The organism is Streptomyces griseosporeus (assembly GCF_014656055.1).
Classification (GTDB): domain Bacteria; phylum Actinomycetota; class Actinomycetes; order Streptomycetales; family Streptomycetaceae; genus Streptomyces; species Streptomyces griseosporeus.
This window is the reverse complement of sequence record NZ_BNBR01000002.1, coordinates 1,102,485-1,211,935: the sequence shown is the minus strand read 5'-3', so window position 1 is coordinate 1,211,935 and position 109,451 is coordinate 1,102,485. Positions and strand designations below refer to the sequence as shown.

The following is a 109,451-nucleotide window of genomic DNA, read 5'->3' as shown; positions in this document are numbered from 1 at the left end:
CTCCACCGAGAAGGCGGCCAGGTCGCGCCCGTCGATCAGCCGCCGTCCGCTGTCGTCGCGGTGGGTCGTCATCCGCCCGGCGTCCGCCCAGCGGCGCGCGGTGTCGGGGCTCACGCCGAGCAGCCGTGCTGCCTGGCCGATGGTGTAGGACTGCATGCCGGTCACGATAGGCGGGCGCCTCGCCCCACCGCGCCCGGGTCAGCGCCGCACCGTGCCCGGTCAGCGCCGCCCGTGCCCCGGGTCAGCACCGCACCGTGCCCGGGGTCAGTGCCACGCCGCGCCCGGCGTCAGCGCCGTACGGCTCCGGTCAGCCCGTGTGGACGCGGGGCCGGCGGGCCCGGTCCGGTTCGGCCTCGCGCAGGACCTCGCGGGTGACGGGGGCGACCTCGCCCTGGCCGAAGAGGAAGAAGCGCAGGAAGTTGGCGAACGGGTTGCCCTCGGTCCACTCGAAGTAGATGTGCGGGGTGCAGCCGGTCGTGTCCCGTACGTGGAGCAGGAGGGCGGCCAGGGCGTTGGGGATCGAGGAGGATTCCAGCGTCAGGACGCGGTACCGGTTGTGCAGGACCTCGCCGCGCACGGTCAGGCCCGCCTCGAACTCCGACGGGTCGGTGACCGTCACCTCGGCGAAGACGAAGTCCTCGTGGTCCGGGACGTCGTTGTCGGCGCGGATCTGCTCGATCTTGTCGCGGTACTCGGCCTTGTCGCGCCGGTCGGGCTCGTTGGCGATGAACCGTATCTTGCGGCTGGCCATGTCCCGGACGAACCGCTCCGCCATGGGGTCGAGGGTCACACTCGTCACGCGCAGCTCGAAGGCGCGCAGCAGCCGCGAGAGCAGGGAGATCAGGATGATGCCGGCGATGAAGCAGGCGCCGATCTTCACGCCGTCGGGGCGCTCGATGACGTTGACGACGGTGGTGTAGAGGAAGACCGCCGAGATCACGGCGAAGGCGACGGTCCAGCCGCGCTGGCCGGCCTTGCGGGCGGCGATGGTCACCGCGATCGCGGCGGAGCTGATCAGGACGAGCACGCCGGTGGCGTAGGCCCCGCCCTGGGCGTCGACGTCGGCGTCGAAGATCCAGGTGACCAGGAAGGCGACCAGGGTGAAGACGATGACCATGGGCCGCACGGCGCGGGCCCAGTGCGGGGCCATGCCGTAGCGGGGCAGGTAGCGGGGCATCAGGTTGAGCAGACCGGCCATCGCGGAAGCGCCGGCGAACCACAGGATGGCGATCGTCGAGACGTCGTAGACCGTGCCGAAGGCGCCGCCGAGGTAGTCGTGGGCCAGGTAGGCCAGGGCGCGGCCGTTGGCGTCGCCGCCCGACTTGAACGCGTCCTCGGGGATCAGCAGCGTGGTGATGAAGCTGGTGGCGATCAGGAAGCCGCTCATGATGAGCGCGGCGGTGGTCAGCAGCTTCCTGGTGTCGCGGATGCGGCCGGCGGGGTTCTCCTCGGAGTCGCCCGCGTCGCCCCTGACGTGCGGCATCACGGCGACGCCGGTCTCGAAGCCGGAGAGGCCGAGGGCGAGCTTCGGGAAGACGAGGAGGGCGACGCCGACCATTGCAAAAACGTTTCCGTGCTCGGTGGTCAGCGCGTGGGACCAGTCGGTGACCACGTGCCCGGCCGTGACGACGTGCCACAGGCCGACGATCACGACGACGACGTTGAGCGCCAGGTAGGTGCCGACCAGGGCGACGGCGACGCCGATCGCCTCCAGGAAGCCCTTGAGGAAGACCGCGCCGAGCAGGGCCACGAGCAGCAGGGTGATCAGCATCTGCTTGTCGTGCAGGGTGCCGGTCAGGTGCGGGTTCTCCACGAGGTGGGTGGAGGCGTCGGCGGCCGACAGGGTGATGGTGATGAGGAAGTCGGTGGCGGCGAAGCCCAGCAGGGTCAGCACGAACAGCTTGCCCTGCCAGAAGGAGAGCAGCCGCTCCAGCATCGCGATGGAGCCCTCGCCGTGCGGGCTCTCCTGGGCCACACGGCGGTAGACGGGCAGGGCGCCCGCCAGCGTCACGATCACCAGCACGATCGTCGCGACCGGCGACAGCAGACCGGCGGCCAGGGCGGCGATGCCGGGCTGGTAACCGAGAGTGGAGAAGTAGTCGACGCCGGTGAGGCACATGACGCGGTACCAGCGCTGGCCCTTGTGCGGGGGCTCGGGTGCCGCGTGCGGTCCCGGGTGGCCGTGTCCCTTGCCCATGTCGGACAGGCCCTCCAGCATCCAGGCGCGCAGGCGACTGGGAGGAGGATGTTCGGTCGTGGCCATCGGGTGCTCCTGTGGTGCGGTTCGGTACGTCTCAGGTCGTGACCGGGACGGCGGCACCAGCGTATGCAGAGCGTGATGGTCGGGCCCACGGCTGAGGGGGCCGGAGGCGTCAAGCTTCCGTTAAGACCGCGGAGGGGCGGCCGCGGGCATGCGGAGGGGCCGGTGCGCAGTACGTCGACTGCGGGCCGGCCCCGGTGGAGTGCGGCGGGCGGCGGGTGCCGTCCGGGATGAGGCCGCTCAGGCGGCGGTCATCACCTGTGTGGTGCCCAGCGGACGGTGCGGGGCGATGATCTGGCCGTCCGGCAGAAGCTCACCGGTGTCCTCGAAGAGGAGTACGCCGTTGCACAGGAGGCTCCAGCCCTGCTCGGGGTGGTGTGCCACGAGACGGGCGGATTCCCGGTCGGCGGACTCGGCTGTGGGACACGGCGGCTGGTGCTGGCACATGGATGGGATCTTTCGCTCTGTCGTGATCATGTCCGGCCCCCGTAGATGACACGTTCGGTTGGAATCCAGTGTTGCCCCACGGGCGGCATTCCGCAGGGATTTCGCAGCACCGCTTCTCACAGAATGATGACGCATCACCCGGGCGGGCGGTTCATTCCAACTCCGCTGTCACTTTGGGTGGTTGGCCGTGGCCCAGAGTGTCTAGTCCAGCTGGGCGGCAGGACTTCTGAGCGAGTACTCGCTCGGGCGAGCGAATTGCGGCGCGATTGCCGGAAAGGGCGGACGGGGCGCGGGCAAGGGCGTGCCCCGACAGCGGAAATGCGTGTCGGGGCACGGAAGGCCGCGGCCGGCCGGTCAGGCGGGCGAGCCGAGCAGCGGGGGCGCGGCCGGGGTCACCCGGTGCGTGAGGACCGGCAGCAGGTCGGCGACCCGGTGCGGGAGGTGGGCGGCGATGCCGGGCGGGGCGGGGGCCAGCGGCACCAGCAGGTCGGTGGCGGCGGGGTGTCCGCCCGTGCCGTCGGAGGCGCAGTCGCCGTGCAGCCAGAGCGTCAGCATGTACAGACCGGGCACGGACAGCAGGCGCGGCTGGTACGGCTGTGTCACCGACTCGGCCTGGCGCAGCGCGCGTTCGGTGGAGGTGACGTACGGGCCCTCGAAGAAGTGGGAGAAGGTCCAGCCGTCGGCCGTGAGCCGGGTCTCGGCGGCGGCGACGGCGCGGTCTCCGCACCGGATGAGGAAGCGCCAGCCGGCGAGCCGGGTGGCGGAGACGCCCTCGGGCGTGACGTGGTCCAGGACGTGCAGGGGCAGGGGCAGGTCGGGGATCGCGGGGTGCTGGGCGGAGCGAAGCGAGGGGGTCCGGGCTTCGCGGACAGCGGTGGGGGAACCGAGTGCCGTGAGGACGGAGCGCAGTGCGGGCGCGGGAGCCGGAGGGACATGCAGCGGCATGGTGGGACGCCTCTCATTCGACAGGCACGGTGGCGCGAGGGCGGGGCGGGGGCGGACGGCGCTGTCAGCTCTCGATCGAGGTCAGAGAGGCGGGGGCCGGGGTCAGGGACGTGGGGTGTGCGTGCGGCCTGTCGTCGGGTCACCACGACGCCAGGCGGGGACCGTGGGCGCCCACCTTCTGCCTTGTGTGCGGAGTTTATACGACACGTGTTCAGACTGTGTTTCGTCTAGCCGTTTCCGTGACACTCGGCAAGAGGTCATCGAGACGACGATACGCGGGAATCCTCCCGATTTCGAACCGGCCTCAAGTGGGTGACCTCGGCCTATGCGCATGCAGCGGTCGGCCAATTCTCGTCGGCGTTTTTCACGAGATCCCGTGTTCGTGAAACTGCGCTCCGCGGCTTGCCCGGTGAATGTGCCGCCGGACTCCTCGCCCAGCCTACCCGGCGGGGCGGCAGCGCGGGACGTTATCGATCGCACTGGCGGGGCATCATCCACCCTGACCCGGACACCGGCGGCCGGACGGCGGGCCGCTCACCCCAGGAAGGGACACGTTGCATGGGCGAGAAGGTCGTGGCAGGCGAGTTCGACCTGTCGGATCGCCAGCGCTACCGCGAGAAGCTGCGGCAGTGCCTGTCGGGGCTGGAGCGGCTCCTGGCCCAGCAGCGGTTCGATCGCCCGAAGAACCTGATGGGCCTGGAGATCGAACTGAATCTGGTGGGCTCCGACGGGCAGCCGAAAATGCTGAACGCGGAAGTGCTGGAGCGCATCGCGAGCCGTGACTTCCAGACGGAACTCGCCATGTTCAACCTGGAAGTGAACATAGCCCCCCACCGGCTCGGCGGCCGCGTATTCGATCGGCTCGCCGAGGAGTTGCGCACGTCGCTGGCATATGCCGACCGGAAGGCCGGGGAGGTGGACGCCGCCATAGCGATGATCGGCATTCTGCCCACCCTGGACCGGGACGACCTGGTCTCGTCCAATCTTTCCGACGTCGACCGCTACACCTTGTTGAACAATCAGATCGTGGCCGCGCGCGGAGAGGATTTCACCCTCGACATCGACGGTGTGGAGCGATTGACATGCACATCCAAGTCGATCGCGCCGGAAGCCGCCTGTACGTCCGTGCAATTGCATCTCCAGGTCACCCCGGCGCGTTTCGCCGACGTGTGGAACGCGGCGCAGGCCATTGCCGCCGCGCAGATCGCCGTCGGCGCGAATTCTCCTTTCCTGTTCGGCCGTGAACTGTGGCGCGAGTCGCGTCCGCCGCTCTTCCAGCAGTCCACCGACACCCGGCCGCCGGAACTGCAGGCGCAGGGGGTCCGGCCGCGCACCTGGTTCGGGGAGCGCTGGATCACTTCGGCTTACGACCTGTTCGAGGAGAACATCCGCTACTTCCCGGCGCTGCTGCCGATCTGCGACGAGGAGGACCCGCTGGCCGTGGTGGCGGCCGGCGGCGCGCCCAAGCTCTCCGAACTCGTCCTGCACAACGGCACCATCTACCGCTGGAACCGGCCGGTGTACGACATCGCGGACGGCGTCCCGCACCTGCGCGTGGAGAACCGGGTCCTGCCCGCCGGGCCGACCGTCACCGACGTCGTCGCCAACGCGGCCTTCTACTACGGCGTGGTGCGCGCCCTCGCCGAGGACAGCCGGCCGGTGTGGACCCGGATGCCCTTCGAGGCCGCCGCCGCCAACTTCGACGCCGCGTGCCGGTACGGCATCGACGCACGCCTGGAGTGGCCGCGCCGCGGCCGGCTGGGCGGTACCGCCGAGGTCGACGCGGTGAGCCTGGTCCGCGACGAGCTGCTGCCGCTGGCCGAGGCGGGGCTCGACGCGTGGGGCGTGGAGCGGGCCGACCGCGACCTGTACCTGGGCATCATCGAGGAGCGGTGCCGGCGGCGCACCAACGGCGCGTCCTGGCAGGCCGCCACCTTCCACCGGGCCCTGGAGGCCGGCCTGTCCCGGGAGGCCGCGCTGGCCGCGACGACGCGGCGGTACCGGGAGCTGATGAACCAGGGGGAGCCGGTCCACACCTGGCCGGTCGGGCTGCCGGAGCCGGTGCCGGCGGGGTGACGCGGGGCGGTCCGCCGACCCGCCCGGCGTCGGACGGCCGGTCGGCCGCTCCCCGGCCACGCGTCCGGTGCCCGGTCGGCCGCCCCCTGCGCATCTCCCGCCCCCTCGCTCCGTAGGCTCTTGCGAGGCCCCGTGCCGGTGGAGACCGGAGGCCCGGGGACCGAGCGACTGGAGGCGGCAGGTGGCGGAGACCCTTCCCGAGCGGCGGCTGACGCGGCGGATACTGCGTGACGAGACCCTGCTCGTCCTCGGGCTGTCGCTCGGCGCGAGCGGCGTGTCGGCGTTGATCAGCTTCGTCGGGTCGGTCACCAAGCCGGGCGGGCTCAAGGACCAGGCGGCCACCCTCAACGCCTCGGCCGCGCCCGGACGCCCCTGGCTCGACCTGGCCTGGCAGCTGTTCGGCATCGCCTCCGCACTGGTCCCGGTCGCCCTCGTCGCCCACCTGCTGCTGCGCGAGGGCGGAAGCCTGCGCACCCTCGGCTTCGACCGCACCCGCCCCTGGCCCGACCTCGGGCGCGGCGCGGCGGTCGCCGCCGTCATCGGCAGCACCGGCATCGCCTTCTACCTCGCCGCCCGCGGCCTCGGGTTCAACCTCACCGTGGTCCCCGAGGCGCTGCCCGACGTGTGGTGGAAGTACCCGGTGCTGGTCCTCTCGGCCGTGCAGAACGCCGTCCTGGAGGAGGTCATCGTCGTCGGCTATCTGCTGCGCCGGCTCGGCCAGTTGGGCTGGACGCCGGGCACCGCGCTGATGGGCAGCGCCGTACTGCGCGGCTCCTACCACCTCTACCAGGGCGTCGGCGGCTTCGTCGGCAACATGGTGATGGGCGTGGTGTTCGTCTTCCTCTACCGGCGCTGGGGCCGCGTCGGGCCGCTCGTCGTGGCGCACTCGCTGCTCGACATCGGTGCCTTCGTGGGGTACGCGCTGCTCGCCGGGAAGGTGGGCTGGCTGCCGACCGCCTGACCCACGCAGGAGACAGGGGCGTACGACGCTGTCGTACGCCCCTTCGCCGTGTTCCGTGCGCGGTGGCTCAGGCCAGCAGGTCGCCCTCGATCACGGTGACCGCCCGGCCGCTCAGCAGGGTGCGGTCGTCGCGCAGTTCGGTGCGGACACGGCCGGAGCGGGGCGACGCCTGCAGGCCGGTGAGTTCGGCGCTGCCGAGGCGTGCGGACCAGTAGGGGGCGAGCGCGGTGTGGGCGCTGCCGGTGACCGGGTCCTCGTCGATGCCGACGTTCGGGAAGAAGCAGCGGGAGACGAAGTCGTAGCCCCGGGACGGGTCCTCGGCGCGGGCGGTGGCGATGATGCCGCGGCTGGAGTAGGCGGCGAGCGCCTTGTGGTCCGGGGTGAGGCCGCGGACCGTCTTCTCGTCGGCCAGCTCGACGAGCAGGTCGCCCACGTTCGGGCCGGTGTCGAAGGCGGTGCGCGGTGCGGCGCCCAGTGCCTCGGCGACCCCGTCCGGGACGCCGACCTCGGTGAGCGGGGCGGTCGGGAAGTCCAGGGTGATCGAGCCGTCCTCGCGGGGCGTGGCGATGAGCACGCCGCTGCGCGTGGCGAAGCGGACCGGGCCCTGGTGCGCGCCGGTCGTCGCGAGGACGTGGGCCGTGGCGAGGGTGGCGTGGCCGCACATCGCGACCTCGGCCACGGGGGTGAACCAGCGCAGTGCCCAGTCGGCCTCGCCGTCCTCGGGCAGCCGGTGGGCGAAGGCGGTCTCGGCGTGGTTCACCTCCATCGCCACCTTCTGGAGCCGGTCGTCGTCGGGGAAGGCGTCGAGGAGCAGGACGCCGGCCGGGTTGCCGGCGAAGGGGCGGTCGGTGAAGGCGTCGACGATTCGGATGCGCATGTCCCGACGTTAGCGGGGGAGCGAAGCCGCAGGACAAGGCCAATCCGCGGGTGCTGGACCGGTTTTCGCGGAGGGCGCGCGACGGGGCCGCTCACGGAGGGACATCGGCCGGGGGTTGTCAGGCGATGTGTTCCGATATATCGTTGAGGCATCGCGACAGATCAACGATGGAATGGAGTGGTTGCGATGCGTACCCACGGATTCGGTTTCGAGCGTGGACATGGCGGCCCCGGCCAGCGCGGCACGGGCATGGGCGGCTTCGACGGACGGCGTGGTGCCTTCGGTCCCTTCGGGCCCGGTGGACACGGCGGTCCCGGTCACGGCTTCGGCGGACCGGGCTTCGGCCCCGGCCCCTGGGGCCCGCGAGGGCGCGGCGGACCGCGCGGCAGGGCACGGCGGGGTGACGTACGGGCCTCGATCCTGGCCCTGCTGAAGGACCGGCCGATGCACGGCTACGAGATGATCCAGGAGATCGCCGAACGCAGCGGCGGCGCCTGGAAGCCGAGCCCCGGCTCGGTGTACCCGACCCTCCAGCTGCTGGAGGACGAGGGTCTGATCAGCAGCGCGAGCGAGGGCGGCAAGAAGCTGTTCTCCCTCACCGAGGCCGGCCGCGCCGCCGCCGACGAGGGCCCCGAGGCGCCCTGGGAGGAGGCCTCGCGCGGGGTCGACTGGGAGGCCCTCAACGACATCCGCCAGGCCGGTTTCGGTCTGATGGAGGCCTTCGGGCAGGTCTGGAAGACCGGCAGCAAGGAGCAGCGGGAAAAGGCGCTGGGCGTCATCAACGAGGCCCGCAAGAAGCTCTACCTGATCCTCGCCGACGAGGACTGAGCCGCAAGGCGTGGGGCGGCGGGGCGGTTCGGCCGGCCCGCCGCTCAACCGACCCGTCGTATCTCTGCCGCGTCGAACACGTCCCATGCCCTGGGGAACGTGCTCTCGTCGTGGCAGTGCCACGCCTCCCAGAACAGGTCCGCGAGCAGCGCGTCCTCCGGGGCGTACACCCGGTAGACGTACTGCCTGCCGTCGACGGCCGGCAACGCGACCAGCCAGCACCTGCTGCTCTCCATTTCCCTGTGGGACGAACGGCGGGACCCGGTGGTTGCCCTCGGGGGCGCGTGGCAAGGCGGCGCGCGCCCCTCAAGCGTTTTTGGCCTGATCTCCTCCCCAAGGAGGAGATCCCTGCTCGCCACGTCCACTCTGTGTGGGACGCGAAGATGCTTCGCGCCGGGGATGTACGCCTCCGGTGCGCCTGATGGGGTGGGAGCGTGCACCCCCGTATCCCCCGGCAGCCCGCCCGTGACCTGGAACTCCGCCACCGCGTCGACGACGACGCCCGGATGGGCACCGAACTGGCCGCCGTGGTGGCCGGTGCCCGGCGGCGCGCGGTGCGCGACGGGGACCGGCAGATCGACACCGCCCATCTGCTGCACTCCCTGCTGGATTCCGACCCCGACGTCCGTGCCGTCTTCTGCGGACCGGCCCGGGTCGCCCGCCTGCTCGGCTATCTCGTCCAGCGCAGCATCGGCTACGGCCTGCGCTGGCAGGGCAGCGTCGAGGACTCCGGTTCCGTACCTGCCGTGACCGACGCCGAGGGGTTCTCGCCGCTCGCCGGGCGGGCCCTGGAGGCCGCCTGCGCCCGGGCCGCGGAGCGCGGGGAGCGGGCCCGGGGGGTCGATCTCCTCGCCGCGCTCGTGGCCGATCCGGACGCCCGCGCCGTCGAGGTGCTCGCCGCTGCCGGGATCGAGGCACGGGACGTCGTGGACGGGACCCTGTGGCGGGCGGAAGAAGCCGACGGGGGCGGCTGACCTCACGCCGTGACCGTCCAGTCGTTGAGACAGGTGTCATCGGGGGTGACGCTCCTGTCGGCGCCTGTCATCATGTGCCGGTGCATACGTCTGGAAGCAGTCAGGGCAACCCCGGCAAGGGCGTCGGGCTCTCCCTCGCCCTCGCGTCGGCGCTCGCCTTCGGTGGCTCGGGAGTCGCCGCCAAACCGCTGATCGAGGCCGGCCTCGACCCGCTGCACGTGGTGTGGCTGCGGGTCACGGGCGCCGCTCTGGTCATGCTGCCGCTCGCCGTCCGCCACAGGGCGCTGCTGCGCCGCCGGCCCGCGCTGCTCGCCGGGTTCGGCCTGCTGGCCGTCGCCGGGGTCCAGGCCTGCTACTTCGCCGCCCTCTCCCGGATCCCCGTCGGCGTCGCGCTGCTCGTCGAGTACCTCGCACCCGCGCTGGTGCTCGGCTGGGTGCGGTTCGTGCAGCGGCGGCCGGTCACCCGGGCCGCCGCCGTCGGTGTCGTCCTCGCCGTCGGTGGCCTCGCCTGCGTGGTCGAGGTGTGGGCCGGCCTCAGCTTCGACGCCCTCGGACTGCTCCTCGCGCTCGGCGCCGCCTGCTGCCAGGTCGGCTACTTCGTGCTCTCCGACCACGGCGGCGACTCCGGCGCCGACGCCCCCGACCCGCTCGGCGTCATCGCCTACGGCCTGCTCGTCGGCGCGGCCGTGCTGACCGTCGTCGCCCGGCCCTGGGGCATGGACTGGTCCGTGCTCGCGCACTCCGCGCGGATGGACGGCACCCCCGTCGCCGCGTGGCTGCTGCTCGCCTGGATCGTGCTGGTCGCCACCGTCGTCGCCTACGTCACCGGCGTCCTCTCCGTGCGCCGGCTCTCCCCGCAGGTCGCGGGCGTGGTGGCGTGCCTGGAGGCGGTCATCGCGACCGTGCTCGCCTGGGTGCTGCTCGGCGAGCACCTGTCCGCGCCCCAGCTCGTCGGCGGGGCCGTCGTGCTGGTCGGCGCCTTCATCGCCCAGTCGTCCACCCCCGCGAAGGGAGACGGGGAGCCGGTGGCGAGCGGGGGCGGCGCCGAAAGGGAGTTGTCGGCGCGCGGGACCGCCGCCTAGGGTATGGATCATGCATTCGGACGCGCTCGTTCTCCCGCCCCCGGCCGCCTGAGGCGGGCCATCGGTGGATCACGCCCGGCGGTGTTCGCCGTCGGCGGTGCCTGAGCTGCCCGCAGAAGCCGTCCTGTTCTGGGAAATCGTCGGCGGTTTCCGGGGTCCTGTGTCGTCCTCACTGGTGACGGCGTGCCTCTGAGGCCTTCGCGCGGCTCGCCTCCGGTGCTACCGCGGGGATTGCCTCTGCTACCGCGGGGCCTGCCTTTGGTGCTCCCGCCGGGTTCGCCTCTGGTGCTCCCGCGTTCGGCCTGCTGACGGGTTCCCTTTCTGCCTTCTGCTGTCGCGGAGAGAACTCGTGTCCCTTCCTGCTTCCGGTCTGCCCGTCGGGCGAGGCCTGCTCTATCTGATCGTCGCCGGTGCCGCCTGGGGCACCGCGGGCGCCGCCGCCTCCCTGGTCTACCGGGCCAGCGACCTCGGGCCCGTCGCCCTGTCCTTCTGGCGGTGCGCCGCCGGGCTCGTCCTGCTCGCCGCCGCCCGGCTGCTGCGGCCCCGGGGCGCCGCGGCCGTCGCTCCCGCCCCGCTCGGGCGCCGGGTCCGGCGCGCCCTCGCCACGGGGATCGGGCTCGCGGTGTTCCAGACCGCCTACTTCGCGGCCGTCTCCGCCACCGGGCTCGCCGTCGCCACCGTCGTCACCCTCGGCGCCGGGCCCGTCCTCATCGCGCTGGGAGCCCGGCTGACCCTCGGGGAGCGCCTCGGCGGGGGCGGGGTCGCCGCCGTCGCGGGGGCGCTCGCCGGGCTCGTGGTGCTCGTGATCGGGGGTGGCGGGGCGAGCGTACGGCCCTGGGGTGTGCTGCTCGCGCTGGTGTCCGCCGCCGGGTACAGCGTGATGACGCTGCTCACCCGGCGCTGGGGGCGGGAGGGCGGGGCCGACGCCTCCGCCACGACCGTGTCGGCGTTCGCCGTGACCAGTCTGTGTCTGCTGCCGTTCGCGGTGGGGGAGGGGCTGGTGCCGCACGCGGTCGATCCCGTGCGGACCGTGGTGCTGCTCGGGTACATCGCGGCCGTGCCTACCGCCTTGGCCTACGCGCTGTACTTCGCGGGTGCGGCTGTGGTGCGGTCCGCCACGGTGTCCGTGATCATGCTGTTGGAGCCGGTGAGTGCGGCGGTGCTGGCCGTTTGTGTGCTGGGGGAGCGGGTGTCCCTGGCGACGTGTGTCGGCACTGTGCTGATGCTCGGGGCTGTCGGGGGGTTGGCTGTGGCTGAGGCTCGGGGGGTTGTGGCGGTGCAATAGCCCGGTGTGCCTGCGGCGGCCGGTGCGGGTGGGTGGGTGGTTGCTCGCGCAGTTCCCCGCGCCCCTGAATGCCTGCGGCGGCCCGCGCGGGGCTGTGGGTGGCTGGTGTAGCGCCGTCTGCTGGTGGTGGGGTCGGGGCCGCGCCGGGGGGTATCCGTCCTCGGTGCGCCGCCGGGTACGGTCAAATTCACACCGTTTCCTTCCGCCGCCCGCTGCGGGCGGACACCCCCCGACACGGCCCCTTCCCGCCGTAAGCGGCTATCCCGTCGCAGGGGCCGTGCGGCGGGGCGGCGTCAGAGCGTGGCGAGGTAGTCGGGCAGGCCGGTGCCGGGCGTGAGGTCCGGGTCCGCCACGGGGGCCTCGTAGCCCTTGCGCAGGGGGACCAGGCCCGCCCAGTGGGGGAGGGCCAGGTCCTCCGGCTCGTCGTTGACGCCGCCGGTGCGGAGCTTGGCGGAGACCTCGTTCAGGTCGAGGCGGATCACCGCGGTGGCCGCCAGTTCCTTCTTGTTGGCCGGGCGGGAGTCGGCGGCACGGCCGGGTATGACGTGGTCGACCAGGGCGTCCAGAGCGAGGCGCTTCTCCTCCGGGTCCGTGACGTCGTGGGCGACGCCGTGCACCACGACCGAGCGGTAGTTGATCGAGTGGTGGAAGGCCGAGCGGGCCAGCACCAGCGCGTCGACATGGGTGACCGTCAGGCAGACCGGGAGGCCGGGGTCGGCCTGGCCCGTCATCCGCAGCGGGCGCGAGCCCGTCGAGCCGTGGACGTAGAGGCGGTCGTCGACGCGGCCGTACAGCGTCGGCAGGACCACGGGGGCGCCGTCGCGGACGAAGCCCAGGTGGCAGACGTAGCCCTCGTCGAGGATCGCGTGCACCAGCTCCTTGTCGTACCGGGCGCGTTCGGCGGAACGCGTCGGGACGGTGCGGTCGGTGGGCGTGTAGGCGGCGGGCCCCTGCATGGCGCTCTCCCGTTTTCTGTTGCACTAGTGCATAATCGGCTTTGTGCTAGGAGAATATCGGATCGAAGGGCGCCGTGCAGCCGAGATTGCGGCCAGTGTGGAGCGGGGGGTGGCGGAAGGGGCGCTGCAGCCTGGACAACTGCTGCCTCCCATGCGGGAGTTGGCGGGGACGCTGGGCGTGAACGCCAATACCGTCGCCGCCGCCTACCGCACCCTGCGCGAGCGCGGGGTCATCGAGACCGCCGGGCGGCGGGGCAGCCGGGTGCGGTCCAAGCCGGCGACCACCGGGCGCGACTACATCGCGGTGGAGGTCACCGAGGGCGTGCGGGACGTATCGGCCGGCAACCCGGATCCGGCGCTGCTGCCCGCTCTCGGCCCCGCTTTCGCCACCGCCGCCGAGGAAGGCGACCGGGAGCCGGTGCTGTACGGGGACGCCGCGGTGGAGCCGGAGCTGGCACGGAGGGCGCGGGCCGATCTGGACGCCGACGGAGTGCCGGACGGACCCCTCGCCGTCACCTCCGGCTCGCTGGACGCCATCGAGCGGGTGCTCGCCGCCCACCTCAGGCCCGGGGACACCGTCGCCGTGGAGGATCCCGGCTGGGGCAGTCTGCTCGACCTCGTGCCGGCGCTCGGGCTGCGGACCGCCCCGGTCGGCGTCGACGACGAAGGGCCGCTGGTCGAGGATGTGCGGCGGGTGCTGGAGGGCGGCGTGCGGGCGCTGATCGTCACCGACCGGGCGCAGAATCCGACCGGTGCCGCGGTGAGCGCCGCACGCGCGCGTGCGCTGCGGGCGGTGCTGCGCAGGCATCCGGACGTGCTGCTCATCGAGGACGACCACGGGCACCGCATCGTCGACCTGCCGCTGCACCCGCTCGCCGGGACCACGCGCTGCTGGGCCCTCGTCCGGTCGGTGGCCAAGGCCTACGGCCCCGATCTGCGGCTCGCCGTGCTCACCGGCGACGACGTGACCCTCGACCGGGTGCGCGGGCGGCAGCGGCTCGGGCCCGGCTGGGTCAGCCGCGTCACGCAGCGGGCCGTGGTGCGGCTGTGGCGCGAGGGCGCGGTGGACGTGCGGGAGGTGGCGGGCGTCTACGGGCGGCGACGGGACGCGCTGATCGGCGCGCTCGCCCGGCGCGGTGTCGAGGCGCACGGCCGCAGCGGTCTGAACGTCTGGGTGCCGGTGCCGGACGAGACCGGTGCCGTGGCCCGGCTGCTGCAGGCCGGCTGGGCCGTCGCGCCCGGCGCCCGCTTCCGGGTCGGCGCTCCGCCCGGCATCCGGATCACCGTCGCCGACCTGCCCGAGGCCGACGCCGAACCGCTCGCCGAGGTGATCGCCACGGCCCTCGGACGGTCCGCCGAACGCCGTTACGTGTGACTGCGCGGCTTCACCTGCGTCAGCGCCGCGCCCGCCAGGACGATCACCGCGCCCACCGGCGTCGACCAGCGCAGCGACTCGCCGAGCAGGGCGACGCCGGCGGCCGTGGCGATGACCGGGATGAAGTACGTGACCATCTGCGCGGTCGTCGGGCCGACCTCGGCGACGATGCCGTACTGGAGCAGCATCGCCACGCCCGTGCCCAGCGCGCCCAGGGCGGCCACCGCCAGCAGGGGCAGCACGGGCAGGTGCGTGGGGAAGGTGGTGAACAGCGGGGTCACGATCGCCAGTTGGACCGTGGCCAGGAGCAGCTGGGCGCCGGTCAGCGACAGGTGCGAGTGGCCGGTGCCGGCCAGGGTGCGGCGGACGTGGATCCAGCCCACGGGGTAGCTGAGCGAGGCCAGCAGGGCGAGGGCCGTGCCCTTGGCGTCCAGGCCGGAGAACCCCTGCCAGGCGCCGAGGACCGTCAGCACGCCGAGGAAGCCGAGGCCGAGCCCGGCCACCCGCACCCGCGTCGGCCGGTCCTCGGAGAGCGCGACCAGGGACAGAGCCATACCCCACAGCGGCGACGTCGCGTTGCAGATGCCGGCCAGCGTCGACGGGATCGTCAGCTCCGCGTAGGCGAAGAGGGAGAAGGGAAGCGCGTTGAGGAAGAAGGCGGCCACCGTCAGATGCGCCCAGGTGCGGGCCCCGCGCGGGAGCCGCTCGCGCTTGACCGCCAGCGCGAGCGCCAGGACCGCCGTACCGAACACCAGGCGCCCCAGCGTCACCTGGAACGGGGCGAAGCCGTCCGTGCCCACCTTGATGAGGAGGAAGCTGAAACCCCAGATCAGGGAGAGGGCGGCGAAGCGCACGCGCCAGCCCGGGCGCGGGCGGGTGAGCTTCGGGTGTGCGGGAGCGGTGGGGGAGGAGGCGGGGCGGGCGACGGTGCTCATGGGCGTAACCATGCCGCCCGGAACTTCTTAGCACAATCGAGAATTCGCGAGCGGTATCTCGTAGGGTTGCTTACATGTTGAATCTGGAGCGCCTGCGCACCCTCGACGCCCTCGCCCGGCACGGCTCGGTGAGCGGAGCGGCGGAAGGGCTGCACATCACCACCTCGGCCGTCTCCCAGCAGATGTCCAAGCTGGAGCGGGAGGTCGGTCAGCAGCTCCTCGCCAAGAACGGCCGCGGGGTACGCCTCACGGATGCCGGCCGGCTCCTCGCCGAGCACGCCGCCCGCATCCTGTCCCAGGTCGAGCTGGCCCAGGCCGACCTGGAGGCACAGCGCGGCCAGGTCGCCGGTGAGCTGCGGATCTCGGCCTTCCCGACCGCCGCCCGCGGGCTGTTCCCGCTCGCCCTGCCCGTGCTGCGCGCGGAGCACCCCGCGCTGCGCGTGCGCTCCTGCGAGCTGGAACCGGAGCGCGGGATCTCCGGCGTGATCCGCGGCGACCTGGACCTCGCGGTCGTCCTCGACTGGTACAACAAGCCCATGCCGGTGCCGGACGGCCTGGCCAAGGCCTCCGTCCTGGACGACCCCGCCGATGTCGCGATGCCGGCCGGCCACCGGCTCGCCGGGCGGCAGGAGGTGGACCTCGCCGAGTTCGCCGAGGACGAGTGGATCACCTGGGGCGAGGGCGAGTTCTGCCACGAGTGGCTGATGTTCACGCTGCGCTCCAAGGGCATCGAACCCCACCTCGTCCATCGCGCGGCCGAGACACACACCCAGCTCAACCTCGTCGCGGCCGGACTCGGCGTGTGCATCGCCCCGCTGCTGGGCCGCCACCCGTTGCCCGCCGGTGTCGTCACCGTGCCGCTCAAGCAGCGGGTGCGGCGCCATGTCTACGTCGTCTGGCGCGCCGACGCCGACCGCCGCCCGTCGATCCGCGCGGCGGTCCGGGCCCTGCAGTCGGCGGCGGCGCGCGTGGGAGGGGACGGGGCGCAGTAGGACGGGTGCCGGTCGGGCGCCGCCGTCACACCGCGCCCAGCTTGCGGAAGTCCCAGGAGACGATCTTCTCCGGGACGAGCCGCAGCCAGGCGTGCCGGCCGTCGTGCGGCAGGCTGTCCAGGCCGAAGTACTTGCGGGCGAACAGGGTCTCCACGGCATCCAGTTCGGCGCACAGGCCGCCCGAGCGCGGGACCTCGCCCACCACCTCGACGGCGCCGGACAGCTCGGCGCCGCGCAGCTCGCCGTACTCCTCGCCGGTGTCCACCGCGATCGCCACCCGTGGATCGCGCCGCAGATCGGCCCACCGTCTGCTGCGCACCACCGAGTACAGCCACAGCGCCCGGCCGTCCCACAGGAACCACAGGGCGCTGACGTGCGGGGCGCCGTCGGCCGAGACCGTGGCGACCCGGCAGGTGCGCTGCGCGGTGAGGAACTCGTCCAGCTCGCCCGGCGTCATCATGATCTTCCGGCCCCGGCGCTGAGCGACGGTCATACGGCCCCCTCCGCTCCCCGTGGATCCCCTGCGGTCACGTCAGGGAAGCATGCGGGCCGGTGCCCGGGAGCGCAATCGGGGCGGCGGATCCTCACGCCAGCTTGATCGAGTCGCCGCTCACCGTGATCTGCTTGTCAGGCAGCGCCTTGGTCGCCGGGCCCTTCTTCACGCTGCCGTCGGTGACGGAGAACGCGCTGTGGTGGCACGGGCACGTGATGACGCCGTCCGCGACACCGCTCACCGTGCAGCCCTGGTGGGTGCAGGTGGACGAGAACGCCTTGAAGGTGCCCGCCGACGGCTGGGTCACCACCACACCGTGGTCCTTGAAGATCTTTCCGCCGCCCTCGGGGATGTCCGAGGTCTTCGCCAGGACCGTGCCCCCGGCGGCGGCGTCCCCCTTCGAGGGAGCCGTCGAAGACGAGGACGACGAGTCCTCCGAGCCGCACGCGGTGAGCGCGGCGGCGATGCCCACCGCGCCGACCGCCGCCACGACGGTGCGCCGGCTCGGGGCCGGGAAGGCCGAGGAGGCCTGCGGGGCCATGGAGGCCGAGGGGGTCTGGAGCGGTTCGCTGGTCATGTGTCGATGTCCCTTCCGGGGCCCTTCGCGATCTGCCGCTGTCTGGTACGCGTCGCAGGCCATCGCCGTTCAGACCGCAGGCATACCCGGCGGTGACCCTCGTCGTAACCTGGGTCGATGCTCAAGGAAGTCACCGCGACCCGCTACATCACGGCGCTGCGTGAGGGCGGCTCGCTGCCGGGGCTCGTCGAGGCCGACGACTTCGGGACCTACGTCATGAAGTTCACCGGCGCCGGGCAGGGCCGCAAGACGCTGATCGCGGAGGTCGTCAGCGGCGAACTCGCGCGCCGCCTGGGCCTGCGCGTGCCCCGGCTGGTGGCGATCGGCCTGGACCCCGTCCTGGGCCTCGGCGAGCCCGACCCGGAGGTGCAGGAGCTGCTGAAGGCCAGCGGGGGTCTCAACCTCGGCATGGACTTCCTCTCCGGCGCCCTCGGCTACGACCCGCTCGCCTTCCCGGCCGGACCCGAGGAGGCCGGGCGGATCGTCTGGTTCGACGCGCTCGTCGGCAACGTGGACCGGTCCTGGCGCAACCCCAACCTGCTCGTGCACCGGGGTGAGCTGTGGCTCATCGACCACGGCGCCACCATGATCTGGCAGCACCACTGGCCCGGCGCCGAGACCTCGGCCGCCCGGCCCTACGACGCCTCCGACCACGCCCTGCGACGGTTCGCGCCGGACATCGCCGGGGCCGCGGCCGAGCTGGCGCCGCTGGTCACCGAGGAACTGCTCGCCGAGGTCACCGCCGAGATCCCCGACGTCTGGCTGAGCGGCGAACCCGGCTTCGACACACCCGACGACCTGCGCCGGGCCTACGCCCGCCCGCTGCTGGCCCGAGCGGCCGTCGTCCACGAGCGCATCCAGGGAATCGAGGGGGACCGGTGAGCGAGCACCGCATCAACGTGGCCGGCGCGATGACCGAACGGCACATCACCCGGGCCGGGCAGGGCGGCGACCGGGACGTGTACGAGTACGCGCTGCTCAGGGTCGTACCGCGGGTGGAGCGCGGCGAGTTCATCAACGCGGGCGTGCTCGTCTACTGCCGAGCGAAGGCCTACGTCGGTGCCCGCACCCACCTCGACGAGGCGCGGCTGCTCGCCCTCGACCCCCGGGCGGACGTCGCCGGGATCCTGGCCGCGCTGGACGCCGTGGAGCGGGTGTGCGGCGGCGGACCGGGCGCGGGCCAGGCGGCCGGCGACGACCCCGGCCGCCGCTTCCGCTGGCTGGTCGCGCCCCGCTCGGCGATGGTCCAGCCGGGCCCGGTCCACACCGGCCTGACGACCGACCCCCAGGCGGAGACGGAACGCCTGCTGGAGCTGCTGGTGCGGTGAGCGGTGCCGTGGGCTCGGCGCGTGAGCGGGCCGAACCCGCGGTACCGTCAGCCGGCGGGTGCGCGCGGCCTCAGCGGCGCGGTGCCCGTCGGCGGCGTACCACGTAGCCGCCCGCGAGCGCGGCGCCCGCGACGAAGACGGTGCCGATCGCGATGTCCCACGCGGTGGGACCGGAACTCGACGCGCCGCCCAGACCTCCCTGCACGCCCCGGGTGGGCGCGAGGGTCGCCGGACGGGTCGGGGCCGTCATGGTCGGGGCGAGGGTCGCGGGTGCGGTCGGGCGGGTGGTCGAGGACGTCAGACCGCGGTGGGGAAGCCACTCACAGGCCACGCCGTCGTTGTCCTCGTCCAGCCGGTAGGGATCTCCCGGGGTGCCGCGGAAGACGGTCTGGGCGTCCTCCTGGTAGGTGAAGCTGTTGCAGTCCACGTCCTGAGCGTGGGCGGGCTGGGCCAGGGTCACGACCGCGGCTGCCGCGATCACGGTGCCGGCGACTCCAGTGCGGTGGCGCATGGAACGCCTCCTTTCCGGGCATGTAGGCCCGGCTTCGACGCTAGGAGCCAGGTGCCGCGGCGGCGCGCGGGTGTGGGCCGTACGAGTGGTGGAGCGGGCCCGGCGCAGGTAATGGATCACACAGGGTCGGTGTGCCGTTGACACCGCGTGCCAGGGCTTCTAGCGTCACGTCTGCTGAAGGTACTAAGCGGTCGCTCACCAACGGGCGCACATTCTCAAGGGCGAGGAGAACATCAGCCATGTCCACCACTGAGCAGCGGGTCGCCGTAGTCACCGGTGCGGCGCGCGGCATCGGCGCCGCCACCGCCGTCCGACTGGCCGCCGAGGGCCGCGCCGTCGCGGTGATCGACCTCGACGAGGCCGCCTGCAAGGACACCGTCGAGAAGATCACCGCCGCGGGCGGCCGGGCCATCGCCGTCGGCGCCGACGTCTCCGACGAGGCCCAGGTCGAGGCGGCCATCGCCCGCATCGCCCAGGAGCTCGGCGCGCCGACGATCCTGGTCAACAACGCGGGCGTGCTCCGCGACAACCTGCTGTTCAAGATGAGCGTCTCGGACTGGGACACCGTCATGAACGTGCACCTGCGCGGGTCCTTCCTGATGACCCGGGCCTGCCAGAAGCACATGGTGGACGCCGGGTTCGGCCGGATCGTGAACCTCTCGTCCTCCTCCGCGCTCGGCAACCGCGGCCAGGTCAACTACTCCGCCGCCAAGGCCGGTCTGCAGGGCTTCACCAAGACCCTCGCCAAGGAGCTCGGCAAGTTCGGCATCACCGCCAACGCCGTCGCCCCCGGCTTCATCGCCACCGAGATGACGAAGGCCACCGCCGACCGCGTCGGCATGGGCTTCGAGGAGTTCAAGGCCGCGGCCGCCACGCAGATCCCGGTGGCGCGCGTCGGCGAGCCCGAGGACATCGCCAACGCCGTCGCCTTCTTCACGGGCGAGGCGGCCGGCTTCGTCTCCGGCCAGGTCCTGTACGTGGCCGGCGGCCCCCTCAACTAAGGGACGAAAGCACATGACTTCCGTGGAACTCCCCGAGCTGTCGGGCAAGGTCGCCCTCGTCACCGGCGCCAGCCGCGGCATCGGCTACGGCGTCGCCGAGGCGCTCGTCGCCCGCGGTGACCGCGTCTGCATCACCGGCCGGGGCGAGGACGCCCTGAAGGAGGCCGTCGAGAAGCTCGGCGCCGACCGCGTCATCGCCGTCGCCGGCAAGGCGCACGACGAGGCCCACCAGGCCGAGGCCGTCGAGCGCACGATGGAGGCCTTCGGCCGGGTCGACTACCTGGTCAACAACGCCGGGACCAACCCGGTGTTCGGGCCGATCGCCGATCTCGACCTGAACGTCGCCCGCAAGGTGTTCGAGACCAACGTGATCTCGGCGCTCGGCTTCGCCCAGCGCACCTGGCACGCCTGGCAGAAGGACAACGGCGGCGCGATCGTCAACATCGCCTCCGTCGCGGGCCTCGCGCCCTCGCCGTTCATCGGCGCGTACGGCGTGAGCAAGGCCGCGATGATCAACCTGACGATCCAGCTGGCGCACGAGTTCGCGCCGAAGGTGCGGGTCAACGCCATCGCCCCGGCCGTGGTGAAGACCAAGTTCGCGCAAGCCCTGTACGAGGGCCGGGAGGAGGAGGCCGCCGCGGCCTACCCCCTCAAGCGGCTCGGCGTTCCCTCCGACATCGGCGGCGCCGCCGCGTTCCTGACCTCGGAGCAGTCCGACTGGATCACGGGGCAGACGCTCGTCGTGGACGGCGGCATCTTCCTCAATGCCGGCGTGGCCTGACCGCGACCGCGTTCCGCACGGGCGCCGCTGGACACCAGCGGCGCCCGTGTCCGGCGGGCCGACGGCCGGCGCACAGCCCGCTGACAACGTCGTCACCCCGCTGTCGTCACGCCTTTCTCACCTCGTCGGCGCCGTCGGGATCAACAAGGTGTTCAACCGCAGGGTGAGAAGCGGAGTCAATCGGCGTGTCACTGCGGTATGGTCTGCCGACCCTTGGTATGGCAGATCGAGGAGCGTGCGCGTGTTCAACCGGAACCGATGCCTGCGGCAATTGGCGGCGATCGCTTCCATATCCTCCCTGGTGGCCGGATGCGGCCTCCTGTCGGACGACGACTCCGCCGACGCGGGGCCGATTGTCGTGGGGACGACCAGCGCGCCCAGCACGCTCGATCCCGCCGCGTCCTGGGACGGCTCATGGGAGCTCTTCCGCAACATCTACCAGACGCTGCTGGCGTACCCGCAGGGCGCGACGACGCCCCAGCCGGACGCGGCCGAGAGCTGCTCCTTCACCGACGACACCAACCGCACCTACCGCTGCAAGCTGCGGTCGGGCATGAAGTTCTCCGACGGTGACACGCTGGACGCGAAGGCGGTCAAGTACTCCATCGACCGGATCAGGAAGATCGACGTGCCCGGCGGCCCCGCCGGACTGCTCGGCAGCCTGGACTCCGTGGAGACGCAGGGCGAGAACGAGGTGGTCTTCCACCTCAACCAGCCCGACGCCACCTTCCCGTTCGTCCTCGCCACGCCGGCGATGTCGATCGTGGACCCCGCCGAGTACCCGGCCGACGCCCTGCGCAAGGACGGTCACGTCACCGGGTCCGGCCCGTACACGCTGGACGGCTACGAGGAGGGCCAGAAGGCCGACCTCGTGGAGAACGAGCACTACAAGGGCTTCGCCGAGCGCCGGAACAACGCGGTCACCATCCGCTACTTCCAGGACTCCGACTCCATGGTGAAGGCGCTACGCGCCAAGGAGATCGACCTGACCTACCGCGGTCTGGCCGCCGACGACATCGTCGAGCTGCAGCACAAGGACCCGGGCGAGGCGATCCAGCTGGTCGAGGGCGCCGGGACCGACATCAACTACCTGGTGTTCAACCCCAAGGACCCCTGGGCCCGCAAGCCGGCCGTGCGCAAGGCCGTCGCCCAGGTCGTCGACCGCGCGGCCATCGCGCACAAGGTCTACAAGGACACCGTGGACCCGCTGTACTCCATGGTCCCCAAGGGCCTGACCGGCCACACCACCGGCTTCTTCGACTCCTACGGCGACCCGGACCCCGACAAGGCCCGCAAGACGCTCCGCGAGGCCGGCATCACCGAGCCCGTCCCGCTCACCCTCTGGTTCACCACCGACCGCTACGGCTCCGAGACCGCCGTGGAGTTCGCCGAGCTGAAGCGGCAGCTGGAGGGCTCCGGCCTGTTCACCATCACGCTGAAGAGCCGGCCCTGGAAGTCGTACGTCGAGGGCTACCAGAAGGGCGAGTACCCGGTCTTCGGCCGTGGCTGGTTCCCGGACTTCCCCGACGCCGAGAACTTCATCGCGCCGTTCGTCGGCGAGCAGAACGCCCTCGGTACGCCGTACCCGGAGCCCCAGATCACCGGGGTGCTGCTGCCGCGCTCGCGCCGTGAGAGCGACCGCGCCAACGTGGTCAAGGAGTTCGAGCAGGCCCAGCAGATCCTGGTCGACGACGCGCGGCTGCTGCCGCTGTGGCAGGGCAAGCAGTACATCGCCGAGAGCGAGGACATCTCCGGCGGTGAGCGGGCCCTCGACCCGTCGACGATCATGATGATGTGGGAGCTGTCCCGCAAGACCAGCTGGTGACCTCCCCCCCCCCGGGGCGGACCGGGGGGAGCGTTGTCAGTGGTCGCCTGTAGGTTCTGATGCCGGAAGCGACCGTACGACATAAGGACGTTGACGTGACCGACATCGCCATGCTGCCCGAGTCCTGGCGCGGGGTCCTGGGTGACGAGCTGCAGCAGCCCTACTTCAAGGAGCTGACGGAGTTCGTCGAGGAGGAGCGGGCGAAGGGTCCCGTCTATCCGCCCCGCGAGGAGGTCTTCGCCGCGCTGGAGGCGACGCCGTACGACCAGGTCAAGGTGCTGATCCTCGGCCAGGACCCGTACCACGGCGAGGGTCAGGGCCACGGCCTGTGCTTCTCCGTCCGCCCCGGCGTGCGGATCCCGCCGTCGCTGCGCAACATCTACAAGGAGATGCACGAGGAGCTGGGCACGCCGGTCCCGGACAACGGCTACCTCATGCCGTGGGCCCGGCAGGGCGTGCTGCTGCTCAACGCGGTGCTGACCGTCCGCGCGGGTGAGGCCAACTCGCACAAGGGCAAGGGCTGGGAGAAGTTCACCGACGCGGTGATCCGCGCGGTGGCCGACCGGCCCGACCCGGCGGTCTTCGTGCTGTGGGGGAACTACGCGCAGAAGAAGCTCCCGCTGATCGACGAGAGCCGGCACGTGGTCGTCAAGGGCGCCCACCCCTCGCCGCTGTCGGCGAAGAAGTTCTTCGGCTCCCGCCCGTTCACCCAGATCAACGAGGCGGTCGCCCGCCAGGGTCACGACCCGATCGACTGGCGGATCCCGGACCTGGGCTGAGACGTGCCGCCGCCCGGCCGCCGCCACCGCTGAGCCGGGTGGCCACCGCGTCCGCCGTTCCACCGGCGTCGCCTGAGCGGGAATGCCGGGGGCGGCGGTTAGCGTCGGGAGTGGATCATTGCCGACGGCCCGGAGGGACACCGTGGCGGAGCGACAGGGGCAGGCGGCGCAGGACGCCGTGCTGACACGGATCGGGCAGGTCGTGATGTTGCACCACGGCGGTGACCGCGAGGAGGCCCGGCGCCGCTTCCTGGACCTGTGGACGGAGCTGGGGGCGGACGGCGACCCGCTGCACCGCTGCACCCTCGCCCACTACCTCGCCGACACCCAGGACGATCCGGAGGACGAACTGGCCTGGGACCTGCGGGCGCTGACGGCGGCCGAGGAGCTGACCGGCGACCGCCTCGACCGTCACGAGGGGGCGCCCGCCGCCCGGGCGCTCTACCCCTCGCTGCACCTCAACCTGGCCGCCGACTACGTCAGGCTGGGCCGGGCGGACGCCGCCCGCGTGCACCTGCGCCGCGCCCGGGGCGCCGCCGACGCGCTCGCCGACGACAGCTACGGCGACGGCGTCCGGGCGGCCATCCGGCGGATGGAGCTGCGGCTGGGCGAGGGCCGCGGCTGACCGGACCGGCGCTCAGTGGCCGTAGGTCTGTGCGCAGACCCGGGCCTCGGTGCTGTCCGCGCGCCAGCCGCCGTACCGCTTGCCGAGGGCGCAGACGTCGGTGTTCTCGGGGACGGTGCCGTGCGCCGGCTCGGCGACGTCCGGCAGGTCGACCCGCGGGGGCCGCCGGTCGTGCCCCTGCCCGGGGTTCCGCTCCTGCGGCCGGGGGTGGGGCGGGGTGTGCGGGGCCCGGGAGCGGGGGGCGGCCGGCCGCGCCGGTTCCGGGTCGTCGGTCCCCGGCTCGGCCCGCCGGGACGGGCCGGCCAGTTCGAGCGCCTCGCGGGCCGGTGCCTGGACGATCTGCGGCTCGGCCGAGCCGTCCGGCCGGGGCACGGACGGCACGGACGGGGCGGACGCCCCGGACGGCGGAGTCCGCGGCCCGGAGACGGGCGGGCGCTGGACCGTCACACAGCCGGCGAGGGCCGAGACGGCCACGGTGACCAGGAGCGTTGCGGTGGTCGTCGTTCGATGCACCCGCGTCACTCTGCTGGTTCGGCCCCCGCCTTGGACAGCGGACAGGCGCACGATGCCCCACACGGGTGATCTCCGTCCCCTGGGGGAGGGGTTCGCGCTCGCCGCCGCTGACGTCAGTAGCCCGTGGCGCCGTCGATGCGCTCCCGGATCAGGTCCGCGTGGCCGTTGTGCCGGGCGTACTCCTCGATCATGTGGGTGTACAGCCAGCGCAGGTTGTACTGGGCGCCGGTCCGCCGGTGCCGGCCCTCGGTGAGGTCGTCCAGGCCGAAGCGGGCCGCGTTGCGCCGGGCGATCTCGATCTCGGCCTGCCAGGTGGCGTAGGCCTCTGTCCAGGTGTCCGCGTCGGTGAGGTGGAACTCGCCGTCCGGGTCCTCGTCGCTGAAGTAGATCGGCCCCAGGTCCTCGTTCACCAGGGTCCTGCGGAACCAGATCCGCTCCACCTCCGCCATGTGCCGCACCAGCCCCATCAGGGACAGCTCGGACGGCTCCACGGCGGCGGTCCTGAGCTGGGCCTCGCTGAGGCCCTCGCACTTCCACGCCAGGGTCCGGCGGTGGTAGTCCAGCCAGCCCTCCAGCATGGTGCGTTCGTCGGCGGTGGTCGAAGGCTGCGGGCGTTCGCTCGTCGTCATGGCCCGCATCCTGCCCGTCAACTCCGGTCCCTGCCAGGAGCTTTCAGCCGTTCAGCATTCCGTGGAGCAGTTCGCGCAGCCCTTGACGCAGCTCGTCCGGGCTCGGGGCCTCGGCGTTGTAGGACCCGGCGACGCAGGAGAACATCAGCCCGTCCGCCCAGGCGACCAGGGACAGGGTGTGCCGGGCGGGGTCGGTGGAGCCCAGCGCGGTGACCAGGCCGGTGAGCTGGTCGCGGAAGCGGTGGCCGGTCGCGTCGAAGTAGGTCCGCAGCTCGGGGCGCCGGGTCGCCTCCAGGGCCAGCTCGTAGCGGGCGAGGGTCAGTTCGCGGTTGCCGGTCAGCGCCCGGTGGGCGGCCAGGGCGAGGGCGTCCACGAGTGCGTCGAGGCCGTCGCGCGGGTCCGGCATCTCGTGCAGCCCCAGCACCCGCGCCTCGCGGTCGGCGAGCCGTCGTACGGCGAGTTCCAGCAGCGCCTGCCGGGTGCGGGCCACGTTGGACGTGGAGCCCGGCGGCAGCCCGGCCGCCTCGTCGACGGCCCGGTGGGTCAGGCCGCGCATGCCGCGCGCGGCGAGCAGGGCGAGGGCGGTGTCGGCCACGAGGTCGGCGCGGCCGGTGCCGGTGGGGGTGCGTGCGGGCATGGAGGCCAACCTACCCGCGCCCGACGCACGCACTACATCCGTAGTACAGTCGGAGTCTCGGGTCACTACAGACGTAGTGACCCTGGATGTCCGAAGGGGTGGCCATGCCGCAGTCGTCGCACGCCGTCGTCGTCGGAGGCGGTATCGGAGGGCTCACCGCGGCCGTCGCGCTGCACCGATGCGGAATGCGGGTCACCGTCCTGGAGCGGGCCCCCGCGCTCGCCCCGGTCGGCGCGGCCCTCTCGCTCGCCCCCAACTCCCTGCGCGCGCTGGACGTCATCGGCCTCGGCGACGAGATCCGCGGCCTCGCCGCCTGGCAGGGCGACGGAGGGATGCGCACCCCCGGCGGGCGCTGGCTCGCCCGCACCAGCGCCGAGGCCGCGGCCGAGCGCTTCGGCGGCCCGCTCGTCCTGCTCACCCGGGCCACGCTCGTCGACCGGCTCGCCGCACAGCTGCCGCCGGACGCCGTCCGCACGGGCGCCCGCGCCACGCTCGCCGACCCCGGCGACACCCACCGGCCCGCCCGCGTCACCACGGCCGACGGCGACCTGGAGGCCGACCTGGTGGTGGGCGCCGACGGCATCCACTCCGCCGTACGCCGCGCCCTGTTCCCGGACCATCCCGGGCCCCTCTACTCGGGGTTCACCACCTGGCGGCTCGTCCTCCCCGTGCCCGGCGTGGAGTTCGCCTCGCACGAGACGTGGGGGCGCGGCCGCCTCTGGGGCACCCACCCGCTCAAGGACGGCCGCCTCTACGCCTACGCCGCCGCCACCGCCCCGGCCGGCGGCCGGGCGCCGGACGACGAACGGGCCGAGCTGCTGCGGCTGTACGGCGACTGGCACGACCCGATCCCGGCCGTCCTCGCCGCCGCCCGTGCCGAGGACGTGCTGCGCCACGACGTCCACCACATCGCCCGGCCGCTGCCCGCCTACCACCGCGGCCGGGTCGTCCTCCTCGGCGACGCCGCGCACGCCATGCCGCCCAGCCTCGGCCAGGGCGGCAACCAGGCCATCGAGGACGCGATCGTGCTCGCCCACCACCGTGCCGACCTCGCCGCCTACACCGCCGCCCGCCGCCCCCGCACCACGGCCATCGCCCGCCGGGCCGTGCGGGCGGCCCGGCTCAGCATGGCCGGCGGCCGTACCGCCGTCGCCGTGCGCGACGCGCTGATCACCGCCGTCTCCCGCACGGGCCCCGCCCTGTTCCTGCGCGGCTTCGACGGCATCGCCGACTGGCGCCCGCCGCAGGCCCCGTATGCTGCCGTGCAGGCAGGAGCGGACACGCAGTGAAGGAGCCCCCGTGAAGGTCGGCTGCATCGGACTCGGCGACATCGCACAGAAGGCGTATCTGCCGGTACTGGGCATGCTGCCGGGGGTGGAGCTGCACCTGCAGACCCGCACCCCGGCCACGCTCACCCGGGTCGCCGACGGCCTGCACCTGCCGCAGGCGCAGCGGCACGCGGACCTCGACGCGCTGCTCGCCCAGGACCTGGACGCGGCGTTCGTGCACGCCCCGACCGCCGCCCACCCCGAGATCGCCACCCGGCTCCTCGAAGCGGGCGTGCCGACCTACGTCGACAAGCCGCTCGCCTACGAACTCGCCGACTCCGAGCGGCTGGTGACGCTCGCCGAGGAACGGAACGTCTCCCTCACCGTCGGCTTCAACCGGCGTTTCGCGCCCGGCTACGCGCAGTGCGCCGAGCATCCGCGCGAGCTGATCGTCATGCAGAAGAACCGCGTCGGGCTGCCCGAGGAGCCCCGCTCGATGATCCTCGACGACTTCATCCACGTCGTCGACACCCTGCGCTTCCTCGTGCCCGGCGAGATCGACGACGTGACCGTGCGCGCCCGGGTCCGGGACGGCCTGCTGCACCACGTGGTGCTCCAGCTCGCCGGCGACGGCTTCACCGCGCTCGGCGTGATGAACCGGCTCAGCGGCTCCACCGAGGAGATCCTGGAGGTCTCCGGGCAGGACACCAAGCGGCAGGTGGTCAACCTCGCCGAGACCATCGACCACAAGGGCCAGCCGACCGTGCGCCGCCGCGGCGACTGGGTGCCGGTCGCCCGGCAGCGCGGCATCGAGCAGGCCGTCCTGTTCTTCCTCGACGCCGTGCGGGCCGGGAAGGTGCTCAGCGCCCGGGATGCGCTGGCGACTCATGAGCTGTGCGAGCGGGTGGTACGTGCGGTGCGGGAGCGCTCTTCCGCAGCCTGAGCGCCCGCGCCCCCTCCGTCAGGGACAGCGCCGCCAGCACCAGCAGCGCCGCGTGCACCGGCCAGTCGCCGAAGCGGACGTACGGCGTGACACCGTCGGCCAGCGGCAGGTCGTATATCGCCGTGGTGCTCGTGTCCGTGCCCAGCCACGGGCCTATGCGCTGCCCGGCGGGACCGTAGACGGCGGAGACACCGGTCAGCGTGGCGTGCACCATCGGGCGTCCGGTCTCCGCTGCGCGCAGCGCGGCCAGCGAGGCGTGCTGCGCGGGCGCCCAGCTCCCCTGGAAGGACGACGTGGACGACTGGCCGACCAGCAGGTCCGCACCGTCCTCGGTGAGCCGGCGGCTCATGTCGGGGAACGCCGTCTCGAAGCACACCAGCGGGCCCAGGTGCAGCCCGTGCCCGGCGTTCATCAGCACCTGCTCGGTGCCGCGCCTGCGATCCTCGCCGGCCGCCCTGCCGACCGAGGTGGCCCAGCCGAGCAGGGAGCGGGCGGGGATGTACTCGCCGAAGGGGACGAGCCGCATCTTGTCGTAGCGGTCGCCGGTCGGGCCGTCCGCGCCGACCAGGACCGAACTCTTGTAGATGCCGGGCCGGTCGGAGCGCCGCGCGTCCACGTTGACCAGGACGTCCGCGCCCGTCGCCCGGGACAGCGCGGCGATCCGCCGGGCCAGGTCCGGCCGTTCGCCCAGGTCGTAGCCGACGCTGCTCTCGCCCCACACGATCAGATCGACGTCCTGACCGGCCAGTTCGCGGGTGAGCCGCTCCTCGCGGTCGAAGCGCCGGTCGCCGCTGTCGGTGCCGTCCACGACGCCCGGCTGGACGACGGCGATCCGGGCCCGGCCGTCGGCGTCGGGGCGCGGGGACCACACCCAGGCCGCCGAGGTGGCCGCGGCCGTGGCGACCAGTCCGGCCATCGCCGGGACCCGGGCCTCGCGCACCGCGACGAGCACGGCGACGGCCACGTTGACCGCCACGAGGAGGAAGCTCAGCAGCCACACCCCGCCGACCGACGCGAGCCGCAGCGCCGGCGTCACCTGCCACTGGCTGGCGCCGAGCATGCCCCACGGGCCGCCCAATCCCTGCCAGGACCTGACCAGTTCCACGCACAGCCAGGCCGACGGCAGCACGACCAGCGCCGCCGCGACCTGCCCGCGCGTCGGCACGCCCGTCAGGAAGCGGCGCACCAGCCAGGCCCACGGCGCCCACAGCGCGCCCAGCAGGCCCGCGATGACGACGGTGAACACGTGCAGGCTCGGCAGCAGCCAGTGGTGCATCGCCAGCATGAACCCGAACCCGCCGCACCAGCCGTCGTACGCCGCCCGCCGGGGCGTCGGCGCGGCGCGCGCCAGCAGGATCCACGGGACGAGGGCGGCGTAGGCGAACCACCACCAGGAGGGCGCCGGAAAGGCCAGTACGGGAAGGGCGCCGGCCACGGCGGCGAGCGTGCCGCGGCGCCAGGGGGAGGCGAGCCAGTCGTCGAAGGTCTTCATACGGCGCCTCCCTACCCCGTGGGGCTCCAGTGTTGCGCGCGGGATGCGATCCCGGACAGGGGGCGGGGTCCGGTGAGGGATCCGGACCAGGTGTCACGCGCACGTGCGCGCCGCCAACGGCCCCTCGTCATGGCGGAGTTGGGGCCGCGACCCGCCCGTGCGGTCAGCCGGCCGCCGTTTCCTCCGCGCGCCGCCACATCTCCTGTACGACCACTTCCCGCAGCCGCCAGCCGTCGGGCGTCCGCACCAGCCCGAACGCGTACCGGCCGCCGCTCACGTGGTCGGGCGGCGCGGCCGGGCCGCCGTCGGCGGCGAGGCGCATCGGGGTGACGTAGTCGGCCTGGACCCGCGCGGTGTCGCCGGTGTCCCGTTCCAGGGTCAGGAAGCGGACCCGGCGGTTGACGACGAGGTGCTGCCGGACCGGGAAGGGCCGCAGGTGCTGCGCGAGCCACGCGGCGACGGTCCCGGCGTCGCCCTCGACCCCGCCCGCCGACCGGTAGTCGGCCCGGCCGTCCGGGGCGAACAGCATCCGGTACGCCGCCCAGTCGCCGTCGTCGACGGCCGCCGCGTAATCACTGATCAGGTCGTCGACCGCCAGCCGGTCCAGCACGGTAGCAAGCTCCACACGCTGCGTCATCGCCTCAGTGTTGGGCACGGGACGGCGCGGGCCAAGGGGACGGGCCGTACCGATCCGCCCTATCGGGGTCCGGCGGCCCGCCGCACCGATATTCGGTGGCCGGGGAGCCGCGCGCCCGGTCACCCTTGCCCGGTGAACGAACATCCTGTCGATGACGCCGGGGACGAGCCCCGGTTCCGTGTCCGCGCCCGGCACACGGACACCACCGTCACCGTCTATCAGGCGTACCGGCCGCGGATCGGCCGCGCCGCCGCCCGTGAGGGGCGCTTCCCGGCGTCCTGGAAGCGGGACCGGATGACGTGGATCAAGCCGTCCTTCCTGTGGATGATGTACCGCTGCGGCTGGGGCACCAAGGAGAACCAGGAGACGGTGCTGGCCGTCGAGATCACCCGCGAGGGCTTCCTGTGGGCGCTGCGGCATTCCTGCCTCTCGCACTACGTCCCCGACCTGCACGGCGACCAGGACACCTGGAAGCGCCGACTGCGTCAGGCACCGGCCCGGGTCCAATGGGACCCGGAGCGCGACCTGCACCTCAGGGCGCTGCCGTACCGCTCCCTCCAGCTGGGCCTCGCCGGGGAGGCCGCGGCCCGGTACGCCGACGAGTGGACCGTCGGCATCGAGGACGTGACGCCGCTGGCCCGGGAGATCCACGGCCTGGTGCGGGCGGGGGATCTGGACGCCGCACGGGAGCTGCTGCCCCTGGAGCGGCCGTATCCGCTCGGGGAGGGGATGCCGCCGCACCTACCGGCGTAGAGTGATCGATGATCGATCATTTTCGGGCGGGAGGCTGTCATGAAGCGTCTGGTCACGGTCGTCACCGGCGGCAGCCGGGGCATCGGCGCGGCGATCTGCCGACGGCTCGCCGAGGACGGCCACGACGTGGTCGTGGGGTACGTCCGTGACGCCGGGGCCGCCGAGGAGGTGGCCGCCGACGTGCGGCGGGCCGGGGCACGCGCCGTGGCCGTGCGGGCGGACACGGCCGTGGAGGCCGACGTGGACCGCCTCTTCGAGACCGCCGAGCGTGACCTCGGGCCCGTCACGGGCCTGGTGAACAACGCCGCGGTGACCGGACCGCTGGGCCGGCTCGCCGACACCGGGGCCGACGTGCTGCGGCGCGTCGTCGACGTCAACCTGACGGGGACGCTGCTGTGCGCGCGCCGCGCGGCCCAGCTCATGACGCCCCGGGGGAGCGGCGTGATCGTGAACATCTCCTCCGGCGCGGCCACCCTCGGCAGCCCCGGCGAGTACGTCCACTACGCCGCGACCAAGGCCGCGGTCGACGCCCTCACCCTGGGCCTGGCCAAGGAACTGGGCCCGGACGGCATCCGCGTCAACGCCGTCGCGCCCGGCGTGGTCGACACCGGGATGCACGCGGCGATGGGCGACCCGGACCGCGCCCACCGCATGGGCGCGGCGGTCCCGCTGGGCCGCCCGGCCCGCGCCGAGGAGATCGCCGCGGCGGTCGCCTGGCTGATGTCGCCGGACGCGTCGTACACGACGGGGGCGGTGCTGCGGGTGGCCGGGGGTCGGTGAGGCAGGGGCGGTGGGCGTCGTGCCGGCGGCTGCCCGGGGCGTTCGGCGCGTCCCCGCCAGTCGGCCTGGCGGTTCGGCCCGTCCCCGTCCGTCGGCCCGGCGGTTCGACGCGTCCCCGCCGGTCGGCCCGGCGGTTCGACGCGTCCCCGTCGGTCGGCCTGGCGGTTCAGCCCGTCCCCGCCACTCGGCCTGGCGGTTCAGCCCGTCCCCGCCAGCCGTTCGAACGCCGTCGGGGTCGGCCGGTCCGGCAGGAACTCCTTGATGCGGCGGGCGCACTCGGCCGGATCCAGGCTCCCCGTGTCCAACTCCAGGTCGTAGAGCCCGTGCGCGTGGACCTGCGCCAGCTGCGCGGCGGCGAGTCCGCCCGGGCGGTCGCCCCGCGCGCGCTCACGCCGGGCCAGCTCCTCGGGCGGGCAGTGGACGCCGACGAAGACGACGTCCCGGGCGGGCAGCACCGCCAGGCAGTCCCGCAGCCGCCACTCGGCACTCAGCACATGGTCCATGACGACGTCGTTCCCGGCCGCGGCCATGCCCGCCACCGCCCGGTGATACCCCCGCCAGGTGCGGTGCAGCGCGACGTCGAGCTGGTCGGGCGGCACCGGCGTACCGGACCGCATGGCGTGGAAGGTGTCGACGGGCATGTGGAAGTACGGCCCGTCCAGGATGCGCAGCAGCTCCGCCGCGATGGTGGACTTGCCCGAACTGGACGTGCCGTTGAGGAAGACGACCAGCCCGCGGCGCGGCGGCACGCTGCTCAGATGCTGCATGCGTTGATCATGTCACGCGCGCGGAACGGGAGTTGGGCGACGGCCGCGACCCGCGGTCAGGCGGCCTCGATGACGCCACAGCGCACGGCCTCGGCCCACTCGACCACCAGCAGCTCGTACTCCTCCCGCTCCCGGTCCGTCAGGTTGCCGCCTGTGCGCAGCCACAGCGCCCTTATCCGCTCGTTCAGTTCGGCGGCAGAGCGCACGGAACCACAGGGCATGGAATCGGGGGACATGCGGACAAGCCTAGGGGCAAGGACTGACACTGCGCTACCGGACGGCTACGGAGACCGTATGGAGTCGGTCACGGCCGGCGGTCCGGCCGGCCGGGGCCGGTCAGCCCGCCGACTCCGCCGCGTGCGGGCTCAGCGCACCCGCCACGACCAGGCCGATGATGACGATGCCGAGGACGACCCGGTACCAGACGAACGGCATGAAGCTCTTGGTCGAGATGAACTTCATGAACCACGCGATCACGGCGTATCCGGAGGCGAAGGCGATCACCGTGGCGAACATCGTCGGCCCCCACGCCACATGATCGCTGCCCATCGCGTCCTTCAGCTCGAACAGCCCGGAGGCCAGCACCGCGGGGATGGCCAGCAGGAACGAGTAGCGGGCCGCCGCCTCGCGCTTGTAGCCCATGAACAGGCCGCCGCTGATGGTGGCGCCCGAGCGGGAGACGCCCGGGATGAGCGCGCACGCCTGGCACAGGCCGAAGATCAGGCCGTCCTTCACGCCCAGGTTCTCCAGCGTCTTGCGCTGCTTGGGCGCGCGGTGCCGGCCGCCCGTCTCGTCGCGGGCCGCGAGCCGGTCGGCGACGCCGATCACGATGCCGACGACGACCAGCATCGTCGCGGTGACCCGCAGATCGCGGAACGGCCCCTCGATCTGGTCCTTGAGCGTCACGCCGAGCACGCCGATCGGGATCGAGCCGACGATCACCAGCCAGCCCATCTGCGCGTCGTGCTCCTTGCGGGCGGCCTTGTCGAACAGTGACCGGAACCATGCCGTCACGATCCGGCCGATGTCCTTGCGGAAGTAGATCAGCACCGCGGCCTCCGTGCCGATCTGGGTGATCGCCGTGAAGGCGGCGCCCGGGTCGTGCCAGCCGGAGAAGGCCGCGGTCAGCCGCAGATGCGCGCTGGAGGAGACGGGGAGGAACTCGGTCAGCCCCTGGACGAGTCCGAGGATGAGGGATTCAAACCAAGACATGAAGGTACGGAGTCCAAGTGCCGATCGGGAGGGCGGCGGACGTGCCAGGCCGCCGCGCGCGGTGATCACGGATGTCCCGGGCAGCGTAGCGCGGCCGGGTGACGGGGCTGTCACTGGGTCTTGGCGGGGGAGCGGTGGGGCGCGGGAGGGTGAGGGCGCCTACCCGGCGGCGGGGGTGGGGATGTTGACCGGGCGGCGGGGCGCGGGTGTTGACCGGGCGGTCGGCCGCCGCTTACGTTGCCGCGGGAGCAGAAAGCGCTTGCTGTCGGGTGGGTGGCGTCGGAGGGTTCCGGACGCCCGCCGCCCGTCGTCTGCTCTCCCCGCGTGCCGAACGTCCCGGAGGAGTGCTGATCCCGCCCATGACCCCGTCTGCCGCCGACCCCCGGCCCGCACCGCTCCCCTCCCTGGCGTCAGGCCGCCGCATCCGGGCCGCCGTCGTCGGCACCGGTGCCATCGCGCGCGGCTCGCACCTGCCCGCCCTGGCCCGGCTCGCCGAGGAGGGCGAGACGGAGGTCGTCGCGGCCGTCGACGTCGACGCCGCCGCGGTGGAGGCGTTCTGCGCCGAGGGCGGCGTGCCGCACGCCTACACCGACCTGGACCGGATGCTCGCCGAGCAGCGGCCCGACCTCGTCACCGTCTGCACCCCGCCGACGCTGCACCGCGAGCAGTCGGTGGCCGCGCTGCGGGCCGGCGCCTGGGTGTGGTGCGAGAAGCCGCCCGTGCCGTCGCTCGCCGACTACGCGGCCGTGGAGGCCGAGGAGGGCACCGACGGCGGCCCCTACGCGGCGATCGTCTTCCAGCACCGCTTCGGCTCGGGAGCCCGGCACGTACGGCGGCTGCTGGCCGAGCGTGCGCTGGGCCGCCCGCTGGTGGCCCACTGTCAGACCACCTGGTACCGGGACACCGCCTACTACGCCGTGCCCTGGCGCGGGCGCTGGCACACCGAGGGCGGGGGCCCCGCCATGGGCCACGGCATCCACCAGATGGACCTGCTCCTGGACCTGCTCGGGCCGTGGAGCGAGGTGCGCGCGATGGCCGGGCGGCTGGTGCACGACGTGGAGACGGAGGACGTCTCCACCGCCCTGGTCCGCTTCGAGAACGGCGCGATGGCGACGATCGTCAACAGCGTCCTCAGCCCCGACCAGGTCAGCCGCATCCGCCTCGACTGTGAGCGCGCCACCGTCGAACTCACCCATCTCTACGGCCACTCCAACGCCGACTGGCGAATCACCCCGGCCCCGGACGTGCCCGCCGCCGAGGCCGCGGCCTGGCAGGACTTCGGGGCGGACGTGCCCAGCTCGCACCTGGCCCAGCTGCGGGAGCTGGCGGCGAGCATGCGGGCCGGGGAGCGGCCGCGGGCGAGCGGCGCGGACGGGCGCACCAGCCTGGAGCTGGTCACCGCGCTGTACAAGTCGGCGTTCACCGACACCACCGTGCGGCGCGGCGAGATCGGCCCCGGCGATCCCTTCCACGCGGCCCTGCACGGCGGGACACCCGGCTGGGCTCCCGCCGCGGCCGCGGTCGCGGAACGGGGGGTGCCCGCGTGACGGCCGGGCCGCGCCTCGTCCACACGCTCGGCGAGCGGATCACCGTGACCGACCCGGTCACCGGCGTCGAACTGCTCGCCTACGTCTACCGTCCCGAGGCGGCCTGGGAGGCGCCCAAGCCCTACCTGCACCCGCTCCGCACCCTGGCGGGCGACGTCGTCACCGACTACCGGCCGAACGCCCACCGCTGGCACAAGGGCCTCGCCCTGACCGCCTCCCACCTGTCCGGCGCCAACCTGTGGGGCGGGAACACCTATGTGCCCGGCGAGGGCTATCTCGCCCTGCCCGAGCGGGTCGGCTCGATGGCCCACGCCGGCTTCGACGAGATGGACGACGGCGGCGGCCGGGCGGTCATCGCCGAGCGGCTGACCTGGCATCCGTACGGCGGTGAGCTGTGGGCCGAGGAGCGGCGTCGTATCGAGGTGCACGACATCGACGCCGGCTCCCGGTCCTGGGCGCTGACCTGGACCAGCGCGGTCACCAACCGCCGTGAGGAGCCGCTGCGGTTCGGCAGTCCCACCACGGCAGGGCGTGAACTGGCAGGCTACACGGGCCTGTTCTGGCGCGGGCCGCGCGCCTTCCGGGGCGGGCGGATCCTCGGGCCCGACGCCGAGGGTCCGCAGCTGATGGGCACGCAGGCGCCCTGGCTCGCCTTCACCGGCGAGCACGACGGCACCGACGGCCACGCCACCCTTGTCTTCGCCCACGCCCCGGAGAACGACCACACCGGCGCTGGCGGCGGCCATCCCGCCCACTGGTTCGTCCGCAACGACCCCTTCGCCGCCGTCGCCCCCTCCTGGGCGTTCTTCGAGGAACTGGAGCTGGCCCCCGGCGACACCCTGACCCGCCGCTACCGGGTCGTCGTGGCCGACGGGGCCTGGGAGCGGGAGGAGATCGCCGGGTATCTGGAGGCGCACCCGTGGTGAGCGGGAACGCCTCCGCCGGTCACGGTGCACTGCTCTGGTCGGTCGGGAAGCGCGGGGGCCGGGTCAGGGCCGTGTCCCCGGCCTCGGGGGAGCCGCTGTCCGAGTGGCCGGGCGTCTGCCGGGACTGACATCCGATGGCGCAGGGCCCTGTGCCGTGGCCGTCCGGGGCCGGCTCAGGCCGCCACCGGCCCCGACACCGTCCAGCCCGGGCTCTGCGGGTGGGCCGTCAGGTCCTCGTGCCGTACCTCCTCGCCGCAGGCGGCGCAGGTGACGAGCGGGACCAGTTCATGGCCGCAGGCGTGCTCGACCACCATCGGGCGGTCGTCCGCGCGCAGATGCCGGTCGCCCCACTCCTTGAGGATCATCAGCAGCGGCTCCAGCTCCAGCCCCGCCGCGGTCGGCCGGTACTCGAAGCGCTGCGGGCGCTCGCTGTAGACGCGCTTGGTGAGGATGCCCGCGTCCACGAGCCGGCGCAGCCGCGTGGCCAGGACGTCGCGCGGGGCGCCGATGTTGCGCACCAGCTGGTCGAAGCGCCCGTTGCCCAGGCACACCTCGCGCAGCACGAGCAGGGAGTACTTCTCGCCGACCAGCGCCAGGGTGTCGGCGATCGAACAGGGGCGGGGGTCCTTGGTGGCGGCCATGCGCCCAGTCTAGGCGAGGGTTTGAATTTCCAACTGACGGCGCTATGGTGAGTCCAGATTTCCTACTCACTGGTAATCGCCCAGCCCAGGTGGCTCCTCGCGGCCAAGGAGGCCCGCAGATGCGTGACGCAGTCATCGTCGAAGCCGTACGCACCCCCATCGGCAAGGGCAAGCCGAACGGCGCCCTCGCCCACGTCCACCCCGTCGAACTCCTCGCCCACACCCTGCGCACCCTCGTCGAGCGCGCCGGCGTCGACCCGGCGCTGGTCGACGACGTCATCGGCGGCACCGTCGACCAGGTCGGCGAGCAGGCCATGAACACCACCCGCTACGCCGTCCTGTCGGCCGGTTTCCCCGAGTCGGTCCCCGCGACCACGGTGGACCGCCAGTGCGGCTCCTCCCAGCAGGCCGTCCACTTCGCCGCCCAGGGCGTCCTCTCCGGCGCCTACGACCTGGTGATCGCCTGCGGTGTGGAGTCGATGAGCCGCGTCCCCATGTGGTCCAACGTGCCGCCCGGCGCCGACCCCTTCGGCCCCGGCGTCGCCGCGCGCTACCCCGAGGGCCTGGTCCCGCAGGGCATCAGCGCCGAGCTGATCAGCGCCAAGTGGTCGCTGACCCGCGAGCGGATGGACGCCTTCGCCGTGTCCTCCCACCACAAGGCCGCCGCGGCCTGGGAGCAGGGCCTCTTCGACGCCGAGGTGGCCCCGCTCGACGGCGTCGTCCGCGACGAGTGCGTACGACCCGGCAGCACCCCCGAGATCCTCGCCGGGCTCAGGCCCGCCTACCACGACCCGGCCTTCGCCGAGCGCTTCCCGCAGATCGAGTGGAACGTCACGGCGGGCAACGCCAGCCCCATCAACGACGGCGCGTCGGCCGTCCTCATCACCTCCAGCGAGACCGCCGCCCGGCTCGGCCTGCGCCCGCTCGCCCGGCTGCACAGCTTCGCCGTCACCGGCTCCGACCCGCTGCTGATGCTCACCGGCGTGATCCCGGCGACCGAGAAGGTGCTGCGCAGGGCCGGACTCGACCTCGCCGACATCGACCTGTTCGAGGTCAACGAGGCCTTCGCGAGCGTCGTCCTCGCCTGGCAGCAGGAGACCGGCGCCGACCTCGCCAAGGTCAACGTGCACGGCGGCGCGATCGCGCTCGGCCACCCGCTGGGCGCCAGCGGCACCCGGCTGACGACCACGCTCGTGCACGCGATGCGGGCCCGCGGCGCCCGCTACGGCCTGCAGACGATGTGCGAGGCGGGCGGGCTGGCCAACGCGATGATCCTCGAAGCGGTCTGACCGCTCACCGGCCCCGCAGGTGGTGGCGCTTGCGCCAGGCCACCACCACGCCCGCCAGCGCCGGCAGCGCGATGCACGCCAGCGCGACCAGGAAGGCGGGCGAGGTCGGCGCCGAGGCGCGGGCGCCGGCCACGGCGTACGCGGCGGTGTTCGGGACGGACCCGAGCGCCGTCGCGAGCAGGAACGGCACATAGCCCATCCGGGAGACCGCGGCGCAGTAGTTCGCCGCCCAGAAGGGCACCCCGGGGAAGAGCCGCACCGCCAGCATCGACCGGAAGCCGTGCCGGCTCAGCTGGCCGTCCGCCGCTCGCAGCCAGCGCCCCCGCAGCAGCGGACGCAGCGCGTCCTGCCCGAGGACCCGCCCAAGCCCGAACGCCAGCCCCGCCCCCAGCACCGTCCCCGCGAGCGCCGACGCGAGCCCGGCCTGCGAGCCGAACAGCGCCCCCGCCGCCAGGTTCAGCAGCGGCCGCGGCAGGAACGCCACCGTGCACAGCCCGTACGCCACCGCGAACACCACCGCCGCCGCGGCACCGCCGACCTGCGGCGGCCAGCCCCCCGTCAGCAGCCGCTGAGGCTCGAACAGCAGCACCGCCGCACCGGCGGACGCCAGCAGCACGAGCAGCAGCGACAGCCGGGACCAGGGGGAGAGCAGCGCTCTGGTGCAGCGCGCGGCAAGGCTCACGGACGCGGGAACGACGATCTCCGCGGCAGCGGAGCGAGGAGAGGCAGTGGCGGTGCCCCCAGAGCGGGCGGTGGCATCGAGCATCAGGCGACAGTAACCGACGCACGGGTGTGATCGCCGTATGGTCCGTCTCATCGCACCGCCTACCCCAGGTCCGCGAAGTCGCGCATGACGGCCGTGCCCGACGACCGCACCACCCAGATGCCGCTGTGCGCGGAGGTCTATCGTGAACTCCCGGGACGAACACCCGGGACGACCGACGTATCGTGCGTCCCATGACCGCTGCCGACACGGCCCCGCCCGACGTGCCGCCCAGCGCCCTCGCCGACACCGTCCTGGAGCGGCTGACCGCCACGTACGCCGGCGCGGCCGATCCCGGCCGGGCCGCGACGATGCGCGCCTACATGAAGGACGTGGCGCCCTTTCTCGGCATCCCGACGACCGACCGGCGCACCCTGTCCCGCGCCGTGCTGGCCGGCACGCCCCGGCCGGACGAGGCCGACTGCACCGCGATCGCCCTGCGCTGCTGGCTGCTGCCGGAGCGGGAGTACCACTACTTCGCCGTCGACTACCTGCGCCGGCACACGGGGCGCTGCTCGTCCGCGTTCCTGCCGGTGGTACGGCACCTGCTCACCACCGTGCCCTGGTGGGACACCGTCGACCTGCTCGCCGTCCACGTCGTCGGGCCGCTGGTCGCGGCCGACCGCCCGCTCACGGCCGTCATGGACGCCTGGATCGCCGACGACGACCCGTGGCTCGTCCGGACGGCGCTGCTGCACCAGCTCCGGTACAAGGAACGCACCGACGCCGACCGGCTGTTCGCCTACTGCCTGCGCCGGTCCGGGCACCCCGGCTTCTTCGTCCGCAAGGCCATCGGCTGGGCCCTGCGCGAGTACGCCAAGACCGATCCGCGGGCCGTGCGCGACTTCGTCGCGCGCGAGCGGGGCCGGTTCGCGCCGCTGACGGTCCGTGAGGCCCTGAAGCACCTCGGGGAGTGACGACGACGGCGGCGTCGCCGCCCGAAAACCATTCGACGCCGGGTCCGTGGTCGGCGAAGATCGACCCCATGTTCCGGTACGCCTTCCTTCTCGCAGCATCCGCGGTCGCGGATGCCCCGAAGGCTGCCGTTCCCGTCTTCCTGGCCGCCGTCGACGGCGCCCGAAGCTGACCCTCCCCGGATCGCCCGCGGACCCCGCAAGGGGAGGGTCGGCGGTTCCGTGGGGTCCCTTCTCCTCCTACGAGGCTTCGAGGTACAGCCATGCCCAAGACGGCTTACGTACGCACCAAACCGCACCTCAACATCGGCACCATGGGGCACGTCGACCACGGCAAGACCACCCTGACCGCCGCCATCACCAAGGTCCTCGCCGAGCGCGGCACCGGCACCTTCGTGCCGTTCGACCGCATCGACCGCGCCCCGGAGGAGGCCGCCCGCGGCATCACCATCAACATCGCGCACGTCGAGTACGAGACCGACACCCGGCACTACGCCCACGTCGACATGCCGGGCCACGCCGACTACGTCAAGAACATGGTCACCGGCGCCGCCCAGCTCGACGGGGCCATCCTCGTCGTGTCCGCGCTGGACGGGATCATGCCGCAGACCGCCGAACACGTCCTGCTGGCGCGGCAGGTGGGGGTGGACCACATCGTCGTCGCCCTCAACAAGGCCGACGCCGGCGACGAGGAGCTCACCGACCTCGTCGAGCTGGAGGTCCGCGACCTGCTCACCACGCACGGCTACGGCGGCGACGCCGCGCCCGTCGTCCGGGTCTCCGGACTGAAGGCGCTGGAGGGCGACCCGCGCTGGACGGCGTCGATCGAGGCGCTGCTCGACGCGGTGGACACCTACGTGCCCATGCCGGAGCGGTACCTCGACGCGCCGTTCCTGCTGCCGGTCGAGAACGTCCTCACCATCACCGGGCGCGGGACCGTCGTGACCGGCGCGGTGGAGCGCGGCACCGTGCGCGTCGGCGACCGCGTCGAGGTGCTCGGCGCCGGCGTCGACACCGTCGTCACCGGCCTGGAGACCTTCGGCAAGCCGATGCAGGAGGCGCAGGCCGGCGACAACGTGGCGCTGCTGCTGCGGGGCGTCGCCCGCGGCGCGGTGCGCCGGGGACACGTCGTCGCGGCGCCCGGCAGCGTCACCCCCAGCCGGCGGTTCACCGCCCAGGTGTACGTGCTGTCCGCGCGCGAGGGCGGACGTACGACACCCGTCTCCACCGGGTACCGGCCGCAGTTCTACATCCGCACCGCGGACGTGGTCGGCAACATCGACCTCGGGGCGGCGGCGGTCGCCCGGCCCGGCGAGACGGTGACCATGACCGTCGAACTGGGCCGGGACGTACCGCTGGAGACCGGGCTCGGGTTCGCCGTCCGCGAGGGCGGCAGGACCGTCGGCGCGGGGACGGTGACCGCCGTTCTGTGACAATGGGCAGGTGAACGAGCCCATCCCCGTCACCCGCGTCACCGACCACGGCACCGCGAAGCTCATGCCCGACGTCGACCGGGACCGGGCCTGGCTGCTCACCGTCGACGGGGCGCCCCAGTCGTACGTCGACCTGGACGCCCCGGAGCATCTGGAGTTCGAGTACGCCCGGCGGCTCGGGCATGTGCTGGACACCGTGGCCGCGCCGGGGCGGGCGCTGGACGTGCTGCACCTCGGGGGCGGCGCGCTCACCCTGCCCCGGTACGTCGCCGCCACCCGGCCCGGCTCCCGGCAGGACGTCGTCGAGGCCGACCGGGGGCTGCTGGAGCTGGTCGCCGAGCAGCTGCCGCTGCCCGCAGACAGCCGGGTCGCGCTGCACGCCGCGGACGCGCGGGCGTGGGTCGAGGCGGCCCCGGACGCCTCGGCCGACGTCCTCGTCGCCGACGTCTTCGGCGGCTCCCGGGTGCCGGCCCACCTGACCACGCTCGCCTACGCCCGCGAGGCCGAGCGGGTCCTGCGCGCCGACGGCGTCTACGTGGCGAACCTCGCCGACGGGGCGCCCTTCGCGTTCCTGCGCTCCCAGCTCGCCACGTTCGCCGAGGTGTTCGAGGAGCTGGCGCTGATCGCCGAACCGGGCGTGCTGCGCGGGCGCCGGTTCGGCAACGCGGTGCTCGTCGCCTCCCACCGCCCCGTCGCCACCGCCGACCTGGCCCGGCTGACCGCGGCCGACGCCTTCCCGGCCCGCGTCGAGCACGGGCCGGCGCTGCGCCGGTTCACCGGGGACGCACGGCCGGTCACCGACGCGGACGCCGTCCCGTCACCCGAGCCCCCCGACGGGGCTTTCGGCATCGGCTGAGCCCTCCGCCCCCTGCACGACGGTCGTCGTACGCCGCCGCAGACGGCGCACGTCCGGCACGCACAGGACCGCCGCCGTGACCACCACGACCAGCGTGGCGCACCCCCACAGCGCCGCCGTACGGCCGAACGCGGACTCCGCCGGACCCGCCAGCGAGGTCGCCACCGGCAGCAGCGCGACCGAGCCGAACCAGTCGTAGGCGGAGACCCGGGACAGCTTCTCCTCGGGTATCTCCTGGTGCAGCGCCGTCATCCAGGAGACGCCGAACACCTCCACCGTCGCGCCCGCCGCGAACATCACCGCGCACAGCACACCCACTGGGGCGGGGACGGCGAGCGCGGCCGCCGGCAGGGCCATCGGGAACACGCACAGGGTGCCCGCGAGCAGCAGCCGGCGCGGCTTCCAGCGGGTCATCAGCAGCGCGCCGCCGACCGTGCCCGCGCCGAAGAAGGCGAGCGCCAGGCCCCAGGGGCCGGCGCCGCCGAGGTGGTCGCGGGCGACGAGCGGGCCGTAGACGGCGTCGGCGGCGCCGATCACCGCGTTGGCGACGGCGAACTGCGTGACGATGCCCCACAGCCAGGGCCGCCCGGCGAACTCCCGCCAGCCCTCCCGCAGGTCGGCGAGGAGGCCGGCCCCGGGCGCGCGCGGCGGGATATGGCTGACGTCGAGGAAGGAGCGCAGCGCGCCCGCCACCGCGAAGGCGGCCGCGTCGGCGGCCAGCACCCAGCCCGGGCCGACGGCCGCGACCAGGGCGCCGCCCAGGGCCGCGCCGCCGAGCGCCGCGCCCTGCATCGCCATGCGGAACACAGCGAAGGCGCGGCCCGCCTGCTCGCCGTGGACCGAGGACAGCAGCATGCCCTCGGCGGCCGGGCTGAAGAAGGCCTGCCCGGTGCCGCCGAGCGCGGTCAGCAGCATCATCTGCCACAGGCGGGGCTCGCCGGCCAGGACGAGCACGGCGAAGACGCCCTGCGAGACGCAGTTGAGGGCGTTGGCCGCGACCATCACCCGGTGCCGGGGCAGCCGGTCCGCGACGGCCCCGCCGATCAGCAGGAACAGCACCAGCGGCAGCGTGCGGGCCGCGGCCACCAGACCGACGTCGCCGCTGTCGCCGCCGGCCTCCAGCACGGCGAACGCCGAGGCGATCAGGGCCGCCTGGCTGCCGCCGTTGGTGAGGAACGCGGCGGCGGTCAGCAGGCTGTAGTTGCGGCCCGCCCAGGCGGGTCGGCGCGGGCGGCGGGAGCGGTCGGCGGCTGTGGTCACCGGGTGACTATCACCGCACGGCACCCGATGTGCCAAACCGTTTCCCCGGCGGCCGCGCCCCGACGCGGGCGACGGACCGCCGGCTCAGCTCTCCTGCGGGGTGCCGTGCAGCCGTACCGTCTTCAGGATCTGCAGCACGGTCGCCTCGGACACCTCGCCGGTGACGCCCTTGGCCCCGTAGAAGTTGAACGACACGTAGTCGCCGTTGCCGTTCTTGAAGCCGAACGTCAGGGCCTTGCCGTCACTGTTGCACTTGCCCTTGCCCTTCTGCGGGCTGTTGGTGGACTTGGCCCAGTCGTAGCTGCCCTTGATGCCGGACGCGGTGGTGAAGGGCGTGGCCTTCGGGCTCCAGGTGATGCTCTTCTTGTCCGGCTGGGTGTAACCGCCGTACACCCACCACGCCGGGGTGTTGATGGCGACGTCGTCGGTGCTCTTGGCGCCGTTGGCGCCCTTGGAGCCGATGACGGCCAGCGGGGTGTCGTCGGTCTTGCCGTCCTTGTCGTCGTCGGACGTGCACCACTTGGACTTGTACTCGGCGGTGCCGGACATGATGATGATCGGCTTCAGGTCGTCGGCGTTCTCCTCCTCGAAACCGACGCTGAGGGTGGGGGAGTTCACCTCCCAGTCGGCCGGCACGTCGTAGGCGATGCCCCACTTGGGGTTGATGACGACCTTCCAGCCCGCGACGGTCGGCTTCTCCGTCTCGGCGCCGCGCGGGTTCTCCTCCGCGCCGCCCGTTGAGGTCCCGCTCGGCTGCGTGGACACCGTGGCCGGCTGGCTCGTCTTCGTGCCCTTGCCGTCGCCCTTGGCCGCATCGTCCTTGTCGCCGCCGAGCACCAGGAGCGCGGTGACACCGGCGGCCACCACGACGGCGGTGGCCGCCACGATCGCGACCAGCTTGGTGCGGTTGCCGCCGCCCTGCGGGGGCTGGGGCCCGCCCACCACCGTCGGCGCCTGCCACTGCGGTTGCTGCGGCTGCTGCTGCGCGTACGGGTTGGGCTGCTGGTACCCCGGCTGCTGATAGCCGGGCTGCTGGTACCCGGGCTGCTGCTGGTAGGGGTTCGGCTGCTGGTACCCCGGCTGCTGGTACGGATTGTTCTGCCCGTGCGGGTTCTGCTCTCCCCCGGGCGGCTGCTGCTGTCCTGGCCACATGCCGAGCAACCCTAGTGCCGTCCGGGACACGTTTCGGTCACCGGGCCTTGTCAGGGACGTAGCAAAGCCGTGCAGATCAGGAGTCGCCGGTCCGCACCAGGCGCACGGTGGCGAGAATCCGGCGCACGGTGGCGTCCGGTACCTCCTCCTCGACCCCCTTCGCGCCCACGAAGGACCAGGAGGCGAACCCGCCGTCCGGGGTGCGGAAGGCGAACGTCGTCGCCTTGCCGTCGCTGTCGCACTTGTGCCGACGCTCGACCCCGGAGGACTGTGCCGTCGCGAGGCTGCCGGTGAGCCCGGAGGCGGTGGTGAAGGAGGTCACCGGGCCGACGGTGACCTTCTTGTGGTCGGGCTGCGTGTAGCCGCCGTAGACCCAGGCCGCGGAGTCCGTGCGGGCGATCTCCTTGGCGCTCTTCGCGCCGTTGTTGCCGCGGCTGCCCGCGCTCGCCAGGGAGGTGTCGTCGACGTGGCCGTCACGGTCCGTGTCGTCGGAGCACCACTTCTCCTTCAGCACGGCGGGGGCCTTCATGGCGACGAGCGGCTTGTCGTCGGGGTCGGTGTCCTCGGAGACGTACGACACCCAGTCGGGGGACTGCGGGGCCCAGTCGGCCGGGACGTCGAAGGCGATGCCCTTGTCCGCGTTCACCACGGCCTTCCAGCCCGGGACGCTCGGCCGGACGCCCGCGCCGGCCCGCGGGTTCCGCGGCGCGGAGGCCGAGGGGGACGCGGACGCCGTGGCCGGGCCGGGCGCGGCCTCGTCGTCCGAACCGCCGCCGAGCAGCAGCACGGCCCCGGTCACGGTCGCCGCGAGCACCACGGCGGCGGCCGCGGTGACGGCGATCACCTTCGCGCGCCGGCCGCCGTCGCCGGGCGGGGCGGCGACGGTGGGCGCCTGCCAGGGCGGTGGCTGCTGCCGGGCGTAGGGGTTGGCCTGGTGACAGCCGGGCTGCTGGTACGGATTCGGCTGCCGGGGGTCGGTCCCGCCGGTCGGCTGCTGCTGTCCTGGCCACATGCGCCGGAAGCATACGGCGATCATCGGCCGCGTCTGGTCAGATCATGCTACTCGCGGGTAACCTCCGGACATGAGCGCAGACCAGATGTCCATCGGCGAGATGCTCGCCGCCACCGTGCCCATGGCCCGGACCCTCAACCTCGACTTCCTGGAGACCACTCCGGAGAAGGCCGTGGTGGCCCTGCCGGACCAGAGCGACTACCACAACCACGTGGGCGGGCCGCACGCCGGCGCGATGTTCACGCTCGGCGAGTCGGCCAGCGGGGCGATCGTGCTGGCGGCGTTCGGGGACCAGCTGTCGCGGGCCGTGCCGCTCGCGGTGCGGGCCGAGATCGCCTACAAGAAGCTCGCGATGGGCGATGTGACCGCCACCGCGACCCTGGGCCGGCCGGCCGCCGAGGTCGTGGCCGAACTGGACGCCGGCGAGCGCCCGGAGTTCCCGGTCGCCGTGGAGATCCGGCGCGGGGACGGGGCCGTCACCGGCGAGATGACCGTCGTGTGGACGCTGCGTCCCAACGGCTGAGCGGCCGCTGGGAGGGGGCGGGGCTCGGTGCGCCGGGCCGCCCCCTCACCGCGACCCGGAGGCGGTTCAGGCCGCCGACGGGCCGGACTCGAAGAGTGCCGCGTCGTCCGGACGCGCGCCGGCGCCTTCGGGAGCGCCCGTGTCGTCCGGGCCGGCCTCGATGACCGTGTCGAGGAGGCTCCGCGACGCCCGCAGGTCGTCGATCGTGCGCGTGATGCGTTCGCGTTCCCGGCGCAGTTCCGCCACGAGGCCGGAGCACACCGGCGCGAGGTGGGACGGGTCGTCGTCGCGGAGGCACGGCAGGGCGCGGGCGATGGTGGCCGTCGGCAGCCCCGCGGCGAGCAGGATCCGGATGCGCCGGACGGTGTGCACGTCCGCTTCGGTGTAGACGCGGTAGCCGCTCGGCAGCCGCTCCGGCGTGAGCAGGCCCTGCTCCTCGTAATAGCGCAGCAGCCGCTCACTGACCCCGGTACGGCGGACCATCTCCCCGATGCGCATGTGATCTGCACCTCACCGCGTTGACTCTCACACCGATGTGAGACTTTAGCGTCCGGGGCATGACCCATGCGTTGCCCCTCTCGACCCTGGGCCGTGTCGTCCGCGGCACCGGCCCCGGCCTGCTCCTCGCCCACGGCGCCGGCGGCGGCATCGACGCCAACTTCGGCCCCGTGATGGACATGTTGGCCGCCCGGCACACCGTCGTCGGGCCCGACTACCCCGGCACCGGCCGCACTCCGCGCGCGGGCGCCCCGCTCTCCCTGGACGGCCTCGCCGACGAACTCGTCGCCACCGCGGTGCAGGAAGGCGTGGAGACCTTCGCCATAGCCGGCTACTCGCTCGGCACGGCCGTCGCCGTCCGGGCCGCCGCCCGGCACCCCGAACGCGTCACCGCGCTGGTCCTCACCGCGGGGTTCGCGCACCCCAACCCGCGGTTTCTGCTCGCGGCGCGGATGTGGCGCGACTTCCTCCGCGCGGGCGACCTGGCGGGCCTCGCCGGCTTCCTCTCCCTGATCGGCGTGAGCGCGCCCGCGCTGGACGCCGTCGGCCAGGACGACCTGGACACGGCGCTGAAGAACACCGCGGCCACCGTCCCGCCCGGTACGCCGGACCACCTGGACCTGCTCCTCGGCCACGTCGACGTACGAGCCGACCTCGCCCGGGTCGCCGTACCGACGCTCGTCGTCTCCACCACGCTCGACCAGCTCGTCACCCCGTACCACCACCGGCAGCTCGCCGACGGCATCCCCGGTGCGCGCTGGGCCGAGATCCCGACCGGGCACCTGCCGTTCGCCGAGCGGCCGCAGGAGTGGGGCGCCCTCCTGCGCGACTTCCTCGACGAGGTCCGCGCCTGACGCCGGACGCCCGCGCCCGGCGTGGCTCGTTCCCTTCGCACGCCGGGCGTGCGCGTCCCACGCGTCGCCGCCTGTTCACCTCGACCCGGTAGGCTTCCCGGGCGGGCGCCTCGACCAGGGGCGCGCCCGGGAGTGCCCGGGGAGTGCAGGGACACGAATCGGGGAGGAACCGGCGGTGCACGTCCAGGAATGGCTCGACACAGTGCCCGCGGCCGCCGTCTACGCGGTGGTGGGGCTGGTCATCGGACTGGAGAGTCTCGGCATCCCGCTGCCCGGCGAGATCGTCCTGGTCTCCGCCGCCCTGCTGTCCTCGCAGCACGGCGGCGTCAACCCGGTGATCCTCGGCGCCTGCGCCAGCGCCGGCGCGGTGATCGGTGACTCCATCGGCTACGCCATCGGCCGCAAGGGCGGACGCCCGCTGCTTGCCTGGCTGGGCCGGAAGTTCCCCCGGCACTTCAGCGAGGGCCACGTCGCCACCGCCGAGCGGTCCTTCCAGAAGTGGGGCATGTGGGCCGTCTTCTTCGGCCGCTTCGTCGCCCTGCTGCGCATCTTCGCCGGGCCGCTCGCCGGTGTGCTGCGGATGCCGTACTGGAAGTTCCTCATCGCCAACGTCCTCGGCGGCATCATCTGGGCGGGCGGAACGACGGCCGTCATCTACTACGTCGGCGTGGTCGCCGAGTCCTGGCTGAAGCGGTTCTCCTGGCTGGGCCTGGTGGCCGCCGTACTGATCGGCGTGGCGTCGATGCTGGTGGTCAAGCGCAAGGCGAAGAAGGCGCAGACGGCCCCCCAGGAGGCCGAGCCGGAGCCGGTGCCCGCCGCCGAGTGAGGCCCGGCCCGCCGGCCTGAGACCCGGGGTCCTACCCGTCGCGGTGGGCCTTCCCCAGTTCCGCGTACATCGTGCCGTTCAGGGTGACGCCCTGACGCTCCTCCTCCGTCAGCTCCCGCCTGACCTTCGCGGGGACACCGGCGACCAGCGAGCCCGGCGGAACGACCATGCCCTGCGGCACCAGTGCCTGCGCGGCCACCAGCGAGCCGGCCCCGATCACCGCCCCGTTCAGCACCGTCGCCCCCATGCCGATCAGGCAGTCGTCCTCGACGGTCGCCCCGTGCACCACCGCGTTGTGCCCGATGGAGACGCGCTCGCCGACGGTGACGGGGAAGCCGGGGTCGGCGTGGAGCGTGCAGTTGTCCTGCACGTTGCTCTGCGCCCCGACCGAGATCCGCTCGACGTCGCCGCGCAGCACCGCGCCGTACCAGACGCTCGCGCCCTCCGCGAGGCTCACGTCGCCGATCACCGAGGCGGTCGGCGCCACGAACGTGTTCTCGTCGATCCTCGGCTCCCTGCCGCCGATGCCTCTGATCAGTGCGCGGTGCGTCATCGCTGCCTCCCTGCTCGTCGCTACACCCGCACCGTACGCCACCCGGTAGGGCGAAGATCACAGGCCTCCGGAGTGAAGGCGCCACCGGGGCGCGGCTACCGTGAGCGCGTGCCGAAGCGCAAGAACACGTTCTCATCCTGGCGGCGCCGCCTCGCGCAGCGGGCCGTCCACGCGGGCTGGTCCTGGGTGCAGCGCACGGGCTCCGTGAGCGCCGAGCAGCCCGGCCGCTTCCGCTTCGGCGCGCTCGGCGAGGCCACCCGGCTCGCCTTCCCGCTCGGCACCGTCTTCGGCGAGCCGTGGATCCACATCGGCACGCACTGCATCATCGCCGAGCAGGTCACCCTGACCGCCGGCCTGATGCCCGACCTCGACCTCGGCCCCGACCCGATCCTGCGCATCGGGAACGGCGTGGTGCTCGGCCGCGGCAGCCATGTCATCGCGGACTCCACGGTCACCATCGGCGACGACTGCTACTTCGGGCCGTACGTCTACGTCACCTCGACCAACCACTCCTACGACGACCCGCACGAGCCGATCGGCAAGCAGTGGCCGCGGTTCGAGCCGGTGGAGATCGGGCCGGGCTGCTGGATCGGCACCGGCGCGGTGATCCTGCCGGGCGCGCGCATCGGGCGGAACGTGGTCGTCGCGGCGGGCGCGGTGGTCCGCGGCACGGTGCCCGACCACGCCGTGGTGGCGGGCGCCCCCGCCCGCGTCGTACGCCGCTGGACCCCCGACGACGGCTGGCAGCCGCCGCTGCGCACCCCTGCGCCGGTCCCGATACCGGACGACATCACGCCCGGTCAGCTGCGTGCGCTGTCCGGGCTGGACGAGGAGCAGGTGGCACGGCTGGCGAGCCTCGACGAGGACGGGGCGGCGAGCCTGGCCGAGCTGGAGCCGGACGGCAGCTGAACCGGCGTCCGAGGGGTGTCGCGTCAGCCGGCGGCCAGCAGCAGGGTGCCCACCAGGGCCAGTCCCGCGCCCGTCGCCTGGATCGCCCGCAGGCGTTCGCTGAGGAAGCCGCGGGCGGCCAGGGCGGTCACCACCGGGTAGAGCGAGGCGAGTACGGCGGCCACCATGACCGGTCCGTGCTGGGCCGCGACGGAGTACGTGCCGTTGGCCGCCACGTCGGCGAGGCCGACGAAGGCCAGCGCGGGCAGCGAGGCCCAGGGAAAACCGCCCGCGGGCAGGGCCGGGGCGCCCCGGCGCACCGAGGCGTACAGGGCGAGGCCGCCCGCGGCCACGTTCGTCACCCGCTGCACGAACAGCGCGAGGAAGAGACCGGTGACCGTCGTCGACGCCTCGGCGATCAGCGCGAACACCGCGCCGAAGCCGAGCGCCGAGACCAGGGACAGCACGACGGTCTGCCGCGGCACGCCGCCGCCCCTGCGCTGCGGTCCGCCCGCCAGCACCACCCCGGTGACGGCCACCCCGATGCCCGCGACCTGCACCAGGCCGGGCCGCTCGCCCAGCACCAGGCCGAAACCGACGGGCACCGCCACGCCGAGCGTGGCCAGCGGGGAGACGACGCCCATCGGACCGAGGGCCAGCGCCTTGTAGAAGCAGATCATCGCCACCGGGCCGACCAGCCCCGCCGCGAACGCGAACCACAGCCGCGGTCCGGCCTCGCTCCAGCCGCCGGTGGCCACCACGATCACGCCGAGCACCACCGTCGCGATCGTCTGCGAGACGACGACCACCGTGAGGGCGGGCGCACGGCGTGTCAGCACTCCGCCGCCGAAGTCGGCCAGGCCCCACAACAGGCTGGTGGCCAGGGCGAAGAGTGCGGTCACGGCGGGCCTCGCAGTACAGTTCGGTGGACGATCGGGTGCATCACACCGTAGTTCAGTCAGATGAACTCTGTCATCCAGAATATTTGACTTCCCGGATATTGGACGGAATGTGTCGGACCTCGACCTGCTGACCCAGTCCCTGGCGCGCAACGTCAAGCGCTGGCGCACCGAGCGCGGCTTCACCCTGGACGCGCTGGCCGCCCGGGCCGGTGTCAGCCGCGGCATGCTGATCCAGATCGAGCAGGCCCGCACCAATCCGAGCATCGGCACGGTCGTGAAGATCGGTGACGCGCTCGGCGTCAGCATCACCACGCTGCTCGACTACGAGCAGGGCCCGAAGGTCCGCGTCGTCCCCGCAGACCAGGCCGTACGGCTCTGGCACACCGACGCCGGCAGCTACAACCGCCTCCTCGCCGGCGCCGAGGCGCCCGGCCCGCTGGAGATGTGGGACTGGCTGCTCACGCCCGGCGAGTCCAGCCCCTCCGACCCGCACCCCTCGGGCACGGTCGAACTGGTCCACGTCCTCGCGGGCGAGCTGACCCTCACCGTCGACGGGGTGAAGCACCGCGTCCCGGCGGGCGCCAGCGCCTCCTTCGAGGCCGACGCCCCGCACACGTACGGCAACGAGGGCGACGAGCCGATGCGGATGGTCATGGCGGTCTCCGTCCCGCCCGTCCGCTAGGGCCTGTCAGCATGCCGCCAAGGCTTGTCAGCGTGCCGCCAGGGGTTGTTAGCGTGCGGCCATGGACGCACCCATCGGCGACTTCGACCGCGCCACCCCCGCCCCCGACTGCCTCGACGAGCTGACCGCCCCCGTCGCCGACGCCGTACGCCGCTGGAACGGCAGCGTCCCCGCCGACCGGATCCTGTACGTCGACACCGACCCGCGCTGGGCCGACACCGCCGTCTTCGTCGAGCACTACGGCCGCGAGCTGCTGGAGCAGTCGGCCAACTGCGTGGTCGTCGCGGGCCGGCGGGCCGGCGAGACCACCCTCGCGGCCTGCGTCGCGCTCTCCACCACCCGGGTCGACGTCAACGGCGTCGTACGACGCCGACTGGGCGCCCGCAAGGCCTCCTTCGCGCCGATGGAGACCGCGACCAGCGCCACCGGCATGGAGTACGGCGGCATCACCCCGCTCGGCCTGCCCGCCGGCTGGCCCGTCCTGGTGGACGCGGCCGTCGTCGACCTGCCCTGGGTCCTCGTCGGCAGCGGACGCCGCCGCGGCAAGCTCCTGATCCCCGGCAAGGCCTTCGCCCAACTCCCCGACGCCACGGTCCTGGAGGGCCTGGGCGTCGCCTGAGCCGGGACGGCCCGCCGCGTCAGGCCGTCGCGTGGTGGGCCAGCGTCAGGTGGGGATCCGGCTCGCCGGGCGCGGGGGCCGGGTCCGCGTGGACCAGGGCCGCCGTCAGCCGCGGTACGGCGTGCAGCAGGGCGTGTTCGGCGTCCACGGCGATGGCGTGCGCCTGCCGCACCGTCGCCTCGCCGTCCACCACGACCGCCACTTCCGCCCGCAGCCGGTGCCCGATCCAGCGCAGCCGCAGCTCGCCCACCCCGCGCACGCCCGGCACCCCGGCCAGCGCCCGCTCGGCCCGGTCCACCAGCGCCGGGTCGACGGCGTCCAGCACCCGCCGGAAGACCTCACGGGCCGCGTCCCGCAGCACCAGCGCGATCGCGGCCGTGATCGCCAGCCCCACGAGCGGGTCGGCCGACTGCCACCCCAGGGCCGAACCGCCCGCCCCCGCCAGCACCGCGAGCGACGTGAAGCCGTCCGTACGGGCGTGCAGCCCGTCCGCGACCAGCGCGGCCGAGCCGATCGACCGGCCGACGCGGATGCGGTGACGGGCCACCCACTCGTTGCCCGCGAACCCGACGAGCGCGGCGACCGCGACGGCCGGCACGTGCTCCACCGGCCGCGGATCCAGCAGCCGTACCACCGCCGCCCAGCCGGAGAACGCCGCCGATGCCGCGATCGTCAGCACGACCACCAGCCCCGCCAGATCCTCGGCCCGCCCGAACCCGTAGGTGAAACGCCGGGTCGCCGCGCGCCGGCCCAGCACGAAGGCGATGCCGAGCGGTACGGCCGTCAGCGCGTCCGCCGCGTTGTGCACCGTGTCGCCGAGCAGCGCCACCGACCCGGACGCCGCCACCACCACCGCCTGCGCCAGTGCCGTAACGCCCAGCACCGCCAGCGACACCCACAACGCGCGCATGCCGCGGGCCGAGGACTCCAGGGCGGCGTCCACCTTGTCGGCGGTGTCGTGGGAGTGGGGGGTGAGGAGGTGGGCGAGGCGGTGGCGCAGACCGGGGGTGTGGCCGTGGCTGTGCGGGTGATCGCCGTGGCCGTGGTGGTCGTCCTCGTGGCGATGGTGATCGTGCCCGTGCCCGTGTCCGTGCTCCTGGTCCTCGCCGTGCCGGTGCTCGTGGTCGTGCCGGTCGCTCACGGGGCTCCCCTTCCGGTGCGCGGAGGTGGACGCGCGCACGCCCACGAGGCCATTATGTGCGTATGAGCGCACGCATGCACCTGTCACCTGCGCACGATGCGCACCCGCGCACCCCCGGCGAGGAGCAGTTCGCCCTCGCCGCGGAACTCCTCGCCCTGCTCGGCGACCGCACCCGGCTCGCCCTGCTGCACGCGCTGGCCTCGGGCGAGGCCGATGTCACGACGCTCACCGAGTCGTGCGGGGCGGCGCGGCCGGCGGTCAGCCAGCACCTGGCCCGGCTCCGCCTCGCGGGGCTGGTGAACACCCGCAAGGAGGGCCGCCGGGTGATCTACTCGCTGCGCGACGGCCATCTGCGGCGCCTGGTCGACGAGGCGCTGAACGTCGCCGACCACCGGCTCAGCGACCGCCCGCTGCACGACTGAGGACGGCGGCCTCAGTCGAGGGTGTCGGGGTGCGGCCCGGTGCGCAGGTCGCGGTCGAGCGCGGCGATTGCCGTCATCTCCTCCTCCGACAGCGAGAAGTCGAAGACGTCGATGTTCTCGCGGATCCGGGCCGGGGTGACCGACTTGGGGATCACCACGGTGCCGAGCTGGACGTGCCAGCGCAGCACGACCTGGGCCGGGGACTTCCCGTGCCGCCCGGCGATCGCGGTGATCGCGTCGTCGCCGAGCACCGCGCCCTGGGCGAGCGGGCTCCAGGCCTCCGTGACGATGCCCAGCTCGGCGTGGAGGGCGCGCAGTTCGGCCTGCTGGAGGCCGGGGTGCAGCTCGATCTGGTTGACGGCCGGGACGAGCGAGGCGCCGTCCAGCAGCCGTCGCAGGTGCGCGGGCTGGAAGTTGGAGACGCCGGCGGCACGGACCCGGCCGTCGGCGACGAGCCGCTCGATGGCCTTCCACGACTCCCGGTACAGGTCGCGGCCCGGGGCGGGCCAGTGGATCAGGTACAGGTCGACGTGGTCCAGGCCGAGCCGGGCCAGGCTGTCGTCGAAGGCCCGCAGGGTGGCGTCGTAGCCCTGGTCGGCGTTCCACAGCTTGGTGGTGACGAACAGCTCCTCGCGGGGCAGGCCGGAGGCGGCGAGGGCCGCGCCGACGCCGGACTCGTTGCCGTAGATCGCTGCCGTGTCGACGGAGCGGTAACCGGCCTGGAGGGCCGCGGTGACGGCGGCGGTGGTCTCGGCGTCGGGGACCTGGAAGACGCCGAAGCCGAGCTGGGGGATCTCGACGCCGTTGTTCAGCGTGACGGTGGGGACCGAGGTCATTGCGTGGATTTCCTTGCGTGGTGCGGGGGAGGGGTGGTGCGCCGGGCCCGGGTCCGGGCGTGGCGGCGGTCCTGGGTTTGCGCCGAGGCGGGCTCAGCCGAGGGCCGCCACGGCCGCCGCGGCGAAGGCGTGGTCCTGCTCGGGAGCGCCGCCGCCGACGCCGATCGCGCCGATGGGACGCCCGTCGCGGCGTACGGGCAGGCCGCCCGCGATGAACAGCAGCGGCTTGTCCAGCGCGGTGGGCAGGCTGTGGAACGGGCCGTCCGGCTTGACGGCGTCCACCAGGTCGGCGGTGGCGCTGTCCAGCTGGAGGGCGGTGTAGGCCTTGCGGGTGCTGGTCTCGCCCGAGATCAGCAGCGCCCGGTCGTCCCGCCGGAAGGCCAGCAGATGGCCGCCGGCGTCGAGGACGGTGACGCTGACGGCGACCCCGGCGGCCTCGGCCGCCCGGTGGGCGGCGTCGAGCAGGACCTCGGCGTCGGTGGTGGTCAGCGGGGCGATCGCGGGGGCGGTGGTCATGTCGGTGCTCCTTGCCGTGTGGGAGGTGGGGGGAGTGGTGGGTCGGTCGGTTCGGCCGTCAGTGCCGGGCTGCGGCGGGTACGGCCTCGCGGGCCGGGGAGCCGGTCACCACACGGCCGCCGGTGCGGGCGCGGCGGTGCAGGAACGCGGCGAGGAAGGACAGCAGCAGCGCGAAGCCGGAGAGCAGGGCGCCCACCCAGTTCGGGGAGGTGTAGCCGAGCCCCGCGGCGATGACGATCCCGCCGAGCCAGGCGGCCAGCGCGTTGCCCAGGTTGAAGGCGCCGATGTTGGCGGCCGAGGCCAGGGTCGGGGCGGCCGAGGCCTGGTCGAGCACCCACTTCTGCAGCGGGGGCACGGTGGCGAAGCCCAGCGCGCCGATCAGGGTGAGGGTGACGGCGGCGAGGACCTTGTTGTGGGCGGTCGCCGTGAACAGCAGCAGGGCGAGGGACAGCGCGGCCAGCGAGCCGAACAGCATCGGCATCAGGGCGCGGTCGGCGAACCGGCCGCCGATCAGGTTGCCCGCGAACATGCCCACGCCGAACAGCAGGAGCAGCCAGGTCACGGCACCGGCGGAGTAGCCGGCCACGTCGGTCATCATCGGCGTGATGTAGGTGATCGCGGCGAAGACACCGCCGTAGCCGAAGACCGTCATCGCCATCGCGAGCCAGACCTGGACGTTGCGGAAGGCGGCGAACTCGGCGCGGACGTCGGCGCCCTCGGGCCGGCCCGTCTCGGGCACCAGCTTGGCGACGCCGAGCAGGCCGACGATCCCGAGCGCGGCGACGAGAAGGAAGGTCACGCGCCAGCCCGCGGCCTGCCCGATGTAGGTGCCGAGCGGGACGCCGACGATGTTGGCGACGGTCAGGCCCATGAACATCAGGGAGATGGCCGAGGCCTTCTTCTGCGGGGCCACCAGGTCGGCGGCGACCACCGAGCCGATGCCGAAGAAGGCGCCGTGCGCGAGGGAGGCCACGATCCGGCCGGCGAGCATGAGGCCGAAGGCGGGGGCGAGGGCCGAGAGCGCGTTCCCGACGACGAACAGCGCCATCAGGAACATCAGCATCTTCTTCCGGGACACCTTGGTGCCCAGGACGGTCAGGAGCGGGGCACCGAAGACGACGCCGAGGGCGTAGCCGGAGACCAGCCAGCCGGCGGTCGGGATGGTGACGCCGAAGTCGTCCGCGACCTCGGGCAGCACGCCCATGATCACGAATTCGGTGGTGCCGATCCCGAAGGCCCCGATGGCCAGGGCCAGGAGCGCGAGAGGCATGGAGCAGACCTTCCAAGCGATTGCGTGTAACGCTTACAGGCGAAGACAATAGTTGCAGACGCGGGGTAAATGCAACCGCCGGATGGTTGTGGTCATGAATTGCCGTCGCGTGCAAGTGTTGGGGTGCGAATCCCCGCATGGCTCCGCGCTGATGGAAGCGGCCCGCGACCCGAGGCTGACGCCTGGGGTCCGGGCCGTCGGGAGCTGGGCGCCCGCGCGCCGGCTAGCCGAGCCGCGGTATCTCGATCGCCGGGCAGCGGTCCATCACCATCTCCAGGCCCGCCGCACGCGTGCGCGCGTAAGCGTCCTCGTCGATGACGCCGAGCTGGAACCACACGGCCTTCGCGCCCTTCGCGACCGCCTCGTCCGCGACCGCGCCGGCCAGGTCGCTGTTGACGAAGACGTCCACGACGTCCACGTCGAAGGGGATGTCGGCGAGGGAGGCGTAGCCCTGCTCGCCGTGCACGGTCTCGGCCTTCGGGTGGACCGGCACGACGCGCTTGCCGTACCGCTGGAGCACCGCGGCCACGCCGTAGGCCGCGCGCCCCTGGTTCGACGACAGGCCCACCACCGCCCAGGTGTCGCCCAGCTCGGTCAGGATCTTGCGGATCGTCGCGTCGTCGCCGTACAAGGCGGGTCTCCTCGGTGTCGGGTGACTGCTGTCGTGACGGACAACCGTGCGCGGCCCGGCAGGATTCCACCCGCGGTGCCGTCCGGCCGCCGCTGACCGGAATCCGCGCGACCGGACTGCGCGCGGCCGTCCGCGCGCCTACGCTCACTGCGTGCTGCGCATCACCGACGACCGAACCGGCGAACCCGTCGAGGCCGCCCCCGTCCGCCGGGGCCTGACCCGCGTCGAGGCGCACGCGCCCGGCTGTGACGCCGGCGCCCTGCGTGTGCTGCTCGTCGCCGACCTGCTCGTACGCGCCCTGGAACTCGGCGGCACCCCCGTGTGGGCGCTGCTGAACGCCGAGCGGCAGCGGGCCGAGCTGCGCGCCGGCGCCGCCGCGCTCGGCATCCGGCCGCTGGAGGACAGCCACGACACGACGACCGGACTCGGCGAGGCCCAGATCGTGCACGTCGCCCAGGACCCGGCCGCGGCCCCGGACGGGGTGCTGGTCACGGTGGGGCCTGTGGTGGCTTCACCCTGGGCGTCGACGGCACCGGGGGATCGGGATGGCGTGGTCGGCCGTGGTGGGCCGGTGCCGGGGGATCCCGGTGGGGTGGCCGGGCCCGGTGGGTCGGTTCCAGGGGCTTGGGGTGGTGGGGTCGACCCCGCCGCCGTACGCCTGGCGCTCCTCTCCGTGCCGCGCGGCGCCCCGGTCCGGCTGGACGACGCCTCCCTCGGCGCGGCCGGTGAGACCCTGGCCCGCTGGCGGCGGGCCGTCGCCGACTGGGCGCGCCGCCCGTCCCGGCCGATCCCCGACGACGTGCGCGCCCGGCTCCGCGCCGCCTGGGAGGAGGATCTCGACATCCCCGCCGTCCTGGGTGTCCTGCGCGGCGCGGAGGACGCTGCGCCCGACGAGCTGCCCGAGGGTGCCCGCTTCGAGACGTTCGTCTACGCCGACCGCCTGCTCGGCCTCGACCTCGCCCGCGACCTGGGGGCGCCGGCGTGACCGCCCGCGCGGGCACGGGGCCGCTGCGCCGCCTGGTCGTGCTGCGGCACGCCAAGTCCGCCCGGCCGGAGGACGTGGAGGACCATGAGCGGCCCCTCGCGCGCCGCGGCAGGCGCGACGCCCCCGCGGCCGGGCGCGCGCTCGCCGCGGCCGACCGGCTGCCGGACCTCGCCGTGTGCTCCACCGCGGTCCGCGCCCGCCGGACCTGGGAGCTGGCCTCCGCCGAGTGGGGCACCCCACCGCCCGTGCGCTACGACCCCCGCCTGTACGGCGCCGACGCGCCCACCCTGCTCGACGTGGCCCGCGAGACGCCGCCCGAGACCGGCACCCTGCTGCTGGTCGGCCACAACCCCGGCCTCGCCGACCTCGTCCTCGCCCTGGCCGGCCATGCCCTCGACGACACCCTCGACCGCGTCCGCGCCAAGTTCCCCACGTCGGCGATCGCCGTCCTCACCTGGTACGGCCCCACCTGGTCCGCACTGCATCCGGGCGCCGCCCTCCTGACGGCGGTGGAGGTACCGAGGGGCAGGAAGCACTAGCGGGCGCGGACGTCCATCGAGCGGCGGGCGTCCATAAGGAGCCCCGCGCCCGGTGACTAGGCTGGCCGGATGCAGGACGAGTACCGCACGATCGCCCGCGCCGGCGTGCACGAGACCGAGGTCAACCGCTCCCGCTTCCTGTGCGCCCTCGCGCCGGCGGCCAGTGAGCAGGAGGCGCAGGAGTTCATCGCCGCGGTGCGCAAGGAGCACGCCGACGCCACGCACAACTGCTGGGCGTACGTCATCGGCGCCGACGCCGCCGTGCAGAAGGCCAGCGACGACGGCGAACCCGGCGGCACCGCGGGCGTGCCGATGCTCCAGATGCTGCTGCGCCGCGACATGCGGTACGTCGTCGCCGTCGTCACCCGCTACTACGGCGGCGTCAAGCTCGGCGCCGGCGGCCTGATCCGCGCGTACGGCGGTGCCGTCGGCGAGGCGCTCGACGCGCTCGGCACGCTCACCCGACGCCGGTACCGGCTCGCCACGGTCACCGTCGACCACCAGCGCGCGGGCAAGGTGCAGAACGACCTGCGGGCCACCGGACGCGAGGTGCGGGACGTGCGCTACGGCGAGGCCGTCACCCTGGAGATCGCGCTGCCCGACGCCGACGTGGACGCCTTCCGCGCCTGGCTCGCCGACGCCACGGCGGGCACGGCCGCGTTCGAGCTGGGCGGCGAGGCGTACGGAGACGCCTGAGAACAAGGGCAGTTCGGGCAATTCGGGCGTAATGTCCCGGTGTGGGGCCTGGGGTGACGGGGCGATACGGGAGTAACCACCCGTGATGTCAGACCCGGCCGTTAGTCTCGGGGATCATGCGACTGCTGCACACCTCCGACTGGCATCTCGGCCGGGCCTTCCACCGGGCGCCGATGCTCGACGCCCAGTCCGGGTTCGTCGACCACCTCGTCACGACCGTGCGCGAGCGCGGCGTCGACGCGGTGGTGGTCTCGGGGGACGTGTACGACCGCGCGGTGCCCCCGCTCTCCGCGGTCGAGCTGTTCGACGACGCCCTGCACCGGCTCGCCGCGCTCGGCGTGCCCACGGTCATGATCTCCGGCAACCACGACTCGGCCCGCCGCCTCGGCGTCGGCGCCGGACTCATCGGGCGGGCCGGCATCCACCTGCGGACCGACCCGGCCGCCTGCGGCACCCCGGTGGTGCTCCAGGACTCCTTCGGCGACGTGGCCTTCTACGGACTGCCGTATCTCGAACCGGCCCTGGTGAAGGACGAGTTCGGAGTGGACAAGGCTGGTCACGAGGCGGTGCTCGCAGCCGCCATGGAGCGGGTGCGCGCCGACCTCGCCGGCCGTGCCGCCGGCACCCGCTCCGTCGTGCTGGCGCACGCCTTCGTCACCGGCGGCCGGCCCAGCGACAGCGAGCGGGACATCACCGTCGGCGGTGTGGCCTCCGTCCCGGCCGGCGTCTTCGACGGCGTCGACTACACCGCCCTCGGCCATCTGCACGGCTGCCAGACCATCACCGACCGCGTCCGCTACTCCGGCTCCCCGCTGCCGTACTCCTTCTCCGAGGCCGGCCACCGCAAGACCATGTGGCTGGTCGACCTCGGCGCCGACGGCTCGCTCACCGCGGAGCGCGTCGACTGCCCCGTGCCCCGCCCGCTCGCCCGACTGCGCGGCACCCTGGAGGACCTGCTCGCCGACCCCGCCCTCGCCGAGCACGAGGAGGCCTGGGTCGAGGCCACCCTCACCGACCCGGTCCGCCCCGCCGACCCCATGGCGCGGCTCACCGAACGCTTCCCGCACACCCTCAGCCTCGTTTTCGACCCCGACCGCGCCCCGGACGACCCCGGCGTCTCCTACGCGCGGCGCCTGGCCGGCCGCAGCGACCAGCAGATCGCGGAGGACTTCGTGGCGCACGTGCGCGGCGCCGGACCCGACTCCCACGAGCAGGCCGTCCTGCGCGACGCCTTCGACGCGGTCCGCGCCGACGACGCCGTACGGGAGGTGGCCCGGTGAAGGGGCTCGACCTGCGGCATCCGCCGCGGACCACCCGGCCGACGGCGGCGCGGAGCACCCGGCCGCAGCCGACGGCGGCCACCCGGCGGACGCCGGCGCGGAGCACCCGGCCGCAGCCCACTCGGCAGCAGCCCACCCGGACCCCCCGGCCGACGGTGGCGCGTACCCCCCGGCCCGAGGGAGTCGCCGCATGAGGCTGCACCGGCTCGACATCACCGCCTTCGGGCCCTTCGGCGCCACCCAGAGCGTCGACTTCGACGCGCTGTCCGCCGCCGGGCTGTTCCTGCTGCACGGCCCGACCGGCGCGGGCAAGACCTCCGTCCTCGACGCCGTGTGCTACGCGCTGTACGGCTCGGTGCCCGGCGCCCGCCAGAGCGCCCAGGGCATGACCCTGCGCAGTGACCACGCCGCGCCCGGCACCCGTACCGAGGTCACCCTCGACCTCACCGTCGCCGGCCGCCGTCTGGAGATCACCCGGCAGCCCCCGTGGGAGCGGCCCAAGCTGCGCGGCAAGGGCATGACCACCGACAAGGCCCAGTCCTGGCTGCGCGAGTACGACGCCGCGGCCGGCACCTGGAAGGACCTCAGCCGCTCCCACCAGGAGATCGGCGAGGAGATCACCCAGCTGCTCGGCATGAGCCGCGAGCAGTTCTGCCAGGTCGTCCTGCTGCCCCAGGGGGACTTCGCGCGCTTCCTGCGCGCCGACGCCGAGGCCCGCGGCCGGCTGCTCGGCCGCCTCTTCGACACCCAGCGCTTCGCCGACGTCGAGAAGCGGCTCGCCGAACGCCGCCGCACCACCGAGGCGCAGGCCCGCGACGGCGACGCCGCCCTCCTCGCCGACGCCCACCGCATGCAGCAGGCCGCCGGGGACGCCATGGAGCTGCCCGAGCTGTCCCCCGGCGAGCCGGGCCTGGCCGAGACCGTCCTCGGCGCCGCCGCCGTCGCCCGCGCCACCGCCCGCGAGCAGCTCACCGTCGCCCACTGCCGGCTCGCCGCCGCCGAGTCCGCCCAGGCCGCCGCCGACCGTGCCCTCGCCGACGCCCGCGAACTGGCCCGGCTGCAACGCCGGTTCACCGAGGCGCAGGAGCGGGCCCGGCGCCTGGAGGAGGACGCCGACACGCACCGCGCGGCGCAGGCCCGCATGGACCGGGCCCGCAAGGCGGAGGCCGTGGCCCCCGCGCTGGAGCTGCGCGACGCCGCCGAGGCCGAGCACCGGCGGGCCGCCGCCGCGGAGGCCCGCGCCCGGACCCTGCTGCCGCAGAACCTCGCCGACGCCGGCGCGGCCGGTCTCGCCGCCGCCGCCCGCCGCGCCGCCGAGGAGCTGGGCGGCCTGGAGTCCGCCCGCCGCGCCGAGCAGCGCCTGTCCGACCTGCTCGACGAGCGGGCCGGGCTGGACCGTCAGGAGCGCGCCGACGACGACGTCCTCGCCGAGGCCGAGAGCTGGCTCGACGGGTGGGACGACAGGCGCGCCGCGCTGCAGGCCCGCATCGACACCGCGCAGGAGGCGGCGACCCGCGCCGAACAGCTCGCCGGGCGCCGCGAACCCGCCCAGCAGCGGCTGCGCGCGGCGCGCCTGCGCGACCGCCTGACCGGCGAGGCCGACGGCGCCGCCGCCGAGGAGCGGGCCGCCCGCACCCGGATGCTCGAAGCCAAGGCCCACTGGCTCGACGTACGGGAACGCCGGCTGAACGGCATCGCCGCCGAACTCGCCGCCCGCCTCACCGACGGCGAACCCTGCGCGGTGTGCGGCGCCACCGAGCATCCCGCCCCCGCCCGCAAGGACGCTGGCCACGTCGACCGCGCGGCCGAGGAACAGGCCCTCACCGCCTACCAGGAGGCCGAGGAGGCCCACACCGCACGGGAGCGGCGGCTGGGCGCCGTACGCGAGGAGCTGGCCGCCGCCACCGCCGAGGCCGGCGACACCCCCACCGCGCAGCTCACCCGCGAGGCCGACGAGCTGGAGCGGCAGTACGCCGAGGCGCGGCGCGCCGCCTCCGCCCTGCACGCCGCGCACGAGGAACTGCGCCGCGCCGAGCAGGAGCACGAGCGGCGCACCGCCGCCCGGCAGCAGGCCCAGCTCCGGGCCGCGTCCCGGGCGGCCCGCCGCGACACCCTCGACCGTGAACGGGCGGCGCTGGAGGGGGAGTTGGCGCAGGCCCGGGGCGGCGCCGCCAGCGTCGCGGCACGGGCCGCGGACCTCCAGCGGCAGGCCGCTCGGTTCACCGACGCGGCCGACGCGGCCCGGCTGGCCGAGGACACCGCGCAGCGCCTGAAGGACGCCGACGCGCGTCTCGCCGACGCCGCGTTCCGCGCCGGGTTCGACACCCCGCAGGCCGCGGCCGACGCCCTCCTCGACGACGCCGGCCACCGCGAGCTGCAACGCCGGCTGGACGCCCGGCACACCGAGGAGGCCGCCGTCCGCGCGATCCTCGCCGAGGCCGACACCGCGAGCGCCGCCCGGCGCCCCCCGGCCGCACTCGCCGACGCGGAGGAGGCCGCCTCCGCCGCCGCCCGGCGGCTGCGCGAGGCCGCCTCCGCGCGCGACGCCGCAGCCCGCCGCTGCGCGGAACTGGACCGGCTGTCCGAGCGGGCCACCGCGTCCGTGCGCCGCCTCGCCCCGCTGCGCGAGGAGTACGACCGCGTGGCCCGGCTCGCCGCCCTCACCGCGGGCACCTCCGCCGACAACGAGCGCCGGATGCGCCTGGAGTCGTATGTGCTGGCGGCCCGCCTTGAGCAGGTCGCCGCCGCCGCGACCGCGCGCCTGCAGCGCATGTCCTCCGGCCGCTACACCCTCGTCCACTCCGACGACCGCACCGGCCGCGGCCGCAGCGGACTCGGCCTGCACGTGGTGGACGCCTGGACCGGGCGCGAGCGCGACACGGCCACGCTGTCCGGCGGCGAGACCTTCTTCGCCTCGCTCGCCCTCGCTCTCGGCCTCGCCGACGTGGTCACCGACGAGGCGGGCGGGGTCCGCCTGGACACCCTCTTCATCGACGAGGGCTTCGGCAGCCTCGACGACCAGACCCTCGACGAGGTCCTCGACGTCCTGGACTCTCTGCGCGAACGGGACCGCAGCGTGGGCATCGTCAGCCACGTCCCGGACCTACGGCGCCGTATCCACGCCCAGCTGGAGGTGGTCAAGGGCAGATCCGGTTCCGTGCTGCGGCAGCGCGGTCACTGACTCAGCGGGCGGCGCGGCAGCGGCGAGGAGTACACGATGCTCGTGGTGACCGACCCGAGCGCGCCGATCTTCCCCGACACCTCCTCCAGGTGGCGCATGGAGCGGGCGGCGACCTTGATGACGAAGCAGTCGTCGCCCGTGACGTGGTGCGCCTCCAGGATCTCGGGCGTCACCGCGACCAGGTCGTGGAAGGGCTTGTAGTTGCCGGTCGGGTACCTGAGCCGCACGAACGCCAGGATCGGCAGGCCGAGCCGCTCCGGGTCGACGACGGCGGCATAGCCCTGGATGACGCCGGCCTCCTCCAGCCGCCGGACCCGTTCGGTGACGGCACTGGGAGACATGGACACGGCCCGGGCCAGCTCGGCGAAGCTGGCCCGGCCCTCCCGCTGGAGGACGTCGAGGATGCGCCAGTCGGTGGCGTCCGGGGAAAACACGGTCATCCCCGAGGGATAGCAGGGGAATCCCCGGCGGATCAAGGTCCAGCCCGTGGAACGCCCCTTCAAGGAGATGATCAAGGACCGTAGATTTTCGGTCATCGGATCACCGCCCACGAAAGGCACCGGACGATGACCACCACCACGACCGCCGCCAACCCCGTCCTGCGCGTCGCCCCCGCCGCCCCGGCCGAGGCCGCCGCCTACTTCCGCGCCTCGCTGGTCTTCCACGCCGACGTCTCCGACGTGGCCGCCGCGCTCGCCGCCGACGGCGACCCCGGTTTCGTCGTCCTCGACTCCCGCTCCACCGAGGCCTGGGACCAAGGGCACGTCCCCGGCGCGGTCCACCTGCCGACCGCGCTCATCCCGGAGCAGGCCGAGCAGCTCCTCGACAAGAACGTGCCGGTGGTGACGTACTGCTGGGGCCCCGGCTGCAACGGCGCTACCCGCGCCGCGCTCGCCCTCGCCGAACTCGGCTACCAGGTCAAGGAGATGCTGGGCGGCTTCGAGTACTGGGCGCGCGAGGGCTTCGAGTTCGAGACCTGGCAGGGCCGCGAGCGGCGCGACGCCGACCCGCTCACGGCCCCGGTCGACGGGGACGACTGCGGCTGCTGAACCCCGCCGGGGCGGGGCCGGCCCGGGCACCGGCCCCGCCCCGCCGTCACAGCGCGGACAGCTCCGCGACCAGGTCGTCCAGGCCCAGCGAGCCCTGCGACAGGGCCGCCATGTGCCAGGCCTTCAGGTCGAAGGCGTCGCCGTGCCGCTCGCGGGCCTTCTCGCGGCCCAGCAGCCAGGCCCGCTCGCCGAGCTTGTAGCCGATGGCCTGCCCCGGCATCGTCAGATAGCGGATCAGCTCGCTCTCCACGTGGTCCGCCGGCAGGCTGCTGTGCCGGCCGAAGAACTCCTGCGCCAGATCCACCGTCCACCGCTCACCGGGGTGGAAGGGCGAGTCGGCCGGGATCTCCAGCTCCAGGTGCATGCCGATGTCGACGATGACCCGCACCGCCCGCATCATCTGCGCGTCGAGATAGCCGAGCCGCTGCTCGGCGTCGGTGAGGAAGCCCAGCTCGTCCATGAGGCGCTCCGCGTACAGCGCCCAGCCCTCGACGTTGGCGCTGACCCCGCCGACGGTGGCCTGGTAGCGGGAGAGGGTCGCGGCGACGTACGCCCACTGCGCCAGCTGGAGGTGGTGGCCGGGCACGCCCTCGTGGTACCAGGTGGACACCAGCTCGTACACCGGGAAGCGGGTGCGGCCCATGGCCGGCAGCCAGGTGCGGCCCGGCCGGGAGAAGTCCTCCGTCGGGGCCGTGTAGTAGGGCGCCGCCGCACCGCCGGGCGGGGCGATGCAGGACTCCACGCGCTTGACCGGCTCGGCCAGGTCGAAGTGCGTGCCGTCCAGCTTCCGGATCGCCTCGTCCATCAGCCCCTGGAGCCAGGCCCGGGCCTCCTCGACGCCCTCGATGTGCCGGCCGTGCTCGTCGAGGTGCGCGAGCGCCGCCCACGGCGACTCGGCGCCGGGCAGGATCTTCTCGGCCTCCCGCTCCATCTCGGCGCGCAGCCGGTGGTACTCGGCCCAGCCGTACGCGTACGCCTCGTCCAGGTCCAGGTCGGCGCCGGTGAAGTAGCGGGCGAGGCGCCCGTAGCGCTCCCGGCCCACGCTGTCGGGGGCGCCCTCGACGGCCGGGGCGTACACGTCGCGCATCCAGTCCCGCAGCTCCACCACGGCCGCGGTGGCCGCGCGCGCCGCCTCGTCCAGTTCGGCGCGCAGCGCCTCGGGGCCGGCGGCGGCGAAGTCCTCGAACCAGCCGCGCCCCTCGCCGGTGTCCGCCCACTCGGTGAGCTGCCCGACGAACGTGGCCGTCGGCCGGGGAGCGCCGTACAGCTTGCGCTCCAGGCCGAGCGCGAGGGACTCCCGGTAGCCCGCGAAGGCGGCGGGCACGGCGCGCAGCCGCTCGGCGATCGCCGCCCAGTCCTCCTCCGTCTCCTGCGGGGTGATGGTGAACACCTCGCGGATCTGGTGCGGCGCGGTGTGCAGGTTGCCGACCGCGCGCAAAAGCTCGTCGGCCTCGTGCACGGCGAGTTCCGCGGTCAGCCGCTCCCGCAGCAGCCGTGCGCACCGGCGTTCGGCGTCACTGTCCCCGCCGGGCCGGCGCTCCGCCTCCGCCAGCTTCGCCAGCGTCACCCGCGCCAGCTCCGCCAGCGCCTCGTGTCCCGCCGGTGAGGTGTCGGGCAGCCTGCTCGAACTCTCCGCGACACCCAGGTAGGTGCCGGTGATCGGGTCCAGGGCGATGAGCTCGTCGACGTAGGCGTCGGCGACCTCGCGGGGCAGCGGGATCTTGGTCTCTGACATGCCGACCATCCTCCACCGACGGGCCGCCGCACGTCACGCGGATTGAGCGGCCCGACCGGGCGGGAGCGGCGGTCACAGGGACGGATCGGCCCCGTCGCGGGCGGCGGTCACACGGACGGGGCCGGCCCCGGCGGGAGCAGCGGCCCGCAGTCCCACTGCTGGAAGATCAACCGCGTCTCCACGCGGGCGACTTCGCGGCGCGCGGTGAACTCGTCGAGCACCAGCCGCTGCAGGTCGGCCATGTCGGCCACGGCGACATGCACCAGGTAGTCGTCGGGGCCGGTCAGGTGGAAGACGGTCAGCGCCTCCGGCAGCGCGCGGATCCGCTCCACGAACGGCCCCACCAGCTCCCGCCGGTGCGGGCGCACCTGCACCGACAGCAGCGCCTGCAGCCCGCGCCCCAGCTTGGCCGGATCGAGGCGCAGCTTGTGACCGAGGATCACCCCGCTGCGGCGCAGCCGCGTCACCCGGTCAAGACACGTCGACGGGGCGACCCCGACCTGCGCGGCGAGGTCCCGGTAGGTGGTCCGGGCGTCGTTCTGCAGCAGCCTGAGCAGATGGAGATCCACCGGATCCAGTACGACTGATTCGGCCATGCGGCGAACGTAGCACGGGATTCCGACCCCGGACCCCGGTCGGTGTTCACTCTTCCGCTCACGGGCCGCGTCCCGTCGACACCCCGCAACGACGCAAGTGGAGACGCCTGTGGACACCCACCGCACCGCCACCAGAGCGCTGGCCACCGAGGCCGTGCACGCCGGCCGCGACGATCTCGCGCGCCAGGGCCTGCACGCGCCGCCCATCGACCTGTCCACCACCTACCCGTCCTACGACAGCCGGGCCGAGGCCGCCCGGATCGACGCCTTCGCCGCCACGGGCGCCGAGCTGGAGGGGCCGCCGGTCTACGCCCGGCTCGGCAACCCGACCGTCGCCCGCTTCGAGACCGCGCTGGCCCGGCTGGAGGGCACCGAGGCCGCGGTCGCGTTCGCCAGCGGCATGGCGGCCCTGAGCGCCGTCCTGCTGGCCCGCGCCTCGATGGGGCTGCGGCACGTGGTCGCCGTACGGCCGCTGTACGGCTGCAGCGACCATCTGCTGACCGCCGGCGTGCTCGGCTCGGAGGTCACCTGGACCGACCCGGCCGGCATCGCGGACGCGCTGCGCGCCGACACCGGGCTGGTCATGGTGGAGTCGCCGGCCAACCCGACGCTGGCCGAGGTGGACCTGAGGGCCGTCGCGCACGCCTGTGGCAGCGTCCCGCTGCTCGCCGACAACACCTTCGCCACGCCGGTGCTCCAGCGGCCCGCCGAGCAGGGGGCGCGGCTGGTGCTGCACAGCGCGACCAAGTACCTCGGCGGACACGGGGACGTGATGGCCGGCGTGGTCGCCTGCGACGAGGAGTTCGCCGGGCGGCTGCGGCAGGTGCGGTTCGCCACCGGCGGGGTGCTGCACCCGCTCGCCGGGTACCTGCTGCTGCGCGGTCTGTCGACGCTGCCGGTGCGGGTGCGGGCCGCCTCGGCGACCGCCGCCGAGCTGGCTGGCCGGCTCGCGGCCGATCCGCGGGTGGCGGGCGTCCACTATCCGCGCATCGGCGGCGCGATGGTCGCCTTCGAGACGCACGGCGACCCGCACGCCGTCATCTCCGGCGTCCGCCTGATCACCCCGGCGGTCAGCCTCGGCAGCGTCGACACGCTCATCCAGCACCCGGCCTCCATCAGCCACCGCATCGTCGACGCCGACGACCGCCGCGGCGCGGGCGTGAGCGACCGTCTGCTGCGGATGTCGGTGGGCCTGGAGGACGTCGAGGACCTGTGGGCCGACCTGGACCAGGCGCTCGCGGGGGCGCAGGTCCCGGCCGAGGCGGCCTCCGCCGCCCGCTGAGCGGCGGCATGCTCGCGGCCCGGCAGGTCACCTGCCGGGCCGCACGTCGTCCCCCGCCTGTCGGTCGGTCCTGGGTTCAGTCCTGGGCGATGTGCTCGCCGTACGGCAGCCGCCGGACCGCCGGTGCCGCTTCCAGGCGGGCGGTGATCACCAGGGTGCCCTCCTCGACCTGGTAGTCGAGGGGCAGGCCGAGGCCGCGCATCGCGGCGACCATGCCGGTGTTGGAGGCCTGCGTCACCGCGTAGACGCTCTCGCAGCCCGCCTCGACCGCCATCGCCACCAGCCGGGTGAGGAGTTCGCCGCCGATGCCGCGCCGCTGCCAGTCGTCCTCGATCAGCAGCGCGACCTCGGTCTCGTCGCCGTCCCACAGCAGATGGCCGAGCCCGACGATCCGGCCCGAGGCGGTCTGCACCGCGAGGGTGCGTCCGAAGCGCGGGCTGAGCAGGTGGGTGAGGTAGCGGTCGGCGTCCGAGACGGGGCCGTGGTAGCGCATCGACAGGGTGCGCGCCGAGCACCGCTCGTGCATCGCCTTCGCGGCCTCCAGGTCACCCGGGTCGGCCCGCCGTACGGTGATGGCGTTGCCCTCGGGCAGGGTCAGCACGTCCTGCCCGACGGGGACCCGCGGCCCGAGCCGGGCGTCCAGCTCCACCAGGGCCCGCGCCCGCGCGAACTCGGTCGGCGTGAACGGCAGATACGGCCGCTCCACGGTGAGGACGCCGCCCTCCGGCCCGCGCAGCCGCATCACGGTGTCCTCCAGCACGCCCTCGACGGGGACGGCCTGCGCGCCGTGCCCCTCGCGGGCCAGGGTCGCGGGAGACTGCCGGATCGTGCAGCGGCCCAGCAACTGCCTGAGCGCGAGAGGCAGTTCGGCCGCATCCAGCGCGGTGCGGGTGGCCAGGCCCAGCAGCCGGGTCGGCGCGTCCACCAGGTCGTGGGCGTCGGCGCGCTCGATCCAGGTGCCGGTGCCGCCGGCCGCCGCCACCGCCCGGGTGAGGTCGGCCGCCGCCAGGTCGCCCGGGGCGCGCAGCAGGAACTCGTCGACGGTGGTCTCGCCCAGCGGGTGCGTCTGCAGGCTGAGGATGTCCACGCGGCGGTCGGCGAGGGCCGTGCACAGCGCCGCCAGCGAACCGGGCTCGTCCCGTACGGTCGTCCGCATCCGCCACAGTACGCTCGGCCCGGCGTCGGGCTGCCCGTCGGGCCCGGCCGGCTGCGCTGCGGGCAGCGGCCGGGCGCCGGTATCGCTCGTGGGCGGTGCGTGGCCGTGGCGCCGTGCCCACCAGGTGTGGAAGGCGGCCGTGGCGACCAGCACGACGGCCGAGATCAGCAGCAGGGCGGGCCCGTCGGGGCCGTGCCCGATCAGGTTCGCGACCGCGTCGGCCACCGCCACGGCCGTGAACAGGGCGGCGAGTTCGACGACATCGCGCCGCCAGTGGTGCACCGGGCGGCCGTTCTTCGCCCGCCTCAGGCGAGTCATGTCCGTTTTCATGCAGCCACTGTGAAGGAACGGTGTTGCGTGATCACGAACGCCTTGTGACCGACGGGTAAAGGATCCTTATGACCGGTTCCTCACCTTCGTTGCGGTCAGGTAACGCCGCTGGTGAGGGCTTCCGGCCGCGCACCGGGGGATGACGCCGGTGCGCGGCACGCGACCGAGGGTACGGGAACCGGGCCGCCGCGGACCCGCTACTGGCCGACCCGGCCCGGCTGGAGCACCTTCGTGAAGAGCACCGTGCCGTCCTGCTCGCGCAGCCGCACCGTCATCTCGCCGCTGTCGCCGTCGATGTCGACCTCGCCGAAGAACTGGTAGCCCTCGGCCGGGGAGACGTTGGCCCGCGTCGGCGCCTTCACGAACACCCGGTCCGGCCCGAACGTGCCGTCCAGCGCGCTCGCCGGGAACGCGCCCGCGTTCAGCGGACCGGAGACGAACTCCCAGAACGGCGCGAAGTCCTTGAACGCCGCCCGCGCGGGGTCGTAGTGCTGCGCGGAGGTGTGGTGCACATCGGCCGTCAGCCACACCGTCCCGGTGATCCCGCGGTGCTTGACGAACCGCAGCAGCTCCGCGATCTGCAGCTCCCGGCCGAGCGGCGCGCCCGGGTCGCCCTGCGCGACGGCCTCGAAGTTCGGCCTGCCCTCGACGCCGTCCGGCACGACCAGCCCGAGCGGCATGTCCGAGGCGATCACCTTCCACACCGCCCGCGACCGGCTCAGCTCACGCTTGAGCCACTCCAGCTGCTCGCGGCCGAGGATGCCCTGCGGGTCGGTGGTCTGGTCGTCGGGCGAGTTGGCGTTGCGGTAGGTGCGCATGTCGAGCACGAACACGTCGAGCAGCGGCCCGTGGTGGACGACCCGGTAGATGCGGCCGTCCGGGCGGCCGGAGAGCGTGGACACCGGGAAGTACTCGGCGAACGCCCGCCGGGCGCGCGCCGCGAGGTCGTCCAGGCGGGTGCCGGCCGGGTAGGCGGTGCCGGTGTCGATCACCTCGCCCGGGTACCAGTTGTTGCGCACCTCGTGGTCGTCCCACTGGACGATCGACGGCACCTGCGCGTTGAACCGGCGCAGCGCCCGGTCCAGCAGGTTGTAGCGGAAGTTGCCGCGGTAGTCGGCGAGGCTGACCGCGACGTGCGCCTTCTCCTCGGTGGTGACGCTGCGGTACAGGCTCCCATCGGGGAGCGCGGCGGTGGCCGGGATGGGGCCGTCCGCGTAGATGTTGTCGCCGCTGCACAGGAAGAAGTCCGGGTCCAGTTTGGCCATCGCGTCGAAGATGCGGTAGCCGCCGATCGACTCGTTGATGCCCCAGCCCTGCCCGGCCAGGTCACCGGACCACACGAACCGCACGCCCTGCCGCCGCCGGACGGGCGCGGTGCGGAAGGTCCCGGTCACCGGCTCGCCGGTACGGCGCGGGTCGTCGGGGTCGGCGAGCAGCACCCGGTAGTGGATCTGCTCGCCCGGCGGCAGCCCGCGCAGCCGGGTCGTACCGGTGAAGTCGGTGTCCGGGCCGAGTAGCGGGCCGAGCCGGCGGCGGGGGTTGCGGAACGACTCGGTGGCGGACGTCTCGACCACCATCCGGGCCGGCCGGTCCGACCGCACCCAGACCAGCCCGGAGTCGGCGGTCACGTCCCCGGCCTGCACCCCCCAGCCCGCCTCGGGCCGCCCGGACAGCGCGAACGCCGGTGCCGCGCCGAGGCCGGCGGGCAGGGTGAGGGCCGCCGACGCGGCCAGCGAGCCGCGCAGCACGCTGCGGCGGCCGGGAAGCGGACGGTGTGACATGAAAGGGCCCTCCAGGGACGGGATTCGGCCGATGTGCAGAGCCACACCTACTGGTGCGCCACGGCGCACACGGAAACCACAGGTGAACAACTCCCTGACGGCACACGGGAGCAGACGTCCCGCCCGTCCCTTTCATCCCGATGGCGTCGGTACGTCACCCCGTCCGGGGGCCACCCGATCCGATACCGGCGGCTGACTGACGCCCTGTCAGCGGCTGCCGTCCAGGATCACCCGGGCGACGAGGGCCGGGTCGTCGTTCATCGGGCAGTGCCCGCAGCCCGGCAGCCGTACCAGGCGGGCCCGCGGCATCAGCTGCTTGGCGCGCACGCCCTGGCGGCGCAGCAGCAGCCGGTCCTGGGTGCCCCAGGCCACGGTGACGGGCAGCCCCGCGAGGTCGTCGGTGAAGCGGGCCGTCGTACCAGCCCGCAGCGTCGGCGCGAACCCGGCGGCCTCGGCGAGCGCCCGGGTCTCGGCGACCACGGCCTCGGGGGAGCGGCGGGCGGGACGGGCGTAGATGGTGCTCGTCAGGGCGGTCCGGCCGGCCGCCGACCGGGACAGCTGCTCCACCAGCGGCAGCGGCAGCCGTCGCGCGATGTGCCGCATCGCCAGCAGCACCCCGAACGCGTAGCGCCGTTCGGCCTCCGACCAGAAACCGGCGGGGGAGAGCGCGGTGACCGACCGCACCAGGCGGGCGCGCCCCAGCTCCAGGGCGATCAGGCCGCCGAGCGAGTTCCCGGCCACGTGCGGCCGGTCCAGCTCCAGCGCCGCGCAGAACGCCCCGAAGACCGCGGTCGTCGTGGGCAGGTCGTAGGCGAGGCCGTCCGGCAGGGCCGGGGAGATGCCGAAGCCCGGCAGGTCCACGGCGATCACATCGCGGTCGGCGGCGAGGATGTCCGTCACCGGGTCCCAGGCCTGCCGGTGGTGGCCTATCCCGTGCAGCAGGAGCAGCGGTTCGCCGCGCCCGCGCCGCGTGTAGGAGACGGTGACGGCCTGCGGGCCGTGCGCGGAGGGGACCTTGAAGGAGACGGTGGCGGACATGGCGGTGCTCCTCGGGGCTCGCTGACAGGCGCTGGCGGGTCCGGTGGACGGGCGCTCACGGGTCCGACGGACGCCGTAGACAGCTTGTCAGCAATTGCTACCGGCCGGTAGCCCCTGGAGTCCTCTCCGCCGTGCCACCTCAACGCGCCCGGCGCAGCTCCAGGTTGAAGTCCGCGTGCCCGAACGCGCGGAAAAGGGACAGCCACAGCGGCAGCCACATCTCCACCGCCCGCGCCTCCCGGATCCCGCCCAGGTCCAGCACCCGCCCGGCCGGCCAGCCGAACTCGCCGAGCAGCGCCGTCACCTGCGCCTTGGCCTCCGCGTCCTCCCCGCACACGAACAGCACGTGCTCGCCCGGCACCCGCCCCGGGTCCACCATCACCTGACAGTTCACCGTGTTCAGGGTCTTCACCACGCGCGCGTGCGGGAACGCCCGCTGGATCTGCTCGGCCACGCTGTCCGACTCGACGGGGGACAGGCGTGCCTGCCCTTCCTCGAACGCCAGCGGGTTCGAGACGTCGATCAGCACCTTCCCGTCCAGGTGCTGCGCACCGGCCGCCTCCAGGGCGGACAGCGCCACCCGCCCGCCCACCGCGTTCACGACCACCTCGGCCGCCGCCGCGGCCTCCGCGAAGGTCCCGGCCGCCGCCCGGCCCCCCGCCTGCCGCGCCCAGTCCAGGGCGACGGGGTTGTCCTTGGTACGCGAGCCCAGCGTCACCTCGTGGCCCAGCGCGACCAGCCGGCCCCCGAGGGTGCGGCCCACCTCGCCCGTGCCCAGAACCGCGTACCGCATGGTGCCTCCCGTCGCCGTGACCGCCGGCGCCCGGCCGTCACGGTCATTCTGCTCCGGAAGCCGGGGGTCCGCCCCGACAGGCCCGTCCCATGACGGGAGCTTTGCCGTGAGGTCATCCGTGCGGCCCTGTACGAACGCCCTGTGAACGCTGTACGGCGGTGCTCCCGTGCGCCCTCCGAGCGACGGAGGATTGGTCTTGACCAAGGGTGGGGGCCGCCCTATGGTCGCAGACAAGTGCAACAACCTTTAATAAACAAGGGCGCGAAAACGCCGCCGGATTCCAGGCGATTGCGGAGGACAGGGTGGGGACCACGCAGCTGGAAACGGTGCCGGAACCAAAGTACTGGCACCTGAAGACCGTGCTCAGTGAGGCATTGGACTCCGAGTTCGCGGTGGGTGAGATCCTGCCCAACGAACGCGAGCTCGCGGCCCGTTTCGGCGTCGCCCGCGCCACGCTCCGCCAGGCCCTGGAGCAGCTCGAACTGGAGGGCCGCCTCCAGCGCCGCCGCGGCGTCGGCACGACCGTCGCGCCGCCCCGCGTGGGCGTCGCCGTCGGCACGGAGCAGCAGACCTGGCCCGGCGTGAACGGCGACGACTGGCAGCTCGTCGACTGCGCCCTCGCGGTGCCGCCGGCGGCCGTCGCCGACGCGCTCGCGACCGGCCGCGACGAAGAGGTGCACATCGTGCGCCGCACCCGCATGTCGCACGGCCAGGCCGTCGCCGCCGAACTGCTGCACGTCCCGCAGGCCTCGGTGCCCGAGCTGTCCGGCATCGACGCACCCTCCGGTCCGGCACGCGCGCGTGCCGTGCTGCGCGAGCTGCAGCGTCTGGAGCTGGACGGCCAGGACCGGGCCGTGGAGCTGGGGTCCGCGCGGGCCGACGACGCCAAGGCGCTGGACCGGCTGCCGGGTGCGCCCGTCCTCCTCGTCACGACCCGCTTCTTCGCCGAGGGCCGCACCGCCGCGCTCTCCGTGGCCACCTACCGCGCCGACACCTGCCGGCTGACGTTCGGCGGCGGCGTGGAGATCCACCACGGACCGGAGACCCAGGCGTCCTGACGGCGAGCGAACCGCCCCGCACGGGACCCGACCGGCCCGCCCCCGGAACTCCGCCGGGGCGGGCCGGTCACCTGCGCGCGGTCACCGTGCCCTCCACCGCGAACAGCTGCTCCTCCACGTGGTCCAGGGCCAGCCGCAGCGCGCCCATCGACACGGCCGCCTCGCCGAGCAGCGACAGCGCGACCTTCGGCACCCGCAGGCAGTAGCGCTCCAGTTCCCGCCGCAGCGGCTCCAGTACGCCGTCCAGACCCGCCGCCCAGCCCCCGACGACGACCAGCTCGGGATCGAGGGCCAGCACCAGCGCGGCCACGTCGTGCACCAGCCGCTGGATGAACCGGTCCACGGCCGCCCGGGCCCGCTGATCGCCCTCCCGGGCCTGCGCGAAGACCTGCGCGACGGCCTGCTCGTCCAGCGGGTGAAGCGGCTCGTCGGTGGTGGACAGCAGCGTCTCCGGGGTGACCTCCCGGCCCAGCAGGTGCAGCGCGCCGATCTCCCCGGCCGCCCCGCCGAACCCGCGGTGCAGCCGCCCCCCGATCAGCGCCCCCGCCCCCGGGCTCAGCCCGGCCAGCACGAACACCATGTCGTCGGACTCGGTCGCGGCGCCCTTCCAGTGCTCGGCGACGGCCGCGGCGTTGGCGTCGTTCTCCACCAGCACCGGGCACTTGAAGGACCGGCCCAGCCGCTCGCCCAGCCGCAGCCCCGTCCACCCGGGCAGTGCCGTGCCCAGCCGCACCGTGCCGTCGGCCTCCACGATCCCCGGCGTGGCCACGCCCACCGCCCGCAGCGAACTGCGCGGCACGCCGGCCCGGCGCAACAGCTCGGCCACCGCGCCGCGCAGCCGCTCCAGCCGCTCGTCGGCGTCCGCGGTCTCCTCCACGTCCCGGGCCTGCGCGCCGAGCACCTTCCCGTCGAGGTCGGCGAGGAGTGCGGCGACCCGGTGCGGGCCGATCTCCAGACCCAGCAGATGCCCGGCCTCCGCGCGGAACCGGAACCGGCGCGCCGGCCGCCCCTGCCGCCGGGCAGCGCCCTCCTCGGCCGCCTTCTCGACGACCAGACCCGCCCCGATGAGGTCCTCGACGACGCCCTCGACGGTCGGCCGGGACAGACCGGTCACCCGGGTGATCTCCGTCAGCGTCGCGCAGTCCGTGGCACGCAGCGCGTGCAGCACCACCGCGGAATTGATCCTTCGCAGCAGCGAGGGATCCCCGCCGGTCAGCCGCCCCACCGTCCGTCCTCCCAGCTCGTGCGCGTGTTGGCCGGATCGTACTCGGCGCATGGGACCCCGGCGAGTGCCGGGCCCGGGCACCGGTCGTCCCCGCCGCCCGGCTCAGCCCGGCGTCACGAACCCCGACTCGTACGCCGCGATCACCGCCTGGGTGCGGTCCCGCGCCCCCAGCTTGGCCAGCACGGCGCTCACATGGGACTTCACCGTCTCGGTGCCGACGACGAGCCGGGCCGCGATCTCCGCGTTCGACAGCCCGCGCGCCATCAGCCGCAGCACCTCGCCCTCCCGCTCGGTCAGCCGGGCCCGCTCCAGCGCGGCCCGCGCCGCCCGGTTCCCGCCGCCCTCGCCGTCGCCGTACTCCGCCGCCAACCGCCGTACGGACGCCGGGAACAGCAGCGACTCGCCCTCCGCGACCAGCCGTACCGCGTGCACGATCTCCGCGGGCCGCGCCCGCTTCAGCAGGAACCCGTCGGCACCCGCGCGCAGCGCCCGGTACACGTACTCGTCGTTCTCGAACGTCGTCACGACGAGGATCTTCGGCGGCTCGTCCACCGTCCGCAGCAGCGCGCGCGTGGCCTCGATCCCGTCCATCAGCGGCATCCGTACGTCCATCGCCACCACGTCCGGCCGCAGCCGCCGCACCAGCGGGATCACCGCGGCCCCGTCGGCCGCCTCCCCGACGACCTCGATGTCGGACTGCGCCTGCAGAACGGCGCGCAGCCCCGCACGGACGAGGGGTTCGTCGTCGACGAGAAGGACGGTGACCGGCATCCGGCCAGCGTAGATCACGCCGACGGGGCGTCCTGCCGGGCGACGGGCCGCTGCGCGACCACCACGCGCGCCGCGTCCGGGAACCAGTCCTGCGCCGCGTGGCGGAACCCCAGGCGTGAAGCCTCCAGCGCCACCTCTCGGAACGGCCTCCGCAGCCGGACGGCCAGCGCCGCGAGATCCGGCAAGGACACCTCGTCGCCGTCGCCGAGGCGGCCGAAGGACTCCTCCTGCCGTGAGGTGAGCAGACCGGCCAGGCGCTCCCCCGGGGAGGGAGCCGCGAACGACTCGGCCGGTTCCGTGAGGCGGCAGCCCAGTTCCGTCAGCCTTTCGGCCAGCTCTCCGGCCGGGCGGCCCAGGCGCTGCGCGGCGACCCGGACGTGTGAGGCCGGAATCGCCTCGGCCGGGCTGTCGAGATAGCGCCCGTCGGGCAGGTACGGGGCGATCAGGTCGTAGTCGCCGACGGACAGCCCGTCGAGCACCGGGTCCTCCGCTGGAAGCGGATGGCCCAGCTCCGCCAGGCGCCGGCGGACGTCCGCCAGGGGAATCTCCAGCTCCTCGGCGGTTTCCAGCAGATGGCGCCGGGTGACCGGCCGGCCGGGCTGCAGATAGCGGCCCTGCCGCTGGTACCCCTCGCTGAGCAGGAGCAGGTCGGTGGGGGAGAGTTCGGTCCAGGGCGGCCCGACGGGCGGCGGAGCGAACCCGTGCGCGTGCAGCCGGGCGGACACCTCGTCCACGCCGAGGCCGGTCGTCTTCGCCGCGCCGATCAAGTGGACCGGCGACAGGGCCTCGTCCGGATCGAGCCAGGGGGCCTGTCCGTCCAGGTCCCGGCTGAGGATCAGCCTGTCGTCGTCCGCCAGGGGCGCCGTGTGCAGGTGTTTCCCGGTGACGTCGATGCCCAGTTCCGCGAGGCGCGCGGCCGTCTCCGCGGGCGCCCGGTGCAGCGCCGCCGCGGCGACGGTGATCCGCGCGCCGGAGAGGGGCTGGGGCCCGTCGGCGGAGGACTGGACGCCGGTTCCCCGGTAGACCTCGTTCAGCAGCCGCTCGTCGCTCTCGTCGCCCTCGGCGCAGTCCTGTGGGGGTTCCTGGACCACGTATCCGAGCCGCCGCAGACGCCAGGCCGTCTCCGCCACGCTGTCGTGCCCGCAGAGCGCCGAGTACAGCAGCTGGGGCCAGGTGACCGGGCGGTCCGGGAGCAGCCAGGTGAACATGCCCACCTCGCGCAGGTACGGCAGGTCCGCCGGCCCCAGATCGGCGGACACCGACAGGGGAGGCACCGGCAGGCCCAGCGCGGTGAGCCGCTCGGCCACCTCCCCGGCGGTGCTGCCGGTGTCCTGCACCCAGCCGAAGACCTGGCCCAGCTCCACAGGGCCCTGCTGGTCGCACCACTTGGGCAGCGTGTCGAGGGGCGGGACCCCGGCCCGGACGAGACGGTCGGCGGGTGTGAAGTCGTGGTCGAACCGCTTGGTGTACAGCTCCTCGGCCCGCCAGGACCGTCGTCGGCGCTTCCAGGCGGCGATCCCGTCATGGACGTACCCGCTGAGCAGGTGGAGGTCGGTGGGCACCGCGGTGAGGACCGGGGACGCCGTGACCACGTCGGTGGTGGGGCCGCCGATGCCCGCCTGCAGCAGGGCGAGCAGGCGCCAGCGGACGACGTGGTCCGGCATGGCGGCGAGGAGCAGGTGCTCGCCCTCGCCCCACGGCTCGGACCGGGGCGGCGTCTCGCCGGTGAGCGCGCACACGATCAGGTCGTCGGGCAGGAACACGCCGCTCGCGGCGACCGGCACCTCGTACCCCAGGTACGTCCAGGTCACCCCGGCCGCGGCGGCGTGGCGCACACAGGCCACGGCGAGCTTCTCGTCGGAGTCGACCACCTGCAGCAGCCAGTCGTACGTGAACACGGAACTGGCGATGAGTTCGGGCAGGCCCGCGTGCTTGAGGTGCTCGACCGCCTGCTCGTCGAAGCGCTGCAGCTCCACCCGGTCCACGGACAGCAGTTCCGGACGCAGTTCGTCGCGCAGGTCGACGACCAGGCCGAAGGCCGCGCGGTCCGTCTTGATGCCGTCCGCGAGCAACATGCCCTGACCGCCCACCCAGTACAGCTTGCCGTCACCGACCCTGGCCGTGGCGGGCCCCTTCCGCCCGGACCGCCGGACCGTTCGGCGGGGCTCCTGCTGATGCTCCCGCAGCGCCTCGACGCGCAGTTCGTTCGGCTCCCAGACCGTCGGGGTGCCGCCCGTCGAGACGACGGTGCGGTACGGGGCGATCCACAGGTGCTCGTTCAGCACCCTCAGACACGACACCGGAAGCTCGTCGTGCTCGGGCGGGTTGAGGTACAGCGTGACCGTGGTGCCGGCCTCCCGCCGCGGGTCGTACGGCAGCGGATCGATCCGGAAGAGCGTTCCCGGGCCGGCGATGGACACCCGCAGGGGCTGTCCGGGACGCCCGTCCATGCCGAAGCGGCACGTCTCGACGGTGATCTCGTCGGCCAGCATGAAGTAGCTGAGCACGCCGATGCCGAACCGGCTGTTGGGATACAGCCGCAGATCCTCGGCATGCTGCTGCCACAGTGCCATCTCCCGCACGTACTCCGGGAGGTGCACGAAACGTGCTCCCGCCTCGGCGAAGGCGTTGCGGATCTCGCCTTCCCCCATGCCGATGCCGTTGTCGTGGCAGCGCAGGAAGCGGCGGCCCTCGGCGTCGACGCCCTGGGTGAAGGTGATGGTGCCCTCCCAGGGCGGCAGGTCGGCGCCGGTGCGGCGCAGGTACTCCGTGCGCAGGTCCCGGTGGCGGCACGCGTCCATGGCGTTCTGGTACATCTCGCGCACGGCGAGGTCCGGGTTCTTGTAGAGGTTGCGCCCCATCAGCAGGTCGAGGACGCGTTCCTCGTCGGCGCGGAACCGGATCGCCCGGCGCAGGTGGACCGGGGCGTCGAGGTCGGCGCCGGCCCGGGCGGGCAGGCCGTCCAGCGGGCGCAGGTCCCAGGGCAGGTCGGTGATCTCACCGATCTCCCGCAGCACTCCGTCGATCTGCTCGCAGTACATCTCCAGGGCGAGCGCGCCCACGTGGTGCCCGGCGGCGGCCCGCAGGGTGATGCTCTTGCCCAGGTGGTCCCAGTACGCGTTCTGCAGCTGGCCCCGCAGGTCCAGCAGGTTGATCTGGTCGCGGACCGCGAGGTTCTGCACCACGACCGGTGGCAGCGCGAGCGGCACCACGGCGCGGGCCCGGGCCAGCTTCAGCAGGACGGCGACCAGCCGCTCGCGCACATGGTGCTGGTCGACCAGGCCGCCCGCGACGATGGACTTGGCGGGCAGGGCCATGCCGCCGACACCGGTGCCCGCCGGTGCCGGGGTGCCCTCGCGGAGCAGCGAGAACGGCGACACGCGCAGTTCGTTGACGAGCCGGAGCAGCCGGTCGTGACCGAGGGCCTCGTCGACCCAGCCGTCCGCCGCCCCGGCGCCCGTGCCGCCGGGGTGCTCCGCGGCCGGAAGCAGGGGCGTCACGACGGACGGGTGGTACGACTCGCCCCGGTGCAGCAGCCACCGGTGGAACAGCCACCAGCGGATGTCGCGCACGGCGCCCGCGTTGCCCGCCCGGCGGGCCTGCTCCATGCGCCGCCGCTCCCGCGGATAGCGCTCGGTGAACGTGGTGAACTGCGGCGGCTCCTCCTGGAGGGCCGACACCTCGGCCGCGGCGATGCCGACCTCGACGGTGTGCGTCAGGAAGGGCAGCAACGCGAGGAGCGCCGCCTCGGTGGGCTGGAGATCGGTCAGCGGCTCCGGGCGCTCGGACGGGGCGCCCGTCACGAGCTGCGCCAGCTGCTGGCTGGTGCGCCGGGCGTGCAGCGGATCGTGCCAGGGGTCGCCGGCCAGCAACGGCTCGTCCCGCTCGTTGGCCGCCGCGAGGCGCGCGGCGATGGCGGCGCAGCGCTCCTTCAGCGAGGCCAGGACGGCCGGCTGCGCCTCGGGGACCAGGCTCCACACCTTGTGCTCGGCGACGAGGCGGACCCATTCGTGGTCGTCGTACGAGCGCGGGGCGGCGTCCTCGGCGCCGGGAGCGGCGGGCAGGACGACGATCTCGTCCTGCGCGGGCCCGCTGGTGATCTGGTGGTCGACGCGCTGCGGAGGCCCGCTCTTCCCGCACAGCGTGTGCAGCTCCGTGACGCGGGTCTGGAGCGCCTCCAGCAGTCCGGGCAGGGTCACCCGGGGCGTGGGAGCCTCGACGAGGTCGGTGAGGGCGCGGGTGAACAGGCTGAACGCACCGGTCTCCGCGGATTCGCCCGCCGCCTCGCCCCGCGCCCACAGCGCCTGTTCCAACGGCGAGCAGGCGAAGACACGGGCCACCTTGCGGCGCCGCTCCAGCTTCCAGTCCAGGTCCTTCCTGCGCCGCACCAGCTGGAGGGGCCCCTTGGCCTCCTGCCGGACCCCCTCCCGGCAGATGTCGAACAGGAAGACGACGGTGCCGGCCTCGCTGCTGGAGACCGCCCGGGCCGCCCAGTCGACCGGTACCGACTCCTCGATGTGGTCGTCGTACGGGTGCAGGCCCTCGGGCACGAGGTAGTCGCGGCCCTCGTGCTGGATCCCGTGCCCGCTCAGCACGATCAGCACCGTGTCGTCGATCCCCGCCTCGGCCAGCGCCTTGTTGACACTGCCCCGCACGAGCGAGCCGTTGATCCCGGTGCCGTGGTCCGTCACGAAGCCGCGCGCCACCAGGTCGACACGGTCGAACCCGCGCCCCAGCAGGGCGGTGCGCAGCCGGTTCAGCTCGGCTGGGATGAAGTCGAGCGAGGGGAACGCCCCCTGGGAGGACTGGTAGTCGCTCGCCCCCACCAGAACGGCCCGGTAGCGGCCCATCCGGCTACTGCTTGAAGACCAGCGTGATCGCCCGCGTGCCCTGCACCTGCCCGGTGCCGATCAGCTGGACCCCGCCCGTGGCCGTGATCTGGAAGGACAGCTGGGCCTCCTTCAGAGGCAGGGTGCCCCCGCGCGCGGAGACCTCCGCGAACAGCTGCTGGAGGGCGTCCACGGTGGCCGCGAGGTTCTTGCGGAGCGGGCCCAGCGGGACCTGCTGGAGCACGGCGTCGCCGTTGCGCCGCAGCAGTCCCTTGGACTCGTCCAGGAGGTCCTCCACGTCGTCGGCGGACACCCAGATCGGGAGGGACGGTTCGGAGGACTCCGGCGGATCGAAGGACATGCGGATGCGGCTCCTGCTCTGCGGCCTGCGGGCGATCACCCGCCATGGTAGGGCAACTCGGCCTTGCGGACAGCGAGTTGTCATCACGCGGGCGCCCTGCTCGGGCGGGGCGTGGCCGTGCCGGGCAGGTGTGCCCGGACCGCCCAGGACCCGTCCTCGGGCCCCGACCACGCCCGTCCCCCGAGCAGCGCCGCCCGCTCGCGTATCCCGCGCAGCCCGCTGCCGCCCTCGCGGACGCGGCCAGCCGCGTCCCCCGGCAGCGGGTTGCGCACCTCCAGGTCGAGGCCGCCGTCGGTGACCGCCACGCGCACGCGGACCGGTACCGCGCCCGCGTGCCGCAGCACGTTGGTGAGGGACTCCTGGAGCATCCGGTAGCCCTCCCGGGAGACCGGCCCGGGCAGGCTCTCCAGCGGACCGGACAGCTCCGCGTCCACCTCGGCGCCCGCGGCCCGCGCCGACTCCAGCAGCCGGTCCGCCTCGGCCAGCGTGGGCCGGCCGGTCACCGGGCGCTCCGCCTCGCGCAGCACCCCGAGCACCCGCTCCAGGTCCTCCAGCGCCGCCCGCCCGGTGTCCTCGATCGCGGCCAGCGCCCGGTCGGTGAACTCCGGGTCGCCCGCCGCCCGCGCCGCGCCGGCCTGCACCACCGCCACCGTCAGCGCGTGCCCGATCGAGTCGTGCAGCTCCCGCGCGATGCGGTTGCGCTCCAGCAACTGCTCGGTGCGCTCCTCCAGCGCGGCGAGCCGCTCGGCGGGGGAGGGGCCCAGCAGCCGGCGCGCGAGCGCGGTGACCAGCTCCCCGAGGCCGACCACGAGGCCGTACAGCGCGAGCAGGGGCAGCGGCGCGAGGAAGGCGTACGACCAGTGCGGCGCGAACCGGTCGAGGAACGGCACATCGGTCACCCGGTGCCCGAGAGCTGCCGAGACGAGTTCGACGGAGAGGACCGGCAGCCACACCGTGCCGAACACCGCCGCCGCCCCCAGCAGCATGCGCGCTTCCAGCCACACCACCGTGCGCAGCCGGTCCCGCCACGTCGCCGACGGCGTCACCGCGAAGTCCGGCTCCCGCTCGCCCGGCGTCAGCAGCAACTGCGCCTGCACACCCTCACCGCGCCGCACCCCTGGCAGCAGCAGACCCAGCGGCACGAGCAGCAGCGCGGGCACCCACGGGGTCGACATGTCGATGAACAGCCACACGCTGACGGCGAGCATCGGCACCCACAGGTGCAGCAGACGGGTGTACGTCGCCCCCCGCAGCAACGGGCGCAACGGACGCGGCAGTCGGACCATGGCGCCATCGTGCCAGCCGCCACCGACAACGGACCTCCCCCGCCCGGGGGAGACGGTCTCCCCCCGCGGGGGAGGCCCGGCCCCCGGCGGCCCGGCCAGGCTTGCCGCCATGACCAGCATCGACGTCCAGGACCTCACCAAGGAGTACGGCTCCCGGCGCGCCGTGGACCACCTCACCTTCCGCGTGGAGCCGGGCCGCGTCACCGGCTTCCTCGGCCCGAACGGCGCCGGCAAGTCGACCACCCTGCGGCTCCTCCTCGGCCTCGACCGGCCGACGAACGGCACCGCGACCATCGGCGGGCGCGCCTACGCCGACTTCCCCGAACCCCTGCGCGCGGTGGGCGCGCTGCTCGACGCGGGGGCCGCGCACGGCTCCCGCACCGCCCGCGACCACCTGCGCGTCCTGGCGGCGAGCAACCGCCTCCCCGAGCGCCGGGTGGACGAGGTGCTGGAGGAGACCGGCCTCGCCCCCGTCGCCCGCCGCCGGGTGCGGACGTACTCCCTCGGCATGCGGCAGCGGCTCGGCATCGCGGCCGCCCTGCTCGGCGACCCGCCCGTGGTCCTGCTCGACGAACCGTCCAACGGCCTCGACCCCGAGGGCATCGTCTGGATCCGCGGCCTGCTGCGCCGGCTCGCCGCGCAGGGGCGCACGGTCCTGGTCTCCAGTCACCTGATGAACGAGACCGCGTCCTTCGCCGACCACCTCGTCGTCCTCGGCCGCGGCCGGCTCCTCGCCGACCTGCCCCTGCGCGAGTTCATCGACACGCGCGTGCAGCCGAGCGTACGGGTGCGCACCAGCGACCCCGCCGCCCTGCACGCCGCGCTCGCCCGGCACGGACTGCGGGCCGACGACAGCGGCGACGGCGCCTGGACCGTGCCGCACGCACGCGTGGACGAGATCGGCCGGCTCGCCTCCGAGGCGGGCGTCCCCCTCCTGGAACTCGCCGCGCGGGAGGGCACCCTGGAGGAGGCCTACCTCGATCTGACGGCGACCGAAGCCGAGTTCACCGCCCAGCACCAGGAGGCCTGACCATGCCGTTCGCCCCCGCCCTCCGCTCCGAGTGGCTCAAGATCCGCACCCTGCGCTCGCTCCTCGGCAGCCTCAGCGCCGTCCTGCTCGCCACCGCCGCGTTCTCCGCGCTCGCCGCGACCGACAGCGGCGGCGCCGACTTCGACCCGCTGTACAGCACCTTCTTCGGCGTCAACTTCGGGCAGATCGCGGCGATCGCCTTCGGCACCACCGCCATGTCCGCGGAGTTCCGTGGCGGCGCGCTGCGGCTGTCCCTGGCCGCGGTGCCCGACCGTACGCGCTGGTTCGCGGCGAAGGCGGCCGCCGTGGCGGCACCCGCGCTCGCCGTCGGCCTGCTCACCGGCCTGGTCGGCCTGGCCGTCGGCCGGGCGGTGCTCGGCTCCGACGGACCGGGCTGGGGTGAAGGGCTGCGCGCCGCGGTCGGCTGCGCGGTCTACCTCACGCTGATGGCTCTGCTCGCCGCCGGACTCACGGCCGTGCTGCGCAGCGGCGTCGCGACGCTGAGCATCCTCATCCCGTTCCTGCTCATCGTGTCCTTCGTCGTCGGCGACCTGTCGGGCGGCGTCGCCGACCTGCTGCCCGACCGGGCCGGGCAGATCGCCCTGCACCGCACCTGGGACGGCACCCTCGGTCCGTGGACCGGCCTCGCGGTCACCGCGCTGTGGACGTCGGCGGCGCTCGCGGCGGGCGCGTGGAGCGTCCGGCGCAGGGACGCCTGAGCAGGCCCGGGCAGCGGGTCCCCCGCGGGCGGCTCCTGACGCGCCGCCAATTGTCAGTGGGGGCCGCTTTACTGGATCACATGGGCATCGAGAAGTACCTCGTCGTCACCGACCTGCTGTGCTCGCGGGAGTTCCCCGCCGAGGACGGCAGGTCGGACCTCGGCATCGCCGGTCCCGGGTACCACACGGCCGCGTTGGCAACCAGCCACGGGCTGCGGGTCGCCGACGCCGCGATACGCAGGCAGGCGCAGGAGCACTTCCATGAGGACCTGGAGGCGCTCGCCGCCCTGCTGGCGGAGCGTTGGGGCGAGCCGTCCCACATCGGGCTGCAGACCGTTCTGCTGCGCACCGGGGACGAGGAGATACCCGAGCCCTGGGCCCGCCTCAGTCACCTCGTGGCCGACGCGTACCTCTGGGAGGCGCGCGAGTACGGCCGCTGGATCGTCCTGGGCGTCGCCGACCGGGACCCTGCCGACGAGATACGGCTCCTGCTGACCGCGACCGAAACGGACCCGCCCTGACCCGCTAACCGCCGGCGGCCACCCGCAGCCGCGCGAACTCCTCCGCCATCGTCGCCGTCGTCCAGTGCGCGTTGAGCCCGCTCGGGTTGGGCAGCACCCACACCCGGGTGTCGCCGATGACCCGCTCCTGCGGACCCACCTTGGCCTTCTTGTCGTCGAAGGCGGCACGGTAGGCGGTCACCCCCACCACCGCCAGCCAGCTCGGCCGCAGCCGGGCCACCTTGGCGGCCAGCAGCCGTCCGCCCTCCCGGTACTCCTCGGCGCTCAGCTCGTCCGCCCGCGCGGTGGCCCGCGCCACCACATTGGTGATGCCGAGCCCGTACGACAGCAGCTCCCGCTGCTCGGCGGGCTTCAGCAGCCGCGGAGTGAACCCGGACAGGTGCAGCACCGGCCAGAACCGGTTGCCGGGACGGGCGAAGTGATGACCCGTCGCCGCCGTCATCAGCCCGGGGTTGATCCCGCAGAAGAGCACACGGAGGCCGTCCGCGACGACGTCCGGTACGAGACGGTCGCGGGCGGCCTCCAGGTCCTCGGGGGTCAGGCGCGTCAGAGGATCGCTCCCGGCGTGTAACCCGCGGCCTCCGGGTGCTGCTTGACGATCTCCTCGATCCGGGCGACGACCTGGGCGACCTGGTCGGCGGCGGCACCCGTGAAGGACAGCTTGTCGGCCATCAGCGCACCGAGCTGCTCCCGGTCCAGCGGCAGGCGCTCGTCCGCGGCGAGCTTGTCCAGCAGGTCGTTGCGCTCGGCGCCCTGCTCGCGCATCGCGAGCGCGGTCGCGACCGCGTTCTCCTTGATCGCCTCGTGCGCCACCTCACGGCCGACGCCCGCGCGCACCGCGCCCATCAGCACCTTGGTGGTGGCGAGGAACGGCAGGTAGCGGTCCAGCTCACGGGCGACGACGGCGGGGAAGGCGCCGAACTCGTCGAGGACGGTCAGGAACGTCTCCAGCAGGCCGTCCAGCGCGAAGAACGCGTCCGGCAGCGCGACCCGGCGCACCACCGAGCAGGACACGTCGCCCTCGTTCCACTGGTCGCCGGCCAGCTCGCCGGTCATCGAGGCGTAACCGCGCAGGATGACCATCAGGCCGTTGACGCGCTCGCAGGAGCGGGTGTTCATCTTGTGCGGCATCGCCGAGGAGCCGACCTGGCCGGGCTTGAAGCCCTCGGTGACCAGCTCGTGCCCGGCCATCAGACGGATCGTCTTGGCCAGCGAGGAGGGCGCCGCGGCGAGCTGCACCAGCGCGGTGACGACCTCGTAGTCGAGGGAGCGGGGGTAGACCTGGCCGACCGAGGTGAAGGCCTGCCCGAAGCCGAGGTGCGCGGCGATGCGCCCCTCCAGGTCGGCGAGCTTGGCCGCGTCGCCGCCGAGCAGGTCCAGCATGTCCTGCGCGGTGCCGACCGGGCCCTTGATGCCGCGCAGCGGGTAACGCCCGAGCAGCTCCTCCAGACGGCCGTAGGCGACGAGCAGCTCGTCGGCGGCGGTCGCGAAGCGCTTGCCGAGGGTGGTGGCCTGGGCGGCGACGTTGTGCGAGCGGCCGGCCATGACCAGCTCGCCGTACTCCCCGGCGAGCTTGCCCAGCCGGGCCAGCACGGCGACGGTGCGGTCGCGGATCAGCTCAAGGGAGAGCCGGATCTGCAGCTGCTCGACGTTCTCCGTCAGGTCGCGGGAGGTCATGCCCTTGTGGACCTGCTCGTGCCCGGCGAGGTCGTTGAACTCCTCGATGCGGGCCTTCACGTCGTGCCGCGTGACCTTCTCGCGCTCGGCGATGGAGGCCAGGTCGACGGTGTCGAGGACACGCTCGTAGTCGGCGAGCGCCTGCTCCGGCACCTCGATACCGAGGTCCTTCTGCGCCCGCAGCACGGCGAGCCAGAGCTGACGCTCCAGCTTCACCTTCTGCTCGGGCGACCAGAGCGTGGCGAGCTCGGCGGAGGCGTAGCGTCCGGCGAGGACGTTCGGGATGCGGGGCTTGGCGGGCGCTGAAGTCACGTGACCAGAGTTTACAGTCCGTCCATACAGGGTCCGTCACGTCCAGGACCCGTAGGAAACTACAGGTCAGTGGGCGAGTCGGCCGGTCTGGGCGCACCGGTCTGTGAGACGAGTGTGAGACAGCGCCCGCCCGCCCCTCAGCTGTCGGCGACGGGCTCCGCCTTCGGCCGGCCGCCCTTCCGGGCGCGCCGCTCCGCGACTTCCTCCTCGGCCTTCGCCAGGTCCGCCCGGTCCTCGTCGGTGCCGTGTTCCCGGATCCGAGCCTTCATGTGGTCGAGGACGTCGGCCGTGCGGTCGGTGCCCAACCGCTCGCACACCCGCCCGTAGGCCTGCCACAGCGGATCCGGTACGCGGATCGGCCGAGGGGTCGTGTGCCGCTTCTTCTCCGCTGGCTGCTCTGCCACCGCTCTCCCTCTCTCGTAGATACACAGATCCTCGCATGGGGGGTTGTGTATCTACAAGGTTCCGGATACTGTGTAGATACAAGGTTAAGCCTCCCGGAAACGGGACGGCCCCGAACCGGTGACGCAACCACCGGCCGGGGCCTCACGGCTCGCCTGACCACAAGCCCGTCAAGACCTGCACCGATCAGGAGATCCGCTGTGACGCATCCTTCCACCCGCCGCGAGCACCGCGCCAACCGCCGTACCCTCCGCGCCGAGCTCCGCCGCCGCGCCGCCGCCACCCGCCTCGCCGCCTCCTGCCGGCGCCGCCCCCGCTCCCTCGCCACCGTGGCGATCGCCGCGGGCGTCGCGAAGGACACCGCGACCGGCGTCGTCAACGGACTGCGCTCGGTCGCCAAGCGCCTCGGCGTCGCCCCGGCCGCCACCGCCCGCACCCGCCGCACCGTCGCCGGCGGCCGCGCCCACCGCACCCACTCCGTCACCCGCTGGACCCTCGACCAGGTCGCCCGGCTCGTCGCCGCCTACCGGCCGCGCAAGGCCGAGTACGTGGCCGCCGTCGCCCTGATCACCGCGTTCGCCGGCACCGCCCGATGATCGGCCGCAAGGCCACGCAGGCGCCCACCACCACGGTGGGCGCCCTGCCCCCGGCCCTCCCCGCCAACGTCGCGACCGCCGTCCGCGTCGCCCAGACGCTCCTCGCCGAGCACCACGCTACGGACCACCGCGACCTGTTCGCCCTCAACCGGGCGCACGGCGCGCTCACCGAGACCCTGCGCATCCTGCTGCGCGCCCTCGGCGCCGACCCGACCGGCAACCTCACGCCGGCCAGCCGTTGCCCCGCCGCCCACCCCGAGGACCCCACGCCGTGCGTCGGCCCGGTCGTCGTCACGGTGCTGGACAACGAGAACGCGGGCGCGGACGGCTGCGCGCACCACGCCCCCCGCCTGCTCGCCTCCCTCACCGGGGGCCGTCCGGTGCCGAAGCCGGACGCCCCCGCCGGGATCTCCGTGCGTGTCTTCCGGGCCGCCCACCACCTCCGTCCCTTCCCATGGCGGGAGGGCCAGTGAGCACCGAACCCCGCGCGGCCACCGTGCCCGTCCTCGTCGTCAAGAGCATGGAGATCGAAGAGCCGGACTGGTGCGTCGACCCCCACGAGCACGCGCAGTTCCGGCCCGACATCACCCACTACGGCCCCGAGCAGCACCTCACCTTCCGCGGTGAACCGCTGTGGACCGTGATGCTCGCCCAAGCCCCGTACAGCTCCTCGCCGCAGGTCGGCGTGTACATCGAGCAGGGCCGCTACACCGGCACCCTCGACGCCGCCGGCCTGCGCGAGCTGGCCGACGCGCAGCAGGCGCACGCCGACTACCTGCGCCGCCTCGCCGACCAGATCCCCGGGGGCGAGCAGTGAGCGACCTCGTACGCCGCCCGACCGAGCGCGCCGCCATCCACGCGGCGGCCCGGTCCACCCGACCCCTTCCCCCTGTCCCCGCCTTGATGGCCGCGCTGCTCGCCGCGAACGAGCGCCGCGACCGCGAAGGCGTCTGCCTCGCCGCGCACCGTGCCGTGCGCGCCGCCGCTCCGGAGGAAATCCGTGAACGCTGACCAGACCGTCCAGTCCTCCGCGTGGCCGGAGGGCGTTGTCGCCCGCTACCTCACCCTCGTCGGCGCCACCGTCGACGTCCGGGCCAACGGCTTGCTCTCGCGCTTCGAGTGCACCGGCTGCCCGGTCGACAGCGGCCCCTGGCCGCACAACATGGCGCACGAGCGCGCCCAAGCCCACGCGGAGAAGTGCCGCGCCCTGCCCCGCCCGGAGGTGGGGAAGTGAACCCCGTACTCACCTGGGCTCAGGCCCACCCGCTGCCGTCCCTGGCTGCGGTCCTCCTGCTGCTGGCCGCCGCCGTGCTCCTGGCCCGCGCCGGCCGTAAGGCCCTTGCCGGACGCGCCCCGGCGGCCGTGCTGGTCGCCTCCCTTGCCGCGATGGCCTGCACCGCGTACAGCGCCGACACGAGTTGGCGGTTCGCTGCCGACTACCTCGGCATGACCTCGACGAGCGAGCGAGCTGCGATGTTCGCTGCCGCCGAGCTGGCCCTCTTCGCCTGCGCCCTGATGGCCCGGCAGAACCTGCGCAGCCAGGGTGCGCCGGGCGCCCCCGGAATGCTGGTGTGGGTCATCACCGGCGTGCAGGTCATCCCCGCCTACTCCGAGTCCGGCCTCGTGGGCGGCACGGTGCGCGGCGTCGTCGGCCCGGTCCTGGCCGCGCTGCTGTGGCATCTCGCGATGGGCATCGAGCTGCGGCACGCCAAGCCCGGCGCCGACTCCAGCAGCCTGCCTGCCCTGCTCGCCCGCGAACTGCGCGAGCGGCTGCTGTCCTACCTCGGCCTGGCCACCCGCGACCGCACCGCCGAGCAGATCACCCGCGACCGGTGGACCGTCAGGGCCGTGGGCCTGGCCGCCAAGCTCGCCGACATGGCCCCCGACGCCCGCGGCCGTGCCCGGATCGCCCGGCGCCTGTCCGTCGCGGTGGGCAAGGCGCAGGCCGGCGCCTCCGGCGAGCAGCGGCAGAAGCTCCTCGACCTGCTCGCCGCCCGCCGGCACGCCGCCTCCCTGGCCACGATCGATCTGCCCTCGCCCTGGCAAGCCGCCCCCAAGGCGGTCGAGGTGACCGTCGAGCAGGTCGACGATGACCAGCAGGCGCCCCTGCAGGTCAGCCTCGATCTCACACAGCCGAGCATGCTGCACGCCTGGAAGGACGCACCGAAGTTCCCGCGGGACGAGTCTGCGCCGCGCTGGACGGTCACGAAGCCGGTCATGCCGCAGGTGCCCGCGCTGGAGTCGGGAACGTTCTGGCTCCCGTCCTGGCGCCACGATCTGACCACCAAGGTGACCACTGCCGTCCCCGCCGAGCAGCCCCGCCAGGTGGTCACCGAGACGATCGTGCGCACTCCCTCCGAACTGCGCCGCGAGGCACGGAGGCTCAACCGGGAGGCGGTCAGGTCGACGAACCGGCCGGTGACCATCAAGACGCTGCAGGAAGAACTTGGCCTGTCGCGTCGAGAAGCGACCGACCTGCGCCGCGAGGTCGTGGGGAGTGAGCGGTCATGAAGTGGCTTCTCCTCGGCGCCCTGCTCGGGCTGCTGCTCGCCGTCCCGCAGACCTTCGACCTGACCACGGCCGCCGTCGCCGCACTCGCGTCGAAGCCCCTGCTCATCGCGTTCAGCCTCGGTGCCGCAGCCCGCCCGCACCTGCCCCTGGTGGGGAGGTGGGCGCGATGAGCGACGCCCTGCAGAAGGCGGAGGCCGCCGCCCGCGAGGCCGCCGCGAACACCGCGGACGTTGCCCAGATCGTGGCTGCCGTCCTCGCCGCCCAGCAGGCCGCGCAGCAGCATCCGGTCTGCCAGCACCAGCACCAGCCGGCGAAGGAGTTCGACGCGAAGAAGTGGCTCGTCATGGGCGGTACGGCCGCCGTGCTCGCCCTCGCGTTCGCCCTCGCGTCCATCGCCATCGCCATCGGCGCCGTGTCCGTGACCGCCTGCCTGCTCGTCCTGCGCTCGATGTGGCGCGAGTACCAGAAGGGCCGCTGACAGCCCTTCCGTCCCCCGCGGCCGGTCCGCGGGGGTGCGGTGGGGCCGGACAGCCCGGCCCTTCAACCCGAGAGGACGAAGCCCATGTTCAAGCGCCGTGTCCAGAAGTTCGAGGCCGCCAACAAGGCCGCCTACGACCGCCGCATGAAGGAGATCGACGACCGGATGAAGGAGGTCGAGGCCCGCGGCGACAAGGAGCGGGAGCAGATCCGCAAGGAGGTCGAGCGCCGCAACCCCACCATCTGCTGGTGGTCCACCGGCATCGAGAAGGACTGACCCGCCCGCACCGCTCACCGAGGGGAGACCCCATGGACAAGCTGACCTTCTCCGACTTCACCGCCGGGGAGAAAGCCGCGATCGCCGGCCTGACGGCCCGTATGGCACTGCCGCGAGCCGACCTGCCCAAGCTGCAGCGGCGCGTCGAGCAGATCGAGCAGCAGGCCCTGCGCCGCAAGCACGGCAAGTAGCAACGCCACGGGGCGGCCGTACCCGGCCTAGGAACCGCCGGCCGCCCCGTGCCCGGTCCCGTAACGAAATGCGTAACGAAAACCCGGAGTTCCTATCATGACGGACACCGTCGTACCGCCCACCACCGAGGCCGCGGGTACGCCTGCACCCGCCGTACCCGACGAGCCGAGTGCGCCCGTACCCGTCGACAACCCGAAGCTTCCCGCCCCCGGCGTCGTCGACGAGAAGCGGAAGCCGATCCTGCCCCCCTGGCTGCGCGACCGAGACGAGTTCGGTACGGCCGCCAAGCACACCGCGGGGCGCCTCGGGTACGCCGCCGCCTACCACGGGGTGCGTGCCCCCTGGTACGCGCTGCAGCTGGCCGCCATGTCCCCGCGCGGCGCCTGCCGCTTCATCGCCTCGACGAACCGCTGGATCTGGGACCGCGAAGCGGCACCGCTGCGCGACCACGCCGTGCGCACCGAGGACGTCGACGAGTACCTGCACCTGGCCCGCCTGCGCGGCAACCGGGTCCGCCTGCGTGGCCTGATCACCGTCGTCGCCTGCGTCTTCGGCATCGGCTTCGCCCTCTGGCTGTACGTCATGGCCCCCGCCTACCTGTGGGCGTTCGCGGCCGGCGGCGTGCTCACCCTCGGCTACTTCGGCCAGCAGCCCGACGCCCCCGTCATCGGCCCCGCCGTCATGCGCACCGAGCTGCAGAAGCTCACCGGCACGATCGTGCTGCGCGGCCTGGACGCCATCGGCAACCCGCGCATCTCCGCCGCCATCAAGAAGGGCGGCGGCATGGACGGCATGCGCTTCACCTCGGAAATCGTCCGCGACGGCCCCGGCTACCGCGCCGACCTCGACCTGCCCTACGGCGTCACCCCCGACGACATCATGGAGAAGCGGGAACAGCTGGCCTCCGGCCTGCGCCGCAAGGTCGGCTGCGTGTGGCCGTCCGGCGACCCCGACGAGCACGAGGGGCGCCTGGTGCTGTGGGTCGGCGACAAGCCGATGAACGAGACCACCAAGCCCGCCTGGCCGCTGCTGAAGGACGGCCGCGTCGACCTGTTCAAGCCGGTCGTGTTCGGCAACGACCAGCGCATGCGCTGGGTCGAGGTCACCCTGATGTTCGCCGCCATCGTCATCGGCTCCATCCCCCGCATGGGCAAGACGTTCCTGCTGCGCCTGCTGCTGCTCATCGCCGCCCTCGACCCGCGGGCCTGGATCCTCGCGTTCGACCTGAAGGGCACCGGCGACCTCGGCGCGCTCGAACCGGTCGCGCACCGCTACCGGGCCGGCGAGGAAGACGAAGACGTCGAGTACATCCTGCACGCGCTGCGGGAGGTCAAGGAGGAGCTGCGGCGCCGGGCGAAGGTCATCAAGTCCCTGCCGCGCTCGCGCTGCCCCGAGTCGAAGGTGACCCCGGCTCTGGCCAGCGACAAGAGCCTCGGACTGCACCCCATCGTCATCGGCATCGACGAGTGCCAGGTGCTCTTCGAGCACGACAAGCACGGCGCCGAGATCGAGTCCATCTGCACGGACATCACCAAGCGCGGCCCCGCCCTGGGCATCGTCGGCATCTACGCCACCCAGCGGCCCGACGCCAAGAGCCTGCCGCCCGGCATCAGCGCCAACGCCGTCCTGCGGTTCTGCCTGAAGGTGATGGGCCACCAGGCCAACGACATGGTGCTGGGCACCGGCGCCTACAAGGCCGGTATCCGCGCCACCATGTTCAGCCGCCGCGACCTCGGCATCTGCTACATGGCCGGCGAGGGCGACGACCCCCGCATCGTCGCCTCCGCGTTCGTCGACGCCCCCAGGGCCGAACAGGTCGTCGCCCGCGCCCGCAAGATGCGCGAGGAGTACGGCAACATCACCGGCCACGCCCTCGGCGAGGGACCCGCGGCCACGGTCGGCATGGACGTCCTCGGCGACGTGCTGAAGGTGGTGGCCGCCAGCGAGGAACAGGTGTGGAACGAGCGGGTGGCCGCCCGGCTCGCCGAGCTGCGCCCCGACGTCTACGACGGCTGGACGGCCGTCAACGTGACGACCGCGCTCAAGCCGTGGGGCGTCACCATTCGCGACGTGTGGGGCGAGACCGACGACGGAGACAAGGCCACCCGGCGAGGCTTCCGCCGCGCCGACGTCGTCGCCGCCGTTACCCGCCGTGAGGCCGACAGGCTCGCCGCCTGAGGCTCCCATCGCTGCTAGGTCTAGCAGACACCCCTGCTAGGCCTAGCAGCCCCGCTAGCACCCAATCCGGCCCCTGAGCAGGCACCTAGCGTCTAGCAGGGGCACCGCCCGAACCCCGGGAAACGCCCGGATCGAAGGGGAAGACACCACATGCTGACTGCGATGGCAGCGATGCTCCTGCTGGCCGGTGGTTACGCCGTGTTGTGCTGGGCGAAGCCGTTCGCCCCGTGCCGTAAGTGCCGCGGCCTCGGCCAAGTCGAGCGGTTCAGGAAGCCGCGCCTGTGCCCGCGCTGCCATGGCAAGAAGCTCCGGCTGCGCGTCGGCCGGCGCCTGCACAACCACTGGCGCCGCACCCACCAAGCCGGGATCCGCTAGGCGTCGGCGCGAGGACCCGGAGGCGGCCGTCCGCCCCAGCTGCACGACGCGCGCGCCCCTTGGTCACAACACGGACACACAGCCAACACTGTGTATTCACACATCGCATGATGCCCCTGCCAGCACACACTCCCGGGGGGACCATGCGCACCCACACGATCACCGCAACCGCTGCCCTGATGCTCGCCCTCACGGCCTGCTCCAGTGGCGGCGACGAGACTGCGAAGCCGTCGCTCTCGCCCAGCAAGGTCACCGCCGCGCCTGGTGGTGAGGCGTCGGCCACGCCCTCCGAGCTGTCGCCGTCGGAATCGCTGAGGCAGGCGCAGGAGGATTTCGAGGAGACGCTGAAGGACCTCGACAACTCCCTCGGCGAGACCGTCGGTGTGCAGGAAGGCACCTACGAGATCACCAACACCGAGCCCTCGTACGACGATCCCTTCAAGGCGCTGGACGACGAGTACCTCGCGCCCGGCACCTACACCACGAAGGGGCCGGCCGATGGATCGTCCGGCTGTTACTGGGCGCGGATGGGGGACGCGTCCGGCGAGTCCATCATCGCCAACGACCTGACGACGGGCCGGGCGATCGTCCAGCTGGAGGAGGGGGACTTCTTCAAGACCTCCGGCTGCAAGCCGTGGACCCACTCGGGCGACTGATCCGTTCGCCGAACGGCGGCCGCCTGAGCCTGATTGCGCGCAACCGGTGCGGCTGCCCGTCCGTGCGCAATCCACTGCAATCCGTCGGCGCAGCAGCGGCAATCCCGAGCATCCTGTTACCCCAACCACCGAACGTGGAGGCGGACATGACGCTCAGGTTCATCGGCACGACCAGCGACGAGGGCGACTGCCCGACCCTGTACGAGATCCCGGAGACGGACGAGATCCTCGTGCAGGGCGACCGCGAGACCGACCCGGGCCACCTCGTCCAGCTGCGCGACGTGAAGCCGAGCGAGACGTTCGTACGCGTGCCGCGCAGCCTCCTCGTCCGCTACGCGCCGCGCACCGACGCGCCGCAGCTCCAGCCGTTCAGCGCGATCGCCCACCTCTTCCGCGAGTTCCGGCACACCGCCTGGCGGCTGGAGACGCGCCGCGGCTACGCGTCCGACCGGCGCAGTCCCAAGTGGCAGCGCTGGCAGGCCGGGGAGGACATCGCAGCCGAGCCGAGCGCGTGGCTGGAGAACGTCGCGGCGCAGACCGCGGCCGGGAAGCGATTCGAACGCGTGCGCCTGGTCGACGAGCCCGCCACCGAGGGGCAGCGGTTCCTCCTCGCGAGCGCGCCCGGCAACGTCGCCGCCGGCGAGGACATCCGCAACCTCACCCGGGCGCAGGCCGAGCAGCTGCGTCTGCCGGACTACGACTTCTGGCTGTTCGACTCCAAGATCGTGGCGCGGTTCGCGTTCGACGAGGACGACACCACGCTGGGCGTGTACGTCACCGAAGACCCGGCGGAGGTCCTCGCCGCCTGCCAGGCCCGGGAGGCCGCCTGGCACCACGCTGTGCCTACAACGGAGTTCGCGAAGCAGGTAGCTTCCACTGTGTGAGCAACGACTTCCAGACCGCGCGCGAAGCCCTCGGCGCGCGCCTGCGCGAGCTGCGCGCCGAGGCCGGTCTGGAAGGCAAGCAGATAGCTGCCGCGCTGGGCTGGCAGACCTCCAAGGTGTCCCGGTTGCAGAACGGCAAGCAGACCCCCACCCGGGAGGACCTCACCGCCTGGGCGCAGGCCATCGGCCGGCCGGACGCGGAGCGGGAGCTTCACGGGCTGCTCGCCGCGCTGAACGTGGCGTCGGTCCGGCACCGCTCCTGGCGGCGGCAGCTGGCCGACGGTGGGCACCGTGGACGGCAGGAGATCGGCGTCCGCCTCACGGAGAAGACGAAGCAGATCCGCGGCCTGGAGGTGGCCCGGGTCCCGGGCCTGTTCCAGACGCCGGAGTACGCGCGGACGCTGTTCGACAGCCTCGCCCAGTTCCGCGGGATCCCCTCGGACATCGAGGCGGCTGTCGCAGCCCGGATGCGCCGCCAGGAAGCGCTCTACGACCCGGACAAGACGTTCCACTTCGTCCTGTGCGAGGCCGCCCTCTACCACCGGGCCTGCCCCGCGAAGGTGATGGCGCCCCAACTAGACCGGCTGTACAACCTCGTCGGCCAGAGCCGCATCGAGCTGGGCATCATCCCCTTCGGCGCGCAGCTGCGCCGCACCGTCCCGCACGCCTTCTGGATCTACGACCGGCGCCTGGTCATCGTGGAGACGATCAGCGAGGAACTGTGGCTCACCGCTGACGAAGACCTCACGCTGTACGAGCGGGCGTGGGAGTGGCTGACGGAGTCGGCCGAGTACGGGGAGCTGGCGCAACGGCTGATCGGCCGCGCACGGGCCTCTCTGGACCTCTCGTAGGCAACCGGCCACAACCCGCGCACCCCGTTGCGCAATCGCGCGCAATCGCCGCACGAGCCGGCAATCGCCCTGCATACGGTGCTGCGCATGGCCGTCCTGAAGACCACCGTTGCCGAGATGTACAAGGCTGGGGACGCGTGGCTCGCCGAGTGCTCACCACACCCGGACCTCGCGCGCGCAGCGTGGGACGAGGAAGTCCTCGCGCCGATACCGACCGGCGGGACCTGGCTCGCCGCCGAGACCCGGCTCGCCGCCGCCACGTACGCGCTGTACCGCATCCCGGAGGAGCACCGCGGCCCGGTCCTCGCCGATCCGCTGGAGGACAAGGCCTGGTGGCTCGTGCCCCTCAGTGCCTACCGGGACCTGGCGGACGTGCACCAGGTGACGGTGCACCCGCCGCCCTGGTCGCTGCGCTGCCCGCCCACCGGCTGGCAGCTGGAAGGCCGCTTCTGGCTGCGCCGTCCGGACGGGTCGGGCCAGCTCACTGATCCTGCCGTACTCGGCGCCGCGTTCGGGCCGGGCGGCCGACCGCCTACGGAGGGCAGAGGATGAAACCTCAGACGTTTCAAGAGCAGCCGTTCAGTCTTCCCCTGCCGCTGGACCGGCCGGAGCCCGCGGCCGGCTGTGGGGTGTGCCGGGCCCTCGCGAAGCAGCGGGCCGCGGCGGAGCGGGTCGGCAACCTGTCCGGCGTGTCCGACTGCAACGTGGAGATCCGGAACCACCCGCACGGGTCGCGGGCCGTTCGGAAGTGGTCGTGAGCAGGCCCGGGTGGGAGTGGCGCGACGGATCCGGCGGCGCCGGCCATCTCCAGCGCATCGCCGCCACGGCCCGGTTCTCCGCGTCGCAGCGGGCGTACAACGCGTACCTCGACCACTGGGGCACGTGCGTGAGCTGCGACCGAAGCGGGCCGCGATGCCCGGAGGCGGACGCGCTGTGGAAGGCGTACCAGACGGCCCTCGGCTCTGAAGCCCCATGAGCTGGCGGCCGTCTCCGCCCCCCCGTCGGAGACGGCCGCCTCACACCCCGGTACGGGTCCGCGCGGACGCCGTCACGGGTCGAGCGGCCCGCCCGACGGCGACACGAGGGCGGGCCGCTCCGCAGACGCCCGCTCGCCGTCTGCACCCCCGTCCTCAGGACGAGACGGCGAGCGGGTCCCGTTAAGGGGGGACCGTCGGCGAGGGCCAGCCCTCGCTCTCCTATCGGTTCCGTGGCGGCTTCAGCGTCGCGTCGATCGACCCGCGGGCACGGACCGCCTTGCGGCCCGTGTCCACCCACAGCTCGCCGAACTCGCGCTCACCGATCCGCACCTGAATCACCAGCGGCTCCCCGCCACCCGCCGACGCGGCCGCCGGCACCGGGCTCGGCACGCTCCGGCGCGGCGCGCTGGTGAGCATCGACGCCCACGCCTGCCGCTGCATGCGGCGTGAGTCCGGCCCGGACCACACCCGTGACCCCGAAGGCAGGTCGAGCAACTCCGGCTCGTGCTCGCCCACCCACGTCAGGCCGCCGCGCACTCCACCCGACGCGGCAGCTCCGACGATGCCGCCGGCCGCCTTCCTGCCGATGGCGCGGCTGATGGCCGTCTCCATTACCTTGGCCAGGTTGAGCATTGACTTCTCCAGGCTGTCCTGGCTGCGCTGAAGCTTGGCGACGAGCGCGTTCTGCGCCTTGATCGCAGCCCCGTACACCGCGTCTGCGGTCGTCGCCCCGGCCGCGCCGGCCGCGGACACGATCTGCCCCTGCAAGCCGTTGAGTGAGCGGATCTCCGACGACGATGCGCCCAGCAGGGCGCCCGCCGTCTCAAGCCCGCCGCCCTCGGTGCCTGCTTCGGCGATCTGCTGGAGGAGGTCGGAGCGCAGGCCCTTCGCCTTGAGGTCCTTCAGCGCGCCCGCAAACGAGGTGGCCTTGTCCCGGCTGGCGGTGAGCCCGGCCATGACCGTCGCCACCGTGACCGGCTGGCCGTTGTTGGCGCCGCGGGTGATGTTCGAGCTGGTGAGGATCCCGGAGCGCACCGTGTTCGACACCTGCGCGGCGCTGGACTTCAGGTCGTTGAGCTTCGACTTTGCGCCGTCGAGCGCCTTGGTCACGCTGTACAGCTGCCGCTCGTACTTGATGAGGCCCTTGCCCACGCCGTCCAACTGGCGCAGTAGGCGCGACTCGGTGCTGCCGTGCGTCGCCGCCTGGATCTGCCCGCGCACGCTGTTCAGCGCGGCCACCAGCGAGCCCATGTCCTGCTGGCTGGTCAGCCCCTTCTCAAAGCTGGTCATCGAGTAGCCGGCCATCCGGCCGAAGCCGGACACGCCCATGCTGCCGCGCAGGCCCGCGCGCGCCTGCTTCTCCGCGTCGGAGACCTTGCCGCCACCAGCCATGCGGGGCATCTCGATCTGCCCGTCGTTCAGCCGCTGGAGGAACTTCTCGCCGTACTTCTGGACGGCGGCGGCCTTGATGACGAACTCACCGTTGGACAGCCACGGCGCGAACACGTCATCGGACGTGCCGGTGCCGGGCCCCTGCACCAGACCACCGCTGGCGTACCGGAAACCGCGGCCTGTGTACAGCCCGCCCGTCGCACCGACCTGCTCATGCCGGGACTTCCCGCTGCTCGGCGGCTTGCCGCTGTAGGCGTACCGGGTCTCGACGGTGTGGTAGGTGAACGTCCGCGAGACCTGGCCGTTCAGGTTCTTGAGCGCCTTCGCCACCGCGCTGATCGATCCGAGGGCCTGGCCGTTCGCCGTGTACACCGCGGTCTTGCCGTCGGGGAGCTGCTTGGTCTTGAGCCCGACGGCCTCCAGCGCTGCGATCGCCGCGGCGTTCAGGGTGGAGACGTGCACTTCCTTCGCACCCGGCGTCTTGGTGATCTCCGTCTGGACATCCTTGAGGCCCTGAATCGCTTCGCTGGTCTCCGCCTTCACCAGGGTCTTGATGCTTTCCGGTGTGCCGAGGAGCGTGTTCACGAACTCCTGAGCCTTCTTCGTGTTCCCGTCGAACGCCTCCGTTGCGAGCCGCATCATCGAAGAGCGCAGCTCGTCGGACTTCTTCATCATCGAGCCCAGCGAGTCACCGGCGGCGATCGATGCAGCGATCATCTCGTCGTGCGCCTTCGCGGCCGCCGACATCGCCTCGCCGTTCTTCCGGCCCGCCTCAGTGTCGTCGTTGAGGGTGGCGCCGTTCTTCTTGAACGACTCGGTCAGGTCGTCAAGTCCCTGCTCGAAGGCGAGTTGCGCGTCGTACGCGCTGCGGTTGGCGTCGTTCAAGGCGAGGATGCTCTGGCGGAGCCCGTCGGCGGCGTTCTTCTGCGCCTCCAGCTTCGCCGACGTGTCCGCCGCCGCCTGCCCGAACACGCCCAGCGACTGCATCGCGTGCTGCTGCTCGTAGTCCGCGTCAGCCAGTGCGCTCTTGTAGTCGTCGATGCTGCCCTTGAGTGCCGCGAACTCCTCCGGTGAGAGGTTCTTCCCGAGTTCCTCAAGGGCCTTCGCGGCAACGTCGGCCTGGCCTCCCTTGACCAAATCTGCGAGGGCCTTGTCGAGGGAATCAATGTCCTCTTTCGCGTCCTTGACCAGGGTCGAGTCCGACCCCAGAAACTCGGCCCAGCCTTGCAGGAACCCGTCAAATCCCTTGGGGTCGAGACGCGAGAGGCTCTCACGCAGTCCCTCGAAGTCCGTGCCCCAGGCCCTCACAGACTCGCCAGTGTTCTTCCCGGTTTCGGCCAGTCCCTTGAGCGACGTCGTCACCTTGTTGATGTCGGGCGGCGTCTTCTCCGACATCGACGACAACATCCCGAGAGCAACGACGATGGCACCCACGCCGGTGGTGATGAGAGCGGCACGCGCGCTGATGCTCAGTGACATGAACGCTGCCTTCAGCCCTATCAGCCCGCCGCCCGCTGCCGCGGATGCCGCCTGCATCGAAGCGAGGGTTGAGCCGAACGCGGCCACGCCTGTGCTCAGAGCGGCGACCCCCGCGCCCGCGAGCCGCAGCGCCTTGAACGCAACGGCGAGCTGCATGACCGTGGCCACCAGCTCCGGCGGCAGCGCACCCACCAGCTTCAGCCCCGCATTGACCAGCGACAGCATCCCCGGACCGGCGTCGGCGGACGCCTCGACCAGCGTCATCACCGCCTCACCGAGGTTGCGCAAGGTCTCCTTGACGGCGGGCCCGTTCCGCTCGGCGAACTCCATGAACGTCTGCACCGCGCCGCCCCCACCCTGCCCCTCCGACAGGACGCGGGAGAAGTGGATGATGCCGTCGACCGCGTCCTTCAGCGACTCGGTTGCGAACGACGACAGCTTGTCGGCCACATGGTCCAGGCCCGGCGTGGTCATCGCCCCGCCGGCCACGGTCACCAGCCGGTCCAACTGGGTGGAGGCGCCCTGCACCATGGGGGTGAGCTTGGGGAGGAGCTGCCCCATGAGCGTGAAGCTCTTCTCGACCGGGCTCATGGTGAAGCCGGCCAACGAGTCGGACCACGCGTGGAAGTCGTCCTTCAGCGTGGCCAGAGCGGTCGCCGCGCGGGCCGTGGCCTGCGGCATGCCAGCCATGGTCCGCTGCCACGAGAGCTGCGCGGCGGCTGCCTTCTCCGAACCGCGCCCGTACTTGGCCACGGCGTCGGTGTACTTGTCCTGCGCCTTCGCCGCGTCGGACAGATTGCCGATCTGCCCGGCCGCTGCCACACCGAACGCCGCGAGCGCCGTCGTCGCCCCCGCAGCCTTGACCGCGACCGCGCCCATCGTCGCTGCGATCGGCGCCGCCGCCGTCGCGAGAGGGATCAGCGTGCCCTTGAGCCCCGCGACCTCGCCCTTCAGGTCACGGAAAGCACGCTGCGCCTGAGCCACATGGGCTTGGACGTGGATGTCTACGGAGTCACCGGCCATCGTCGGCCCCCTCGCCGCGCAGGAGCGCCGCCACCGCCGCGTCATCTGCCGGCGACCACTCGTCGCCGGAGACGAGCCCCAGGTAGGCGGCGGCCTTGAGGAAGTCGTTGTCACCCCACTGCGACGCGTCGAGATCGTGGCCGATCGCAGCACTGAGAGCCTCGATCAGACGCCAGACATCCGGTGCTCTGAAGTCGCCGGCCTGCGCCCGCTGCTGCGCCCGGCGGTACTCGTCTCCCGTGTAGCCCGGCAGGACCACCTCGACGGCCACGCCGGGGCTGCACTCGACGCGCACCGTCACCTTGCCCGCGCCCGCAGGACGCTGCCTGCGCGGCTTACGGGCCTTCTTCCGGCTCACCGGGCCTCCTCCGTCTGGAAGGACTTCACGAAGCCGTCCAGCAGCCGCAGCCGCACCTTGCAGATGTCCGCCCGCATCTCCGGGCGTTGACGCCACCGGCGCACCGTCCGGCCAGACGCGCCGACCAGCGGGCCTATCTCCTCCGTCGGGAGGCCCATCGCCAGCAGCACCGCTGCCCGGGACCGCGGGGGGAGTTCGTCGAGTTCGCTCATGACCATTTTTGGTCACCTCCTACAAAGATCGTAGGAGGCTGTGCAAGTCGAGATGCGGAAACGTGCTGCCGGCATTGGCGTATTCAGACAATGGCGTTACGGCTGTGAGTGACAGATTCCTGAGACTCGATGTACCGTTACGGCTATGGGTGAGAAAACGTGCGCAGTGTGTGCCACTGAGTTCGCCGATCAGCCCGCCTACCTCATGCAGGGGGCACAGTGGGGTCGGCGCCGCTGGGGGCGCGCACTCCTGCTGATCTGCCGGGACTGCCACGACAACCGCCGCGGCTACTGCAACGACGACCACAAGGCGCTGCCTGTCCGGTGGACTGGACTCGTCGGCCGCGGCAAGCCGATGCCCGCCACCCTCTGCACAGCCTGTGGCCTGCAGGTCGTCCGCAACGGCGACCCCCTGCTGAGGCGTGTCACGTGCTCGCCGTCCTGCAGCACGTCCCTTACCCGTAGCCGTAACGGCGGCAAGGGGAGCGGCGCCCCCTGCGAAACGTGCGGGGAACAGATCGTCACCGGCCGCGCGGACTCCCGGTACTGCTCGCCCCGCTGCCGGCAGAAGGCATTCCGGCAACGACAGTCACACGCACAGGCGTGACGAACGGCGCCCGGCCCCTCCCCGCAGGAAGAACCGGGCGCCGCCCACAACCGAACCCCTAGCGGGCCCTCCCCTCCCGCACCGTGGCAACCACCTCCTCACGGCCCCTGCCCGCCGTGGCGCCCCCATACGGCAGCACGGAGAGCCTGGCGAGCGGATGCCGCGGCCACCGCTCCAGCACCAGATCCCGCAGCACGTCGGCCAGCACCCCGCCCGCATCGATCAGCGGCCACTGGCGCCCCGCGATCCATGCCGACCCGTCCAGATGAGCGCCCGTCTCCTCGCCCTCCCGCGTCAGCAGACCACGCTCGGCCAGCTTCCCGCCCGCCTCACGCACCGCACCGTCGAACTCCCCGAGCGCATCGAGCGCGCGCCCCATCGCCGACGCCGCCCCCAGCACCGCGGCCACAGCCGCCGCGCGCGCGTCCACCAGCCGCTGCACGTCACCCGCCATGGCCTCGGCAGCCTCGCGACCCGCCGTGGCACGCACCTCGCGCGCCGCCTCCTGCTGCTGCCATTCCTCACGCAGCAGCCGCGCCCGAACCGCCGCGTGATCCGCAGCCTCCACCGCCTCCTTGTGCCGGTCGTACGCCGTCCGAGAAGCGCGATTCGAGGCGTACCCCCGCTCCGCCTCCCGCAGCTCTCCCTGCGCCCGCTCAGCCGCCCGCTCGGCCTGCTCCAGATCCTCGATCGTCACCGCGACCATGCCGTCCACCTCCTCGTGCCGTAGCTCGCCCTCATCACTTCGCTGCCCGCTGCGCCTGGAGGGCGTTCACCGCCCGCGGCAGCTCCGGGAAGTCCAGCCGCTCCGGCGCCGGCAGACCGGAGAGCAGCCCGTCCTCACGGTTCTCCGGGACCAGGCGCCCCGTGTTGTACTCCAGCAGGCCCACCGCCGGGCACGGGTGCGGAAGCCGAGCCGCGGCCACCCGATGCACCACGTGCATCAGCACCGCCTGCGAGCCAGCCGACTCGTACACGGCGCCGCGCGCCTTCACCACGCAGTCGAAGAACCGCGCCGCCCCACCCGACTCACCATCCAGCCCCAGGCCGGCACCCGCCAGCACCCCCGCATGCCGCTCCACGGCCGCGTCGTACCCCTCGGCCTGCTTCATCAGGTCGACGAGCGCCTTCTGCGCCGCCTCCGCCGCATCCTCCAGCCGGCCGCGCGCCGCCTTCAGCTCCTTCCCGGCCGCCGCGATCTCCTTCGCCGCCGCCTTCTCCAGCTCCTCCCTCGTCGCCGCCGAACGCTCCGCCTCCACCTGAGCGTCGTACGCCTCGCGCAGCTCCCGCGCGTTCACCCGGCACTGCGCCACCCGCTTCAGCGCCGCCGCCAGCTCCGTCGACTTCACCGTGCTGTTCGGCGACTCCATGAGCGCCTCCTCAGCAGCCGCGCGCACCCGCTCCGCCTCAGCCACCTCGGCCTCAGCCTGGGCCACCATCTCCGCCGTGATCGTCATCTTCCTACCTCCGTTACTCGTTGAACCGATCTACCAGTAACCGGGTGGACACACGTCCGCCCGATCCCTTCACCCGCTCCAGCCCCGCCCCGCGCTACGCCGCCGGCAACTCCGCCGCCGCCCGCCCCCGACGCAGCGACTCCCGCTCCCGCCGCGTCGTCCCGCCCCACACCCCCCACAACTCCGGCCGCCCCAACGCGTACACCAGACACGGCTCCAGGTACGCACACCCCGCGCACAACTCCCGCGCCTGCCGCGGCCGCAACCCCTCCACAAACCACGCGTCCGGATCATCCCGACACGGCAGCCGCTCCCGCGCCTCCATCACAAAGTCCGGGATCCCCAGCGACAGCACCGGCCGCGCCCCCGCGAAGTTGTGCCCGCCGCTCACTGCGCGCCCTCGCTCAGCCGCCAGTTCATCCCCAGGACCGCCACCCCAGCGGCAACGAACCCCGCCGTCGTCGACCACGTGAACGCCGCCGTAGCCAGCAACCCCAGACCGACCGCATCCAGCAGCACCGACCGCACCCGCAGCAACGCCTCCCCCACCGCCCGCCACCGCACCAGCCCACGCCCCCGACCGCCGCGCACCGTTCTCATGCCGTCACCCACCTTCCTGCCATCACCCGACCGACCCGACGAACCGGGCCACCTTCCACCACGGAGCCACCGCCCACGCGGAACCACGGTCTACGCGGAGCCATCAGCATCCGGTCCTCCCTCGCCGGACTGCCCGGCCGCCGGTCGACAGCCGAGGGGCTTGAGTGGCGCGGCCAGCATCCGGCGGACCGCGCTGGCGATCAGACGGGCGTTGTCCGCGTCGGCCTGCGTGGGCGGCACCGTGGAGACGAGGCCCGTGTCGAGGCCCGCGATACCGTGGCCGGTGCGCAGTTGGGCCAGGCACGCGGCCAGGTAGCCAACCGGTCCGGCGATCTCCTCGGCGGTGAGGTCGTTGAGAGCGCCGCGACGAGCACCCTGGTGCCGGAGCTTCTGCGCGTGCCGGGCCGCGAGGCCGCGCTGCCGGGCCTCGGCCAGCTCCTGCCGGCGCTGCTTGTCCGCCTCGCCCTTGGCGCGCGCGGCCGCGATACGGGCCTGCACCTGCTGCTCGACGTGGCTGGTCATGCGGTGCCTCGTTGCGCGGTGCGGGCGGGACGGATGGAGTAGAGGGCGAAGTTCTCCCACTCCGTCTCGGTCATGTACCGGTAGAAGTTCGGAACTTTGCTGGCCAGGGCAGTCTGGCCGTTCGCGTTGACGTAGTGGCCGACGAGCCGTCCGTCGTCGTCCACCGTCCATGCGATCAGGGAGCGCGGGTGGTAGCGCGTTTCGCCGGTCGATGTGTCGAGGCCCGTGAAGACAGCGAGGTAGCCGTCTGCCGGAACGAGATCGGGCATTGGGTGTCTCCTGTTGCTCGTGGGCCTCACGGTTCCCCTCCTCTTAGAGGAGGGGGGAACGTGAGGGTCCCTGGCCGTGAGGGTCCGTGAGGGTAAGCGTGAGGCTGTGAGCTGGGCTTTTTGTTTCCGCGTGAGGGTCCGTGAGGGGTGCGTGAGGGTCGGTCGCCGTGAAGGGTGCGTGAGGGTCAGCGTGAGGGTCCGTGCGTCCCGTCGGGCGCGGCCGGATACCAGCGCGCTGGATCGCTCGGGGTGGTCGAACCGACCTTGATGAGCAGCCTCTGAGAGACCAGCTTGTCCAGCTTCCGGCGCGCCTTCTCTCGCTGCGCGGGGGTGGGCTTCTTCGTCTCGAACATCGCCTCGGCGGCAGCCGCGGCCGTGAGTCCGTGAACGCCTCCGATGCGCGCCATGTCCACCAGGTCAGCGCTGTGCCGCACGGTGGTGATACCGCTCTGGTGCTCATGGATGAGCTGCAGGGGGCCGACCTCGTCCATCGGCTGCTTCAGGTGCCGGAAGGTGACCACGGGATCGCCAGCCTCACCCCAAAGCATGATCACAGAACCTGCCCCGGCCGTAATCCATACCGACCCGTACACGTCGGCAAGGGTGTTGGGCTCACCACCGTTCGCGCCGGCCTTCTTCACGTGGTGGTTCTCCAGCACCTGGACGCCCTCGGCGAGCGCCTTCTGCCGGGCACGGTTGTAGCCCGCGCCCACCTCGTCGCTGGAGATGCCGAGGGCGCCATCCTTGATGGAGTCGACGAGGACCGTGTCCGCCCCCGCCTTGTCGCACATCGCGGCGAGGATGTCGGTGCGCTTCGCGAGGTCGTACGGTGGCGGCCCCTCCCACACGACGAGGTGTTCGTTCAGGTAGTCCTCGTCGTCAGCGCCGAAGATGCGACGGCCAGCGCGGCGGAACTGGGCAGGTCTGTCCATGGCGAGGATCAGACACTTCTTGCCCGGCTGTACGGGCAGACCGAGGACCGTCTCTTGGAGGCCGAGTCGCGCGCGGATGAGCTGCGTGGCGATCGTTGTCTTGCCCACACCCTGGGGTCCTGCGAGCACCAGCGCCTCACCCTCGGCCCACAGCACCTCGCCGTCACGTCCCCAGATGGCCGGAGGTGCGTCGAGCGCCTGCAGGAAGAACGAGCCGCCAGGCTTGAACGCCTTGGGGAGGACGTCCTGTTCGGGTGCGCTCTCTATCGCAGCGTGCACGTCCGACTCGGCTCTGACGCCCGCAGCCCAGGCGGGTTCACGACTGCCTTGCTGGCACTCGACGTGTTGGCATGGCATGTACTGGTTGTGTCGCTCGCAGCGCGGTCGGTCGCCCGTGAGCTGTGCCATCAGGCCGAGGGCCTCGGTCATGCCGCTGCCTCCGACCTCTTGGTGTCGATCTGCCGGCCGTTGGCGAGGCGGCGGTACCAGCCGGGGCGCCCAGGGATCGCCACTGGCGGCCAACCCTGGGTGGCCTGGACCGGGCGCTGCGGCCTCGGCTTGGCGAGCGCGTCCAGCTCGGCGATCGTCTTCCGCTGGGCGAGCGGCGCGCGCGGGGTGGACGCCTCCTTGAACCACTGGACGACGTCGTCGCCGTACCGGCGCCACATGTCGGCGGCCTCGATGACGGAGAGGTTGTCGTGTCCGTGCAGGCGCCACAGCTCGGCAGCTACGACGATCGCAGCGCCCTTCCGCGGGTCGGTGCTGGGCAGTCGCTGCCATTCCGGTGAGCCGTAGGCGGGCGGGTCGTCGTGCCCGTCGAGAAGTTCGGTCACCCGGGCGGACGCCCACAGTGCCACCGCATCCGGGGTGTCGCCGCGCTGCGGGGCGGGGCGGAGTTCGTTCACGTTCGATGTCCTTGCCGAGGGGCGGCCGGCTGGGGAACCGGCCTGCGGTCGGGAACGGCGTGCACGGGGGTGGCGGAGCCGTGCACGCGACGGTCAGTAGGCCGGGCACCGCCCGACCGCGAGGGCCGGGCGGAGTCGGCGGGGGGTCTGTCGGGTGGTCACGCCCGGACCTGGGGGGCGACGCCCATCCGGTACTGCTGCAGCTCCCTGATGAGACCCGCGGCGATGGACGCCGCCTTCTCCGGCGAGTAGTGGCCGGGCAGCGTCTCCTGCATGGCCTGGTCGACGACGTCCGGCAGCTCGGCGACGAGCCGGTTCCAGTCGACGCCCTTGGTGGTGTCCGCCGGGGTGATGTGCTCGGGGTGCTCGCGCGCCGGCTCGGGGATGTAGGGCAGCGCACGCCCGGTCGGCGTGGTGTCCATGGTGGGGATGGCCCTAAGCTGGTGAGACATGACGTCTCCTCTCGAATGAGATGACGGGCCCCGGGTCTGCTTGGCGGTAGATGGCCGGGGTCTCGTCGTTGGTGGGGCGTTCAGGCCCGGTCGCTGGCGCTGGTACCGCCGACGGCCGGGCCGTCTTGTGTGTGCGTCAGAGGGCTTCGAGGAGCCGGACGAGCGACGCGGTGACGACGCGGTGCCGCTGGCCGAAGCTGAGGACCGCGACGGGCGATTCGCCGCGCTTGATCAGCTCGTACAGCTGCGACCGGCTGCATCCGAGGGCGAGCGCCGCACGGGTCACCTCGACCGTGGCCGGCCACTTCTTCACCTCGGTGAGCGTCGGCTGCGCGGTCTTCTTCGCGGCCATCAGTCGGCGCTCCGAAGGGTGCGGATCGCAGCGACGTAGCGCTCCAGGTGAGAGCCCTTCGGCGTGCGCGCGCCGCTTTCCCAGTTGCTGATCGCCTGCCGCGTGACACCGATAGCTTCGGCCAGTTCCCCCTGCGAGAGGCCTGCCGCCTGACGAATTGCCCGCCGCTCCTCGGGTGCCGGAAGGTCCTGATGAAGGAGCATGCGAGCCCGAACGCGTAGCGCTGTGGCTGTCATGTGGCCAGCTTGGCAGACCTGGGGAGTTGAAGTCAACCAGGCGTGCAGACCTGGTGAACCACGTCAGCAGTGCTGGTGTGTTGACCTGGCGTTGCGTTCTTGTCATGCTCGACCGGTGACTACACCGACACCCCCCACGACCGATGGGCCCGAAGAGGTCCACATCAACGCGATCGCCGACGTTGCCGCCGCAGCCAGCCAGGCAGAAGGTGCCGTTGTGGCGACGTTCGAGGCCCGTCCAACGTCTGGTGATTGGTTGGCGAGAGGAGATATCGCCCGAGGGGCTCAAGGGCTGGTGATCTCCAGGGTGGAACTGCAGGCCGTAGACCGGACAGGCAGTGGCATCACGGGCAGCCTGCTGCGGCGTGTGCAGGTGGGAGACATCCTCCACCTCGCGCGCGCAGTCGTCGCCCGGGCTGCGCAGTCCAGCGAACCAGTGCAGAGCGTCGAGTCCCCAGCTCCCCGACCGCGGCGAAGCGGAGGCCGCTCCGCGCTAAGCGAGGATCTTCTCCGCAGTGTCGCCGTTGCGTACCTCGCCGAGACGGCTCCCGGCCGTCCTGCCGGCGCCGTCAAGCGGATGGCCACCGAGTTTGACCGGCCAGAGGAAACCGTCCGTTCGTGGATCGCCCGCGCCCGGAAGGCAGGATGGCTCGGCCCGAGCGTAAAGGGCCGGGCGGGCGCCGAGCCGGGGCCGCTCTTGCGAGACCTCACACCTGAGGAGTTCGCGCGGATCTTCCCGGAGGGCTATCAGGCGCCACCGGAGAGCGTCGCCGAGCTGGCCGCGGGCTTTCCCGCCATGTCGCCGGAGCGGCAGCGTGCGGCTTCCGTTGCGTGGTTCACGCCAGAGCGGCAGGCGGAGAGTAATCGCCAGGCCCTCGCGTGGGAGCGCGAGCAGCGCGAGGCGGAGGCGCACGGGTCTGAAGCTGAATCACCTGAGGGCGAGCAGCAGTAGAAAGCGATCCCGCAGGAAGGGAAGGGGGAGGGCGTGGCCGAGATCAAGAAGATCACGCTGAAGAACGGCACGGTCCGCTACCGCACCGTCGTCGACGCCGGCCGCGACGAGAACGGCAAGCGCATCCAGCTCACCATCACCAAGGACACGAAAAAGGAGGTCATCGCCGAGCGCAGCCGCATCCAGCACCAGCGCTCGGCCGGAACGCTGATCATTCCCAGTGCGATCACGCTGGGGGAGTGGCTCGACCAGTGGCTGGAGTACAAGCGGCGCGACGTCGAGGAGACGACGATCCGCACCTACCGGCTCGCCCTGGTCCACGTGTACGACCGCATCGGTCACGTCCGACTGCAGGAACTCACCGAGGACCAGGTGAAGGACTGCATCGACGACGTCGTGGCCAACGGCCGCCGCAAGGGCGGCGAGGCCGGCACCCGGCTTGCCGTGTCCACCGCCGAGGGCGTCCTCACCCGGCTGAAGGAAGCGCTCGGCCGGGCCGTGGCGCGCAAGCTCATCGCGACCAGCCCGGCGCAGTACGTGCGAATCAGCCTGGCCGACAAGAAGGCCGACAAGCGCGAGCGTCCCAAGGCTCGGCCCTG

Annotated in this window: 123 protein-coding genes (2 of these 123 cut by a window edge); 62 read left to right on the top strand and 61 right to left on the bottom strand. The window is 73.2% G+C overall.

Annotated elements, in window-relative coordinates; translation table 11 throughout:
* From IE308_RS14685 to IE308_RS14670, 4 genes are all read right to left on the bottom strand, one after another.
* Positions 1-156 carry the 5' portion of a TOBE domain-containing protein gene (locus IE308_RS14685; RefSeq protein ID WP_190218239.1) on the bottom strand. Its footprint begins 240 nt before the window's first position, so only the first 156 of its 396 coding nucleotides appear in the window; the start codon lies at positions 154-156; its stop codon lies off the left edge, out of view.
* Between the two features lie 151 nt (positions 157-307).
* Positions 308-2,263, bottom strand: a complete 1,956-nt coding sequence (locus IE308_RS14680; protein ID WP_190218238.1) for an APC family permease — start codon at positions 2,261-2,263, stop codon at positions 308-310.
* Between the two features lie 237 nt (positions 2,264-2,500).
* Complete coding sequence (locus IE308_RS14675; RefSeq protein ID WP_110626797.1) at positions 2,501-2,707, bottom strand: DUF5999 family protein; 207 nt, start codon at positions 2,705-2,707, stop codon at positions 2,501-2,503.
* Positions 2,708-3,061: 354 nt separating this feature from the next.
* Positions 3,062-3,652 (bottom strand): hypothetical protein, encoded by a 591-nt coding sequence (locus IE308_RS14670; RefSeq protein WP_190218237.1) that lies wholly within the window; start codon positions 3,650-3,652, stop codon positions 3,062-3,064.
* A gap of 558 nt (positions 3,653-4,210) precedes the next feature.
* Here IE308_RS14670 and IE308_RS14665 point away from each other — a divergent pair.
* Both IE308_RS14665 and IE308_RS14660 read left to right on the top strand, forming a co-directional pair.
* Complete coding sequence (locus IE308_RS14665) at positions 4,211-5,728, top strand: glutamate-cysteine ligase family protein (RefSeq protein WP_110626795.1); 1,518 nt, start codon at positions 4,211-4,213, stop codon at positions 5,726-5,728.
* A gap of 181 nt (positions 5,729-5,909) precedes the next feature.
* Positions 5,910-6,689: a CPBP family intramembrane glutamic endopeptidase gene (locus tag IE308_RS14660; RefSeq protein ID WP_190218236.1), complete on the top strand. Its 780-nt coding sequence runs from the start codon at positions 5,910-5,912 to the stop codon at positions 6,687-6,689.
* A gap of 67 nt (positions 6,690-6,756) precedes the next feature.
* Here the strand turns inward: IE308_RS14660 and IE308_RS14655 are convergent, their stop codons facing one another.
* Positions 6,757-7,566 (bottom strand): PhzF family phenazine biosynthesis protein, encoded by an 810-nt coding sequence (locus tag IE308_RS14655; protein ID WP_110626793.1) that lies wholly within the window; start codon positions 7,564-7,566, stop codon positions 6,757-6,759.
* A gap of 186 nt (positions 7,567-7,752) precedes the next feature.
* On the opposite strand from IE308_RS14655, the gene IE308_RS14650 reads away from it, so the two are divergent.
* Positions 7,753-8,394, top strand: a complete 642-nt coding sequence (locus IE308_RS14650; protein WP_110626792.1) for a PadR family transcriptional regulator — start codon at positions 7,753-7,755, stop codon at positions 8,392-8,394.
* Between the two features lie 44 nt (positions 8,395-8,438).
* On the opposite strand, the gene IE308_RS14645 is transcribed toward IE308_RS14650, so the two are convergent.
* Positions 8,439-8,630: a hypothetical protein gene (locus IE308_RS14645; protein ID WP_110626791.1), complete on the bottom strand. Its 192-nt coding sequence runs from the start codon at positions 8,628-8,630 to the stop codon at positions 8,439-8,441.
* A gap of 198 nt (positions 8,631-8,828) precedes the next feature.
* Here IE308_RS14645 and IE308_RS14640 point away from each other — a divergent pair, with 198 nt between their 5' ends.
* From IE308_RS14640 to IE308_RS14630, 3 genes are all read left to right on the top strand, one after another.
* The gene (locus IE308_RS14640) at positions 8,829-9,368 is read left to right on the top strand and encodes a Clp protease N-terminal domain-containing protein (protein ID WP_190218235.1); all 540 of its coding nucleotides are present in this window, start codon (positions 8,829-8,831) and stop codon (positions 9,366-9,368) included.
* Positions 9,369-9,442: 74 nt separating this feature from the next.
* Entirely contained in the window at positions 9,443-10,450 is a 1,008-nt protein-coding gene (locus tag IE308_RS14635) for an EamA family transporter (protein WP_190218234.1), read from the top strand.
* Between the two features lie 349 nt (positions 10,451-10,799).
* Positions 10,800-11,735: a DMT family transporter gene (locus IE308_RS14630; RefSeq protein WP_190218233.1), complete on the top strand. Its 936-nt coding sequence runs from the start codon at positions 10,800-10,802 to the stop codon at positions 11,733-11,735.
* 293 nt (positions 11,736-12,028) lie between these two features.
* On the opposite strand, the gene IE308_RS14625 is transcribed toward IE308_RS14630, so the two are convergent.
* Entirely contained in the window at positions 12,029-12,691 is a 663-nt protein-coding gene (locus IE308_RS14625; protein WP_190218232.1) for a pyridoxamine 5'-phosphate oxidase family protein, read from the bottom strand.
* Between the two features lie 43 nt (positions 12,692-12,734).
* Between IE308_RS14625 and IE308_RS14620 the strand changes: the two genes are divergently transcribed.
* Positions 12,735-14,066, top strand: coding sequence for an aminotransferase class I/II-fold pyridoxal phosphate-dependent enzyme (locus IE308_RS14620; protein WP_190218231.1), 1,332 nt, complete (start codon positions 12,735-12,737; stop codon positions 14,064-14,066).
* On the opposite strand, the gene IE308_RS14615 is transcribed toward IE308_RS14620, so the two are convergent.
* Positions 14,057-15,001, bottom strand: a complete 945-nt coding sequence (locus IE308_RS14615; RefSeq protein ID WP_190218230.1) for a DMT family transporter — start codon at positions 14,999-15,001, stop codon at positions 14,057-14,059. The two genes, IE308_RS14620 and IE308_RS14615, sit on opposite strands and share 10 nt — an antisense overlap.
* 74 nt (positions 15,002-15,075) lie before the next feature.
* On the opposite strand from IE308_RS14615, the gene IE308_RS14610 reads away from it, so the two are divergent.
* Positions 15,076-15,993: a LysR family transcriptional regulator gene (locus tag IE308_RS14610; protein WP_190218229.1), complete on the top strand. Its 918-nt coding sequence runs from the start codon at positions 15,076-15,078 to the stop codon at positions 15,991-15,993.
* A 25-nt stretch (positions 15,994-16,018) separates the two neighbouring features.
* Here the strand turns inward: IE308_RS14610 and IE308_RS14605 are convergent, their stop codons facing one another.
* Together IE308_RS14605 and IE308_RS14600 are read right to left on the bottom strand one after the other, a co-directional pair.
* The gene (locus IE308_RS14605; protein WP_110626783.1) at positions 16,019-16,486 is read right to left on the bottom strand and encodes a pyridoxamine 5'-phosphate oxidase family protein; all 468 of its coding nucleotides are present in this window, start codon (positions 16,484-16,486) and stop codon (positions 16,019-16,021) included.
* Between the two features lie 91 nt (positions 16,487-16,577).
* Positions 16,578-17,027, bottom strand: coding sequence for a Rieske (2Fe-2S) protein (locus tag IE308_RS14600; protein ID WP_110636133.1), 450 nt, complete (start codon positions 17,025-17,027; stop codon positions 16,578-16,580).
* A gap of 153 nt (positions 17,028-17,180) precedes the next feature.
* On the opposite strand from IE308_RS14600, the gene IE308_RS14595 reads away from it, so the two are divergent.
* Both IE308_RS14595 and IE308_RS14590 read left to right on the top strand, forming a co-directional pair.
* Positions 17,181-17,945, top strand: coding sequence for a HipA family kinase (locus tag IE308_RS14595; RefSeq protein WP_110626782.1), 765 nt, complete (start codon positions 17,181-17,183; stop codon positions 17,943-17,945).
* A gap of 29 nt (positions 17,946-17,974) precedes the next feature.
* Entirely contained in the window at positions 17,975-18,391 is a 417-nt protein-coding gene (locus tag IE308_RS14590; RefSeq protein WP_190218323.1) for a DUF3037 domain-containing protein, read from the top strand.
* Positions 18,392-18,461: 70 nt separating this feature from the next.
* On the opposite strand, the gene IE308_RS14585 is transcribed toward IE308_RS14590, so the two are convergent.
* The gene (locus tag IE308_RS14585) at positions 18,462-18,902 is read right to left on the bottom strand and encodes an excalibur calcium-binding domain-containing protein (RefSeq protein WP_190218228.1); all 441 of its coding nucleotides are present in this window, start codon (positions 18,900-18,902) and stop codon (positions 18,462-18,464) included.
* 239 nt (positions 18,903-19,141) lie between these two features.
* On the opposite strand from IE308_RS14585, the gene fabG reads away from it, so the two are divergent.
* The 5 genes from fabG to IE308_RS14560 all read left to right on the top strand — a co-directional run bounded on the left by fabG (position 19,142) and on the right by IE308_RS14560 (position 23,913).
* Positions 19,142-19,903, top strand: a complete 762-nt coding sequence (gene fabG, locus IE308_RS14580; RefSeq protein ID WP_110626779.1) for a 3-oxoacyl-ACP reductase FabG — start codon at positions 19,142-19,144, stop codon at positions 19,901-19,903.
* Positions 19,904-19,916: 13 nt separating this feature from the next.
* Entirely contained in the window at positions 19,917-20,684 is a 768-nt protein-coding gene (locus tag IE308_RS14575) for an SDR family oxidoreductase (protein ID WP_190218227.1), read from the top strand.
* Positions 20,685-20,925: 241 nt separating this feature from the next.
* A complete protein-coding gene (locus IE308_RS14570) occupies positions 20,926-22,509 on the top strand; it encodes an ABC transporter substrate-binding protein (protein WP_110626777.1) in 1,584 nt (527 codons plus the stop codon).
* Positions 22,510-22,604: 95 nt separating this feature from the next.
* A complete protein-coding gene (gene ung, locus IE308_RS14565) occupies positions 22,605-23,288 on the top strand; it encodes a uracil-DNA glycosylase (protein ID WP_110626776.1) in 684 nt (227 codons plus the stop codon).
* A 142-nt stretch (positions 23,289-23,430) separates the two neighbouring features.
* Positions 23,431-23,913, top strand: a complete 483-nt coding sequence (locus tag IE308_RS14560; RefSeq protein ID WP_110626775.1) for a hypothetical protein — start codon at positions 23,431-23,433, stop codon at positions 23,911-23,913.
* Positions 23,914-23,925: 12 nt separating this feature from the next.
* On the opposite strand, the gene IE308_RS14555 is transcribed toward IE308_RS14560, so the two are convergent.
* The 3 genes from IE308_RS14555 to IE308_RS14545 form a co-directional block, all read right to left on the bottom strand.
* Positions 23,926-24,426 (bottom strand): hypothetical protein, encoded by a 501-nt coding sequence (locus tag IE308_RS14555; protein ID WP_190218226.1) that lies wholly within the window; start codon positions 24,424-24,426, stop codon positions 23,926-23,928.
* A gap of 113 nt (positions 24,427-24,539) precedes the next feature.
* Entirely contained in the window at positions 24,540-25,055 is a 516-nt protein-coding gene (locus tag IE308_RS14550; RefSeq protein ID WP_190218225.1) for a DinB family protein, read from the bottom strand.
* A 43-nt stretch (positions 25,056-25,098) separates the two neighbouring features.
* Positions 25,099-25,692, bottom strand: coding sequence for a TetR/AcrR family transcriptional regulator (locus tag IE308_RS14545; protein WP_190218224.1), 594 nt, complete (start codon positions 25,690-25,692; stop codon positions 25,099-25,101).
* A 104-nt stretch (positions 25,693-25,796) separates the two neighbouring features.
* Here IE308_RS14545 and IE308_RS14540 point away from each other — a divergent pair, with 104 nt between their 5' ends.
* The gene (locus tag IE308_RS14540) at positions 25,797-26,981 is read left to right on the top strand and encodes an FAD-dependent monooxygenase (RefSeq protein ID WP_190218223.1); all 1,185 of its coding nucleotides are present in this window, start codon (positions 25,797-25,799) and stop codon (positions 26,979-26,981) included.
* 10 nt (positions 26,982-26,991) lie between these two features.
* Positions 26,992-27,903, top strand: coding sequence for a Gfo/Idh/MocA family protein (locus IE308_RS14535; protein ID WP_190218222.1), 912 nt, complete (start codon positions 26,992-26,994; stop codon positions 27,901-27,903).
* Here the strand turns inward: IE308_RS14535 and lnt are convergent.
* On the bottom strand, positions 27,821-29,395 hold the full coding sequence (lnt, locus tag IE308_RS14530) for an apolipoprotein N-acyltransferase (protein WP_190218221.1): 1,575 nt from the start codon (positions 29,393-29,395) through the stop codon (positions 27,821-27,823). The two genes, IE308_RS14535 and lnt, sit on opposite strands and share 83 nt — an antisense overlap.
* 163 nt (positions 29,396-29,558) lie before the next feature.
* On the bottom strand, positions 29,559-30,032 hold the full coding sequence (locus IE308_RS14525; protein WP_110626769.1) for a nuclear transport factor 2 family protein: 474 nt from the start codon (positions 30,030-30,032) through the stop codon (positions 29,559-29,561).
* A gap of 132 nt (positions 30,033-30,164) precedes the next feature.
* On the opposite strand from IE308_RS14525, the gene IE308_RS14520 reads away from it, so the two are divergent.
* The gene (locus IE308_RS14520; RefSeq protein ID WP_190218220.1) at positions 30,165-30,785 is read left to right on the top strand and encodes a DUF4291 domain-containing protein; all 621 of its coding nucleotides are present in this window, start codon (positions 30,165-30,167) and stop codon (positions 30,783-30,785) included.
* A 39-nt stretch (positions 30,786-30,824) separates the two neighbouring features.
* Complete coding sequence (locus IE308_RS14515; protein ID WP_190218219.1) at positions 30,825-31,565, top strand: SDR family NAD(P)-dependent oxidoreductase; 741 nt, start codon at positions 30,825-30,827, stop codon at positions 31,563-31,565.
* A gap of 197 nt (positions 31,566-31,762) precedes the next feature.
* On the opposite strand, the gene IE308_RS14510 is transcribed toward IE308_RS14515, so the two are convergent.
* From IE308_RS14510 to IE308_RS14500, 3 genes are all read right to left on the bottom strand, one after another.
* Positions 31,763-32,332 carry a chloramphenicol phosphotransferase CPT family protein gene (locus IE308_RS14510; protein WP_190218218.1) on the bottom strand — a complete coding sequence of 190 codons (570 nt, stop codon included), beginning with the start codon at positions 32,330-32,332 and terminating at the stop codon, positions 31,763-31,765.
* A 56-nt stretch (positions 32,333-32,388) separates the two neighbouring features.
* A complete protein-coding gene (locus tag IE308_RS14505) occupies positions 32,389-32,568 on the bottom strand; it encodes a hypothetical protein (RefSeq protein ID WP_110626766.1) in 180 nt (59 codons plus the stop codon).
* 100 nt (positions 32,569-32,668) lie between these two features.
* The gene (locus tag IE308_RS14500; RefSeq protein WP_110626765.1) at positions 32,669-33,544 is read right to left on the bottom strand and encodes an undecaprenyl-diphosphate phosphatase; all 876 of its coding nucleotides are present in this window, start codon (positions 33,542-33,544) and stop codon (positions 32,669-32,671) included.
* Positions 33,545-33,903: 359 nt separating this feature from the next.
* Between IE308_RS14500 and IE308_RS14495 the strand changes: the two genes are divergently transcribed.
* Positions 33,904-35,091, top strand: a complete 1,188-nt coding sequence (locus IE308_RS14495; RefSeq protein WP_190218217.1) for a Gfo/Idh/MocA family protein — start codon at positions 33,904-33,906, stop codon at positions 35,089-35,091.
* Positions 35,088-36,017 carry a DUF6807 domain-containing protein gene (locus IE308_RS14490; RefSeq protein ID WP_190218216.1) on the top strand — a complete coding sequence of 310 codons (930 nt, stop codon included), beginning with the start codon at positions 35,088-35,090 and terminating at the stop codon, positions 36,015-36,017. The genes IE308_RS14495 and IE308_RS14490 overlap by 4 nt, the downstream gene beginning before the upstream one ends.
* A gap of 173 nt (positions 36,018-36,190) precedes the next feature.
* Here IE308_RS14490 and IE308_RS14485 read toward each other — a convergent pair whose 3' ends face one another.
* Positions 36,191-36,658, bottom strand: coding sequence for a winged helix-turn-helix transcriptional regulator (locus IE308_RS14485; RefSeq protein WP_190218215.1), 468 nt, complete (start codon positions 36,656-36,658; stop codon positions 36,191-36,193).
* A 119-nt stretch (positions 36,659-36,777) separates the two neighbouring features.
* Between IE308_RS14485 and IE308_RS14480 the strand changes: the two genes are divergently transcribed.
* Positions 36,778-37,947, top strand: coding sequence for a thiolase family protein (locus tag IE308_RS14480; protein ID WP_190218214.1), 1,170 nt, complete (start codon positions 36,778-36,780; stop codon positions 37,945-37,947).
* 4 nt (positions 37,948-37,951) lie between these two features.
* On the opposite strand, the gene IE308_RS14475 is transcribed toward IE308_RS14480, so the two are convergent.
* Positions 37,952-38,713: a TVP38/TMEM64 family protein gene (locus IE308_RS14475; RefSeq protein ID WP_190218213.1), complete on the bottom strand. Its 762-nt coding sequence runs from the start codon at positions 38,711-38,713 to the stop codon at positions 37,952-37,954.
* Between the two features lie 191 nt (positions 38,714-38,904).
* Between IE308_RS14475 and IE308_RS14470 the strand changes: the two genes are divergently transcribed.
* The 3 genes from IE308_RS14470 to IE308_RS14460 all read left to right on the top strand — a co-directional run bounded on the left by IE308_RS14470 (position 38,905) and on the right by IE308_RS14460 (position 41,913).
* Positions 38,905-39,627 (top strand): DNA alkylation repair protein, encoded by a 723-nt coding sequence (locus IE308_RS14470; protein WP_190218212.1) that lies wholly within the window; start codon positions 38,905-38,907, stop codon positions 39,625-39,627.
* A gap of 260 nt (positions 39,628-39,887) precedes the next feature.
* The gene (tuf, locus tag IE308_RS14465) at positions 39,888-41,057 is read left to right on the top strand and encodes an elongation factor Tu (protein WP_190218211.1); all 1,170 of its coding nucleotides are present in this window, start codon (positions 39,888-39,890) and stop codon (positions 41,055-41,057) included.
* Between the two features lie 10 nt (positions 41,058-41,067).
* Entirely contained in the window at positions 41,068-41,913 is an 846-nt protein-coding gene (locus tag IE308_RS14460) for a spermidine synthase (protein ID WP_190218210.1), read from the top strand.
* Here IE308_RS14460 and IE308_RS14455 read toward each other — a convergent pair.
* From IE308_RS14455 to IE308_RS14445, 3 genes are all read right to left on the bottom strand, one after another.
* Positions 41,875-43,173 (bottom strand): MFS transporter, encoded by a 1,299-nt coding sequence (locus tag IE308_RS14455; RefSeq protein ID WP_190218209.1) that lies wholly within the window; start codon positions 43,171-43,173, stop codon positions 41,875-41,877. The genes IE308_RS14460 and IE308_RS14455 overlap by 39 nt on opposite strands.
* An 84-nt stretch (positions 43,174-43,257) precedes the next feature.
* Entirely contained in the window at positions 43,258-44,325 is a 1,068-nt protein-coding gene (locus IE308_RS14450; protein WP_190218208.1) for a DUF8017 domain-containing protein, read from the bottom strand.
* A gap of 76 nt (positions 44,326-44,401) precedes the next feature.
* On the bottom strand, positions 44,402-45,337 hold the full coding sequence (locus IE308_RS14445) for a DUF8017 domain-containing protein (RefSeq protein ID WP_190218207.1): 936 nt from the start codon (positions 45,335-45,337) through the stop codon (positions 44,402-44,404).
* 70 nt (positions 45,338-45,407) lie between these two features.
* Between IE308_RS14445 and IE308_RS14440 the strand changes: the two genes are divergently transcribed.
* Complete coding sequence (locus tag IE308_RS14440; RefSeq protein ID WP_190218206.1) at positions 45,408-45,860, top strand: DUF4442 domain-containing protein; 453 nt, start codon at positions 45,408-45,410, stop codon at positions 45,858-45,860.
* Positions 45,861-45,926: 66 nt separating this feature from the next.
* Here IE308_RS14440 and IE308_RS14435 read toward each other — a convergent pair whose 3' ends face one another.
* On the bottom strand, positions 45,927-46,358 hold the full coding sequence (locus IE308_RS14435; RefSeq protein WP_190218205.1) for a MerR family transcriptional regulator: 432 nt from the start codon (positions 46,356-46,358) through the stop codon (positions 45,927-45,929).
* Between the two features lie 59 nt (positions 46,359-46,417).
* Here IE308_RS14435 and IE308_RS14430 point away from each other — a divergent pair, with 59 nt between their 5' ends.
* Together IE308_RS14430 and IE308_RS14425 are read left to right on the top strand one after the other, a co-directional pair.
* The gene (locus IE308_RS14430) at positions 46,418-47,212 is read left to right on the top strand and encodes an alpha/beta fold hydrolase (RefSeq protein WP_190218204.1); all 795 of its coding nucleotides are present in this window, start codon (positions 46,418-46,420) and stop codon (positions 47,210-47,212) included.
* A 175-nt stretch (positions 47,213-47,387) separates the two neighbouring features.
* On the top strand, positions 47,388-48,038 hold the full coding sequence (locus IE308_RS14425) for a DedA family protein (protein WP_190218203.1): 651 nt from the start codon (positions 47,388-47,390) through the stop codon (positions 48,036-48,038).
* A gap of 31 nt (positions 48,039-48,069) precedes the next feature.
* Here IE308_RS14425 and IE308_RS14420 read toward each other — a convergent pair whose 3' ends face one another.
* On the bottom strand, positions 48,070-48,591 hold the full coding sequence (locus IE308_RS14420; RefSeq protein ID WP_110626748.1) for a gamma carbonic anhydrase family protein: 522 nt from the start codon (positions 48,589-48,591) through the stop codon (positions 48,070-48,072).
* 108 nt (positions 48,592-48,699) lie between these two features.
* On the opposite strand from IE308_RS14420, the gene IE308_RS14415 reads away from it, so the two are divergent.
* Positions 48,700-49,500, top strand: a complete 801-nt coding sequence (locus IE308_RS14415) for an acyltransferase (protein ID WP_190218202.1) — start codon at positions 48,700-48,702, stop codon at positions 49,498-49,500.
* Between the two features lie 23 nt (positions 49,501-49,523).
* Here IE308_RS14415 and IE308_RS14410 read toward each other — a convergent pair whose 3' ends face one another.
* On the bottom strand, positions 49,524-50,381 hold the full coding sequence (locus tag IE308_RS14410) for an EamA family transporter (RefSeq protein WP_190218201.1): 858 nt from the start codon (positions 50,379-50,381) through the stop codon (positions 49,524-49,526).
* Positions 50,382-50,490: 109 nt separating this feature from the next.
* Here IE308_RS14410 and IE308_RS14405 point away from each other — a divergent pair, with 109 nt between their 5' ends.
* On the top strand, positions 50,491-51,063 hold the full coding sequence (locus IE308_RS14405; RefSeq protein WP_110626745.1) for a helix-turn-helix domain-containing protein: 573 nt from the start codon (positions 50,491-50,493) through the stop codon (positions 51,061-51,063).
* Positions 51,064-51,124: 61 nt separating this feature from the next.
* Positions 51,125-51,682 (top strand): YbaK/EbsC family protein, encoded by a 558-nt coding sequence (locus IE308_RS14400; RefSeq protein WP_190218200.1) that lies wholly within the window; start codon positions 51,125-51,127, stop codon positions 51,680-51,682.
* Between the two features lie 19 nt (positions 51,683-51,701).
* Here the strand turns inward: IE308_RS14400 and IE308_RS14395 are convergent, their stop codons facing one another.
* Positions 51,702-52,823, bottom strand: coding sequence for a cation diffusion facilitator family transporter (locus tag IE308_RS14395; RefSeq protein ID WP_190218199.1), 1,122 nt, complete (start codon positions 52,821-52,823; stop codon positions 51,702-51,704).
* A 62-nt stretch (positions 52,824-52,885) separates the two neighbouring features.
* Between IE308_RS14395 and IE308_RS14390 the strand changes: the two genes are divergently transcribed.
* Positions 52,886-53,245 carry an ArsR/SmtB family transcription factor gene (locus IE308_RS14390; RefSeq protein ID WP_190218198.1) on the top strand — a complete coding sequence of 120 codons (360 nt, stop codon included), beginning with the start codon at positions 52,886-52,888 and terminating at the stop codon, positions 53,243-53,245.
* An 11-nt stretch (positions 53,246-53,256) separates the two neighbouring features.
* Here IE308_RS14390 and IE308_RS14385 read toward each other — a convergent pair whose 3' ends face one another.
* From IE308_RS14385 to IE308_RS14370, 4 genes are all read right to left on the bottom strand, one after another.
* A complete protein-coding gene (locus IE308_RS14385) occupies positions 53,257-54,081 on the bottom strand; it encodes an aldo/keto reductase (protein WP_190218197.1) in 825 nt (274 codons plus the stop codon).
* A 93-nt stretch (positions 54,082-54,174) separates the two neighbouring features.
* The gene (locus IE308_RS14380) at positions 54,175-54,597 is read right to left on the bottom strand and encodes a GlcG/HbpS family heme-binding protein (protein WP_190218196.1); all 423 of its coding nucleotides are present in this window, start codon (positions 54,595-54,597) and stop codon (positions 54,175-54,177) included.
* A gap of 58 nt (positions 54,598-54,655) precedes the next feature.
* Positions 54,656-55,867, bottom strand: coding sequence for an MFS transporter (locus IE308_RS14375; RefSeq protein ID WP_190218195.1), 1,212 nt, complete (start codon positions 55,865-55,867; stop codon positions 54,656-54,658).
* Positions 55,868-56,090: 223 nt separating this feature from the next.
* On the bottom strand, positions 56,091-56,498 hold the full coding sequence (locus IE308_RS14370; RefSeq protein WP_110626739.1) for a CoA-binding protein: 408 nt from the start codon (positions 56,496-56,498) through the stop codon (positions 56,091-56,093).
* A 151-nt stretch (positions 56,499-56,649) separates the two neighbouring features.
* Between IE308_RS14370 and IE308_RS14365 the strand changes: the two genes are divergently transcribed.
* The 5 genes from IE308_RS14365 to IE308_RS14345 all read left to right on the top strand — a co-directional run bounded on the left by IE308_RS14365 (position 56,650) and on the right by IE308_RS14345 (position 63,179).
* Positions 56,650-57,483, top strand: coding sequence for a hypothetical protein (locus tag IE308_RS14365; protein ID WP_190218194.1), 834 nt, complete (start codon positions 56,650-56,652; stop codon positions 57,481-57,483).
* On the top strand, positions 57,480-58,022 hold the full coding sequence (locus IE308_RS14360) for a SixA phosphatase family protein (protein WP_190218193.1): 543 nt from the start codon (positions 57,480-57,482) through the stop codon (positions 58,020-58,022). The genes IE308_RS14365 and IE308_RS14360 overlap by 4 nt, the downstream gene beginning before the upstream one ends.
* A 69-nt stretch (positions 58,023-58,091) precedes the next feature.
* Entirely contained in the window at positions 58,092-58,718 is a 627-nt protein-coding gene (locus IE308_RS14355; protein WP_110626736.1) for a YigZ family protein, read from the top strand.
* A gap of 116 nt (positions 58,719-58,834) precedes the next feature.
* Positions 58,835-59,998, top strand: coding sequence for an exonuclease SbcCD subunit D (locus IE308_RS14350; protein WP_190218192.1), 1,164 nt, complete (start codon positions 58,835-58,837; stop codon positions 59,996-59,998).
* A gap of 190 nt (positions 59,999-60,188) precedes the next feature.
* The gene (locus IE308_RS14345; protein WP_190218191.1) at positions 60,189-63,179 is read left to right on the top strand and encodes an AAA family ATPase; all 2,991 of its coding nucleotides are present in this window, start codon (positions 60,189-60,191) and stop codon (positions 63,177-63,179) included.
* Here the strand turns inward: IE308_RS14345 and IE308_RS14340 are convergent.
* Complete coding sequence (locus IE308_RS14340) at positions 63,173-63,619, bottom strand: Lrp/AsnC family transcriptional regulator (RefSeq protein WP_110626733.1); 447 nt, start codon at positions 63,617-63,619, stop codon at positions 63,173-63,175. The two genes, IE308_RS14345 and IE308_RS14340, sit on opposite strands and share 7 nt — an antisense overlap.
* A 126-nt stretch (positions 63,620-63,745) precedes the next feature.
* On the opposite strand from IE308_RS14340, the gene IE308_RS14335 reads away from it, so the two are divergent.
* Positions 63,746-64,228, top strand: coding sequence for a rhodanese-like domain-containing protein (locus tag IE308_RS14335; RefSeq protein ID WP_110626732.1), 483 nt, complete (start codon positions 63,746-63,748; stop codon positions 64,226-64,228).
* A 46-nt stretch (positions 64,229-64,274) separates the two neighbouring features.
* On the opposite strand, the gene IE308_RS14330 is transcribed toward IE308_RS14335, so the two are convergent.
* Both IE308_RS14330 and IE308_RS14325 read right to left on the bottom strand, forming a co-directional pair.
* The gene (locus IE308_RS14330) at positions 64,275-65,963 is read right to left on the bottom strand and encodes a DUF885 domain-containing protein (RefSeq protein WP_190218190.1); all 1,689 of its coding nucleotides are present in this window, start codon (positions 65,961-65,963) and stop codon (positions 64,275-64,277) included.
* A 107-nt stretch (positions 65,964-66,070) separates the two neighbouring features.
* On the bottom strand, positions 66,071-66,559 hold the full coding sequence (locus tag IE308_RS14325; protein ID WP_190218189.1) for an Lrp/AsnC family transcriptional regulator: 489 nt from the start codon (positions 66,557-66,559) through the stop codon (positions 66,071-66,073).
* Between the two features lie 109 nt (positions 66,560-66,668).
* Here IE308_RS14325 and IE308_RS14320 point away from each other — a divergent pair, with 109 nt between their 5' ends.
* Positions 66,669-67,841 (top strand): trans-sulfuration enzyme family protein, encoded by a 1,173-nt coding sequence (locus tag IE308_RS14320; protein WP_229908867.1) that lies wholly within the window; start codon positions 66,669-66,671, stop codon positions 67,839-67,841.
* A 76-nt stretch (positions 67,842-67,917) separates the two neighbouring features.
* On the opposite strand, the gene IE308_RS14315 is transcribed toward IE308_RS14320, so the two are convergent.
* The 4 genes from IE308_RS14315 to IE308_RS14300 all read right to left on the bottom strand — a co-directional run bounded on the left by IE308_RS14315 (position 67,918) and on the right by IE308_RS14300 (position 72,939).
* Positions 67,918-69,279, bottom strand: coding sequence for a GNAT family N-acetyltransferase (locus IE308_RS14315; protein ID WP_190218322.1), 1,362 nt, complete (start codon positions 69,277-69,279; stop codon positions 67,918-67,920).
* A 245-nt stretch (positions 69,280-69,524) separates the two neighbouring features.
* Entirely contained in the window at positions 69,525-71,108 is a 1,584-nt protein-coding gene (locus tag IE308_RS14310) for an alkaline phosphatase D family protein (RefSeq protein ID WP_190218187.1), read from the bottom strand.
* Between the two features lie 207 nt (positions 71,109-71,315).
* On the bottom strand, positions 71,316-72,146 hold the full coding sequence (locus IE308_RS14305) for an alpha/beta fold hydrolase (RefSeq protein ID WP_190218186.1): 831 nt from the start codon (positions 72,144-72,146) through the stop codon (positions 71,316-71,318).
* Positions 72,147-72,285: 139 nt separating this feature from the next.
* Complete coding sequence (locus tag IE308_RS14300; RefSeq protein WP_190218185.1) at positions 72,286-72,939, bottom strand: NADPH-dependent F420 reductase; 654 nt, start codon at positions 72,937-72,939, stop codon at positions 72,286-72,288.
* Positions 72,940-73,241: 302 nt separating this feature from the next.
* Between IE308_RS14300 and IE308_RS14295 the strand changes: the two genes are divergently transcribed.
* A complete protein-coding gene (locus tag IE308_RS14295; RefSeq protein ID WP_190218184.1) occupies positions 73,242-73,997 on the top strand; it encodes a GntR family transcriptional regulator in 756 nt (251 codons plus the stop codon).
* A 67-nt stretch (positions 73,998-74,064) separates the two neighbouring features.
* On the opposite strand, the gene IE308_RS14290 is transcribed toward IE308_RS14295, so the two are convergent.
* From IE308_RS14290 to IE308_RS14270, 5 genes are all read right to left on the bottom strand, one after another.
* On the bottom strand, positions 74,065-75,222 hold the full coding sequence (locus tag IE308_RS14290; RefSeq protein WP_110626725.1) for an ROK family transcriptional regulator: 1,158 nt from the start codon (positions 75,220-75,222) through the stop codon (positions 74,065-74,067).
* Positions 75,223-75,324: 102 nt separating this feature from the next.
* Positions 75,325-75,993: a response regulator transcription factor gene (locus IE308_RS14285; protein WP_110636119.1), complete on the bottom strand. Its 669-nt coding sequence runs from the start codon at positions 75,991-75,993 to the stop codon at positions 75,325-75,327.
* A 14-nt stretch (positions 75,994-76,007) separates the two neighbouring features.
* Positions 76,008-80,843, bottom strand: a complete 4,836-nt coding sequence (locus IE308_RS14280) for a wHTH domain-containing protein (RefSeq protein ID WP_190218183.1) — start codon at positions 80,841-80,843, stop codon at positions 76,008-76,010.
* 4 nt (positions 80,844-80,847) lie between these two features.
* Positions 80,848-81,183: a Pepco domain-containing protein gene (locus tag IE308_RS14275; protein ID WP_110626723.1), complete on the bottom strand. Its 336-nt coding sequence runs from the start codon at positions 81,181-81,183 to the stop codon at positions 80,848-80,850.
* Between the two features lie 83 nt (positions 81,184-81,266).
* Positions 81,267-82,460: a sensor histidine kinase gene (locus tag IE308_RS14270; protein WP_190218321.1), complete on the bottom strand. Its 1,194-nt coding sequence runs from the start codon at positions 82,458-82,460 to the stop codon at positions 81,267-81,269.
* Positions 82,461-82,578: 118 nt separating this feature from the next.
* Here IE308_RS14270 and IE308_RS14265 point away from each other — a divergent pair, with 118 nt between their 5' ends.
* The 3 genes from IE308_RS14265 to IE308_RS14255 all read left to right on the top strand — a co-directional run bounded on the left by IE308_RS14265 (position 82,579) and on the right by IE308_RS14255 (position 84,739).
* Positions 82,579-83,499, top strand: a complete 921-nt coding sequence (locus tag IE308_RS14265) for an ATP-binding cassette domain-containing protein (RefSeq protein WP_190218182.1) — start codon at positions 82,579-82,581, stop codon at positions 83,497-83,499.
* Positions 83,500-83,501: 2 nt separating this feature from the next.
* Complete coding sequence (locus IE308_RS14260; RefSeq protein WP_190218181.1) at positions 83,502-84,218, top strand: ABC transporter permease; 717 nt, start codon at positions 83,502-83,504, stop codon at positions 84,216-84,218.
* A gap of 80 nt (positions 84,219-84,298) precedes the next feature.
* On the top strand, positions 84,299-84,739 hold the full coding sequence (locus IE308_RS14255) for a hypothetical protein (RefSeq protein ID WP_190218180.1): 441 nt from the start codon (positions 84,299-84,301) through the stop codon (positions 84,737-84,739).
* Positions 84,740-84,743: 4 nt separating this feature from the next.
* On the opposite strand, the gene mug is transcribed toward IE308_RS14255, so the two are convergent.
* From mug to IE308_RS14240, 3 genes are all read right to left on the bottom strand, one after another.
* Positions 84,744-85,289 carry a G/U mismatch-specific DNA glycosylase gene (gene mug / locus IE308_RS14250; RefSeq protein ID WP_190218320.1) on the bottom strand — a complete coding sequence of 182 codons (546 nt, stop codon included), beginning with the start codon at positions 85,287-85,289 and terminating at the stop codon, positions 84,744-84,746.
* Positions 85,286-86,728, bottom strand: a complete 1,443-nt coding sequence (gene purB, locus IE308_RS14245; RefSeq protein ID WP_190218179.1) for an adenylosuccinate lyase — start codon at positions 86,726-86,728, stop codon at positions 85,286-85,288. The genes mug and purB overlap by 4 nt, the downstream gene beginning before the upstream one ends.
* A 137-nt stretch (positions 86,729-86,865) precedes the next feature.
* On the bottom strand, positions 86,866-87,132 hold the full coding sequence (locus tag IE308_RS14240) for a hypothetical protein (protein ID WP_190218178.1): 267 nt from the start codon (positions 87,130-87,132) through the stop codon (positions 86,866-86,868).
* Between the two features lie 198 nt (positions 87,133-87,330).
* Here IE308_RS14240 and IE308_RS14235 point away from each other — a divergent pair, with 198 nt between their 5' ends.
* The 17 genes from IE308_RS14235 to IE308_RS14155 all read left to right on the top strand — a co-directional run bounded on the left by IE308_RS14235 (position 87,331) and on the right by IE308_RS14155 (position 97,103).
* Positions 87,331-87,726 (top strand): hypothetical protein, encoded by a 396-nt coding sequence (locus IE308_RS14235; RefSeq protein WP_190218177.1) that lies wholly within the window; start codon positions 87,331-87,333, stop codon positions 87,724-87,726.
* The gene (locus tag IE308_RS36920; protein WP_229908866.1) at positions 87,723-88,199 is read left to right on the top strand and encodes a hypothetical protein; all 477 of its coding nucleotides are present in this window, start codon (positions 87,723-87,725) and stop codon (positions 88,197-88,199) included. The genes IE308_RS14235 and IE308_RS36920 overlap by 4 nt, the downstream gene beginning before the upstream one ends.
* Positions 88,196-88,543: a DUF6907 domain-containing protein gene (locus IE308_RS14225; protein WP_190218176.1), complete on the top strand. Its 348-nt coding sequence runs from the start codon at positions 88,196-88,198 to the stop codon at positions 88,541-88,543. Before IE308_RS36920 ends, IE308_RS14225 begins: the two co-directional genes overlap by 4 nt.
* Positions 88,540-88,737: a hypothetical protein gene (locus tag IE308_RS14220; RefSeq protein ID WP_190218175.1), complete on the top strand. Its 198-nt coding sequence runs from the start codon at positions 88,540-88,542 to the stop codon at positions 88,735-88,737. The genes IE308_RS14225 and IE308_RS14220 overlap by 4 nt, the downstream gene beginning before the upstream one ends.
* A complete protein-coding gene (locus IE308_RS14215) occupies positions 88,727-88,960 on the top strand; it encodes a hypothetical protein (protein WP_190218174.1) in 234 nt (77 codons plus the stop codon). The genes IE308_RS14220 and IE308_RS14215 overlap by 11 nt, the downstream gene beginning before the upstream one ends.
* A complete protein-coding gene (locus IE308_RS14210) occupies positions 88,957-90,237 on the top strand; it encodes a hypothetical protein (RefSeq protein WP_190218173.1) in 1,281 nt (426 codons plus the stop codon). The genes IE308_RS14215 and IE308_RS14210 overlap by 4 nt, the downstream gene beginning before the upstream one ends.
* Positions 90,234-90,407: a hypothetical protein gene (locus IE308_RS14205; protein WP_190218172.1), complete on the top strand. Its 174-nt coding sequence runs from the start codon at positions 90,234-90,236 to the stop codon at positions 90,405-90,407. The genes IE308_RS14210 and IE308_RS14205 overlap by 4 nt, the downstream gene beginning before the upstream one ends.
* On the top strand, positions 90,404-90,715 hold the full coding sequence (locus IE308_RS14200) for a hypothetical protein (protein ID WP_190218171.1): 312 nt from the start codon (positions 90,404-90,406) through the stop codon (positions 90,713-90,715). Before IE308_RS14205 ends, IE308_RS14200 begins: the two co-directional genes overlap by 4 nt.
* A gap of 84 nt (positions 90,716-90,799) precedes the next feature.
* Positions 90,800-90,991, top strand: coding sequence for a hypothetical protein (locus IE308_RS14195; protein WP_190218170.1), 192 nt, complete (start codon positions 90,800-90,802; stop codon positions 90,989-90,991).
* Positions 90,992-91,023: 32 nt separating this feature from the next.
* Positions 91,024-91,182: a DUF6257 family protein gene (locus IE308_RS14190; RefSeq protein WP_190218169.1), complete on the top strand. Its 159-nt coding sequence runs from the start codon at positions 91,024-91,026 to the stop codon at positions 91,180-91,182.
* A 97-nt stretch (positions 91,183-91,279) separates the two neighbouring features.
* A complete protein-coding gene (locus IE308_RS14185) occupies positions 91,280-93,361 on the top strand; it encodes a cell division protein FtsK (RefSeq protein WP_190218168.1) in 2,082 nt (693 codons plus the stop codon).
* Between the two features lie 162 nt (positions 93,362-93,523).
* Entirely contained in the window at positions 93,524-93,736 is a 213-nt protein-coding gene (locus IE308_RS14180) for a hypothetical protein (protein WP_229908865.1), read from the top strand.
* Between the two features lie 143 nt (positions 93,737-93,879).
* Positions 93,880-94,392: an Rv1352/Rv1906c domain-containing protein gene (locus tag IE308_RS14175; RefSeq protein WP_190218166.1), complete on the top strand. Its 513-nt coding sequence runs from the start codon at positions 93,880-93,882 to the stop codon at positions 94,390-94,392.
* Between the two features lie 146 nt (positions 94,393-94,538).
* Positions 94,539-95,276: a DUF6879 family protein gene (locus IE308_RS14170; protein WP_190218165.1), complete on the top strand. Its 738-nt coding sequence runs from the start codon at positions 94,539-94,541 to the stop codon at positions 95,274-95,276.
* Positions 95,273-96,127 (top strand): helix-turn-helix domain-containing protein, encoded by an 855-nt coding sequence (locus tag IE308_RS14165; RefSeq protein WP_190218164.1) that lies wholly within the window; start codon positions 95,273-95,275, stop codon positions 96,125-96,127. Before IE308_RS14170 ends, IE308_RS14165 begins: the two co-directional genes overlap by 4 nt.
* An 87-nt stretch (positions 96,128-96,214) precedes the next feature.
* Complete coding sequence (locus IE308_RS14160) at positions 96,215-96,679, top strand: hypothetical protein (protein ID WP_190218163.1); 465 nt, start codon at positions 96,215-96,217, stop codon at positions 96,677-96,679.
* Between the two features lie 202 nt (positions 96,680-96,881).
* Positions 96,882-97,103: a hypothetical protein gene (locus IE308_RS14155; RefSeq protein WP_190218162.1), complete on the top strand. Its 222-nt coding sequence runs from the start codon at positions 96,882-96,884 to the stop codon at positions 97,101-97,103.
* A gap of 220 nt (positions 97,104-97,323) precedes the next feature.
* Here the strand turns inward: IE308_RS14155 and IE308_RS14150 are convergent, their stop codons facing one another.
* The 14 genes from IE308_RS14150 to IE308_RS14085 all read right to left on the bottom strand — a co-directional run bounded on the left by IE308_RS14150 (position 97,324) and on the right by IE308_RS14085 (position 107,900).
* Complete coding sequence (locus IE308_RS14150) at positions 97,324-100,998, bottom strand: phage tail protein (RefSeq protein ID WP_190218161.1); 3,675 nt, start codon at positions 100,996-100,998, stop codon at positions 97,324-97,326.
* Positions 100,988-101,356 carry a hypothetical protein gene (locus IE308_RS14145; RefSeq protein WP_190218160.1) on the bottom strand — a complete coding sequence of 123 codons (369 nt, stop codon included), beginning with the start codon at positions 101,354-101,356 and terminating at the stop codon, positions 100,988-100,990. The genes IE308_RS14150 and IE308_RS14145 overlap by 11 nt, the downstream gene beginning before the upstream one ends.
* Complete coding sequence (locus tag IE308_RS14140; protein ID WP_190218331.1) at positions 101,353-101,568, bottom strand: sigma factor-like helix-turn-helix DNA-binding protein; 216 nt, start codon at positions 101,566-101,568, stop codon at positions 101,353-101,355. The genes IE308_RS14145 and IE308_RS14140 overlap by 4 nt, the downstream gene beginning before the upstream one ends.
* A 665-nt stretch (positions 101,569-102,233) precedes the next feature.
* Positions 102,234-102,881: a hypothetical protein gene (locus tag IE308_RS14135; RefSeq protein WP_190218159.1), complete on the bottom strand. Its 648-nt coding sequence runs from the start codon at positions 102,879-102,881 to the stop codon at positions 102,234-102,236.
* Between the two features lie 34 nt (positions 102,882-102,915).
* Positions 102,916-103,632, bottom strand: coding sequence for a hypothetical protein (locus IE308_RS14130; protein WP_190218158.1), 717 nt, complete (start codon positions 103,630-103,632; stop codon positions 102,916-102,918).
* A gap of 94 nt (positions 103,633-103,726) precedes the next feature.
* Positions 103,727-103,957: a WhiB family transcriptional regulator gene (locus IE308_RS37460; RefSeq protein WP_373314503.1), complete on the bottom strand. Its 231-nt coding sequence runs from the start codon at positions 103,955-103,957 to the stop codon at positions 103,727-103,729.
* A 62-nt stretch (positions 103,958-104,019) separates the two neighbouring features.
* The gene (locus IE308_RS14120) at positions 104,020-104,232 is read right to left on the bottom strand and encodes a hypothetical protein (RefSeq protein ID WP_190218156.1); all 213 of its coding nucleotides are present in this window, start codon (positions 104,230-104,232) and stop codon (positions 104,020-104,022) included.
* A 90-nt stretch (positions 104,233-104,322) separates the two neighbouring features.
* Entirely contained in the window at positions 104,323-104,754 is a 432-nt protein-coding gene (locus IE308_RS14115; protein ID WP_190218155.1) for a hypothetical protein, read from the bottom strand.
* Positions 104,751-105,023 carry a DUF6253 family protein gene (locus IE308_RS14110; protein ID WP_190218154.1) on the bottom strand — a complete coding sequence of 91 codons (273 nt, stop codon included), beginning with the start codon at positions 105,021-105,023 and terminating at the stop codon, positions 104,751-104,753. Before IE308_RS14110 ends, IE308_RS14115 begins: the two co-directional genes overlap by 4 nt.
* 185 nt (positions 105,024-105,208) lie before the next feature.
* The gene (locus tag IE308_RS14105) at positions 105,209-106,384 is read right to left on the bottom strand and encodes an AAA family ATPase (protein WP_229908863.1); all 1,176 of its coding nucleotides are present in this window, start codon (positions 106,382-106,384) and stop codon (positions 105,209-105,211) included.
* Entirely contained in the window at positions 106,381-106,860 is a 480-nt protein-coding gene (locus IE308_RS14100) for a DUF2742 domain-containing protein (RefSeq protein WP_229908862.1), read from the bottom strand. The genes IE308_RS14105 and IE308_RS14100 overlap by 4 nt, the downstream gene beginning before the upstream one ends.
* A 158-nt stretch (positions 106,861-107,018) precedes the next feature.
* Positions 107,019-107,312, bottom strand: a complete 294-nt coding sequence (locus tag IE308_RS14095) for a hypothetical protein (protein ID WP_190218153.1) — start codon at positions 107,310-107,312, stop codon at positions 107,019-107,021.
* Positions 107,313-107,448: 136 nt separating this feature from the next.
* The gene (locus IE308_RS14090) at positions 107,449-107,664 is read right to left on the bottom strand and encodes a DNA-binding protein (protein ID WP_190218152.1); all 216 of its coding nucleotides are present in this window, start codon (positions 107,662-107,664) and stop codon (positions 107,449-107,451) included.
* Positions 107,664-107,900, bottom strand: coding sequence for a helix-turn-helix domain-containing protein (locus IE308_RS14085; protein ID WP_190218151.1), 237 nt, complete (start codon positions 107,898-107,900; stop codon positions 107,664-107,666). Before IE308_RS14085 ends, IE308_RS14090 begins: the two co-directional genes overlap by 1 nt.
* Before the next feature lie 115 nt (positions 107,901-108,015).
* Between IE308_RS14085 and IE308_RS14080 the strand changes: the two genes are divergently transcribed.
* Together IE308_RS14080 and IE308_RS14075 are read left to right on the top strand one after the other, a co-directional pair.
* Positions 108,016-108,852, top strand: coding sequence for a hypothetical protein (locus tag IE308_RS14080; RefSeq protein WP_190218150.1), 837 nt, complete (start codon positions 108,016-108,018; stop codon positions 108,850-108,852).
* 33 nt (positions 108,853-108,885) lie between these two features.
* On the top strand, positions 108,886-109,451 hold the 5' end (the start) of the coding sequence (locus IE308_RS14075) for a site-specific integrase (RefSeq protein ID WP_190218149.1). The gene runs 622 nt beyond the window's last position; 566 of the gene's 1,188 nt are visible here — the first part of the coding sequence; the start codon lies at positions 108,886-108,888; its stop codon lies beyond the right edge, outside the window.

Excerpts from the sequence above, each read along its gene's own strand:
- IE308_RS14680 (WP_190218238.1), bottom strand. The coding sequence starts at position 2,263 with ATGGCCACGACCGAACATCCTCCTCCCAGTCGCCTGCGCGCCTGGATG.
- IE308_RS14675 (WP_110626797.1), bottom strand. The coding sequence starts at position 2,707 with ATGTGCCAGCACCAGCCGCCGTGTCCCACAGCCGAGTCCGCCGACCGG.
- IE308_RS14670 (WP_190218237.1), bottom strand. The coding sequence starts at position 3,652 with ATGCCGCTGCATGTCCCTCCGGCTCCCGCGCCCGCACTGCGCTCCGTC.
- IE308_RS14665 (WP_110626795.1), top strand. The coding sequence starts at position 4,211 with ATGGGCGAGAAGGTCGTGGCAGGCGAGTTCGACCTGTCGGATCGCCAG.
- IE308_RS14655 (WP_110626793.1), bottom strand. The coding sequence starts at position 7,566 with ATGCGCATCCGAATCGTCGACGCCTTCACCGACCGCCCCTTCGCCGGC.
- IE308_RS14650 (WP_110626792.1), top strand. The coding sequence starts at position 7,753 with ATGCGTACCCACGGATTCGGTTTCGAGCGTGGACATGGCGGCCCCGGC.
- IE308_RS14645 (WP_110626791.1), bottom strand. The coding sequence starts at position 8,630 with ATGGAGAGCAGCAGGTGCTGGCTGGTCGCGTTGCCGGCCGTCGACGGC.
- IE308_RS14625 (WP_190218232.1), bottom strand. The coding sequence starts at position 12,691 with ATGCAGGGGCCCGCCGCCTACACGCCCACCGACCGCACCGTCCCGACG.
- IE308_RS14615 (WP_190218230.1), bottom strand. The coding sequence starts at position 15,001 with ATGAGCACCGTCGCCCGCCCCGCCTCCTCCCCCACCGCTCCCGCACAC.
- IE308_RS14610 (WP_190218229.1), top strand. The coding sequence starts at position 15,076 with ATGTTGAATCTGGAGCGCCTGCGCACCCTCGACGCCCTCGCCCGGCAC.
- IE308_RS14605 (WP_110626783.1), bottom strand. The coding sequence starts at position 16,486 with ATGACCGTCGCTCAGCGCCGGGGCCGGAAGATCATGATGACGCCGGGC.
- IE308_RS14600 (WP_110636133.1), bottom strand. The coding sequence starts at position 17,027 with ATGGCCCCGCAGGCCTCCTCGGCCTTCCCGGCCCCGAGCCGGCGCACC.
- IE308_RS14595 (WP_110626782.1), top strand. The coding sequence starts at position 17,181 with ATGCTCAAGGAAGTCACCGCGACCCGCTACATCACGGCGCTGCGTGAG.
- IE308_RS14590 (WP_190218323.1), top strand. The coding sequence starts at position 17,975 with ATGACCGAACGGCACATCACCCGGGCCGGGCAGGGCGGCGACCGGGAC.
- IE308_RS14585 (WP_190218228.1), bottom strand. The coding sequence starts at position 18,902 with ATGCGCCACCGCACTGGAGTCGCCGGCACCGTGATCGCGGCAGCCGCG.
- fabG (WP_110626779.1), top strand. The coding sequence starts at position 19,142 with ATGTCCACCACTGAGCAGCGGGTCGCCGTAGTCACCGGTGCGGCGCGC.
- IE308_RS14575 (WP_190218227.1), top strand. The coding sequence starts at position 19,917 with ATGACTTCCGTGGAACTCCCCGAGCTGTCGGGCAAGGTCGCCCTCGTC.
- IE308_RS14550 (WP_190218225.1), bottom strand. The coding sequence starts at position 25,055 with ATGACGACGAGCGAACGCCCGCAGCCTTCGACCACCGCCGACGAACGC.
- IE308_RS14545 (WP_190218224.1), bottom strand. The coding sequence starts at position 25,692 with ATGCCCGCACGCACCCCCACCGGCACCGGCCGCGCCGACCTCGTGGCC.
- IE308_RS14540 (WP_190218223.1), top strand. The coding sequence starts at position 25,797 with ATGCCGCAGTCGTCGCACGCCGTCGTCGTCGGAGGCGGTATCGGAGGG.
- lnt (WP_190218221.1), bottom strand. The coding sequence starts at position 29,395 with ATGAAGACCTTCGACGACTGGCTCGCCTCCCCCTGGCGCCGCGGCACG.
- IE308_RS14525 (WP_110626769.1), bottom strand. The coding sequence starts at position 30,032 with ATGACGCAGCGTGTGGAGCTTGCTACCGTGCTGGACCGGCTGGCGGTC.
- IE308_RS14515 (WP_190218219.1), top strand. The coding sequence starts at position 30,825 with ATGAAGCGTCTGGTCACGGTCGTCACCGGCGGCAGCCGGGGCATCGGC.
- IE308_RS14510 (WP_190218218.1), bottom strand. The coding sequence starts at position 32,332 with ATGCAGCATCTGAGCAGCGTGCCGCCGCGCCGCGGGCTGGTCGTCTTC.
- IE308_RS14505 (WP_110626766.1), bottom strand. The coding sequence starts at position 32,568 with ATGTCCCCCGATTCCATGCCCTGTGGTTCCGTGCGCTCTGCCGCCGAA.
- IE308_RS14500 (WP_110626765.1), bottom strand. The coding sequence starts at position 33,544 with ATGTCTTGGTTTGAATCCCTCATCCTCGGACTCGTCCAGGGGCTGACC.
- IE308_RS14495 (WP_190218217.1), top strand. The coding sequence starts at position 33,904 with ATGACCCCGTCTGCCGCCGACCCCCGGCCCGCACCGCTCCCCTCCCTG.
- IE308_RS14485 (WP_190218215.1), bottom strand. The coding sequence starts at position 36,658 with ATGGCCGCCACCAAGGACCCCCGCCCCTGTTCGATCGCCGACACCCTG.
- IE308_RS14480 (WP_190218214.1), top strand. The coding sequence starts at position 36,778 with ATGCGTGACGCAGTCATCGTCGAAGCCGTACGCACCCCCATCGGCAAG.
- IE308_RS14475 (WP_190218213.1), bottom strand. The coding sequence starts at position 38,713 with ATGCTCGATGCCACCGCCCGCTCTGGGGGCACCGCCACTGCCTCTCCT.
- IE308_RS14470 (WP_190218212.1), top strand. The coding sequence starts at position 38,905 with ATGACCGCTGCCGACACGGCCCCGCCCGACGTGCCGCCCAGCGCCCTC.
- tuf (WP_190218211.1), top strand. The coding sequence starts at position 39,888 with ATGCCCAAGACGGCTTACGTACGCACCAAACCGCACCTCAACATCGGC.
- IE308_RS14450 (WP_190218208.1), bottom strand. The coding sequence starts at position 44,325 with ATGTGGCCAGGACAGCAGCAGCCGCCCGGGGGAGAGCAGAACCCGCAC.
- IE308_RS14445 (WP_190218207.1), bottom strand. The coding sequence starts at position 45,337 with ATGTGGCCAGGACAGCAGCAGCCGACCGGCGGGACCGACCCCCGGCAG.
- IE308_RS14440 (WP_190218206.1), top strand. The coding sequence starts at position 45,408 with ATGAGCGCAGACCAGATGTCCATCGGCGAGATGCTCGCCGCCACCGTG.
- IE308_RS14435 (WP_190218205.1), bottom strand. The coding sequence starts at position 46,358 with ATGCGCATCGGGGAGATGGTCCGCCGTACCGGGGTCAGTGAGCGGCTG.
- IE308_RS14430 (WP_190218204.1), top strand. The coding sequence starts at position 46,418 with ATGACCCATGCGTTGCCCCTCTCGACCCTGGGCCGTGTCGTCCGCGGC.
- IE308_RS14420 (WP_110626748.1), bottom strand. The coding sequence starts at position 48,591 with ATGACGCACCGCGCACTGATCAGAGGCATCGGCGGCAGGGAGCCGAGG.
- IE308_RS14400 (WP_190218200.1), top strand. The coding sequence starts at position 51,125 with ATGGACGCACCCATCGGCGACTTCGACCGCGCCACCCCCGCCCCCGAC.
- IE308_RS14390 (WP_190218198.1), top strand. The coding sequence starts at position 52,886 with ATGAGCGCACGCATGCACCTGTCACCTGCGCACGATGCGCACCCGCGC.
- IE308_RS14385 (WP_190218197.1), bottom strand. The coding sequence starts at position 54,081 with ATGACCTCGGTCCCCACCGTCACGCTGAACAACGGCGTCGAGATCCCC.
- IE308_RS14380 (WP_190218196.1), bottom strand. The coding sequence starts at position 54,597 with ATGACCACCGCCCCCGCGATCGCCCCGCTGACCACCACCGACGCCGAG.
- IE308_RS14375 (WP_190218195.1), bottom strand. The coding sequence starts at position 55,867 with ATGCCTCTCGCGCTCCTGGCCCTGGCCATCGGGGCCTTCGGGATCGGC.
- IE308_RS14355 (WP_110626736.1), top strand. The coding sequence starts at position 58,092 with ATGCAGGACGAGTACCGCACGATCGCCCGCGCCGGCGTGCACGAGACC.
- IE308_RS14350 (WP_190218192.1), top strand. The coding sequence starts at position 58,835 with ATGCGACTGCTGCACACCTCCGACTGGCATCTCGGCCGGGCCTTCCAC.
- IE308_RS14345 (WP_190218191.1), top strand. The coding sequence starts at position 60,189 with ATGAGGCTGCACCGGCTCGACATCACCGCCTTCGGGCCCTTCGGCGCC.
- IE308_RS14340 (WP_110626733.1), bottom strand. The coding sequence starts at position 63,619 with ATGACCGTGTTTTCCCCGGACGCCACCGACTGGCGCATCCTCGACGTC.
- IE308_RS14335 (WP_110626732.1), top strand. The coding sequence starts at position 63,746 with ATGACCACCACCACGACCGCCGCCAACCCCGTCCTGCGCGTCGCCCCC.
- IE308_RS14330 (WP_190218190.1), bottom strand. The coding sequence starts at position 65,963 with ATGTCAGAGACCAAGATCCCGCTGCCCCGCGAGGTCGCCGACGCCTAC.
- IE308_RS14325 (WP_190218189.1), bottom strand. The coding sequence starts at position 66,559 with ATGGCCGAATCAGTCGTACTGGATCCGGTGGATCTCCATCTGCTCAGG.
- IE308_RS14310 (WP_190218187.1), bottom strand. The coding sequence starts at position 71,108 with ATGTCACACCGTCCGCTTCCCGGCCGCCGCAGCGTGCTGCGCGGCTCG.
- IE308_RS14305 (WP_190218186.1), bottom strand. The coding sequence starts at position 72,146 with ATGTCCGCCACCGTCTCCTTCAAGGTCCCCTCCGCGCACGGCCCGCAG.
- IE308_RS14300 (WP_190218185.1), bottom strand. The coding sequence starts at position 72,939 with ATGCGGTACGCGGTTCTGGGCACGGGCGAGGTGGGCCGCACCCTCGGG.
- IE308_RS14285 (WP_110636119.1), bottom strand. The coding sequence starts at position 75,993 with ATGCCGGTCACCGTCCTTCTCGTCGACGACGAACCCCTCGTCCGTGCG.
- IE308_RS14280 (WP_190218183.1), bottom strand. The coding sequence starts at position 80,843 with ATGGGCCGCTACCGGGCCGTTCTGGTGGGGGCGAGCGACTACCAGTCC.
- IE308_RS14275 (WP_110626723.1), bottom strand. The coding sequence starts at position 81,183 with ATGTCCTTCGATCCGCCGGAGTCCTCCGAACCGTCCCTCCCGATCTGG.
- IE308_RS14265 (WP_190218182.1), top strand. The coding sequence starts at position 82,579 with ATGACCAGCATCGACGTCCAGGACCTCACCAAGGAGTACGGCTCCCGG.
- IE308_RS14260 (WP_190218181.1), top strand. The coding sequence starts at position 83,502 with ATGCCGTTCGCCCCCGCCCTCCGCTCCGAGTGGCTCAAGATCCGCACC.
- IE308_RS14255 (WP_190218180.1), top strand. The coding sequence starts at position 84,299 with ATGGGCATCGAGAAGTACCTCGTCGTCACCGACCTGCTGTGCTCGCGG.
- IE308_RS36920 (WP_229908866.1), top strand. The coding sequence starts at position 87,723 with ATGATCGGCCGCAAGGCCACGCAGGCGCCCACCACCACGGTGGGCGCC.
- IE308_RS14205 (WP_190218172.1), top strand. The coding sequence starts at position 90,234 with ATGAAGTGGCTTCTCCTCGGCGCCCTGCTCGGGCTGCTGCTCGCCGTC.
- IE308_RS14200 (WP_190218171.1), top strand. The coding sequence starts at position 90,404 with ATGAGCGACGCCCTGCAGAAGGCGGAGGCCGCCGCCCGCGAGGCCGCC.
- IE308_RS14195 (WP_190218170.1), top strand. The coding sequence starts at position 90,800 with ATGTTCAAGCGCCGTGTCCAGAAGTTCGAGGCCGCCAACAAGGCCGCC.
- IE308_RS14190 (WP_190218169.1), top strand. The coding sequence starts at position 91,024 with ATGGACAAGCTGACCTTCTCCGACTTCACCGCCGGGGAGAAAGCCGCG.
- IE308_RS14185 (WP_190218168.1), top strand. The coding sequence starts at position 91,280 with ATGACGGACACCGTCGTACCGCCCACCACCGAGGCCGCGGGTACGCCT.
- IE308_RS14180 (WP_229908865.1), top strand. The coding sequence starts at position 93,524 with ATGGCAGCGATGCTCCTGCTGGCCGGTGGTTACGCCGTGTTGTGCTGG.
- IE308_RS14175 (WP_190218166.1), top strand. The coding sequence starts at position 93,880 with ATGCGCACCCACACGATCACCGCAACCGCTGCCCTGATGCTCGCCCTC.
- IE308_RS14170 (WP_190218165.1), top strand. The coding sequence starts at position 94,539 with ATGACGCTCAGGTTCATCGGCACGACCAGCGACGAGGGCGACTGCCCG.
- IE308_RS14160 (WP_190218163.1), top strand. The coding sequence starts at position 96,215 with ATGGCCGTCCTGAAGACCACCGTTGCCGAGATGTACAAGGCTGGGGAC.
- IE308_RS14150 (WP_190218161.1), bottom strand. The coding sequence starts at position 100,998 with ATGGCCGGTGACTCCGTAGACATCCACGTCCAAGCCCATGTGGCTCAG.
- IE308_RS14140 (WP_190218331.1), bottom strand. The coding sequence starts at position 101,568 with ATGAGCGAACTCGACGAACTCCCCCCGCGGTCCCGGGCAGCGGTGCTG.
- IE308_RS14135 (WP_190218159.1), bottom strand. The coding sequence starts at position 102,881 with ATGGTCGCGGTGACGATCGAGGATCTGGAGCAGGCCGAGCGGGCGGCT.
- IE308_RS14130 (WP_190218158.1), bottom strand. The coding sequence starts at position 103,632 with ATGACGATCACGGCGGAGATGGTGGCCCAGGCTGAGGCCGAGGTGGCT.
- IE308_RS37460 (WP_373314503.1), bottom strand. The coding sequence starts at position 103,957 with ATGGAGGCGCGGGAGCGGCTGCCGTGTCGGGATGATCCGGACGCGTGG.
- IE308_RS14120 (WP_190218156.1), bottom strand. The coding sequence starts at position 104,232 with ATGAGAACGGTGCGCGGCGGTCGGGGGCGTGGGCTGGTGCGGTGGCGG.
- IE308_RS14115 (WP_190218155.1), bottom strand. The coding sequence starts at position 104,754 with ATGACCAGCCACGTCGAGCAGCAGGTGCAGGCCCGTATCGCGGCCGCG.
- IE308_RS14110 (WP_190218154.1), bottom strand. The coding sequence starts at position 105,023 with ATGCCCGATCTCGTTCCGGCAGACGGCTACCTCGCTGTCTTCACGGGC.
- IE308_RS14105 (WP_229908863.1), bottom strand. The coding sequence starts at position 106,384 with ATGACCGAGGCCCTCGGCCTGATGGCACAGCTCACGGGCGACCGACCG.
- IE308_RS14095 (WP_190218153.1), bottom strand. The coding sequence starts at position 107,312 with ATGTCTCACCAGCTTAGGGCCATCCCCACCATGGACACCACGCCGACC.
- IE308_RS14090 (WP_190218152.1), bottom strand. The coding sequence starts at position 107,664 with ATGGCCGCGAAGAAGACCGCGCAGCCGACGCTCACCGAGGTGAAGAAG.
- IE308_RS14085 (WP_190218151.1), bottom strand. The coding sequence starts at position 107,900 with ATGACAGCCACAGCGCTACGCGTTCGGGCTCGCATGCTCCTTCATCAG.